The sequence below is a fragment of the Rhodococcus sp. DT1 genome (assembly GCF_049844875.1).
Taxonomy (GTDB): Bacteria; Actinomycetota; Actinomycetes; order Mycobacteriales; family Mycobacteriaceae; genus Rhodococcus.
Window position 1 is genome coordinate 297,182 of sequence record NZ_JBNCLW010000003.1, and the last position, 114,827, is coordinate 412,008.

The 114,827-nt window shown below is 67.5% G+C and carries 101 protein-coding genes and 1 pseudogene (2 of these 102 running past the window's edge); 53 read left to right on the top strand and 49 right to left on the bottom strand.

Annotation, left to right across the window (positions count from 1 at the left end):
• A protein-coding gene (locus ACLQ3J_RS09155; RefSeq protein WP_425902897.1) for an ABC transporter ATP-binding protein crosses the window boundary here: on the top strand, positions 1-589 show its 3' portion. The gene continues 584 nt to the left of window position 1, outside the view; the window shows 589 of its 1,173 coding nt (coding positions 585-1,173); the start codon falls outside the window, past its left edge; the stop codon is at positions 587-589.
• Between the two features lie 32 nt (positions 590-621).
• Here ACLQ3J_RS09155 and ACLQ3J_RS09160 read toward each other — a convergent pair whose 3' ends face one another.
• Entirely contained in the window at positions 622-1,467 is an 846-nt protein-coding gene (locus tag ACLQ3J_RS09160; protein WP_169621661.1) for a chromosome partitioning protein ParB, read from the bottom strand.
• 73 nt (positions 1,468-1,540) lie between these two features.
• Here ACLQ3J_RS09160 and ACLQ3J_RS09165 point away from each other — a divergent pair, with 73 nt between their 5' ends.
• Positions 1,541-2,668, top strand: coding sequence for a winged helix DNA-binding domain-containing protein (locus tag ACLQ3J_RS09165; protein WP_425902899.1), 1,128 nt, complete (start codon positions 1,541-1,543; stop codon positions 2,666-2,668).
• Between the two features lie 46 nt (positions 2,669-2,714).
• On the top strand, positions 2,715-3,311 hold the full coding sequence (locus ACLQ3J_RS09170; protein ID WP_169621663.1) for a suppressor of fused domain protein: 597 nt from the start codon (positions 2,715-2,717) through the stop codon (positions 3,309-3,311).
• An 11-nt stretch (positions 3,312-3,322) separates the two neighbouring features.
• Here ACLQ3J_RS09170 and ACLQ3J_RS09175 read toward each other — a convergent pair whose 3' ends face one another.
• Positions 3,323-5,131, bottom strand: a complete 1,809-nt coding sequence (locus tag ACLQ3J_RS09175) for a hypothetical protein (protein WP_425902901.1) — start codon at positions 5,129-5,131, stop codon at positions 3,323-3,325.
• Entirely contained in the window at positions 5,128-6,210 is a 1,083-nt protein-coding gene (locus tag ACLQ3J_RS09180) for a magnesium and cobalt transport protein CorA (RefSeq protein ID WP_169621728.1), read from the bottom strand. Before ACLQ3J_RS09180 ends, ACLQ3J_RS09175 begins: the two co-directional genes overlap by 4 nt.
• A gap of 81 nt (positions 6,211-6,291) precedes the next feature.
• Here ACLQ3J_RS09180 and ACLQ3J_RS09185 point away from each other — a divergent pair, with 81 nt between their 5' ends.
• From ACLQ3J_RS09185 to ACLQ3J_RS09200, 4 genes are all read left to right on the top strand, one after another.
• A complete protein-coding gene (locus ACLQ3J_RS09185; RefSeq protein ID WP_169652615.1) occupies positions 6,292-7,146 on the top strand; it encodes a PHP domain-containing protein in 855 nt (284 codons plus the stop codon).
• On the top strand, positions 7,143-7,670 hold the full coding sequence (locus ACLQ3J_RS09190; RefSeq protein ID WP_425902904.1) for a hypothetical protein: 528 nt from the start codon (positions 7,143-7,145) through the stop codon (positions 7,668-7,670). The genes ACLQ3J_RS09185 and ACLQ3J_RS09190 overlap by 4 nt, the downstream gene beginning before the upstream one ends.
• 436 nt (positions 7,671-8,106) lie before the next feature.
• Positions 8,107-9,297, top strand: a complete 1,191-nt coding sequence (locus tag ACLQ3J_RS09195; protein ID WP_169621668.1) for an NAD(P)-dependent malic enzyme — start codon at positions 8,107-8,109, stop codon at positions 9,295-9,297.
• A gap of 164 nt (positions 9,298-9,461) precedes the next feature.
• Positions 9,462-10,076 (top strand): glycine betaine ABC transporter substrate-binding protein, encoded by a 615-nt coding sequence (locus ACLQ3J_RS09200; protein WP_296551697.1) that lies wholly within the window; start codon positions 9,462-9,464, stop codon positions 10,074-10,076.
• Between the two features lie 21 nt (positions 10,077-10,097).
• On the opposite strand, the gene ACLQ3J_RS09205 is transcribed toward ACLQ3J_RS09200, so the two are convergent.
• The 4 genes from ACLQ3J_RS09205 to ACLQ3J_RS09220 all read right to left on the bottom strand — a co-directional run bounded on the left by ACLQ3J_RS09205 (position 10,098) and on the right by ACLQ3J_RS09220 (position 14,105).
• Positions 10,098-10,700 carry a DUF1707 SHOCT-like domain-containing protein gene (locus ACLQ3J_RS09205; protein WP_169621670.1) on the bottom strand — a complete coding sequence of 201 codons (603 nt, stop codon included), beginning with the start codon at positions 10,698-10,700 and terminating at the stop codon, positions 10,098-10,100.
• Positions 10,701-10,767: 67 nt separating this feature from the next.
• Positions 10,768-11,685, bottom strand: coding sequence for an alpha/beta hydrolase (locus tag ACLQ3J_RS09210; protein ID WP_169652619.1), 918 nt, complete (start codon positions 11,683-11,685; stop codon positions 10,768-10,770).
• 9 nt (positions 11,686-11,694) lie between these two features.
• A complete protein-coding gene (locus ACLQ3J_RS09215) occupies positions 11,695-12,522 on the bottom strand; it encodes an SDR family NAD(P)-dependent oxidoreductase (RefSeq protein WP_296550990.1) in 828 nt (275 codons plus the stop codon).
• Positions 12,519-14,105, bottom strand: coding sequence for a flavin-containing monooxygenase (locus ACLQ3J_RS09220; protein ID WP_169652621.1), 1,587 nt, complete (start codon positions 14,103-14,105; stop codon positions 12,519-12,521). Before ACLQ3J_RS09220 ends, ACLQ3J_RS09215 begins: the two co-directional genes overlap by 4 nt.
• 79 nt (positions 14,106-14,184) lie before the next feature.
• Here ACLQ3J_RS09220 and ACLQ3J_RS09225 point away from each other — a divergent pair, with 79 nt between their 5' ends.
• A complete protein-coding gene (locus ACLQ3J_RS09225; protein ID WP_378527342.1) occupies positions 14,185-14,916 on the top strand; it encodes a TetR/AcrR family transcriptional regulator in 732 nt (243 codons plus the stop codon).
• A 63-nt stretch (positions 14,917-14,979) separates the two neighbouring features.
• Here ACLQ3J_RS09225 and ACLQ3J_RS09230 read toward each other — a convergent pair whose 3' ends face one another.
• The 4 genes from ACLQ3J_RS09230 to ACLQ3J_RS09245 form a co-directional block, all read right to left on the bottom strand.
• Positions 14,980-18,768: a multifunctional oxoglutarate decarboxylase/oxoglutarate dehydrogenase thiamine pyrophosphate-binding subunit/dihydrolipoyllysine-residue succinyltransferase subunit gene (locus ACLQ3J_RS09230; protein ID WP_296550993.1), complete on the bottom strand. Its 3,789-nt coding sequence runs from the start codon at positions 18,766-18,768 to the stop codon at positions 14,980-14,982.
• 204 nt (positions 18,769-18,972) lie between these two features.
• A complete protein-coding gene (locus ACLQ3J_RS09235) occupies positions 18,973-22,809 on the bottom strand; it encodes an ABC transporter ATP-binding protein (protein ID WP_425902908.1) in 3,837 nt (1,278 codons plus the stop codon).
• 46 nt (positions 22,810-22,855) lie between these two features.
• Positions 22,856-23,635: an ABC transporter permease gene (locus tag ACLQ3J_RS09240; RefSeq protein ID WP_378527345.1), complete on the bottom strand. Its 780-nt coding sequence runs from the start codon at positions 23,633-23,635 to the stop codon at positions 22,856-22,858.
• Complete coding sequence (locus ACLQ3J_RS09245) at positions 23,632-24,822, bottom strand: ABC transporter ATP-binding protein (protein ID WP_425903166.1); 1,191 nt, start codon at positions 24,820-24,822, stop codon at positions 23,632-23,634. Before ACLQ3J_RS09245 ends, ACLQ3J_RS09240 begins: the two co-directional genes overlap by 4 nt.
• 264 nt (positions 24,823-25,086) lie before the next feature.
• Between ACLQ3J_RS09245 and ACLQ3J_RS09250 the strand changes: the two genes are divergently transcribed.
• Positions 25,087-26,235, top strand: a complete 1,149-nt coding sequence (locus ACLQ3J_RS09250) for a cytochrome P450 (protein WP_425902910.1) — start codon at positions 25,087-25,089, stop codon at positions 26,233-26,235.
• 66 nt (positions 26,236-26,301) lie between these two features.
• Here ACLQ3J_RS09250 and ACLQ3J_RS09255 read toward each other — a convergent pair whose 3' ends face one another.
• On the bottom strand, positions 26,302-26,991 hold the full coding sequence (locus ACLQ3J_RS09255) for a hypothetical protein (protein WP_378527348.1): 690 nt from the start codon (positions 26,989-26,991) through the stop codon (positions 26,302-26,304).
• 45 nt (positions 26,992-27,036) lie between these two features.
• Here ACLQ3J_RS09255 and ACLQ3J_RS09260 point away from each other — a divergent pair, with 45 nt between their 5' ends.
• Together ACLQ3J_RS09260 and ACLQ3J_RS09265 are read left to right on the top strand one after the other, a co-directional pair.
• Complete coding sequence (locus ACLQ3J_RS09260) at positions 27,037-27,870, top strand: helix-turn-helix domain-containing protein (RefSeq protein WP_425902912.1); 834 nt, start codon at positions 27,037-27,039, stop codon at positions 27,868-27,870.
• A gap of 24 nt (positions 27,871-27,894) precedes the next feature.
• A complete protein-coding gene (locus tag ACLQ3J_RS09265; RefSeq protein WP_425902914.1) occupies positions 27,895-28,353 on the top strand; it encodes a VOC family protein in 459 nt (152 codons plus the stop codon).
• Here ACLQ3J_RS09265 and ACLQ3J_RS09270 read toward each other — a convergent pair.
• Both ACLQ3J_RS09270 and ACLQ3J_RS09275 read right to left on the bottom strand, forming a co-directional pair.
• The gene (locus ACLQ3J_RS09270; RefSeq protein ID WP_425902915.1) at positions 28,335-29,393 is read right to left on the bottom strand and encodes a glutathione S-transferase family protein; all 1,059 of its coding nucleotides are present in this window, start codon (positions 29,391-29,393) and stop codon (positions 28,335-28,337) included. The two genes, ACLQ3J_RS09265 and ACLQ3J_RS09270, sit on opposite strands and share 19 nt — an antisense overlap.
• Before the next feature lie 33 nt (positions 29,394-29,426).
• Positions 29,427-30,119, bottom strand: a complete 693-nt coding sequence (locus ACLQ3J_RS09275; RefSeq protein ID WP_425902917.1) for a GNAT family N-acetyltransferase — start codon at positions 30,117-30,119, stop codon at positions 29,427-29,429.
• A 37-nt stretch (positions 30,120-30,156) separates the two neighbouring features.
• Here ACLQ3J_RS09275 and ACLQ3J_RS09280 point away from each other — a divergent pair, with 37 nt between their 5' ends.
• The 4 genes from ACLQ3J_RS09280 to ACLQ3J_RS09295 all read left to right on the top strand — a co-directional run bounded on the left by ACLQ3J_RS09280 (position 30,157) and on the right by ACLQ3J_RS09295 (position 34,717).
• Entirely contained in the window at positions 30,157-31,668 is a 1,512-nt protein-coding gene (locus tag ACLQ3J_RS09280; RefSeq protein ID WP_425902919.1) for an MFS transporter, read from the top strand.
• 94 nt (positions 31,669-31,762) lie between these two features.
• Positions 31,763-32,821 (top strand): class I adenylate-forming enzyme family protein, encoded by a 1,059-nt coding sequence (locus ACLQ3J_RS09285; RefSeq protein ID WP_425902920.1) that lies wholly within the window; start codon positions 31,763-31,765, stop codon positions 32,819-32,821.
• Between the two features lie 113 nt (positions 32,822-32,934).
• Positions 32,935-33,696: a crotonase/enoyl-CoA hydratase family protein gene (locus ACLQ3J_RS09290; protein ID WP_425902922.1), complete on the top strand. Its 762-nt coding sequence runs from the start codon at positions 32,935-32,937 to the stop codon at positions 33,694-33,696.
• A gap of 43 nt (positions 33,697-33,739) precedes the next feature.
• Positions 33,740-34,717: an adenosine deaminase gene (locus ACLQ3J_RS09295; RefSeq protein WP_296548910.1), complete on the top strand. Its 978-nt coding sequence runs from the start codon at positions 33,740-33,742 to the stop codon at positions 34,715-34,717.
• Positions 34,718-34,732: 15 nt separating this feature from the next.
• On the opposite strand, the gene ACLQ3J_RS09300 is transcribed toward ACLQ3J_RS09295, so the two are convergent.
• A complete protein-coding gene (locus tag ACLQ3J_RS09300) occupies positions 34,733-36,040 on the bottom strand; it encodes a D-arabinono-1,4-lactone oxidase (RefSeq protein WP_169621688.1) in 1,308 nt (435 codons plus the stop codon).
• 75 nt (positions 36,041-36,115) lie between these two features.
• On the opposite strand from ACLQ3J_RS09300, the gene ACLQ3J_RS09305 reads away from it, so the two are divergent.
• From ACLQ3J_RS09305 to ACLQ3J_RS09315, 3 genes are read left to right on the top strand one after another with little or no spacing between them, the layout of a single operon-like run.
• Entirely contained in the window at positions 36,116-36,784 is a 669-nt protein-coding gene (locus ACLQ3J_RS09305; protein ID WP_169652632.1) for a TetR/AcrR family transcriptional regulator, read from the top strand.
• A 44-nt stretch (positions 36,785-36,828) separates the two neighbouring features.
• Positions 36,829-38,004 (top strand): amino acid deaminase/aldolase, encoded by a 1,176-nt coding sequence (locus tag ACLQ3J_RS09310; RefSeq protein WP_425902923.1) that lies wholly within the window; start codon positions 36,829-36,831, stop codon positions 38,002-38,004.
• A gap of 34 nt (positions 38,005-38,038) precedes the next feature.
• Positions 38,039-38,653 (top strand): alpha/beta hydrolase, encoded by a 615-nt coding sequence (locus tag ACLQ3J_RS09315; RefSeq protein ID WP_296548916.1) that lies wholly within the window; start codon positions 38,039-38,041, stop codon positions 38,651-38,653.
• A gap of 115 nt (positions 38,654-38,768) precedes the next feature.
• Here the strand turns inward: ACLQ3J_RS09315 and ACLQ3J_RS09320 are convergent, their stop codons facing one another.
• From ACLQ3J_RS09320 to ACLQ3J_RS09330, 3 genes are all read right to left on the bottom strand, one after another.
• Complete coding sequence (locus ACLQ3J_RS09320; protein ID WP_296548918.1) at positions 38,769-40,571, bottom strand: AMP-dependent synthetase/ligase; 1,803 nt, start codon at positions 40,569-40,571, stop codon at positions 38,769-38,771.
• A gap of 173 nt (positions 40,572-40,744) precedes the next feature.
• Positions 40,745-41,383: a phosphoribosyltransferase family protein gene (locus ACLQ3J_RS09325; RefSeq protein ID WP_169621693.1), complete on the bottom strand. Its 639-nt coding sequence runs from the start codon at positions 41,381-41,383 to the stop codon at positions 40,745-40,747.
• Positions 41,384-41,452: 69 nt separating this feature from the next.
• Positions 41,453-42,727, bottom strand: coding sequence for a TrpB-like pyridoxal phosphate-dependent enzyme (locus ACLQ3J_RS09330; protein WP_169652637.1), 1,275 nt, complete (start codon positions 42,725-42,727; stop codon positions 41,453-41,455).
• 143 nt (positions 42,728-42,870) lie between these two features.
• Between ACLQ3J_RS09330 and ACLQ3J_RS09335 the strand changes: the two genes are divergently transcribed.
• A complete protein-coding gene (locus ACLQ3J_RS09335; protein ID WP_169621695.1) occupies positions 42,871-44,709 on the top strand; it encodes a DEAD/DEAH box helicase in 1,839 nt (612 codons plus the stop codon).
• Between the two features lie 8 nt (positions 44,710-44,717).
• On the opposite strand, the gene ACLQ3J_RS09340 is transcribed toward ACLQ3J_RS09335, so the two are convergent.
• The 3 genes from ACLQ3J_RS09340 to ACLQ3J_RS09350 all read right to left on the bottom strand — a co-directional run bounded on the left by ACLQ3J_RS09340 (position 44,718) and on the right by ACLQ3J_RS09350 (position 47,827).
• Complete coding sequence (locus ACLQ3J_RS09340; protein ID WP_425902925.1) at positions 44,718-45,233, bottom strand: DUF664 domain-containing protein; 516 nt, start codon at positions 45,231-45,233, stop codon at positions 44,718-44,720.
• Positions 45,230-47,131 carry an ABC transporter ATP-binding protein gene (locus ACLQ3J_RS09345; protein ID WP_425902927.1) on the bottom strand — a complete coding sequence of 634 codons (1,902 nt, stop codon included), beginning with the start codon at positions 47,129-47,131 and terminating at the stop codon, positions 45,230-45,232. Before ACLQ3J_RS09345 ends, ACLQ3J_RS09340 begins: the two co-directional genes overlap by 4 nt.
• Before the next feature lie 108 nt (positions 47,132-47,239).
• Positions 47,240-47,827, bottom strand: a complete 588-nt coding sequence (locus tag ACLQ3J_RS09350) for an AMIN-like domain-containing (lipo)protein (protein WP_425902928.1) — start codon at positions 47,825-47,827, stop codon at positions 47,240-47,242.
• A gap of 123 nt (positions 47,828-47,950) precedes the next feature.
• Here ACLQ3J_RS09350 and ACLQ3J_RS09355 point away from each other — a divergent pair, with 123 nt between their 5' ends.
• From ACLQ3J_RS09355 to ACLQ3J_RS09365, 3 genes are read left to right on the top strand one after another with little or no spacing between them, the layout of a single operon-like run.
• On the top strand, positions 47,951-48,688 hold the full coding sequence (locus ACLQ3J_RS09355) for an ABC transporter ATP-binding protein (RefSeq protein ID WP_425902930.1): 738 nt from the start codon (positions 47,951-47,953) through the stop codon (positions 48,686-48,688).
• On the top strand, positions 48,685-49,440 hold the full coding sequence (locus ACLQ3J_RS09360; RefSeq protein ID WP_425902931.1) for an ABC transporter permease: 756 nt from the start codon (positions 48,685-48,687) through the stop codon (positions 49,438-49,440). The genes ACLQ3J_RS09355 and ACLQ3J_RS09360 overlap by 4 nt, the downstream gene beginning before the upstream one ends.
• A complete protein-coding gene (locus tag ACLQ3J_RS09365; protein ID WP_425902932.1) occupies positions 49,437-50,030 on the top strand; it encodes a TetR family transcriptional regulator in 594 nt (197 codons plus the stop codon). The genes ACLQ3J_RS09360 and ACLQ3J_RS09365 overlap by 4 nt, the downstream gene beginning before the upstream one ends.
• A gap of 162 nt (positions 50,031-50,192) precedes the next feature.
• Here ACLQ3J_RS09365 and ACLQ3J_RS09370 read toward each other — a convergent pair whose 3' ends face one another.
• On the bottom strand, positions 50,193-50,963 hold the full coding sequence (locus ACLQ3J_RS09370; protein ID WP_296548926.1) for a deoxyribonuclease IV: 771 nt from the start codon (positions 50,961-50,963) through the stop codon (positions 50,193-50,195).
• A gap of 100 nt (positions 50,964-51,063) precedes the next feature.
• Between ACLQ3J_RS09370 and ACLQ3J_RS09375 the strand changes: the two genes are divergently transcribed.
• From ACLQ3J_RS09375 to ACLQ3J_RS09400, 6 genes are all read left to right on the top strand, one after another.
• Positions 51,064-51,825 (top strand): SDR family NAD(P)-dependent oxidoreductase, encoded by a 762-nt coding sequence (locus tag ACLQ3J_RS09375; RefSeq protein ID WP_425902934.1) that lies wholly within the window; start codon positions 51,064-51,066, stop codon positions 51,823-51,825.
• Between the two features lie 97 nt (positions 51,826-51,922).
• Positions 51,923-52,684 carry an ABC transporter ATP-binding protein gene (locus ACLQ3J_RS09380; RefSeq protein ID WP_169622656.1) on the top strand — a complete coding sequence of 254 codons (762 nt, stop codon included), beginning with the start codon at positions 51,923-51,925 and terminating at the stop codon, positions 52,682-52,684.
• Between the two features lie 13 nt (positions 52,685-52,697).
• Positions 52,698-55,223 (top strand): ABC transporter permease, encoded by a 2,526-nt coding sequence (locus ACLQ3J_RS09385; protein WP_378527365.1) that lies wholly within the window; start codon positions 52,698-52,700, stop codon positions 55,221-55,223.
• Positions 55,224-55,337: 114 nt separating this feature from the next.
• The gene (locus ACLQ3J_RS09390; RefSeq protein ID WP_425902936.1) at positions 55,338-56,945 is read left to right on the top strand and encodes an alpha/beta hydrolase; all 1,608 of its coding nucleotides are present in this window, start codon (positions 55,338-55,340) and stop codon (positions 56,943-56,945) included.
• Positions 56,942-57,430: an LppA family lipoprotein gene (locus ACLQ3J_RS09395; RefSeq protein ID WP_425902938.1), complete on the top strand. Its 489-nt coding sequence runs from the start codon at positions 56,942-56,944 to the stop codon at positions 57,428-57,430. The genes ACLQ3J_RS09390 and ACLQ3J_RS09395 overlap by 4 nt, the downstream gene beginning before the upstream one ends.
• Before the next feature lie 102 nt (positions 57,431-57,532).
• Positions 57,533-58,630 carry a hypothetical protein gene (locus ACLQ3J_RS09400; protein WP_425902939.1) on the top strand — a complete coding sequence of 366 codons (1,098 nt, stop codon included), beginning with the start codon at positions 57,533-57,535 and terminating at the stop codon, positions 58,628-58,630.
• A gap of 14 nt (positions 58,631-58,644) precedes the next feature.
• Here the strand turns inward: ACLQ3J_RS09400 and ACLQ3J_RS09405 are convergent, their stop codons facing one another.
• A complete protein-coding gene (locus ACLQ3J_RS09405) occupies positions 58,645-59,601 on the bottom strand; it encodes a glycerate kinase (protein ID WP_425902940.1) in 957 nt (318 codons plus the stop codon).
• 34 nt (positions 59,602-59,635) lie between these two features.
• Positions 59,636-60,541, bottom strand: a complete 906-nt coding sequence (locus ACLQ3J_RS09410) for a hydroxymethylglutaryl-CoA lyase (protein WP_425903168.1) — start codon at positions 60,539-60,541, stop codon at positions 59,636-59,638.
• Positions 60,542-60,745: 204 nt separating this feature from the next.
• On the opposite strand from ACLQ3J_RS09410, the gene ACLQ3J_RS09415 reads away from it, so the two are divergent.
• Together ACLQ3J_RS09415 and ACLQ3J_RS09420 are read left to right on the top strand one after the other, a co-directional pair.
• Positions 60,746-60,943, top strand: a complete 198-nt coding sequence (locus tag ACLQ3J_RS09415) for a hypothetical protein (RefSeq protein WP_169652649.1) — start codon at positions 60,746-60,748, stop codon at positions 60,941-60,943.
• Between the two features lie 58 nt (positions 60,944-61,001).
• A complete protein-coding gene (locus tag ACLQ3J_RS09420; protein ID WP_425902941.1) occupies positions 61,002-63,197 on the top strand; it encodes a hypothetical protein in 2,196 nt (731 codons plus the stop codon).
• A 27-nt stretch (positions 63,198-63,224) separates the two neighbouring features.
• On the opposite strand, the gene ACLQ3J_RS09425 is transcribed toward ACLQ3J_RS09420, so the two are convergent.
• On the bottom strand, positions 63,225-64,622 hold the full coding sequence (locus ACLQ3J_RS09425; RefSeq protein WP_425902943.1) for a wax ester/triacylglycerol synthase domain-containing protein: 1,398 nt from the start codon (positions 64,620-64,622) through the stop codon (positions 63,225-63,227).
• Between the two features lie 145 nt (positions 64,623-64,767).
• On the opposite strand from ACLQ3J_RS09425, the gene ACLQ3J_RS09430 reads away from it, so the two are divergent.
• The 3 genes from ACLQ3J_RS09430 (at position 64,768) to ACLQ3J_RS09440 (ending at position 67,452) form a co-directional block, all read left to right on the top strand.
• Positions 64,768-65,673 (top strand): hypothetical protein, encoded by a 906-nt coding sequence (locus ACLQ3J_RS09430; protein WP_425902944.1) that lies wholly within the window; start codon positions 64,768-64,770, stop codon positions 65,671-65,673.
• Positions 65,674-65,749: 76 nt separating this feature from the next.
• The gene (locus ACLQ3J_RS09435) at positions 65,750-66,106 is read left to right on the top strand and encodes a PadR family transcriptional regulator (protein ID WP_425902945.1); all 357 of its coding nucleotides are present in this window, start codon (positions 65,750-65,752) and stop codon (positions 66,104-66,106) included.
• The gene (locus ACLQ3J_RS09440) at positions 66,106-67,452 is read left to right on the top strand and encodes a permease prefix domain 1-containing protein (RefSeq protein WP_425903170.1); all 1,347 of its coding nucleotides are present in this window, start codon (positions 66,106-66,108) and stop codon (positions 67,450-67,452) included. The genes ACLQ3J_RS09435 and ACLQ3J_RS09440 overlap by 1 nt, the downstream gene beginning before the upstream one ends.
• Positions 67,453-67,462: 10 nt before the next feature.
• Here ACLQ3J_RS09440 and ACLQ3J_RS09445 read toward each other — a convergent pair whose 3' ends face one another.
• The 5 genes and pseudogenes from ACLQ3J_RS09445 to ACLQ3J_RS09465 form a co-directional block, all read right to left on the bottom strand.
• Positions 67,463-68,122, bottom strand: coding sequence for a response regulator (locus ACLQ3J_RS09445; protein WP_169622664.1), 660 nt, complete (start codon positions 68,120-68,122; stop codon positions 67,463-67,465).
• Positions 68,119-69,342: a sensor histidine kinase gene (locus ACLQ3J_RS09450; protein WP_425902946.1), complete on the bottom strand. Its 1,224-nt coding sequence runs from the start codon at positions 69,340-69,342 to the stop codon at positions 68,119-68,121. Before ACLQ3J_RS09450 ends, ACLQ3J_RS09445 begins: the two co-directional genes overlap by 4 nt.
• Positions 69,343-69,509: 167 nt before the next feature.
• A complete protein-coding gene (locus ACLQ3J_RS09455) occupies positions 69,510-70,043 on the bottom strand; it encodes a DUF1772 domain-containing protein (RefSeq protein ID WP_296548942.1) in 534 nt (177 codons plus the stop codon).
• A gap of 81 nt (positions 70,044-70,124) precedes the next feature.
• Entirely contained in the window at positions 70,125-70,784 is a 660-nt protein-coding gene (locus tag ACLQ3J_RS09460; RefSeq protein ID WP_169622667.1) for an SDR family oxidoreductase, read from the bottom strand.
• Between the two features lie 85 nt (positions 70,785-70,869).
• A pseudogene (locus ACLQ3J_RS09465) lies at positions 70,870-71,046 on the bottom strand (L-2-hydroxyglutarate oxidase); the annotation flags it as partial.
• An 83-nt stretch (positions 71,047-71,129) separates the two neighbouring features.
• Between ACLQ3J_RS09465 and ACLQ3J_RS09470 the strand changes: the two are divergent.
• Entirely contained in the window at positions 71,130-71,471 is a 342-nt protein-coding gene (locus ACLQ3J_RS09470) for a winged helix-turn-helix domain-containing protein (protein ID WP_425902949.1), read from the top strand.
• A gap of 80 nt (positions 71,472-71,551) precedes the next feature.
• On the opposite strand, the gene ACLQ3J_RS09475 is transcribed toward ACLQ3J_RS09470, so the two are convergent.
• Together ACLQ3J_RS09475 and ACLQ3J_RS09480 are read right to left on the bottom strand one after the other, a co-directional pair.
• Positions 71,552-72,748 carry an FAD-dependent monooxygenase gene (locus ACLQ3J_RS09475; RefSeq protein ID WP_169622669.1) on the bottom strand — a complete coding sequence of 399 codons (1,197 nt, stop codon included), beginning with the start codon at positions 72,746-72,748 and terminating at the stop codon, positions 71,552-71,554.
• A 31-nt stretch (positions 72,749-72,779) separates the two neighbouring features.
• A complete protein-coding gene (locus ACLQ3J_RS09480; RefSeq protein WP_240952712.1) occupies positions 72,780-73,985 on the bottom strand; it encodes an MFS transporter in 1,206 nt (401 codons plus the stop codon).
• A gap of 99 nt (positions 73,986-74,084) precedes the next feature.
• On the opposite strand from ACLQ3J_RS09480, the gene ACLQ3J_RS09485 reads away from it, so the two are divergent.
• The 4 genes from ACLQ3J_RS09485 to ACLQ3J_RS09500 all read left to right on the top strand — a co-directional run bounded on the left by ACLQ3J_RS09485 (position 74,085) and on the right by ACLQ3J_RS09500 (position 77,639).
• A complete protein-coding gene (locus ACLQ3J_RS09485; protein ID WP_169622671.1) occupies positions 74,085-74,915 on the top strand; it encodes an IclR family transcriptional regulator in 831 nt (276 codons plus the stop codon).
• A gap of 107 nt (positions 74,916-75,022) precedes the next feature.
• Positions 75,023-76,084 (top strand): cupin domain-containing protein, encoded by a 1,062-nt coding sequence (locus tag ACLQ3J_RS09490; protein ID WP_169622672.1) that lies wholly within the window; start codon positions 75,023-75,025, stop codon positions 76,082-76,084.
• Between the two features lie 6 nt (positions 76,085-76,090).
• Positions 76,091-76,912 carry a fumarylacetoacetate hydrolase family protein gene (locus tag ACLQ3J_RS09495; RefSeq protein WP_169622673.1) on the top strand — a complete coding sequence of 274 codons (822 nt, stop codon included), beginning with the start codon at positions 76,091-76,093 and terminating at the stop codon, positions 76,910-76,912.
• Between the two features lie 13 nt (positions 76,913-76,925).
• Entirely contained in the window at positions 76,926-77,639 is a 714-nt protein-coding gene (locus ACLQ3J_RS09500; RefSeq protein WP_425902952.1) for a maleylpyruvate isomerase family mycothiol-dependent enzyme, read from the top strand.
• Between the two features lie 165 nt (positions 77,640-77,804).
• On the opposite strand, the gene ACLQ3J_RS09505 is transcribed toward ACLQ3J_RS09500, so the two are convergent.
• Positions 77,805-78,281, bottom strand: a complete 477-nt coding sequence (locus ACLQ3J_RS09505) for a hypothetical protein (RefSeq protein WP_425902953.1) — start codon at positions 78,279-78,281, stop codon at positions 77,805-77,807.
• A 191-nt stretch (positions 78,282-78,472) separates the two neighbouring features.
• Complete coding sequence (locus tag ACLQ3J_RS09510) at positions 78,473-83,950, bottom strand: carboxyl transferase domain-containing protein (protein ID WP_425903172.1); 5,478 nt, start codon at positions 83,948-83,950, stop codon at positions 78,473-78,475.
• A 770-nt stretch (positions 83,951-84,720) separates the two neighbouring features.
• Between ACLQ3J_RS09510 and ACLQ3J_RS09515 the strand changes: the two genes are divergently transcribed.
• From ACLQ3J_RS09515 to ACLQ3J_RS09535, 5 genes are all read left to right on the top strand, one after another.
• Positions 84,721-85,920 carry a hypothetical protein gene (locus tag ACLQ3J_RS09515; RefSeq protein ID WP_422424692.1) on the top strand — a complete coding sequence of 400 codons (1,200 nt, stop codon included), beginning with the start codon at positions 84,721-84,723 and terminating at the stop codon, positions 85,918-85,920.
• Positions 85,921-86,115: 195 nt separating this feature from the next.
• Positions 86,116-86,535, top strand: a complete 420-nt coding sequence (locus tag ACLQ3J_RS09520) for a hypothetical protein (protein WP_240952687.1) — start codon at positions 86,116-86,118, stop codon at positions 86,533-86,535.
• Between the two features lie 78 nt (positions 86,536-86,613).
• Positions 86,614-87,471: a ParA family protein gene (locus tag ACLQ3J_RS09525; protein WP_169622677.1), complete on the top strand. Its 858-nt coding sequence runs from the start codon at positions 86,614-86,616 to the stop codon at positions 87,469-87,471.
• The gene (locus ACLQ3J_RS09530; protein WP_422424695.1) at positions 87,468-88,049 is read left to right on the top strand and encodes a hypothetical protein; all 582 of its coding nucleotides are present in this window, start codon (positions 87,468-87,470) and stop codon (positions 88,047-88,049) included. The genes ACLQ3J_RS09525 and ACLQ3J_RS09530 overlap by 4 nt, the downstream gene beginning before the upstream one ends.
• 126 nt (positions 88,050-88,175) lie before the next feature.
• On the top strand, positions 88,176-88,937 hold the full coding sequence (locus tag ACLQ3J_RS09535) for a hypothetical protein (RefSeq protein ID WP_169622678.1): 762 nt from the start codon (positions 88,176-88,178) through the stop codon (positions 88,935-88,937).
• A 48-nt stretch (positions 88,938-88,985) separates the two neighbouring features.
• Here ACLQ3J_RS09535 and fadD1 read toward each other — a convergent pair whose 3' ends face one another.
• The 4 genes from fadD1 to ACLQ3J_RS09555 all read right to left on the bottom strand — a co-directional run bounded on the left by fadD1 (position 88,986) and on the right by ACLQ3J_RS09555 (position 93,798).
• On the bottom strand, positions 88,986-90,557 hold the full coding sequence (gene fadD1, locus ACLQ3J_RS09540; RefSeq protein WP_169652658.1) for a fatty-acid--CoA ligase FadD1: 1,572 nt from the start codon (positions 90,555-90,557) through the stop codon (positions 88,986-88,988).
• A gap of 11 nt (positions 90,558-90,568) precedes the next feature.
• Positions 90,569-91,540, bottom strand: a complete 972-nt coding sequence (locus ACLQ3J_RS09545) for an alpha/beta hydrolase (protein WP_296548957.1) — start codon at positions 91,538-91,540, stop codon at positions 90,569-90,571.
• The gene (locus ACLQ3J_RS09550) at positions 91,537-92,862 is read right to left on the bottom strand and encodes a flavin-containing monooxygenase (protein WP_425902955.1); all 1,326 of its coding nucleotides are present in this window, start codon (positions 92,860-92,862) and stop codon (positions 91,537-91,539) included. The genes ACLQ3J_RS09545 and ACLQ3J_RS09550 overlap by 4 nt, the downstream gene beginning before the upstream one ends.
• Before the next feature lie 135 nt (positions 92,863-92,997).
• Positions 92,998-93,798 carry an SDR family NAD(P)-dependent oxidoreductase gene (locus ACLQ3J_RS09555; RefSeq protein WP_206038789.1) on the bottom strand — a complete coding sequence of 267 codons (801 nt, stop codon included), beginning with the start codon at positions 93,796-93,798 and terminating at the stop codon, positions 92,998-93,000.
• A 149-nt stretch (positions 93,799-93,947) separates the two neighbouring features.
• Between ACLQ3J_RS09555 and ACLQ3J_RS09560 the strand changes: the two genes are divergently transcribed.
• Both ACLQ3J_RS09560 and ctaD read left to right on the top strand, forming a co-directional pair.
• Positions 93,948-94,979, top strand: a complete 1,032-nt coding sequence (locus ACLQ3J_RS09560; protein WP_296548962.1) for an LLM class flavin-dependent oxidoreductase — start codon at positions 93,948-93,950, stop codon at positions 94,977-94,979.
• Positions 94,980-95,100: 121 nt separating this feature from the next.
• Complete coding sequence (gene ctaD / locus ACLQ3J_RS09565) at positions 95,101-96,855, top strand: aa3-type cytochrome oxidase subunit I (RefSeq protein ID WP_169622682.1); 1,755 nt, start codon at positions 95,101-95,103, stop codon at positions 96,853-96,855.
• A gap of 16 nt (positions 96,856-96,871) precedes the next feature.
• On the opposite strand, the gene ACLQ3J_RS09570 is transcribed toward ctaD, so the two are convergent.
• Positions 96,872-97,531: a TetR/AcrR family transcriptional regulator gene (locus ACLQ3J_RS09570; RefSeq protein ID WP_169652662.1), complete on the bottom strand. Its 660-nt coding sequence runs from the start codon at positions 97,529-97,531 to the stop codon at positions 96,872-96,874.
• Positions 97,532-97,706: 175 nt separating this feature from the next.
• On the opposite strand from ACLQ3J_RS09570, the gene ACLQ3J_RS09575 reads away from it, so the two are divergent.
• Genes ACLQ3J_RS09575 through ACLQ3J_RS09600 form a run of 6 tightly spaced genes read left to right on the top strand, consistent with a single transcriptional unit; the run spans position 97,707 to position 104,494 of the window.
• Entirely contained in the window at positions 97,707-98,549 is an 843-nt protein-coding gene (locus ACLQ3J_RS09575) for an urea amidolyase associated protein UAAP1 (RefSeq protein ID WP_169652663.1), read from the top strand.
• A 1-nt stretch (position 98,550) separates the two neighbouring features.
• Entirely contained in the window at positions 98,551-99,207 is a 657-nt protein-coding gene (locus ACLQ3J_RS09580) for an urea amidolyase associated protein UAAP2 (protein ID WP_296548891.1), read from the top strand.
• A gap of 7 nt (positions 99,208-99,214) precedes the next feature.
• On the top strand, positions 99,215-101,185 hold the full coding sequence (locus ACLQ3J_RS09585) for a 5-oxoprolinase/urea amidolyase family protein (RefSeq protein WP_296548890.1): 1,971 nt from the start codon (positions 99,215-99,217) through the stop codon (positions 101,183-101,185).
• Complete coding sequence (locus tag ACLQ3J_RS09590; RefSeq protein ID WP_425902956.1) at positions 101,182-101,958, top strand: hypothetical protein; 777 nt, start codon at positions 101,182-101,184, stop codon at positions 101,956-101,958. The genes ACLQ3J_RS09585 and ACLQ3J_RS09590 overlap by 4 nt, the downstream gene beginning before the upstream one ends.
• Positions 101,955-102,986 carry an isopenicillin N synthase family dioxygenase gene (locus ACLQ3J_RS09595; RefSeq protein WP_425902958.1) on the top strand — a complete coding sequence of 344 codons (1,032 nt, stop codon included), beginning with the start codon at positions 101,955-101,957 and terminating at the stop codon, positions 102,984-102,986. The genes ACLQ3J_RS09590 and ACLQ3J_RS09595 overlap by 4 nt, the downstream gene beginning before the upstream one ends.
• 20 nt (positions 102,987-103,006) lie before the next feature.
• The gene (locus tag ACLQ3J_RS09600) at positions 103,007-104,494 is read left to right on the top strand and encodes a sodium:solute symporter family protein (protein WP_425902960.1); all 1,488 of its coding nucleotides are present in this window, start codon (positions 103,007-103,009) and stop codon (positions 104,492-104,494) included.
• Positions 104,495-104,567: 73 nt separating this feature from the next.
• Here ACLQ3J_RS09600 and ACLQ3J_RS09605 read toward each other — a convergent pair whose 3' ends face one another.
• The 6 genes from ACLQ3J_RS09605 to ACLQ3J_RS09630 all read right to left on the bottom strand — a co-directional run bounded on the left by ACLQ3J_RS09605 (position 104,568) and on the right by ACLQ3J_RS09630 (position 110,184).
• Positions 104,568-104,921 carry an antibiotic biosynthesis monooxygenase family protein gene (locus ACLQ3J_RS09605; RefSeq protein WP_425902961.1) on the bottom strand — a complete coding sequence of 118 codons (354 nt, stop codon included), beginning with the start codon at positions 104,919-104,921 and terminating at the stop codon, positions 104,568-104,570.
• Positions 104,922-104,995: 74 nt separating this feature from the next.
• Positions 104,996-105,907 (bottom strand): hypothetical protein, encoded by a 912-nt coding sequence (locus ACLQ3J_RS09610; RefSeq protein ID WP_425902962.1) that lies wholly within the window; start codon positions 105,905-105,907, stop codon positions 104,996-104,998.
• A gap of 102 nt (positions 105,908-106,009) precedes the next feature.
• The gene (locus tag ACLQ3J_RS09615) at positions 106,010-106,780 is read right to left on the bottom strand and encodes a hypothetical protein (protein ID WP_425902963.1); all 771 of its coding nucleotides are present in this window, start codon (positions 106,778-106,780) and stop codon (positions 106,010-106,012) included.
• Between the two features lie 58 nt (positions 106,781-106,838).
• Entirely contained in the window at positions 106,839-107,168 is a 330-nt protein-coding gene (locus ACLQ3J_RS09620) for a hypothetical protein (protein ID WP_425902965.1), read from the bottom strand.
• A gap of 18 nt (positions 107,169-107,186) precedes the next feature.
• Positions 107,187-107,780 (bottom strand): DUF3558 domain-containing protein, encoded by a 594-nt coding sequence (locus ACLQ3J_RS09625; protein ID WP_425902967.1) that lies wholly within the window; start codon positions 107,778-107,780, stop codon positions 107,187-107,189.
• A gap of 160 nt (positions 107,781-107,940) precedes the next feature.
• Entirely contained in the window at positions 107,941-110,184 is a 2,244-nt protein-coding gene (locus ACLQ3J_RS09630) for a glycoside hydrolase family 3 C-terminal domain-containing protein (protein ID WP_425902968.1), read from the bottom strand.
• Between the two features lie 111 nt (positions 110,185-110,295).
• On the opposite strand from ACLQ3J_RS09630, the gene ACLQ3J_RS09635 reads away from it, so the two are divergent.
• The gene (locus ACLQ3J_RS09635; protein WP_240952689.1) at positions 110,296-110,922 is read left to right on the top strand and encodes an endonuclease; all 627 of its coding nucleotides are present in this window, start codon (positions 110,296-110,298) and stop codon (positions 110,920-110,922) included.
• Between the two features lie 4 nt (positions 110,923-110,926).
• On the opposite strand, the gene ACLQ3J_RS09640 is transcribed toward ACLQ3J_RS09635, so the two are convergent.
• Positions 110,927-111,484 carry a TetR/AcrR family transcriptional regulator gene (locus ACLQ3J_RS09640; protein ID WP_425902970.1) on the bottom strand — a complete coding sequence of 186 codons (558 nt, stop codon included), beginning with the start codon at positions 111,482-111,484 and terminating at the stop codon, positions 110,927-110,929.
• 121 nt (positions 111,485-111,605) lie between these two features.
• On the opposite strand from ACLQ3J_RS09640, the gene ACLQ3J_RS09645 reads away from it, so the two are divergent.
• Positions 111,606-112,781 carry an oxygenase MpaB family protein gene (locus ACLQ3J_RS09645; RefSeq protein ID WP_425902972.1) on the top strand — a complete coding sequence of 392 codons (1,176 nt, stop codon included), beginning with the start codon at positions 111,606-111,608 and terminating at the stop codon, positions 112,779-112,781.
• Between the two features lie 86 nt (positions 112,782-112,867).
• Here ACLQ3J_RS09645 and ACLQ3J_RS09650 read toward each other — a convergent pair whose 3' ends face one another.
• The 3 genes from ACLQ3J_RS09650 to ACLQ3J_RS09660 form a co-directional block, all read right to left on the bottom strand.
• Entirely contained in the window at positions 112,868-113,197 is a 330-nt protein-coding gene (locus ACLQ3J_RS09650) for a hypothetical protein (protein ID WP_425902973.1), read from the bottom strand.
• 25 nt (positions 113,198-113,222) lie between these two features.
• On the bottom strand, positions 113,223-113,825 hold the full coding sequence (locus ACLQ3J_RS09655) for a DUF3558 domain-containing protein (RefSeq protein WP_169622701.1): 603 nt from the start codon (positions 113,823-113,825) through the stop codon (positions 113,223-113,225).
• Positions 113,826-113,909: 84 nt separating this feature from the next.
• Positions 113,910-114,827: the 3' portion of an alpha/beta hydrolase gene (locus ACLQ3J_RS09660; RefSeq protein WP_425902975.1), read on the bottom strand. It continues 744 nt past the right edge of the window; only the last 918 of its 1,662 coding nucleotides appear in the window; the start codon falls outside the window, past its right edge; it ends in the stop codon at positions 113,910-113,912.

The window sequence follows — 114,827 nt, forward strand, 5'->3', positions numbered from 1 at the left end:
GACCGAGGCGATGACACTCGGTGACCGAGTGGTGGTCATGCGCAGCGGACTCGTGCAACAGGTGGGTGCACCGCAGGACCTGTACGACCATCCCCGGAACCTGTTCGTGGCCGGGTTCATCGGCTCACCCGCGATGAACTTCACCTCGGGGCAACTGGAGTCGGGCAAGATACGTTCCGCCTTCGGGGATTTCGCGCTCCCGGACGACCGGTGGGAGATGGTCCGGCAGCACAATCCTTCCCGCGACGTGGTGCTCGGTATCCGTCCCGAGCATTTCGAGGACGCGGCGCTCCTCGAACCCGCGCAACGGGAACAGGGCGTGACCTTCACGGCCGATGTGGACGTCCTCGAATCGATGGGGTCGGACAAGTTCGCGTACTTCACCGTGGAAGGCCCCGAGGTGCGGTCGAAGGAACTCGACGAACTCGCCGCCGCGACGGCCTCGGTCGATCTCGCCGGCGGCACGCTGGTGGCACGACTCCCCGTCGAATCCGGGGTGGCCAAGGACAAGCCGGTGGATTTGTGGTTCGACCCGGCCAAAGTCGCGCTTTTCGACCAGGAAACGGGAACCAACGTCACGCTGCAGTAGTGACGCAACCGCGGTGACGGCCGGACGGACCGTCACCGCGGATTGCGTCGCCGCAACGTCTCCACGATGTCGTCGTTCCACACGTGGCGGCGGACGAGGCGATAGCGTTCGCGCGCGATCCAGAGGTATGCCTCGGCGTCCGTCCGGTTCGGCAACATGCCGGCGGCGCGGACCAGCGCGACCACGGGCACGAACTCGTCCTCGTACCAGCGCCGCGCGACATCTTCGCGGGTCAGAAACTCACCGAGGTCCTGCATGAGACGGAACCCCCACGCCTCCACCGCTTCGGACAGTTCGGCGTAGTCCCACGGGTCCGTGACCCGCACGGCGTCAACGGCGTCGGCGGGCAGGGGCACACGCGTGCAGAACATCCGGTAATGGTCCTTGCGCACGAGGTCCGACTGCCCGGTGATCCCGTCGGCCGAGATCCGGGTGATGATCTCGGTGACGTACGCGTCGATGGTGCGGTCGTGCTGGGCGTAGGCGATCGACACGCGGTGGTGCCCGTCCTGCACGAAATGCAACGAGCCGACCCGGTACACGGAGATGGGCGGCATCGCCTCGCCTCGCCGCCGTGCGACAGCGATCCTCTCCCAGCGTTCGCGCAGACGCGCCGACGTGGGACGGAAACGCCGATCGAAGTCGTCGGTGCGGTCCACGCTGCCGACGATCGACGACACCTCGATGATCTGCAGGCCGAGTCGGCGCTCGTCGACCCTGCCGAGCGCACGAACGACTTCGTCGAACGGCAACACGGTGTTGACATCGTCGGGTTCGCGCCGCAGCCATGCGATCAGCCGGGCGTACTCGGCGCGGCGACGTTGCCGCGCGAAATCGTCACCGGCATCGGAAACCGGAAAACCGGTGTCGCGCGCCATTCCTCGACGGTACCGGGTGCTGGGCCGCAGCGGGGGCGTCCTGCGTGTCGGAGACCTGTGCGACAGTCGACCCGTGACGAACCGGACCCTCACCGTTCGCGAACTCGGTCGCGCCACCCTTGCCCGCCAGCACCTGCTCAGGCGGAGCGACCTTTCCACCGCGGCGATGCTCGAGCACCTGATCGGGTTGCAGGCGCAGGCGCCCGAGCCACCGTATTTCGCGTTGTGGACACGGATACGCGGATTCACACCCGACCGATTGTCGGATCTGATCGCCTCCCGCGAGGTGGTGCGCATCGCGCTGATGCGCGGAACCGTCTTCGCGGTGACAGCGCCCGACGCCCTCGCGCTGCGGTCCTGGATGCAGCCTCTGCTGACGCGCGCGCTGCGCACCGATACGCAACACGCCGCGGGCCTCGCGGGCATCGACCACAGGGCACTGTCCGATTTCGCCGCAGAGCTGGTCCGCCACGAACCGCGCACCGGCCAGGAACTGGGCCGTCTGCTCGCAGAACGTTTCCCCGGTTACGAGCCCGGTGCCCTCGCCTACGCGGTACGCGGATTGCTACCGCTGGTGCAGGTGCCTCCGCGCGGACTGTGGGGGCGATCGGGTCTACCGCGACTCGCGCTTCTCGACCATTGGGTCGGGCGCGGCGGCGAATCCCTTCCTCCGCTCGCACCGGAACCTGTCGCGCTCGTACGCCGGTACCTCGCGGCGTTCGGCCCCGCGAGCGCACGCGACGCGCAGGCATGGTCGGGGCTCACGGGTCTCGGCGAGATCTTCGACGCGCTTCGGCCCGATCTCACCGTCTTCCGCGACGAGAACGGGGTCGAACTGTTCGACCTGCCGGACGCTCCCCGTCCCGATCCGGCGACGCCGGCACCGGTTCGCATCCTCGCGCAGTACGACAACGTGCTGCTCTCGCACGCCGACCGCACCCGGCTGGTGTCCGACGCCGACCGCCGCCGGCTCGTCACGAAGAACGGGATCGTCCACGCGGCCGTCCTCGTCGGCGGGACGGTCGCCGGGTCGGTCCGCCGCACCACGACACGTCGTTCGGCGGTCCTCGAGGTCACGCCGTGGCGCCGTCTCACCAACGCGAACCGGTCGGCGATCGAGGCCGAAGGGATGCGCCTGCTGAAGTTCTCGGCGCCGGGCGCAGACGACCGCGAGGTCCGGATCCTGCCCGAGGCGCACTAGTGGCACGGACCGAGACCCGGTCGCGGGCGCAGACTAGATTGCAGGGGTGACCGACGCAGTGCTCGACGCAGTCCGCGCCCATCTCACCGCCCACCTCTCCGGCCCCGGCGGTGGGGAACCGGAGTCCGCGTCGGTGACGTTCCTGGGACTCGAACCCATCGATGTGCTGCGGTTCCGCAGTCCCGAGACCGGACTTCTGCGGTTCGCCACGTTGGGATGCTCCCGGCATCCCATGGGCGACCCGACGGAGATGGTCGCGGACCCCAATCGTGGGCCGCGTGCCGAACTGGTTCTGAGTCTGCGTAATGCGGAGGGCCTGACGACCGGGGTGCACCGCACGCTCGCGTTGCTCGCCGCGCTTCCGGCGGTGGAGGGAGTCGTGCTGACCGACGACGCCCTGCTCGATCTGGGTGAGCCGCTCTGGGAGGGTGCACCGTTCACGGCGGTGCTGCTCGGCAGCGGCGACGTGCCGGATCTGGTGTTGCCCGAGCCGGCCGATCCGGTGCGGTTCTTCGACGCGATTCCGCTGACCGGCACCGAAGCGGCGTGGAAGCGGTTACGCGGCGCGGACGCACTGCGCGAGGCGTGGACGGAGGCGGGCATCGACCTCCGCGACCCCAAGCGAGCGCAAGCCCGCTTCTGAATGCGGGTGCGTCAACGCGGTACGACCACTCCCACCGGCCCCGCACCGACGCACACGCTCATACCGGGGGTAGCGGTGCGAACCTGTAGACCGTCGCCGCCGCCGGGCACCCGCACGTACACCGTGCCCGGACCCTCGGTGACCTCGACGCGAGCCGGTTCCCGCGACGGGAAACCCACCTCGATCTCGCCGTCGGCCGACGCCAGATAGTTCAGCTGGACGGTCCACGTCGCTTCCAGCATCGGCCCGGTCGGCAGCATCGTGGTGGTGCCGGGCACCACGTGACGACCGCATCCCGGTTCGGGGCCCGGATCGACCCAGCGCACCGCCATCAGATCGGCGGGCACGAGTGCCCCCGCCTCGTCGAGGACGCGTAGTTCCGTCGTGCTGTCGCCGATGTCGGACCGGTCGGGGAGCGCGGCGAACACCGATCCCATCAGGTTGTGCGGAAACGTCACGGGAAGGAGGACCCACACCGAGACCGGATGGTCGAGTACGGCCACGTCCGGGCGGGAGACCAGACCGGAGCGAGCGTTGTCCAGGTACTCGCCGGTCGGATTATCGGTCCAGCTTCGGGTGAAGGTCACTGTGGACCACAGGGAACCGACGGCGAACGTTGCTGCGGCCACGGCCGCGACCGCCCGCACCACAGTCGTGGGGATCGCCGGCGCATCCGGCCGGGGTGGCGCCCGCAGGATCAGTGCGGCCGCGACAGCGACGACGACAGCGGAGTCGGCGAAGTACCGCAGCGTCTGGGCGAGTTCGTATGTGGTGCCGGGCCCGAATCGGGTACTGATCATCGCGACCATCGATGCCGCGACGTATGCGCCGGTCGCGGCCCAGACGAATCCGGTGCGCTGCCGTGTCCGCAGGCTCCATGCGAGCGCGCCGGCGAGCGCGGCCCAGGCCACGACGACGAGCACTACCGGTGGGTCCGCCCACGGCGGTCCGGGGTTCCACCGGTCCCACTGCCACGGGCCACCGACCAGGGAGGGGAGCAATCCGTACGACAGGCCGTGGTGGCTCAATCCGAGCGCCATGTCGGCGGTCGGTACGCCGAACCGTGATTCGACCGTGGAGACGTAGAGACCGCTCCACACCGCGAGCACGACCGCCGAGGCGAGCCACAGCGGTGCCGCCTGCTGCAACGCGGTCCGCACCGGCCGGCGCTGCCCGTCGACGCGGTAGGTGAGGGCGAGCACGGTGAACGCGACGAACGGAACGAGGATCGCCTTCTCGAAGAACATCAACGCGAGGGCCGTGACGAGTACGCCGCTCACGAGATACCGGCGCCGGCCGGAGCGGGCGTACCGAAGGGCGTCGCCCGCGACCCAGGCGAGAGCCGCCTGCATCGGTAGCGAATTGAGTGCCGCCGCCCACCATGCGAACGCAGGCAGGGTCAGCGGGGTGAACAGGTAGAACAGGAGAGGCGCCCAGAGTGCGCGCCGTGCACCGAGCAACAGCCACAGCACGCGGAGCACCGCGAGCGAGGCGAGTGCCTGCGCCAGCACGAGAGTCACCGCGGCAGGCCACCACTGCAGCGGGGCGATCATGGTGGCGAGCCCTGCGACGAGAAACGCGCCGGGCATGAGATGGCCGTCGTGGTCGTACCGCAGGAAGGACTCCGACAGCAGCGACTCGGTGCCGGCCCGCCCGATGAGGATCAGGTCGTCCCAGTAGAACTCGCTCGTGACCGCGATCGCGGTCCGGAGCGCCACCTGCGCAGCGATCAGCGCGAGGGCGACGACCAGGACGATCCGGCCCCGGTCGTGCTGCGCCGCAGGACTTCCCGGCCCGCGTTCGAAAAGTGCGGTCGTCACAGCCACTTGTTGCGTCGGAACGTGACGAACAGTCCCACGGTGATGACGACGATGACACCCCACACGAGGAAATAGCCGTAATCCCAGTGCAACTCGGGCATCTTGTCGAAGTTCATTCCGTAGATACCGGCGATCATCGTAGGCACCGCGGCGATCGCGACCCACGCCGAGATGCGTCGCATATCTGTGTTCTGTTGCACGGTGACCTTCGCGATGGCCGCGTCGAGCAGCGTGCCGAGAGTCTCGTCGAACGCGGCGATGCGGTCGGAGACGGTGGTGTGGTGGTCGGCGACGTCACGGAAGTAGCGGCGCACGTCCTTCGGCACAGGGTTGCCCGGCGACCGGATGAGTAGCTGCAACGGTTCGGCGAGCGGGACGACCGCGCGTCGCAACTGCACGATTTCGCGCTTGAGGAGGTAGATCTGTTCGACCGCGATATGTGTGTCGGGGGTGAAGACGAGTTCTTCGAGATCGTCGACGTCGGGTTGCACGGCGGTGGTGACCGCGAGATAGGAATCGACGACGTGGTCGGCGATCGCGTGCAGCACCGCGGCGGGACCGAGCATCAACCGCGCCGGATTCTTCTCGAGCCGGCTGCGCACCCGGGAGAGTTCGGAATGGTCGCCGTGTCGCACGCTGATGATGAAGTCCGGCCCGGTGAACAGCATGATCTCGCCGGTTTCGACGATGTCCTTGGTCGTGGTCACGCTCTCGTGCTCGATATAGCTCACGGTCCGCAGAACCAGGAACAACAGATCGTCGTAACGCTCGAGTTTGGGGCGCTGGTGCGCGTGGACCGCGTCCTCCGCCATCAGTTCGTGCAGGCCGAACGTCCGGGCCACGCTCGTCATCTGCTGTTCGTCCGGTTCGTGCAGGCCGAGCCACACGAATCCGTTTCCGCGGCGACGCACTTCGGCGAGCGCCTCGGAGTGTGTGTACTTGCCCGGTTCGCGCCGGCCGTCGATATAGACCGCGCAGTCCACCACGGCCTGTTCGGTGGGCACCGGTGGGGGCGGCCCGGCCGCCTCGGGTGGTGCCACCGAGATGTGCCGATCCGATCGGGAGGGCAGGTTCGCCATGGTCTCCCTCCCTCCGTTGTGGTCGAGCGGCACGAGATGTCGCGCCGTCATGTTAGTCGCCACACCTGACAGACTGGTGACGTGCGCATAGATCTGCATTCCCACTCCACCGCGTCCGACGGCACGGACAGTCCGTCCGCGCTGGTTCGCGCGGCTGCCGAGGCAGGACTGGACGTGGTGGCACTGACCGACCACGACACCACCACCGGATGGGACGAGGCGGCCGCGGCGACGCCGTCCGGACTGCGACTCGTGCGCGGGATGGAGATGTCGTGCACGGGGCGCGGTGAGGATGGCGCGCCTGTCGCGGTGCACCTGCTGGCGTATCTGTTCGACCCGGACGACCCGGACTTCGTGGTCGAACTCGGGCGGTTGCGCGGGGAGCGCGTGTCGCGGATCAGGACGATGGCCGAGCGCATGGCCGACGACGGGCTCCCGATCGATGTCGACGCGGTCCTCGCACAGGCGGGGCCGGCGGCGGGCCGGCCGCATCTCGCCCGTGCGCTCGTCGACGCCGGGGTGGTGGCGACGGTGGGAGACGCATTCACCGAACTGTTGTCGCCGCGAGGCCGCTATTACGTGTCGAAAGCGGACACGCCGCTCGCGGACGCGGTGCGGATGGTGACGGCCGCGGGCGGTGTCACCGTGATCGCGCACGCTCGTGCGCGCGCACGCGGGCGCCTGCTGGCCCTCGACCACATCGAGGAACTCGCGGAGATCGGCCTGGGCGGACTCGAAGCGGATCACCCGGACCACAGCGACGCGGATGCCCGGTTGATGCGCGACATGGCTGAACGCCTGGGGTTGTTCGTCACCGGATCGTCGGACTATCACGGACGGAACAAGGACATCGCGCTCGGACGGTTCACGACCGACCCCGGCGCGTACGAAGCTCTGCTCGACAGGGCGAAGGGAGTCGAGGTGGTCGTGGGATGAGGACGTCGGGGACGGGGCATCAGGGCGCCGGACGGGACGACGAATTCGCCGCGGCGCCGGAGCATCACGACAGCCGGGCGTACGACAGGCGGCAGTACGACAGGCGGCAGTACGACAGGCGGCAGTACGACAGCAGGCAGTACGACAGCAGGCAGTACGACAGCAGGCAGTACGACAGGCAGCAGTACGACAACCGGAAGTACGGCAGGGCCGGGCACTCCGGGCACTCCGGGCAGCCGCGTAGGGCATCGTTGCCGGTTCGTGCGGGGCGGGTCGTGTCCGGCGTGGTCGCCGGGGCAGTGCTCGTGCTGGCCGCGGTGGTGGTCGGCGCGCAGTATCTCGGCGGCCAGCGGGGCTTTCCCGGACCGGGCTCGGCTTCGGTGGCGGCCCACGTCGTCGCGGCACTCGTGGCCGTCGGCGCCCAAATCGTCGCCGACCGCGCACGGGGCTTCGCCGCGTTCGCCGCACCCGTTGTGGTCATCGTCACTGCATCGATTCTGTTGATCACGCAGTGGTGGGGCTGAATCGGCGGCGCTCCGGTGCTACCGACCGGTAGCACCGGAGAATCCCCAGGAACCGGGTTGCGCCGTCCCCGGGGTTACCGCAAACTCACAGGTGAGACCACAAAAAGGTGAAACCTTTGCAATCGATGCCGATTTGATTGTTGGTCTGTAAAGGTGGCAAACTCGCCACCACGACCGAGGCCGGAGTCACCCTTCCGGTATCGGAAGAAAGATGGCAGAGCCGCTCGAGGGCTTGTCGCCGAGGCCACCCGCCCCGGCGCCATCGCGCTCCGGAAGACGTACAGCGTTCCACAGCCGTAACCATGATCGCGCGCCGGATGCTTCATCGAATATGTCCTTGGCGGAGCACTGTATCTCCATGTGAAACGCATGAGAGTGCAGTTTCTTCGCAGTAACCGAGGCCAGGACTGGTCTCGGAACACGCAGGAGTGTCATCGTGTCAATTGTGTCTGCTGCACATACCCCCGAGAAGCTCGAGCTGACCGACGAAGAGATCTTCGCAAGCCATGTGGGCGGGAAGCTTTCGGTCGAGCTCGCCGCGCCGCTCGAGACCCAGCGCGACCTCTCCATCGCCTACACCCCGGGCGTCGCCCAGGTCAGCCGTGCGATCGCGGCCGACGAGACGCTCGCCGCGCGCTACACCTGGACGAGCCGGCTCGTCGTCGTCGTGTCCGACGGCACGGCCGTGCTCGGACTCGGCGACATCGGCCCCCGCGCGTCGCTGCCCGTGATGGAGGGTAAGTCCGCGCTGTTCAAGAAGTTCGCCGGGCTCGACTCGATTCCCTTGGTGCTCGACACGAAGGATCCCGACGCGATCGTCGAGACGCTGATCCGGTTGCGTCCCAGCTTCGGTGCCGTGAACCTCGAGGACATTTCGGCGCCGCGCTGCTTCGAGATCGAGAAGCGCGTCATCGAGGCACTCGACTGCCCCGTCATGCACGACGACCAGCACGGCACCGCGATTGTCGCGCTGGCTGCGCTCAAGGGCGCCGTGAAGGTGCAGGACCGTGACATCAAGACGCTGCGCGTGGTCATCTCCGGCGCCGGTGCCGCGGGTGTCGCGTGCGCGAACATCCTTCTCGCCGCGGGCATCGAGGACGTCGTGGTGCTCGATTCGAAGGGCATCGTCTCGTCGGATCGCTCCGACCTGCACCCGATCAAGGCCGACCTGGCTTCTCGTACCAACCCGGCGGATCGTCGCGGCGGTCTCATCGAGGCTCTCGACGGGGCCGATGTGTTCCTGGGCGTGTCCGCGGGCACCGTCCCCGAAGAGATCATCGCGACGATGGCCGACAACGCCATCATCTTCGCGATGTCCAACCCCGACCCGGAGATCCACCCCGACATCGCGCGCAAGTACGCCGCCATCGTCGCCACCGGTCGCAGCGACTTCCCGAACCAGATCAACAACGTGCTCGCGTTCCCGGGTGTGTTCCGGGGCGCGCTGGACGCCGGTGCCCGGCGCATCACCGAGGGCATGAAGCTCGCGGCCGCCGACGCGATCCTCTCGGTCGTCGCCGACGAACTGTCCGTCGACAAGATCGTGCCGAGCCCGCTGGATCCGCGGGTCGAGCCGGCCGTCGCGGAAGCTGTTGCGGCAGCGGCCAAGGCCGAGGGCGTCGCCTGATCCGAGCTGTTCTGTTCGCCGAACGCCCGTCCGGGACTCCGGGCGGGCGTTCGGCGTCGGTGAGAGGAAGCGGTGCTGCGGTGCCTCCCGCCGATGCTGCCGCAACCGGATGGGACGATAGGAGGCGGCCTAGCAACGGGCGAGTTCGAGGAGTGTGACGATCGGTGAAGACACGGATGCTCGGCGTCGCGGCGATGATGGCGACGGCCGCGACACTCGTCGGATGCTCGACCGGCCAGGTCCTGTCGGCGGATTCGGGTCCCGGTGTGCTCACCGTCGGCTCGGGGCAGTCGCCCGACAGCCGGGTTCTCGCCGAGATCTACGCAGCAGTGCTGCGCGGCACCGGGTCGCCCGTGGATACCCGGCTCGGGCTTTCCGAAGGCGAGGATCTGGCGGCGCTGGATTCCGGCGCGGTCGACGTGCTGCCGGAATACATGGGAGGGCTGCTGCTGCGGTTGCAGCCCGGCGCCACTGCGGTCGAGCCGGACGACGTGTTCGAGGAATTGAACAGATCGCTGCCGCAGGGGCTCTCGGTCTCCGATTATGCGGTCGCCGAGCAGCCCGGGTCGGGAGATGCAGGGGACGCCGGAAGCTCCGCGGCGGCCGCGAATGTCGTCCCGCTGATACGCAGCGGTGCACTGACACCGGAGCAGGTGAAGGCGCTGAACGTGGTGGCAGGGGAGCTCACCACGGACGAACTCGCCGAGATGGGGGACGCGGTGCGACGCGGGGAGCTCGAACCCGGCCGCGCAGCGGACGATTGGCTCGCCGCGCGCTGAGACTCAGGCCGAGGGCGGGCCTCACTTCTCTCGTTTGCTGTCGCCGCTCTCGAGCTGCCGGATCCGTTCCGCCGCTTCCCGCAGGCGCGCTTTGCGCTCATCGGCGCTCGATTCCTTGAGCTCCTCGTAGAGCTCTTCGTCCTCGTCGCTGAAACCCAGGATCATGCGGGGCACACTCAGCGTGACGATCAGCGACGGCCATACCACCCAGGCGTACTCCCAATCGACGATCATCTGCAGCACGAGAAACGTCATCAGGGTGATGCCGATGATGATCCAGTCGAGAGACTCGACGACGCTTCCCCGTTGGCGCAGCGAGACGAGTTCGGTTTCCGGATCGGTGGGTGCGGGCGCATCGTTCGGGCGCACCGCCGGAACGGATGCGGACCCGTCGACCACCCGGACATGCCCGTCGGCGATTTCCAGCGGTACACCACCCGGAAGGCCGTCGAAGGCCGGCCGGGCGGCGGACAGGCTGCGTGCCTGCGCGACCCAGCCGGATCGGTCGTAGAACTCCGACGAGTCGAGCCGGCCTGCGGCGTAGTGCTCACTCAGGACGTTGAGCGCGTGCAGACGCTCGCTATCGCTGAGCAGGATGTCCGGGGTGTTCGGGTCGTCCGTCATGAGATCCACCGTCCGGTCGAATTGTCGGATCTCAACTATAGAATTAATCGGCTCTTCCGGTCGACCGTCAGTCGTGTGTGCCTGCCGGTGCCGCACCGGACATGTGCCGTCGCAGGAACGTTCCGACATCGTCCACCGCCTCGGCCGCCTCGCGTACGAGTCCGGCCTGCAGGTGCGCGACGTGCCACAACTCGGGCTGTTCGGTGTACTCCAGATCGACGCCCGCCGCACGCAGCTTCTCCGCGAACTCGGAGATCTGCGGGTACAGCACTTCCCTCACGCCCACCTGGATCAGCGTAGGGGGGAGTCCCGTGAGGTCTCCGTGCAGCGGCGCGTAACCGGGATCGGCCGGGTCGCCTGTGCCGAGGTAGGCCTCGGCGGACGAGAACGCCCAAGCGGTGTTGACGACGACGTCCCGGTCGAACGGCACGGTGCGGGAGCCCGGATCGACCCACGGCGACAGCAGGCCCAGCGCTGCCGGTGTGACGCCGTGCCGGTCGATGAGCCGGCGCGCGGTGGCGACCGACAGGCCGCCGCCCGCGGAATCACCGGCGAGCGGGGTGGTCGCCGCATCTGCGCCGTGCTCGGTGATCAGATCGATGTACGCGGCCACCGCGTCGTCGAGAGCGGCCGGGTACGGGTGTTCCGGAGCGAGGCGGTAGTCGAGTGCGTACACCACCGATCCGGTCGCGGCCGCGAGATGCGCGACCAGCGATCGGTGGGTGGCGGGGGAGGCGCAGGTGTATGCGCCGCCGTGCAGATACAGCACCGCTGTGGGTCGCTCCGTCGCCCCTACCGTGACCCGTTCGGCGGGTCGTCCGCCGAGCGTGACCTTCCGGACGACGGTGCCCTCCGGCAACGGCTGGATCGGTGCGGCGGCTTCGAGCAATCGCCGCTGCACCGAGTACGGCAGCCGCGCGTTGAGAGTGAGCCGGTAGAGGGGACGCAGGGTCGTCCGCACGAGGCGCAATGGAAGCTGTGGCATCGGCGCAGCCTAGTTCTTGGGCATGATGCGACCCGCAACCGTCGCTACGACACGCTGGTAGGACGGACCGACGATCCGGACCCAGCCGTCGAGCAACTTGGCGTCGGCGCCGATGAGCACGCGGGGGCGGTTCTTCCGGACGCCCCGGAGGATCGTCTTCGCGGCAGCCTCCGGGGTGGTACGGGCGAGTTTGCTGTCGAAGAACTGCGCGAAGCTCTGCTGGTCGTCGCCGTCGGGCACTGCCGCGTTCCGTGCGATGGCGGTCTTGATGCCGCCCGGGTGCACGCAGGTCACGCGGACAGGATGCTTGGCGATCAGCATTTCCTGGCGCAAGGATTCGGTGAATCCGCGAACCGCGAACTTGGCGGCGTTGTATGCCGTCTGGCCGGGGATGCCCAGGAGGCCGAACAGGCTCGAGACGTTGATCAGGTGCCCGTCTCCGGATGCGATCAGGTGCGGCAGAAAGGCTTTGGTGCCGTTGACGACGCCCCAGAAATCCACATCGACGATCCGTTCGATGTCCTTGAACTCGGACCGTTCGAACTCACCGTGATAGGCGATCCCCGCGTTGTTGTACAACTGGTTGACCTTGCCGAAGCGGGCGACGACGGCGTCGGCGTACGCGTACACAGCTTCCCGCTGCGTGACGTCGAGGTGATCGGACTTCACCTCGGCACCGAGACTGCTTGCCAGGCGCGCGGTTTCCGCGAGACCCACCGTATCGACGTCGGACAGTGCGAGTGCGGCGCCCCGACCGGCGAGGTCGACGGCGAGCGCCCGCCCGATTCCGGATGCGGCTCCCGTGATGACGACGACCCGGCCCTCGAATTCGCTCACTGGAGTGCAGCCTTCCTGGATGCGGGCGCGGTGCGCTCGGTGGTGGTGCCGGCGGATTCGACGGCTTCGGCAGGTGCCGGGAGATCGGACTCGGCCACGCTACGGTACGCGTCGAGGTCGAAATGCTTGGTGATGCGGCGGAATTCGAAAGTGAAACCGGGCCAGAGCGTCGTGTTGTTGCCGTGCTTGTCGAGGTACCAGCTAGCGCAGCCGCCGTTGTTCCACACGCTGTTCTTCAGTGCGTCCTGGATTCCCCGGTTGTACTCGTCCTGGGCGTCCTGGCGCACTTCGACGGTGCCGAGACGATGCCGATCGATCGTGTCGATCGCGTCGACGAGATAGTTGAGCTGCGACTCGATCATGTACACCATGGACGTGTGCCCGAGGCCGGTGTTGGGGCCGACGAGGAAGAACAGGTTCGGGAACCCCGCGACCGTGGACCCCTTGTATCCCTGCATGCCGGTTTCGTCGAATACGTCTGCGAGAGAGCGACCGTCCTTGCCGAAGATCCCCGCGAACATCGGGGAGTCGGTGACGTGGAATCCGGTGGCGACGACGATCGCGTCGACCTCGCGGGTGGTGCCGTCCTTCGTCACGATGCCGTCGGTGGTGACCTCGGCGATGCCGTCGGTGACCAGGTCGACGTTCGGGCGGTCGAGTGCCGGGTAGTAGTTGTTGGAGATCAGCATGCGCTTGCAGCCGATTCCGAAATTCGGGGTGACCTTGCGCCGCAGTGCGCGATCGGAGATGCCCCGGCGGATCTGCGCCCTCGCGGCGAGTTCGAGCGGCTTCATGAAGACGGGTGCCTTGGCGAGCCCGACCACCTGTGTTTCCCGCATGAGGTACTGCAGGGTGCGTGAGAGTCGCTGGAAGCCGGGAATGTACCGGAAGGCGAACTTTTCGGCCTTCGTGTATTCGCGGTCGGCGCGGGGGAGGACCCACGGCGCGGTGCGCTGGTACACGTCGAGGTGCGCGACCGTGCCGGCGATGGCGGGCACGATCTGGATGGCAGACGCGCCGGTCCCGATGACGGCAACCCGCTTACCGGTGAGGTCGGCGTCGTGGTTCCACCGGGCGGAGTGGAAGATCTCGCCACCGAAGCGGTCGATTCCCGCGATGTCGGGAAGCGAGGGTTCGCACAGGGCGCCGACCGCGGAGACGAGGTTCTTGGCGCTGAAATCGCCACGGGTGGTGCGCACGTCCCAGCGGTGCGTGTCGCCGTTCCAGTGTGCGTCCTGGACGTCGCAGCCGAACACGGTGCGCCGGCGGACCTCGTACTTGTCGGCCACGGAGGTGATGTACGCCTGGATCTCGGGCTGGGGCGAGAACGAGCGTGTCCATCCGGGATTGAGTGCGAACGAGTAGGAGTAGAGGTTCGACGGCACGTCGCACGCGGCACCGGGATAGGTGTTGTCGCGCCAGGTGCCACCCACCTCGGCCGCGCGTTCGAGGACCAGGAATTCCTTGCCGGCCTGCGAGAGCTTGATGGCGGCGCCGAGTCCGGCGAACCCACTGCCGATGATCAGCGTATCGATCCGGCGGGTGCTCTCACCGGCGGAGGTGTCTGTAACCGGAAGACTCATGTATCTGAGATTAAGGGGTCGGCGTGACGTGGTCAATAGGTTGTTGACCATTATTCAATAAGAATGCTTGCATGGAACGGTGAAAGGCAACAGTTCCGTGAAACGAGGGCGGCGAACCCGCCTGAGTCCACAGCAACGCCGTGCTCAACTGATCGAGCTCGGCGTGGAGCTACTCGCCAGTCGCTCCCTCGACCAGATCTCGGTCGAGGACATCGCCGACCGCGCCGGGGTGTCGCGCGGACTGCTGTTCCACTACTTCGGGTCCAAGCACGATTTCCAGGTGGCGGTCGTGCAGCACATCAGCCGCGACATGCTCGAACGGACCGCTCCCGACGAGAGCCTGGATCCGATGGAGATGCTGCGCGGCACCGTCGTCGCGTACGTCGACTACGTCACCGAACGCCCCGCCACCTACGTCTCGATGCTCCGGGGTTCGGTCAGCGGCGACCCCGACATGCGGGCGGTCTTCGAGGAGACTCGGCGCGCCATGGTCGAGCGCACGGTCACGCACCTGCCGAGCATCGGTATCGATGTCGACGCAATGGTCCGCCTCGCGGTCCGCGGCTGGGTGGCGTTCGTCGAGGACATCACGATCGCGTGGCTGCAGGAGCAGGGCATCTCGCCGTCTCCGGCGCACGACCCGGACACCGCGCCGAACCACGACTCCGCACTCACCCGCGAGCAGTTCGTCGATCTGGCGGTCGCCGCGCTTCCTGCGGTGGTGGCGTCGGCTCAGCCGGACTCGATCGGCGGGCTGCCGTCGGAGCCGATCGCCGTCGAAACCTCGCGAGCCGGGCCGGTCGTCCCGTAGGACGAACCGACCCGGCTCGCATGAGAACCGTCAGGCCCCCGTGAGGGACCGCAACGGGGCTTCTTACCGCGTGAAGGCCTTCTCGAGGATCTCCTGCTGTTCGACAGCGTGGACCTTGCTCGATCCCGAGGACGGCGCGGACATCGCGCGACGCGAGATCCGCTTGATCCCGGCCAGCTTCTCCGGGAGCATCTCGGGCAGCGCCAGACCGAAGAACGGCCATGCACCCTGGTTCGCCGGCTCTTCCTGGACCCAGAAGAACTCGGACGCGTTCGGGTACTGCTCGAGCGTCTCCGCGATACGGCGACGCGGCACCGGGTACAGCTGCTCGACACGGACGATCGCGATGTCGTCGCGGCCTTCCTTCTGCTTCTTCGCGAGCAGTTCCCAGTAGATCTTGCCGGAGGTCAGCAGGACACGTTCGACCTTCGAGCGGTCGGCAGATCCGTCCTCGAACGGGACCTCTTCGAGGATGGAACGGAACTTGCCCTCGGTGAAGTCCTCGATGTTGCTGACCGCAGCCTTGTTGCGCAGCATCGACTTCGGCGTGAACACCACGAGCGGGCGGCGGATGCCGTCCAGGTGGTGACGGCGCAGCAAGTGGAAGTAGCTCGCCGGGGTCGACGGCATCGCCACGGTCATCGAGCCCTCGGCGCACAGCTGGAGCCAACGCTCGATACGGCCCGAGGTGTGGTCGGGGCCCTGACCCTCGTGGCCGTGCGGCAGCAGCAGCACGACGTCCGAAAGCTGGCCCCACTTGGCCTCACCCGACGAGATGAACTCGTCGATGATCGACTGCGCGCCGTTGACGAAGTCGCCGAACTGCGCCTCCCACAGCACGAGTGCATCGGGGTTGCCCACCGAGTAGCCGTACTCGAAGCCCAGGCCTGCGAACTCGGTCAGAGCCGAGTCGTACACCATGAAGCGTCCGCCGTTACCGGCCTCGGCGGCGACTGCCGCGAGCGGGCTGTAATCCTCGCCCGTCTTGCGGTCGATCAGCACCGAGTGACGCTGCGTGAAGGTGCCGCGACGCGAGTCCTGGCCGGCCAGGCGCACGAGTGCGCCCTGCTCGACGAGCGAACCGAATGCGAGGAGCTCGGCGTAGGCCCAGTCGATGTGACCCTCGCGCGACATCGTGCGGCGCTTCTCGATCACGGGCTTGACGCGCGGGTGCACGCTGAAGCCGTCGGGCACATCGGCGAACGCGTCGCCGATCCGCTCGAGCACGTCCTTGTCGACAGCAGTCTTCAGACGCGCGGGCGGAGTCTGGTCGAGCTCGACCGATTCGGACGGTTCCGGCTGGTACTTCTCCAGCTCGCGCACCTCGTTGAAGACACGCTCGAGCTGACCCTGGTAGTCGCGCAGGGCGTCTTCGGCTTCCTTGAGCGAGATGTCCCCGCGGCCGATCAGGGCCTCGGTGTAGCTCTTGCGGACGCTGCGCTTGGTGTCGATGACGTCGTACATCGCCGGCTGCGTCATCGAGGGATCGTCGCCCTCGTTGTGGCCGCGGCGGCGGTAGCAGATCATGTCGATCACGACGTCCTTGTGGAACTTCTCGCGGAAGTCCACGGCGAGCTGCGCAACCCACACACACGCCTCGGGGTCGTCACCGTTGACGTGGAAGATCGGCGCACCGATCATCTTCGCCACATCGGTGCAGTACTCCGACGAACGCGAGTGCTCCGGGGCGGTGGTGAAGCCGACCTGGTTGTTGACCACGATGTGCACGGTGCCGCCGGTGCGGTAGCCGCGCAGCAATGCGAGGTTGAGCGTCTCCGCCACGACACCCTGACCTGCGAACGCGGCGTCGCCGTGCAGCAGCAGCGGCAGAACGGTGAAGCCGCTCTCGCCCTTGTCGAGGATGTCCTGCTTGGCGCGAACCAGGCCCTCGAGCACCGGGTTGACGGCTTCGAGGTGCGACGGGTTGGCGGTGAGCGACACCTTGATGTCGTTCTCGCCGAACATCTGGATGTAGGTGCCCTCGGCGCCCAGGTGGTACTTCACGTCGCCGGAGCCGTGTGCGGCGGCCGGGTTCAGGTTGCCCTCGAACTCCGTGAAGATCTGGGAGTACGGCTTGCCCACGATGTTGGCGAGCACGTTGAGGCGTCCACGGTGCGGCATCGCGATGGCGACTTCGTCGAGCTGGTGCTCGGCGGCCTGATCGATGATGGCGTCCATCATCGGGATGACCGACTCGGACCCCTCGAGCGAGAAACGCTTCTGGCCGACGTACTTGGTCTGCAGGAACGTCTCGAACGCCTCGGCGGCGTTGAGGCGGCTGAGGATGTACTTCTGCTGGGCGACCGTCGGCTTGACGTGGTGCGCCTCGACGCGTTCCTGGATCCACTGCTGCTGCTCGGGCTCGAGGATGTGCGTGTACTCGATACCGACGTGGCGGCAGTACGCGTCGCGCAGCACCGACAGGACGTCGCGCAGCTTCATCTTCTGCTTGCCGTGGAAGCCGCCGACATTGAACTCGCGATCGAGATCCCACAGCGTCAGATCGTGGGTGATCACGTCGAGATCCGGATGCGACCGGAACTTGTCGCGGACGAACTGCAGCGGATCGGTGTCGGCCATGAGGTGGCCGCGGCTGCGGTAGGCGGCGATGAGCTCGAGCACGCGGGTGCTCTTGTCGACCAGGCCCTCGGGCACATCCTTGCGCCAGCGGACCGGCTCGTAAGGAATGTGCAGCGTGTGGAAGATCTCGTCGTAGAACTCGTCGGAGATCAGCAGCTGGTGGATGGTCTTGAGGAACTCACCCGACTCGGCGCCCTGGATGACCCGGTGGTCGTAGGTCGAGGTCAGCGTCAGCAGCTTGCCGATGCCCATCTCGGCGATACGGGCATCGGATGCGCCCTGGAACTCGGCGGGGTACTCCATCGCACCGGCACCGATGATCGCTCCCTGGCCGCCCATCAGGCGCGGCACCGAATGCACGGTGCCGATGCCGCCCGGGTTGGTCAGCGAGATGGTGACGCCGGAGAAGTCTTCGCCGGTGAGCTTGCCGTCGCGCGCGCGGCGGACGATGTCCTCGTACGCCGAGTAGAACTGCGCGAAGTTCATCGTCTCGCAGTTGCGGATTGCGGCGACGACGAGCGAACGGGAGCCGTTCTTGCCCGGCAGGTCGATCGCGAGACCGAGGTTGGTGTGCGCGGGGGTGACGAGGTTGGGCTTCCCGTCGATCTCGGCGTAGTGGTTGTTCATGTTCGGGTACGCCTTGACCGCCTGGACGATCGCGTAGCCGAGAAGATGAGTGAACGAGACCTTGCCGCCCCGGGTGCGGGCGAGGTGGTTGTTGATGACGATGCGGTTGTCGAACATCAACTTCGCGGGGACCGCGCGAACGCTGGTGGCCGTCGGGATCGACAGCGAGGCGTTCATGTTCTTCGCGACGGCAGCAGCCGCGCCCCGGAGAACCTTGGTCTCCTCGGACTTCTTGTCGGAAGAGGTGCTCGCCGGCTTCGGAGCAGGCTTGGACGCGGTCGCAGGCTTGGACGCGGTCGCAGGCTTGGCCGGTGCGGCCTTCGCCGGCGCGGCAGCCGGCTTCGCAGCAGAGTTACCGGCGTTGTCGGAGGACTTCGCGGGAGCCTTGGTAGACGAGGCGGACGCCTTCGGTGCTGCGGGTGCAGCAGCCGGGGCAGTCTTGGTGGCGGAGGGCTGAGTGGACTTCTCGGGGGTCTTCACCTCGGCGCCGTTGGAGCCTCCGGCCACGTGTGCCTCGGGAGAATAGTCGGTGAGAAACTCGTGCCAGCTCTCGTCCACGGACGACGGATCGTCCTGAAACCGCTGGTACATCTCGTCAACCAACCACTGGTTCTGTCCGAACTGTGATGTAGAGCTGCTGCTCACGGCAGTTGTTCGCCTCGTTTCTTTCTTCGGTACCCGATCGGAGCGCCTATGCATATGAGGCTAGCTGGTGGGTGTGTGACGATCCGAACTGATCATCCATGCCCGAGAGCCACCTCACAATCTGAGTCGACGGGGTCACCATCGACGACGGTTCTCGACCGCCGATTATTCCCTCAATCGTGCATCGCCGCAGAACGGACCCCGTTACAAATGCGAGGACTCACGTGTGATCTGTGACGAAGACGGGTGTACGACGCCGTCGCCCACCGTCTCCGGCACGAGCGCTCCGCTGGCGAGTTGCCACAACGTGGTGTACAGACCGCCCGCACGACGCAACGTCTCGTGGGGTCCGGCTTCGACGATCCGTCCGCCGTCGACCACCACGACGAGATCGGCGCGCGCTGCCGTTGCGAGGCGATGCGCGACGACGACCGCGGTGCGCGAACTCGTGACGGTCGCCCCTGCCTCGAGCACCGCGCGTTCCGTGGCGGGATCGAGGGTCGCGGTCGCCTCGTCGAGCAGCAACAGGTCGGGGTCGACCAGTTCCGCGCGGGCGAGCGCGATGAGCTGGCGCTGCCCCGCGGACAGTCCTTGCCCGCGCTCACCGACGGGATGGTGCATACCGCCGCTCAGCCCGGCGATCATGTCCAGAGCACCGACGGCCCCGGCCGCACTCTCGATGCGCTCGCGACTCGACTCGGGCCGGCCGTAGGCGATGTTGCTCGCGATGGACCCGGTGAACAGGTGCGCCTCCTGCGGCACCACGCCGAGCCTTGCGCGGTAGTCCGGCAGGCGGTAACGCCTCACATCGGTCCCGTCGACGCGCACCGCACCGGAGGTGGGGTCGTAGAACCGCGCCAGCAGTTTGACGACCGTCGACTTTCCGGCGCCGGTGCGGCCGACCAGCGCCACGGTCGCGCCCGCGGGAATGTCGAGATCCACGTCGGTGAGCGCATCGCTGTCGGCGCCGCTGTACCGGAACCCGACGCCGCGAAGGCTCACGTCGCCGTGCAGGTGACCGGAAATGGGAACGTCCCCGGTCGGCCCGGTTTCGAGGGAACTCTCGGTGCGCAGAAGGTCGCCGATGCGGCGGAGCCCGACGCGGGCCTGCTGGTAACCGTCGAACACCTGCGACAACTGCTGGATGGGAGCGAAGAGCAGGTTCAGATAGAGCACGAAGGCGATGAGCACACCGGGAGTGGCAGCACCCGACGCGACCTCGCGCGCGCCGACGAACACGACAGCCGCCAGCGCGAGGTCCGAAAGCAGCGAGATGAAGGGGAAGTACAGCGAGATCGCTCGCTGCGACCGCATGCGGCTGCGACGGTACGAGTCGGCACGCTCGGCGAACAGCCGGGCCGCGTTCTCCTCACGGCGATAGGCCTGCGCGGCCCGCAGACCCGTCACGTTCTCCTGGAACATCGCGTTGACCTGCGATATACGTTCGCGGGACTGCGCATATGCATCGCGTGAGACAGCCCTGAACCAGAACGTCACCGCGATGAGGACGGGGATCGCCGCCAGAACGACGAGGGCCAGCGACCCGTCGGTCACGATCAGCGCGACGGAGATGCCCGTCAGCGTCAGCACGCTGACCACCGCGGTCGACAGACCTGTCTGGATGAACTGGGACAGCGCATCCACGTCCGTCGTCATGCGCGTCATGATCCGGCCCGACAGTTCCCGTTCGTAGTAGTCGAGTCCCAGTCTCTGCAGATGCGCATAACTGCGGACGCGCAGTCCGAACAGGACCCGCTCGCCGGCCCGGGCGGTCAGGATCGTCAGGATCGCCACCGCCGCCCAGCCGAGCAGCGCGAGGACTGTGCCCGCGAACGCCGCTTCCCACAGCGCCTGCGGGTTGCCGGGCGTCACGCCGCGGTCGACGGCGAATCGCACGATCGTCGGAAACGCGATTCCGATGAGCGACTCGACCGCCAGGCACACTGCCACGGCGGCGAGCAACAGCCGCACCGGCCGCAGGGTGGTCCACAAGCGGAACTCGGGATCCGGTCGGCGCAGCGCATCCGAACGCAATGCCGGGGCGTCACCCGGGGTCTCGGTAGCCGGTGGCAGTGCGGCCACGGCTGCGCGCAACTCCGGTGTCGGAGCGACGGCGCCGAGTGCGCCGCTGCCCGGTCCACCGCCTCCGGGGCCGCGTGGAGCGGGCGGTGCCCCGGTGGCCGCCGGTGTGGTGGCCTCGGGCTCGAATTCCGTGGGCCAGAGGACATGGGCGTCGAGGGGCTCCGGCTCGCCGGGCAGGTCCTCGTCGAGAACCTCACTGCTCGACAGAAGCCGCCGGAACACGGGACTGCGTGCGTCGAGTTCGTCGGCGGTGCCCACGCCGACGATCCGGCCACCGTCGAGCACCGCGACGCGGTCGGCGAGAGCCAGCGTGGAGCGGCGGTGGGCGAGCACCAGGGTGGTGCGCTGGGGCTGTGCCCGGAGCGCGGCGTAGATCGCGGCTTCGGTTTCCGCGTCCACCGCGGACGTCGCATCGTCGAGAATCAGGACACGCGGGTCGACGAGCAGAGCCCGGGCGAGTGCGACGCGCTGTCGCTGTCCGCCCGACAGCGTCAGGCCCCGTTCGCCGACGACGGTGTCGTACCCGTCGGGCAGCGCCTCGATGAACTCGTCCGCCCGTGCCGCCGTGGCGGCGGCGCGGATCTCCTCGTCGGTCGCATCGGGACGACCGAGCGCGATGTTGGAGGCGACGGTGTCGGAGAACAGGAACGGTTCGTCGAAGACCAGGCTCACCGCCGAACGCACGTCGGCGGCGCGCAGCGATGCGACGTCGACGTCCTCGCCGTTCGAGGTCACGCACACCGATCCGGCGTGAGGCGCGTAGAACCGCGGGACGAGCAGCGACATGGCGGTTTTGCCGGAACCGGCGGGGCCGACGACCGCGACGGTCTCGCCGGGGGACAGTTCGAGGTCGACACCGCGCAGGACATCGCGGCCGGGTTCGAAACCGAAGGTGACGTTGCGGAACGCCAGTCCGAGCGGACCCTCGGGGAGGGTCGCAGGATGCGGGGGATCGGCGACATCGGGCTCGGTGTCGATCACTTCGTACACACGCTCGACGGCCGCGCGGGAGAGTTGCGCCATGATCACGACCTGGGCGAGGGTCCGGGTCGTCGCGGTGGTCGTTGCGACATAGGCAGTGAACGCGACGAACGTACCGACGGTGATCGTGCCTTCGAGGGCGAGCCAGCCGCCGATCGCAATGGTGGCTACCAGTCCCAGCTGGGGGATGGCGCCCATCGGTGCGGCGAACCGGGAGTTCACCCGGGCCGCGCGCAATCGTTCGGCGTAGAGCCGGCGCCCGTGATCCTCGAGTTGATCGACCGCCCGGCTTTCCTGTCCGAAACCTTTGACCACCCGCACGCCGGTGACCGTTTCCTCGACGTGCTGTGCGAGATCCGCCGCGCGCTGCTGCGCCGACCACGTGGCCGCGAACAGTGTGGGACGGACGACGCGGACCACCGTCACGATGATCGGCACCGCCACCACCGCGACGAGTGTGAGCAGCGGGGACAGCGCGAGCATGATCACGACGGAGAGAACGAACTGCAACAGCGCACCCGCGGACATCGGTACGAGTGCGAGCAATCCCTGGACGAGTTGCAGGTCCGTGATCGACCGGGACACCACCTGGCCGGTCCGGATCCGGTCCTGTCCGTGACCGTCGAGCCGTTGCAGCGATCCGAGCAGCCGTAGCCGAAGGTCGTGCTGGACGTTCAGAGACAAGCGTCCGGCGAGCATGCGCCGGCCGTACTGGCATCCGAACCGGACGACCGCACCGGCAGCGATCGCACCCGCGGCCAGCCCGATCAGTCGCGTGTCGTCCGGGGCGACGTCGCCCTGTCCGGTCGCACTGTCGAGGGCGACCTTCGTCAGCAGCGGGAACGCGATATCGATCAGTGCAGCGACGATCGTGACCGCGAGAGCCCCCAGCGCCTGAGTGCGGTGGCGCAGGGCTTCGCCTCCGAGCCGGCGTATCCAGCCGGTCGGAGGCGACTCCGGTGCGGTGAGGTGTGCCATCCGATCGACACTATCGCCGCCCGGCGACACCGGTGAGCGCGCGGGGTCAGACGAAGTCGCGATTGCGGGTCCGCCACCAGCCGAGGCCACAGAACAGCACCGTCCAGAGAATCAGGACGAGGGGTGCGAGCGGCCACCGCACCGCCATCTCGACGTCGTCCGGCATTTCGACCACCGAGAACAGCGTGTACCAGGTGACCTGTCCGGGCAGGTACTGCGCGATCGCGCCCAGCCCGATCCCGTGCAGGACCAGCGAGACGATCAGTTCACCGAACGGGATCCACGCGCAGATCGCGAGAACGGAACCCGTCATCGAGCCGGTGAGCAGTCCGACTCCCGCGCCGATCAGCGCCCACAACACGGCGCAGAGCAGACCGGTGCCGAGGACCGCGCCGACCGTTCCGAAATCGGCACCGCTGAACCCGCCGCCGAACAACAAGATGGTCAAGGCGGAGATTGCTTCGGCGACGAGGCAGTACGCCAGACCGAAGATCGCGACGACCGCCAGCTTTGTTGCGAGAACCCGGTCGCGGCCCCGCGTGGTGAGGAACGTCGTGATCACCGTGCGGTGCTGGAATTCGCTGCCGGTGTTGACCACCCCGAACAATGCCGCGAAGAGGAACACCAGTGCCAGGGCCAGTGAGATGCCCACTGCCGCTGCGGCGGCCTCCGCGAAGTCCTCACCGACCACGTCTTCGAGTTGACGCATCACCGGCAGCGTCAGCGCCCCGCAGAACAGTCCGACGAGGAGCGGAGCGATGCCGAGAATCCACCAGTAGCGCAGGCTCAGTACCTTGCGGAACTCGGCGGTCAGGAGCGCGGTCATGCGGAGGGTCCTTCTGATCCGGTCGGCTGTTGCTGCGGTGGGCCGTAGTACTGCTGTGGCGGGTTCGGCTGGGCGGGATACGGCTGCGGGGGGTACGGCTGCGGGGGGTACGGCTGCGGCGCGTACTGCTGGTGGGGCCCGGGGTGCTGGGGATTCGCGTATTGCGGCGGGGGAGTGATCTGCGCGGGTCCCGGATACTGCTGGTAGCCCGGGTACTGCTGGGCCGGGTGCGGCGGCTGTCCCCAGCCGGGGCCGTTCCACGGGCCGCCGGGTCCGGGGTGCGTAGCCGTGTAGCGACCGGCGGTCATCGACAGGTACACCTGCTCGAGGTCGACACTTTCGACGGTCGTGCCGAAGAGGGTGACCTGTGATTCGGCGGCGAGCGTGGTGATCCGGTCGACCGAGAGGCCCACGACCGCCAGACGCCCGTCGGGCTGGACCTGCGCGTCGGTGTGCCCGGCCGCGGCGAGGGCGGTGGCGAGCCGGGCAGGGTCCGATGCCGCCACCAGGACACGTGGCCGGTACGTCGCGCGGAGTTCCTCCATGCTGCTCGCGGCCACCAGTGCTCCGTTGCTGATGATGACGAGGTGGTCCGCCATCTGTTCGACCTCGCGCAGGATGTGGCTCGAGATCAGCACGGTCCCGCCGTTGCGGGCGTAGGAGACGAGGAAATCGCGTAGCCAGGCCATGCCCTCGGGATCGAGACCGTTGGCCGGTTCGTCGAGGACCAGGTACCGCGGCTGCCCCAGCAGCGCGGTCGCGAGCGCGAGGCGCTGCCGCATGCCGAGCGAGAACTCACCGATACGGCGCTTCGCAGCGGGCGCCAGGCCGACCAGGTCGAGCATCTGGGTCGCGCGGGTGTCGGGAACCCCGATTGCCGCGCAGTACACGCGCAGGTGTGTCAGAGCCGTGTGTTTCGGGTGTGCGCTGCGCGCGTCGAGTACCGCGCCCACGATCTGTGCGGGGTGCTCGAGGTCTGCGAACGGGACACCGTCGACGAAAGCGGCTCCGGAGGTCGGGCGGATGAGGCCGAGCACCATGCCCAGCGTGGTCGTCTTACCGGAACCGTTGGGTCCGAGAAAACCGGTGACGGAACCGGGAGGAACCGTGAAACTCAGGTCCGCCACCGCGGTGTGAGTGCCGAACGCCTTGGTCAGTCCTTGGACGACGATCCCCGCGGGCGGCACAGACGGCTGCCCACCGAATCCTGCACCGCCGTACGGCGTGTGCGCTGACGGTGTTGTCACCGGTGAGAACCCCCTTGCACTCGGCCACGCGGCACCGTGCCACGAGCCTTCGTGAGCTTACGTGCAGGACCGCGACGACTCACGATGTCCGCATGGCGGGAATGGGCACACGACGAGTTCACGAGGGTGGACGCAAACGCACCCGGGGAGCGGTTCAGGGGCGGCACACTGGACACGCCCGTACCGCTCCGACGAGGAGGGCACATGTCCGACGAAATGCCCGTGGACTGGGACCCCCGCTCGTCTGCCGTTCAGGACAACCAGATCGCCGCCTACGACGACATGCGGCACCGGTGCCCCGTGGCCCACAGCGCGTATGGCAATTGGGCGGTGTTCCGCCACGCCGACGTGGTGCGCATCCTCGACGACCCCGCGGCCTTCAGCAATCGGGTCTCCCCTCGACGGTCCGTCCCCAACGGCATGGACCCGCCCGAGCACACCCTGTTCCGCGACATCAACGACCGGTACTTCACTCCGGAACGGATGCGCGCCTTCGAACCCGACTGCCGCGAGGTGACGCGCGGACTGCTGGACGCGCTCGGCGACGGGGAAGTGGAAATCATGTCGGCTCTGGCCGAGCCGTTCGCGAACCACATGCAGTGCCGATTCATGGGCTGGCCCGAACGGTTGAACGAACCGCTCCGCGAGTGGGCCCGCAGGAATCGCGAGGCCACGCTCGCACTCGACCGTGAGGCGATGGCCGCCGTCGCCGGCGAGTTCGACACCCACATCCGCGAACAACTCGACGAGCGGCGTGAGAACCCCACGCACGACGTGACCTCCGAACTGCTCGCAGAGCGGGTCGACGGAAGGCCGCTCTCCGACGACGAACTCGTCTCCATGATCCGCAACTGGACGGTCGGGGAACTGAGCACCATCAGCGCGGGTGTCGGCATCGTCGCGTCATTCCTGGCATCCCGCCCCGACGTGCAGAGTGTGCTGAGAGCCGAGCCGGACCGAATCCGCGCCGCGTGCGACGAGATCCTGCGAATCCGGCCGCCGCTCATCGCCAATCGGCGTCGCACGACGCGCGATGTCGTTGTCGCCGATCGCGCCATCCCGGCGGGCGAACGCGTCCTGGTGCTGTGGGCGTCCGCCGACCGTGACGAGGAGATCTTCGGCGAACCCGACGAATTCTCATTCGACCGTGACCCGGAACCGAACCTGCTCTACGGACGTGGCGTCCACGCGTGTCCCGGAGCACCGCTCGCGCGACTCGAACTGACCGTGCTCGTCGAGGAACTGCTCGGCGCGACCACCTCGCTGACCGCGGCCGAGGGCGCCCACCTTGTCTACGCCACCTATCCGGCCGGCGGGTACAGCGAGGTTTCGGTCTCGCTCGTACGGAGGTGAGCCGGGACCGTATCGGTACCCGGGTGTGGGACAGCCGCCGGACGTACGCGGACGGCACGTCCACCGTCAGGCCACGGGAGGCACCGTCCGGAGTTCGCTCCACGTCGCGGGCGGCGGGCCGAAGGCGTCGCGGGCGTTGGTGATGGTGCGCTTCCCGATCGCACGGTTGCCCGCGCCACCGATCGCGGCACCGATTCCGGCGGGGACCAGTTTGCCCAGCACCAGTGCGCTCCGTTTGGCGAGGTACTTGCGAACGAATCCCTTCACGAGCGAGTTGTTCACAACCTTCAACTGCTTGTTGTCGAGTTGGCCGGTGAGCGCCCTCGGCAAGTTCTTCATCGACGTGCCTGTGGCCGCCGCGACGATCTCCTTGCCGGTGTCGCCGAGCGCGACCGCCAGCACGAGTGCCCGTCGCTGTTCGTGGTCGTGGGGTTCGATGCCGTGTACGGCCGCGATCGCGAGGGTGAGCAGAGCCGACGCTTCGAGAAAGAAGATCGTCTCCGCGCCCACCGCGCCGAGTGCCGCGACGGTGCCCACTCCGGGGAAGGCCGCGGTCGCGCCCACCGCGGATCCGCTGCCCGTGACGCCGAGCAGGAACTGCTTTTCGAGACGCGTGATGATCTGCGCGGGGGATTCGTCCGGATGCGCACGACGCAGGAGGTCGACGTACTTCGCAACTGCGGGTCCCTGCAGCTTGCTGCCGTTGTCGAGCAACCGCACGAGCATTTTCTCGACGGGTCCCGTGGTGTCCTTCATTCGGCTTCTGTCCTCTTTCCGGCGGGAGCTGGTTACGCTTGTCGAGTGACCGGCTCTTCTGGCGCAGTCGGGGTTTCCCAGGGTGCTCGGCAGCGGCCTGCGCCGCTGCTGAGACCGTTCGTGCGTTGGTACGAAGGATATCGGCTGGCGGGCTTTCCGCCCGGAATCCACCGCGGTATGCCGTCACCGGAAGTTACGGTAATTATCACGTTTGGCGAGCCGGTCGCCTTGGTTCCCGACGCCGGACCGCCCGACACCTTCGACGCACTCGCGAGTGGTTTGTCGTCCGCGCCGGTGATCATCGCGCACACCGGATTCCAGCACGGAATCCAGTTGTCGCTCACGCCCGCGGGCGCCCGCGCCCTCCTCGGCGTTCCCGCTGCCGCACTGGGGTCGTGGGCTGTCGATCTCGAGGACGTGCTGGGTGTGGACTATCGGGAATTGAACGACGGTTTGGCCGGTACGCCGGCGTGGCCGGAGAGATTCGCGATTCTCGATCGCGTCCTCGCCAGACGCCTCGTGGCGAGTGGCGAGGTGGAAATAGAGAGCGCACTTTCGCAGGCGTGGCGGATGCTGGTGTCAGATCCCGGACATCCCGTTCGGACAGTGGCCGACGAAATCGGCTGGAGCCGTAGGCATCTCACCGGCCGGTTCGTCGCAGAATTCGGTCTCCCACCCAAAGAGGTGGCGAGGGTCGCGCGTTTTCACCGCTCACGAAGTCTGTTGCGAACCGCGGGACCACACCGCCTCGCAGACGTCGCCGCCGTGTGCGGCTACTACGACCAAGCCCACATGGCCCGGGAGTGGCGCGACCTCGCCGGTGTGCCCCCGTCCCGCTGGCTGGCCGAAGAAGTGTTCCCAATTGTCCAAGACGAGTGAGCCACCGGCGCGAAGACTGGGGTCATGACAAACACATCGGAGACCACAGCAACCACTACAACCACCGGCAGCGGATCGCTCGGCCACGCCCCCGGAGTGTGGCCGTGCCTGTCCTACAGCGACGCACGGGCCGCGATCCGGTTCCTCGTCGACACCCTCGGGTTCGCCGAAAGCGCCGTCTACGGGGAGGGGGACCGCGTCGACCACGCCGAACTGACGTGGCCGTACGGCGGCGGACTCATGCTCGGGTCCGTCAAGCGTGAGACCGAGTTGAGCCAGCATCCCGACGACGGCTCGGTGTATCTCGTCGTTCCCGAGGACTCCATAGCCGACGACCTGTACCGGAAGGTCGTCGACGCGGGGGCGACCATCACCGTCGAACTCCGTGACGAGGACTACGGATCACACGGGTTCACCTGCCGCGACCCGCACGGCGTGTACTTCAGCATCGGCACCTACCCCGGTCACGGATTCGGCGAGTGACGACGCGGCGCGTGGTCGGGAGGCGCGCTCTCGGCCACGCGCGGCGGCGGTGGCGGAGTGCCGTCGCCGAACGGCCGCCCGCCCAGGACTTCGCGTCCGTGCGGGCTGAGCCAATTCGCCAGATCGGGTCCCCGCGGAACGATCCTGGTCGGGTTGATATCTGTGTGCACCAGGTAGTAGTGCTGCTTGATCTGTACGAAATCGACGGTGTCGCCGAAACCGGGCGTCTGGAACAGGTCTCGGGCGTACCCCCAGAGCGCGGGAAACGCCGTGAGCGGATTCCGGTTGCACTTGAAGTGGCCGTGGTAGACCGGATCGAAGCGCACGAGGGTCGTGAACAGCCGCACATCGGCCTCGGTGATCGACTCGCCCACGAGGTAACGGCGGGTGCCCAGTCGTTCCTCGAGCTGATCGAGTCGCGCGAACAGCCGGTCGAACGACTGGTCGTACGACGCCTGCGAACCCGCGAACCCGCACCGGTACACGCCGTTGTTCACATCGCGGTACACGGCGTCGGCCACCTCGTCGATTTCGTCCCGCAACCTCTCCGGATACAACTCGGGTGCGCCATCGCGGTGATATCGCGTCCACTCGGTGGAGAAGTCGAGCGTCATCTGCGCATAGTCGTTGGTGACGACTTCGCCGGTCGGGACGTCGACGATCGCGGGAACGGTGATTCCCCGGTCGTACCCGGGGAACCGGGCGAAGTAGGCGTCCTGCAGCCGCGGGATGCCGAGTACCGGGTCGACGCCGCCGGGATCGAGGTCGAAGGTCCAGCTGCGGTCGTCGTGTGTGGGACCGCACAGGCCGAGCGACAGCGCGTCCTCGAGCCCCAGCAGTCGCCGTACGATCACAGCGCGGTTCGCCCACGGGCACGCCCGCGCCGCGACGAGCCGGTAGCGGCCGGGCTCAACGGGAAAGCTGTCGCGTCCGTCGGCGGTGATGCGGGTGTCGATGTACCGGGTGTCACGGGTGAAGCCGGAACCCGGCTCGACGTAGGTGCCGCCGGTCTTCTTGTCTGATTCGCGGTTCTTGGCCACGGCGCACCTCGCTCTGTCTCGGGCCGACGCGTATCACGGGTCGGCGGGTAGTCGCACGGTCATCTGTGTTCCCCATCCGGTGTACCCCGACACCGCAGCGAGTCCACGCGCGGCGGCGTTGCCCCGCCGCACACGGGACATGGGGATCAGGCCCGTGTCGAGCGCGTCGTGGGTCGCGAGCGTCGTCACGGTCGCGGCGAGTCCGATCCGCCGGTACTCGGGTGCGGAGATCACACGCACGTCGGCGAGCAGCGAATGCAGTTCGCGGTAGCCCGCTCCGGCGAGGGGCCGGCGATCGTCGTCGAGCAGAACGAACGATCGGCTCGGCCACGCGAGCGGCAGATCGGTTTCGGTCACGTCGTCCGGAGGGCAGTGGCGCAAGAGCTCGGCGAGGTCCTCGGCCTCGTGGGAGACGAGGGGGTCGCGTACGCGCGTCGCGTCCACCCAGTCGGCGCACAGTCCCAGGTCCTCGATGCGTACCGCGCGCCCGCCTGTGGCGTTGCGTACCGCGGTCTCGTCGATCCGGTCGGGCGTGAGTTCCGCGATCGCCGACACAGCCGATTCGGGACCGACCACCGCGACGGCCTCGCCCACCCGCAGGATGCGAAGGGTGCGCGTCGTCGCGTCCACGCGCAGTACCGCACCCGGCGTGGTGAGCGCGTTGTCGGCGAGTCCGAGCGCACGGCACCATGCCAAGGTGGCGATGCTCGAGAGATGCGGGTCCACCGGGATACCGTAGACCTTCGAGGAGCGGAGGGGTTTCGTGAGCGGTGTTACCGAGGGGAGCGGTGCGGCCACATCGGAGGGGACCGGTGGGCAATGGGCAGCGTTGGCCGCGCTGTGCCTCGGGTTCTTCATGATCCTGGTGGACAGCACCATCGTCGCTGTGGCGAACCCGGCGATCCTGCGTGCGTTCGACACCGACATCGACAGCGTCGTCTGGGTCACCAGCGCCTACCTGCTCGCGTATGCGGTCCCGCTACTGGTCACCGGACGCCTGGGCGATCGTTTCGGCCCCCGGCGGATGTACCTGAGCGGTCTCGTCGTGTTCACGGGAGCGTCGCTGTGGTGCGGCATGTCGTCGACGGTCGAGATGCTCATCGTGGCGCGCGTATTCCAGGGGTTCGGCGCCGCGATGATGTCGCCGCAGACGATGACCGTGATCACCAGGATCTTTCCGCCCGACCGCCGTGGCAGTGCCATGGGGTTGTGGGGCGCGGTGGCAGGCATCGCGACGTTGGCCGGTCCGCTCGCCGGCGGTGTTCTGGTGGACACGCTGGGGTGGGAGTGGATCTTCTTCGTGAACGTCCCCGTCGGTATCGTCGGTTTCCTTCTCGCCGTCCGGTATGTGCCGGTCCTGCCCACTCACGCCCACCGCCTCGACATTCCCGGCGTGATTCTGAGCGGACTGGGCTTGTTCTGTCTCGTGTTCGGCATCCAGGAAGCCAACTCGTACGACTGGTCCGTGCGGGTGTGGTTGCTGATCGGTGCCGGCATCGCGTTGCTGGTGGTGTTCGTCCGGTATCAGGCGGTCACCCGCGGCGAGCCACTCGTGCCGCTCGTGTTGTTCCGCGACCGAAACTTCTGCCTGGCGAACGTGGGGATCGCCTCGATCGGCTTCGCGATCACGTCCGTGATGCTGCCGTTCATGTTCTACGCCCAGGCGGTGCGGGGGCTGAGCCCGACCGGCGCAGCAGTGCTCATGATTCCGATGGCGGTGCTGAGCGGGGTGCTCGCACCGGGCGTGGGCCGTCTCGTGGACCGAGTGCATCCGAGAGTGATCGCGTCCGTCGGGTTCGCTCTCCTCGCCGTCGCGTTCGCATGGCTGTCGCTGGTCATGACGCCCGACACGTCCACTCTGCAGTTGTTGCTGCCGATCGGGCTGATGGGTGTCGCGAGCGCCGCTATCTGGTCGCCGTTGTCGGCGACCGCCACCAATCACCTCTCGCGGGACCTGGCCGGTGCGGGATCGGGTGTGTACAACACCACCCGGCAGGTCGGGGCGGTGCTCGGCAGCGCGGCACTGGGATCGCTCATGGCAGCGCGACTGTCGGCGAACGGCTTGGGCAGCGGTGGTGCGTCCGAGCTCGATGCCCTCGAGATGCCGGTCTCCTTGCACGAACCGTTCGCGGCGGCGATGGCCCAGTCCATGTGGCTGCCGACGGCAGTCCTGCTGGTGGGGCTCGTCGCGTCGCTGGCTTTCGAACGTCCGCGGAGTCAGAGACTGCGGCGCGAGGCGGGCGCGCAGACTGCCGCCGAGAGCGCCGCACTGTGACCCGGCGTGCGCGTTCCACGCCGCTTTGTCGTTCACGCCCCCCGAGTGTGACGCGCGCCATATAGTTCAACCACGCGCAGCCGTGGGAGGTGGCATGTCATTGGCGGTGGTGGAGATTCCCGCTGGGGCCGGGTGGTTGAGGGACGAGCGTGTCACGCGCCGTTCCGGAGGCATCCTCCAGTACGAAGGGCTCGAACCGTGCCTGGCGGAACTCCTCGACCGCAGTGCGCTCAGATTCTCGAACAATGTTGCAGCGGTTGATCGTTCGGGGAACACCCTGACCTACCGCGAGCTGTGGTCGGCTGCCGCGAGGGTCGCGGGCGGGTTGCTCGACCAAGGCGTCGGACCGGCAGACCGGGTGGTCGTGGACTACTGCAACGGCTTCGAGTGGCTGCGAGCGTTTCTCGGCGTCGTACTCGCCGGTGCCGTGCCCGTTCTGCCCGATCCGGCATGCAGCGAAGCCGAACTCGAGTGGATCGTGTCCGACAGCGGTGCAGTGCTCTGCCTCCAGGGCCCGCCGCCCGACGGCATCCCATTCCTCGACGGTGGAGCGTCGCCGGACGAACTCGCACTGCTGTACTACGTGCGCAGATGGGGCGGAGGCCTGCACGGGGTCGAACTGACCAACACCAACGTGCTGTCGACGATCGAAGCGGTTGCGCGCGCGATGAATCTGGCGGGGGAGAGTGCCCGCACGGTCATCACCGCGCCGCTGTCGACGTCGGTCGGATGCAGCGTGCAGTTGCTGCCCACGCTGGCGTTCGGCGGCACGGTGGTCGCGTCGGGTTCGCGCGGAATCAGGGTGCCGTGGCGGCATCCTCGTGCGTCGTTCCCCTCCGCGCGATGCGTCCGCGGATGGGGAGTGGCCGAGACGGGCGGCATCGGGTTGTTGCTGCCGTCCGAGTACCGCAAGCAGCATCCCCGCAGTGTGGGTGTCCCGTTCGGGGGAATCGAGGTGGGTCTCCTCGGCCCCGGCGCCGAAAGCGGTGTCGGTGAGTTGCTGTGCCGGGGTCCCAGCGTCGCGAGACGCTATTGGAACGACCCGGTAGGGACGGCCGACACGTTCTCGGACGACGGGTGGTTCCGTACCGGCGACCAGGTGTACATCGACGACGAGGGGTTCGTCTATCCGGTGGCCGTGCGGGTGGCGTGAGCGGTGGGACACGACATTCTCGCGACCGCCGGCGTCCGGTATACACCGGGTAACCGAATTCTCCGGCCGAGCGAGCGGGGACGGTCCGCACCCCACAACAGAAGGATGCTTTCATGTCCGACGAAGTCCTGCTCGAGCGTCGTGGCCGAGTCCTCGTCATCACCATCAACCGGCCCGACGCGCGAAACGCAGTCAACGCGGCGGTCAGTCGCGGTCTCGCCGACGCGGTCGACACCCTCGACGAGGACGCCGGACTCTCGGTCGGTGTGCTGACCGGCGCCGGCGGGAACTTCTGCGCCGGCATGGACCTCAAGGCATTCGTCGCGGGTGAGAACGTTGCGATCCCCGGCAAGGGACTCGGCTTCACCGAAGCCCCGCCCCGCAAGCCGCTCATCGCGGCAGTCGAAGGTTTCGCGCTGGCCGGCGGCACCGAACTGGTTCTCGCGACCGATCTGGTGGTCGCCGCGAAGAACGCGAAGTTCGGCATCCCCGAGGTCAAACGAGGTCTGGTCGCGGCAGGCGGTGGCTTGCTGCGGCTTCCGTCCCGCATTCCGTACCAGAAGGCGATGGAACTGGCTCTCACCGGCGACTCCTTCACCGCGGAAGACGCCCACGGCTTCGGTTTCGTCAACACCCTGACCGAGCCCGGTGCGGCACTCGACGGCGCTCTCGCGCTTGCCGAGCGCATCACCGCCAACGGTCCGCTGGCGGTGGCGGTGACCAAGGAGATCATCGCCAAGTCGGTGGACTGGGCGTCGGACGAAGCGTTCTCGAAGCAGATGGAACTGGCCGCTCCCGTGTTCGTCTCCGAAGATGCGCGCGAAGGTGCGACGGCATTCGCGGAAAAGCGGCCACCCGTGTGGCAGGGCCGCTAGTGCCCTGAGCAGGGCCGGAAGAGCCGACAGAGAGGACACGCCCGTGACATCGAGAGACGATCTCGGCGATGTGGATCGGCACGCGTCGCCGGAAGATGCACTGGCCGAACTGCACGTGCACATAGAGGGCACGCTCGAGCCGGAACTGATGCTCGAACTGGCCGAACGCAACCACGTGACGTTGCCGCACGGAGACGTCGACTACCTCCTGTCCGGGCACGAGTTCTCGGGGTTGCAGTCGTTTCTCGATCTGTACTACGCGAACATGGAGGTTCTCCGTACCGCCGAGGACTTCTCCGATCTCGCGCGCGGCTACCTTGCGCGCGCTGCACGCGCCGGGATCACCCACGCCGAGTTCTTCTTCGATCCGCAGGCGCATGTGGTGCGCGGAGTCCCGCTCGAGGACGTGGTGGAGGGACTGTCCGATGCCGTCGCGGTGTCCCGCCGGGAGTTCGGTGTCGACGCGGCCATGATCGCCTCGATCGTGCGTGACCATCCGGTACCGGACGCCCACGCGATCTTCGGCGAGCTGATGCGGCTTCAGGCCCCGATCGTCGCGCTCGGTCTCGATTCGGCGGAGGTCGGGTACCCGCCGTCACTCTTCGAAGACGTCTTCGCGCGCGCCCGGGCGGAGGGTCTGCACATCACCGTGCACGCCGGGGAAGAGGGGCCGCCCGAGTACGTGTGGCAGGCACTCGATCTGCTCGGTGCCGAACGCATCGACCACGGGATTCGTTCGCTCGAAGACCCTGCTCTCGTCGAGCGCCTCGTCGAGGAGCAGATCCCGCTCACCACCTGCCCGTTGTCGAACGTGAGGTTGCACGTCGTCGAGTCGCTGTCAGTGCATCCGTTGCACCGGATGCTCGATGCAGGCCTGGCGGTGACCATCAACTCCGATGACCCCGCGTACTTCGGCGGTTACGTCGACGACGTGTTCGCTGCCTTGCACGACGAGCTCGGTCTCACCGAAGAGGAGCGGAAGCTCCTCGCCCGCAATTCGATCCGAGCCGCGTTCACCTGAGCGCGGCGGCGCCGGTCATGCGCCGAGCACTCGGTCGAGATACGGATTGGCGAACATGCGGGCGGGGTCCACGCGATCGCGGACAGCCAGGAAATCGTCGAATCGTGGGTAGGCCGCACGCAGGTCGGCGGCGGCGCGTCCGTGCATCTTTCCCCAGTGCGGACGGCCGTCCACCGCGCGCATGATCGACTCGACCGCATCGAAGTACGCGCGGTGATCGCGCCGGTGATACTGGTGCACTGCGACGTACGCGGTCTCGCGGCCGTACGCGGTCGACAACCAGACGTCGTCCCGTGCGGCGAAGCGCACCTCCACGGGGAACCCGATCCGGGTGCCGCTTGCCTCCAGCCAGGAGTCGATCTCGTGGAGCACCTCCGGCAGGGCCTCGACCGGGACGGCGTATTCCATCTCGCGGAAGCGGACCCGGCGCGGGGACGCGAACACCCGGTAGCTGCGGTCGACGAAGGTGCGGGCGGACAGGGCACGCGAGGCGATCCGGTTGAGCTGCGGGATGGCGCCGGGAGCGCGGGTGCCGACGTGCTGGAAGGCTCCGAAGACGCCGTTGGAGAGGACCTCGTCGTCGAGCAGTCCTCTGAACCGTCCGACCGGCTGGGTGGGCGCGGCGCCGTCGAGTCGGGTGTTGTGTTTGGTCAGCACACCGTCGGTGTGGGGAAACCAGTAGAACTCGAAGTGGTCCACGCCGGTCCGCAGCGACTCGATGTCTTCGAGTGTCTCGTGCAAGGACGACGGCGCTTCGTGTGCGCGCAACCGGAACGCCGGCACGCAGTCGAGGGTGACCGTTGCGAGGATACCCAGTGCGCCGAGGCCCAGCCGTGCGGCTTCGAACAGCGCCGGGTCGTGCTCGGGTGAACATTCCGCCACGCTTCCGTCGGCGAGGACGACGGTCAATCCCTGCACCGAAGCCGCGAGGCCCGTGAAACCCGTTCCGGTGCCGTGTGTTCCGGTCGAGATGGCGCCCGCGATGGTTTGGACGTCGATGTCGCCGAGGTTGGGTACCGCCAGTCCCATCTCCCACAGCATCGCACTCAGGTCGCGCAGGCGCGTGCCGGCGGACACGGTCACGAGGGCTCCGGTGGGGGTCTGTTCCGTCGAGAGGATCCCCGAGAGAGCGCCGAGCGACACCAGCGTGCCGTCGGTGACGGCGACGCCTGTGAACGAATGGCCCGCGCCCACCGCCTTGACGTGCTCGCCGCGCCGGGACGCGCGCGCAACCACGGCGACGAGGTCGTCGATCGTGCGGGGGGTGTCGAAACGCCGGGGTGACGCCGCTTCGGTCCGCGCCCAGTTGTGCCAGGTTGCCATCACACAATCATGATCTTGGACAAGCGTTCAGGTCAATAGCCACACCGGAGTGACGCCGGGATCTACGATCGGACCATGCTGAATCGGTTGCCCGCGGATGAGCGCCGGACACAACTCGTCGAGTCGGCGCTCGCGCTCGCCGAGCAGGGAGGAGTGGGCGCGGTGACCGTCCGTGCGGTCGCCGAGAAGGCCGGCGTATCCCTCGGCGTCGTGCACTACTGCTTCGAGAACAAGGAAGCGCTCGTCGTCGCGATGGCGGAAACGCTCATCGACCAGCTGGGAGAGGCCATGAACGCGGCCTTCGACATTCCCGACGACGTGCCCGGCCCGGAGGGGCTGGGCGGACTCCGTCAGCTTCTGCACGCGGGCCTCACCGCGATGTGGCCCGCTCTCGAGTTCACGGCCGGACGCCAGCTGCTCACCTACGAGATCACCGCGTACTCGTTGCGGCACCGGCCCGCCGGGATCGCGCCCACCGGTGCGGGTTCGCCCGTTGCCAGCGGCGACATCGCGGCACTGCAGTACCAGCGGATGGACGACCATGCCGGCCGCTTCCTGCTGGCGTGCGCCGATCGATCCGGCACCGAATGGATCGAACCCGTCCCGAGCCTCGCGCGACTTGCTCTGGCGTTACTCGACGGGCTTGTGCTCCGCTGGCTCGTCGATCAGGACGACGACGCGGTAACCATCGAACTGGACAACCTGGCGGAGATCATCGCCTCCCGCGCCATCGAACGACCGTGATCGACCCGACCGACGTTTCCGACCGACAACCGGATGGATGTGCCTTGCTCCACGCTGCCCTCGACCGACTCGACGCCGCCACCACCGAGCTCGATCCGCCTTTCGCCGCACTCGACCTGCAGACCCTGCGCGGCAACGCGCGGGACTTGCTCCGGCGTGCGGGAGGCACGCCCGCCCGGGTCGCGAGCAAATCGGTGCGGTGCCGCGCGGTCCTCGAGGAGGTTCTCGGCCCCGGACTGACGGAGCGTGAGGGATTTCGGGGGATCATGGCGTACTCCCTGCGGGAGGCGTTGTGGCTCGTGGAACAAGGAGCGCGCGACGTACTGATGGGCTACCCGACTGTCGACCGGGGTGCACTGGCCGAATTGGCTTCCCGCCCTGCCGCGCTCGACTCCATCACGTTGATGATCGACTCGGACGCGCACCTGAGCATCATCCGTAATGCCATGGGGGAGGCGCGTGTACGGCCGCGGGTGTGCGTGGATGTCGACGCATCGCTTCGCGTCGGACCGGTGCACCTGGGGGTGCGGCGTTCGCCGCTGCGCACCCCGGACCAGGTGGCCGCGCTGGCGCACCGTGCAGACTCCGCCGGCTTCGCCGTAGTCGGAGTGATGTTCTACGAAGCCCAGATCGCCGGTCTCCCGGACTCTTCGGCTCCGGTCCGCTGGGTCAAGCGCGCGTCCGCTGCCGAACTCGCCACCCGGCGCGGCGCCGTGGTCGACGCGGTGCGTGCCGTCGTCGGCGACCTCGAGATCGTCAACAGCGGTGGAACGGGTTCTCTCGAGGTCAGCTCCGCCGATGCGGTCGTCACCGAGGTCACCGCCGGATCGGGACTCTACGTCCCCACCCTGTTCGACCACTACCGGGCGTTCACGCCCCAGCCGTCGCTCTTCTTCGCGTTGCCCGCGGTGCGGAAACCCGCAGCGGCGATCACGACCTTGTTCGGCGGCGGGTACATCGCCTCGGGACCGGCCTCCACCTCGCGGGTGCCGCGCCCCGTGCGCCCTGCGGGACTGAGATTGCTCCGTAACGAGGGTGCCGGCGAGGTGCAGACACCGGTGACGGGTCGTGCGGCACGGGACATCCCGATCGGCGACCGGGTCTGGTTTCGGCACGCGAAGGCCGGTGAACTGTGTGAGCGTTTCGATCGGTTGTACGTTGTGGACGGCGAAACCCGCGTCGAGGTACCCACTTACCGTGGCGAGGGTCATTGCTGGTGAACGGCCGGCGGTGACCGGATGGAAGGATGCGCCCATGCCTTTCTTCCCGGGAAGCACCGGCCGGATGCATTGGCGGCACTGGTCCGTCGACGAACCCCGCGCCGGAGTGGTCTTCGCGCACGGGATGGGGCAGCACACCGGTCACTACCACCGATTCGCCGGAGGACTCGCCGCGCACGGCATCGCACTGTGGGGCCTCGATCTGGCAGGGCACGGATTGTCGGAAGGGCAACCGGGGCAGGTCGGAGACACAGCGGACCATGCCGCGGATCTCGCGACACTCACCGCTGTCGCCGAACCGAGTGGAGTGCCGCTCGTGCTCATGGGCCATTCGCTCGGCGCGGCGTCGTCTCTGGCACTTCTGCGCTCCGATGCCGCACGATTCCGCGGTGTGGTGCTGTGCGGCACCCCGCGCCGGGCTGCCGTTCCGGAGACCGCGGCTCTGCTCTCCGCGACCGGCCTGGCGGCCCTCGGACTACACGGCCTCGACGACAGGCTGGCTCCCGTCGGACCCGTGCGCGAGTGGGCCGCGTCGATCCCCTCCCTGCGGTGGCGGGACTTTGCCGATGCGGGGCACGACCTGCTGCACGAGCCGGGACACCGGCTCGTGACGGACGAGGTCGCCGGGTTCGTGCTCGAGGTGTCGTGAACGCGCCGGGCGGCGGCGTGCCCGATGGTGTGACCCAGCTGGTGTGAAACGCACTGTGCCCCTCGCCGGTCGGGCGAGGGGCACAGTGCGCAGTGTTGCTACGAAGCTGTCTCGATCAGTTGTAGATCGAGGCGATCTCCGAGCCGTGCTTCTCGTGGATGATGTTCCGCTTGAGCTTGAGCGTCGGCGTCAATTCGCCTGTCTCGATGCTGAAGTCGGTATCGAGAATCCGGTACTTCTTGATCGCTTCGGCCTTGGACACCTTCTTGTTGGTGTCGGCGACCGCAGTGTCGATCTCGGCGATCAGGTCCGCGTTCTTGATCAGGTCGGCGACGGGAGTCCCGGCCGGCAGGCTGTGGCGCTCGAGCCAGCCCGGCAGCGCCTCCTGATCGATGGTGATCAGTGCGCCGATGAAGGGCTTCGAATCACCGACGACGAGCACCTGGCTGATCAGCGGGTGCGCACGCAGCGAATCCTCGAGGATCGCCGGAGCGACGTTCTTGCCGCCCGCGGTGACGATGAGTTCCTTCTTGCGGCCCGTGATCGAGACGAAACCGTTCTCGTCGATCGCACCGATGTCGCCGGTGTGGAACCAGCCCTCGCGAATCGCGTCCTTGGTGGCTTCGTCGTTCTGCCAGTAACCCTCGAAGACCTGGGGGCCCTTGAGCAGCAGTTCGCCGTCTTCGGCGATCTTCGCGGCGCAGCCGTTGAACGGCTTGCCGACACTGCCGATCTTCTGTGCGGCGGGGGTGTTCATGATGATGCCGCCGGTGGTCTCGGTCAGGCCGTAGCCCTCGAGCACGTTGACGCCGACTCCGCGGAAGAAGTGTCCGAGGCGCGCGCCCAGTGCGGCGCCGCCGGCGACGGCCATGCTCGCCTTGCCGCCGAGAGCAGCACGAAGCTTGCCGTAGACGAGCCGGTCGAAGACCGCGTGCTTGATCTTCAGGCCCAGGCCCGGTCCGCCCGTCTCGAGCGCCTGGCTGTACTGGATCGCGACGTCGGAGGCCTTTTCGAAGATCTTGCCCTTGCCGCCGTCGTAGGCCTTCTGCTTCGCGGAGTTGTAGACCTTCTCGAAGACCCGGGGCACCGACAGGATGAAGTCGGGCTGGAACTCGGCGAACTTGTCGAGCAGGGTCGTCAGATCCGAGGTGTGCGCGACCGTCACCCGGCTGTCGAAGGCCGCGAACGAGATCAGACGTGCGAAGACGTGCGCGAGCGGCAGGAAGAGCAGCGTGCGACGGCCGGCTTGCATGCTCTCGGGCAGGGCGATGGCGCACGCCGTCGACTCGGCGTAGAGGTGACGATGCTTGAGCAGAACACCCTTGGGGCGGCCCGTCGTGCCCGAGGTGTAGATGAGGGTCGCGCCGGATTCCGCGACGACCTGAGCCCGGCGTTCCTCGACCTGCTCGTCGGTGATCGCCGCGCCGCGGGCGATGAGTTCCTCGACGGCGCTCTTGCCGCCGGAGCCGGGCTCGATCGTGAGCATTTCGCGAAGGGCGGGTGCGGCGTCGGCGACCTCGCGCACGACGTCGGCGTACTCGTCCTTCTCCACCACGAGAATCGAGGTGCCCGAGTCTTCGAGGATCCACTTGGACTGATCGGCGGCGGAGGTCTCGTAGATGGCCACCGTGACGCCACCCGCGGTCCAGATCGCGTAGTCCAGCAGGACCCACTCGTAGCGGGTCCCGGAGAGGATCGCGACGCGGTCACCGAACTCGACGCCCGAGGCCATCAGGCCCTTGGCGACACTGCGGACCTGGTCGGCGAACTCTCGTGCGGAGACCTTCACCCACTTGCCGTCCATGGGCCGCTCGAACGCTACGAACTCCGGGGATTCCTTCTCGTGCCGGAACACCGAATCGGCCATCGAGACGTTCTCCGGAATCGAGAACGACTGTGGTACGGCAATCTCACTCACTGCGACCCTCCATCTTTTTGAATCTGCGGTGTGCATTGCATCACAGTTCATTGGGATTTGCATCACCCGGGCGTCCGAATTGCGAATAATTTACAGTCCGATAAGCGTGATGTGCACAACACAACCTACCGCCGGGTAATGGGCACGATGCTACATGGTCGATGAGTTGCAGATCACAATCGAGTGCTGCGAAGGATCCGGACGGCCTCGTCGTCCTCGAGCTGATGGAAGTCGTCGTACGCGGCACCCACGCTGTTCGTATCGCGCGGAATCCACGGGCAGAGCACCTCGTCGGCGACCCGGGCAACCCGGCGGGCAGCCTCGGGGGAGGCGACGGGCACGGCCACGATCACGACGACGGCGCCGCTCGCACGCGCCGCCAGGCACGCCACCGCGACCGTGGCGCCGGTAGCCATCCCGTCGTCGACGATCAATGCGGTGCGGGCCGACAACTCGAGTCGCGCGTGCCCGGCGCGGAGCAGGGCGGCACGCCGCTCGAGTTCCGTGCGCTCTCGCGCTTCGACTGCATCGATCGTGTCGTCGTCGATCCGGCTCACCCGGACGACGTCCTCGTTGAGGACGCGGAACCCGCCCTCCGCGATGGCTCCCATCGCAAGCTCGGGATGCCACGGCACCCCGAGTTTGCGCACCACCAGAACGTCGAGCGGTGCGCTCAGAGCGAGGGCGACTTCCCGCGCGACGGGGATCCCCCCGCGCGGCAGAGCCAGCACCACGGGATCCCGAGTGTCGCGCAGGTGCCTTGCCGCGCGGGCGAGCTTCCGCCCGGCGTCCTCTCGAGAGGCATACGGCACCTCTCCAGTATGGGCCGGACGGCACGTCGTGGACCGCGTGCCGCCCGGATCGGCTACCGCCCGGATCGGCTAAGTCAGGCGCCCGGAGAGATAGGCGTCGTAGGCGGGCAGGTCGAGCTGGCCGTGTCCGGACAGGCCGATCACGATGACCTCGGGCTCGGTGAGCCCCCGGGCGTAGTCGGCGGCTGCCGCGATCGCGTGGGACGCCTCGGGGGCGGGAACGATTCCCTCGTTCCGCGCGAACTCGACCGCGGCGGCGAAGGCGTCGGTCTGACGGACCGCGCGGCCTTCGACGTATCCGAGTTCGACGGTGTGGCTCAGCAGCGGCGCCATGCCGTGGTACCGGAGCCCACCCGCGTGGATCGGATCGGGAATGAAGTCCTGTCCGAGGGTGTGCATCTTCAGCAGCGGCGTCAGTCCGGCGATGTCGCCGTGGTCGTACCGGTACTCACCCTGCGTGATCGAGGGGCACGCGGTCGGCTCGACGGCCACGACACGCGTTCTCGCTCGACCGTGGATCACTTCCCGGATGAAGGGGAACGCCAGGCCGGCGAGGTTGGAACCGCCACCGGCACAGCCGAACACGACGTCGGCGTTGTCCTCGCCCGCTGCGCGTAGCTGTTCGACCGCTTCCAGCCCGATCACCGTCTGGTGGAGCACGACGTGGTTGAGCACGCTGCCGAGCGTGTACCGGGCGTGCGGGTCCTTCACCGCGACCTCGACGGCTTCGGACACGGCGATGCCGAGCGAGCCCGGGGTGTCGGGGTCCCGGGCGAGCACCGCACGCCCCGCCTCGGTCAATTCCGACGGGCTCGCGTGGACCGTGCCGCCGTAGGTCTCGATCAGGAAGCGCCGGTAGGGCTTGGAGTCGTACGAGGCGCGCACCTGCCACACCTCGAGGTCGATACCGAACTTGGCGCACGCGAACGCCAGTGCCGAGCCCCACTGCCCGGCGCCGGTCTCGGTGGTCAGCCGGGTGACCCCGTCGAGGGAGTTGTAGTAGGCCTGCGCGACGGCGGAGTTGACTTTGTGACTGCCTACAGGGCTGACCCCTTCGTACTTGACGTAGATGCGGGCCGGGGTCCCCAGTGCCTTCTCGAACGAGCGGGCGCGGATCAACGGCGTGGTGCGGTAGTTCGCATACGCCTCGCGGACGGGGTCCGGGATCGCGATGTCCGTCTCGGTGGACAACTCCTGTTCGATCAAGCCTGTCGCGAACAGTGGTGCGAGATCGTCGGCGGTCACCGGTTCGCGGGTGCCGGGATGCAGGTGTGGAGGAGGCGCGACGTCCAGATCTCCGGCGATGTTGTACCAGTGGGTGGGGATGGCCTGGGAGTCCGGCACAGCGGCGGTCCTCTCGTTGTCGGGGAAGGCGTGGTCGCGTGCCCTAAGGTGTGAGCGAACACGCCCTGGCAGGGAGGTGAAAGCACTCTCATAGCCGGGGTATGGCGCGGCAAGCCGCACCGATCCGATAAACTGCTGGTCAAATGAGTGAAATCGAAGACGCCCCCAACCAGGAGACCGCAGCTATCACGTTTGCCGATCTCGACATCGACCCCCGTGTGCTGCAGGCCCTTTCGGACGTGGGTTACGAGACCCCGTCGCCGATTCAGGCGGCGACCATACCACCACTGCTGGAGGGACGGGACGTCGTCGGTCTCGCTCAGACCGGCACCGGCAAGACTGCCGCATTCGCGGTGCCGATCCTCTCGCGGATCGACACCACGAAGAAGCGGCCGCAGGCGCTGGTCCTTGCGCCGACCCGCGAGCTTGCACTGCAGGTCGCGGAAGCTTTCGGCAAGTACTCCACACACATCCCCGGGCTGCATGTGCTGCCCATCTACGGCGGCCAGGCCTACGGCGTTCAGCTGGCCGGATTGCGCCGCGGCGCACAGGTCATCGTCGGTACCCCCGGACGTGTGATCGATCACCTTGCCAAGGGCACCCTCGACATCTCGGAACTCGAATACCTCGTCCTCGACGAGGCCGACGAGATGCTGACGATGGGCTTCCAGGAAGACGTCGAGCGGATCCTCGCCGACACCCCGGAGACCAAGCAGGTCGCGTTGTTCTCGGCGACCATGCCGGGCGCGATCCGCCGTCTGTCGAAGAAGTACCTGAAGGACCCGCAGGAAATCACCGTCAAGTCGAAGACGACGACCTCTGCGAACACCACCCAGCGCTGGGTGTCGGTATCCCATCAGCGCAAGCTCGACGCCCTCACCCGGATCCTCGAGGTCGAGTCGTTCGAGGCCATGATCATCTTCGTCCGCACGAAGCAGGCCACCGAGGATCTGGCAGAGAAGCTGCGCGCCCGTGGGTTCTCCGCCGCCGCGATCAACGGCGACATCGTGCAGGCGCAGCGTGAGCGCACCATCGGCCAGCTCAAGAGCGGTGCGCTCGACATCCTCGTGGCGACCGACGTCGCGGCACGTGGCCTCGACGTCGACCGCATCAGCCACGTGGTCAACTACGACATCCCGCACGACACCGAGTCGTACGTGCACCGCATCGGCCGTACCGGTCGCGCCGGACGCACCGGTGACGCGCTGCTGTTCGTGACCCCTCGTGAACGGCATCTCCTCAAGTCGATCGAGCGGGCCACCCGCCAGCCGGTCGCCGAAATGCAGTTGCCGAGCATCGACGATGTCAACGCGCAGCGTGTGTCGAAGTTCTACGACGCGATCACCGAGGCGCTCGCGTCCGAGAACCTCCAGTTGTTCCGCACCTTCATCGAGGACTACGAGCGCGAGCACGACGTACCGCTCGCGGACATCGCGGCCGCTCTGGCCCTGATGTCGCGCGACGGCGAGTCGTTCCTCCTGGAGCACGAGCCCGAACCCGTCGCCGCTCCGCGCCGTGAACGCGAGCCGCGCGAGCGCCCCGCGCGTCGATTCGACGACGGTCCGAAGGTCGGTCGCGACGGCCAGGAGATGGCTACCTACCGGATTTCGGTGGGCAAGCGGCACCGCGTGCAGCCGGGTGCGATCGTCGGTGCCATCGCCAACGAGGGTGGCCTCCGCCGCGGCGACTTCGGACACATCAGCATCCGCGCCGACCACAGCCTGGTGGAACTCCCGAAGGATCTGCCGGCGCAGACGCTCGACGCGCTGCGGGCAACCCGCATCTCGGGTGTGCTCATCCAGTTGCAGCCCGATTCGGGTGCACCCGGAGGCCGGCCGAGCAGCAACTACCGTGGTCGCGACGACCGCGGCGGCGACCGGCGAAGCGGTGGCGAGCGCCGCGGCAGCGGAGACTTCACCCACCGCAAGGACCGCGGCGACCGTCGCGAGCAGAGCGGCGGCGGATTCCGTGGCCGCGACTGACCGTCAGGTCACCACGTCGCACCGCTGAGCGTAGCGGCGGTCGCGCCGTCGATCGATTCACGAATGACGTCGGCATGACCGGCATGACGAGCCCACTCCTCGATCTGGTGTAGAGCAAGAAACCGGACGGTGAGTGGGCCGTCGTGTATCAGCCACCGGGCGATATCTGCCGGCAGGTCGACGACACGGTCGAGGTCGGGTTCGGCGCGCAGCACCGCGGCGAACTGTTCGGCGACGGCGTCGAGTCGTGCGAGCCGGCCTGCCGCGCTGTCGGCGTCGTCGACCAGCCACGCCGACTGCCAGTCCTCGACGGGATCGCGGTCCGGGTTCACGGTGCCCGCGATCCGGTCGGCGGCAGCGGCGTGCCCTTGCACGAGATGGTTGTGCAGTGACGCGAGGCTGAGCGACGACGCGCTCGGCACAGAACGTGCCTGTTCCTCGGTCAGGTCCGTCACCGCATTGCGAAGCGCCGAGTACTGGTTGTCGAGCAGTGAGAGGATCAGTTCCGATTCGTTCGTAGTCATGACCCCAGTGTGGGAACCAACGCGGACGACTTCGGTCCTGAATCGGCGAACTGGGTTCGGTGGAGTTCTTCGTAGCGGCCCCCCGCCGCGAGGAGTTCGGCGTGGGTGCCGCGCTCGACGATTCGGCCGTCCTCGACCACCAGGATCTGGTCGGCGGCCCGGATGGTGGACAGTCTGTGCGCGATGACCACCGATGTCCGTCCCGCGAGTGCTTCGGTGAGTGCTTCCTGCACTGCGGCTTCGGACGTCGAGTCCAGGTGCGCGGTGGCCTCGTCGAGAATCACGACCTGCGGATGGGCGAGCAGCAGACGCGCAATGGTGAGCCGCTGGCGTTCGCCGCCGGACAGGCGGTAGCCCCGTTCGCCCACCACGGTGTCGAGTCCGTTGGGCAGTGACCCGATCAGGTCGGCCAGTCGCGCGCGGCGCAGGGCGTCGAACAGTTCGTCTTCGGTGGCGCCGGGCCGGGCGAGGAGCAGATTCGCTCGCACACTGTCGTGGAACAGATGTCCGTCCTGGGTCACCAGTCCCACGGTGCTGCGGATCGAATCCGTGCTCAGGTCGCGCACGTCGACCCCGCCCAGCGACACGGAGCCGGTGTCCACGTCGTAGAGACGCGGAATCAATTGTGCAACAGTCGATTTACCGGCACCGGACGATCCGACGAGGGCAACCATGTGCCCCGGCTCCACCCGGAACGACAGATCGTGCAGCACCGTCTCACCGCCGCGGGAATCGAGCACCGCGACTTCCTCGAGCGACGCGAGCGACACCTTGTCGGCAGAGGGATACGCGAAGCTCACGTCTCGGAACTCCACCGATACCGGGCCTTTGGGCACGTCGCGGGCGTCGGGGGACTGCTTGATGAGCGGTTCGAGATCGAGAATCTCGAAGACCCGCTCGAAGCTCACCATCGCGCTCATCACGTCCATGCGGGCACTGGCCAGCGCGGTGAGCGGGGCATAGAGGCGGGTGAGCAGCATGGCCATCGCGACCACCGACCCGGGGTCCAGTTGGTCGCGCAGCGCGTAGAAGCCGCCGAGCCCGTAGACGAGCGCGAGCGCGAGCGCGGACACCAGCGTCAGCGCCGTGACGAAGACGCTCTGGAGCATCGCGGTACGCACGCCGATGTTGCGCACCCGGCGCGCGCGGACGGCGAACTCGGTCGATTCCTGGGACGGCCGGCCGAACAGCTTGATCAACGTGGCGCCGGGCGCCGAGAACCGTTCGGTCATCTGGGTGTTCATCACCGAGTTGTGGTTCGCCGCTTCGCGGCTCAGTTGCGCGAGCCTGGTCCCCATGTGGCGGGCGGGCACGATGAAGATGGGGAGCAGCAGCAGTGCGAGCAGGGTGATCTGCCAGGAGATCCCGAGCATCACCACGAGGGTGATGACGAGGGTGACGAGGTTGCCGACCACCCCGGACAGGGTGTCGCTGAAGGCGCGCTGCGCGCCGATCACGTCGTTGTTCAGACGAGAGACGAGTGCGCCGGTGCGCGTGCGCGTGAAGAATGCGACGGGCATGCGCTGTACGTGGTCGAACACCGTGGTGCGCAGATCGAGGATCAGGTCTTCGCCGATGCTCGAGGACAACCACCGGTTGGCGATGCCGAGCCCGGCCTCGACGAGTGCGAGCGTGGCGATGATCACGGCGAGCCACACCACCACCGACACTGCGGCGTTGTCCACGATCGCATCGACCACGCGGCCGGCGAGGACCGGTGTCGCGACGCCGAGCGCGGCGATCGCGACGCTCAGGAGGAGGTAGATGGTGATGTTCCGCCGGTGCGGACCGGCGAACGCGGCGATCCGCTTCAGCGTGGCGCGCGAGAACGGGCGTCGATCGCTCTCTGCGTGCATCGCGTTGTACATCGCGTTCCACGCGGTGATTTCCATGCTCATGGACGGGGCCTCCTCAGCTCGCACCCGACGGTAGAACCTCGAGTGCGCTAGAGGTCAAGCCTAGGGTTCCGGGCGCTCCGGGACCCAACCGTTTTTGCTCTCTCCGCCTCAGCGGGCGACGTCGATCACCACGCGCTCCGGGTCACTGAGCGAATAGACCGCGAACGGGGTGCCGGATTCGGAGACGCCGACGAACGACTGGGTGACGCCTTCGAAGACGCCGGAGCCGGTGACCTCGACCACCGAACCGCCCGGTGCGGCGAGGACGGGATCTGGCCCGGCGTACGGCTCGACACCGCTGTCGAACGGATAGGCGGATCCGTCGATCAGGACCTGCAGGACGGCATCGCCGGCGACGGTGACCTCGTTGCCGCTCCCGTCCTGGACGGCCTCGGCCACGTAGCCGACCCGCCATCCGGGAGTGCCTTCGCCGTCGAGTTCGTACACCACGCGGTCGAAGCCCTCGTGCACGCCGGTCCGGATGTCCGTGACCGTGAGTTTCGCTCCCGCACCCGCGGGGGAGACCTTGTCGGCCGCATCGGTGGGGGTGTTCGTGGAGTCCGGCTCGGGCGCTTGCGTGGTCGGCGTGTTCACCGACACGGCCGGCGAGGGTGCCGGATCGCTGTCCGAAGCGGAGCAACCCGCGAGAACCAACGCGGCGGCGGAGACGGCGAGGCCGATACGGGTGCGAATCATGGGGCACATGGTACGGCGCGCAACTCGGGAATCCGGGAAGGCGCTCGGAGGCCTTGACGTCGATCACATCACGGCGGACAGTAGGCGTAACGCATATTTCAACGCTCGATGAATTGAGTCGCGATGAATACTCCATCGAACTCCCTCGCCGTGGATGTGCACGATCTTCGCGTTCGCCGCGGTTCCCATCTCGCCCTCGACGAGGTCTCTCTCCAGGTCACGCGCGGCTCGATCACCGGGTTGCTCGGCCCGTCGGGTTGTGGCAAGACCACGCTCATGCGCTCGATCGTGGGCGGGCAGATCGTCGAATCCGGCACGGTGACCGTGCTCGGTCTCCCCGCCGGGGCAGTCGAACTCCGCCGTCGCGTCGGGTACGTCACCCAGTCGGCGAGCGTCTACCCGGACCTGACCGTCACCGACAATGTCGCCTACTTCGCCTCCCTCTACGGCAGACCTCGCTCCGCCGTCCACGAGACGATCGAGGCAGTCGGGCTCGGAAGCCACGCCCGCACCCGCGCCGACGCGCTGTCCGGTGGGCAACTCGGACGCGTGTCGCTCGCGTGCGCGCTCGTCGGTGATCCTGACCTGCTCGTACTCGACGAACCCACGGTCGGTCTCGATCCCGTGCTGAGAGTCGAACTGTGGGAACACTTCCGCTCGCTGTCCCGACGAGGAGTCACGGTACTGGTGTCCAGCCATGTGATGGACGAGGCGGACCGCTGCGACGACCTGCTGCTCTTGCGCGACGGCCGCCTCGTCGCTCAACTCACCCCCCGGGAACTACGGGAACGAACCGGCGAAGAGGTTCTCGAAGACGCATTTCTCCGGCTGATCCGAACCCGGACGGGAGCACGGTCGTGAATCCTGGAATCTATGCCGCGACCACCGTACGGATCCTGCGGCAACTGAGAACAGATCACCGTACGGTCGCCATGATCACGCTGGTGCCGAGCCTGCTGATGATCCTGCTGTACTTCATGTATCAGAACGTTCCCCCGGGCCCGGACGGACGATCGCTGTTCGACCGGATCGCGATAGTCATGCTCGGGATACTGCCGTTCGTGGTGATGTTCCTCGTGACGTCCATTGCAATGCAACGTGAACGGGTGTCCGGCACCCTCGAGCGGATCCTCGCCACGCCCCTGGCGAAACTCGACCTGCTCGCCGGATATGCCAGCGCGTTCTCGTCGACTGCGGTGGTGCAAGCGGGACTCGCGTGCGCGGTCGCCTTCGGGCTGCTCGGTGTCGCCGCCGCGGGTCCGGTCGCGTGGGTTCTCGTGATCGCGATCCTGGTGGCAGTTCTCGGCGTCTCGCTGGGATTGCTGTGTAGTGCGTTCGCCCGCACCGAGTTCCAGGCTGTGCAGTTCATGCCGGTACTCGTGATTCCGCAATTCCTGCTGTGCGGCCTGCTCGTGGCGCGCGAGGATCTCCCGGACTGGCTGCGCTGGATCAGCAATGTCCTTCCGCTCAGTTACGCGGTCGAAGCGTTGCAGGAGGTCGCGAGTCGGCAGGGAACGACGGGTCCGATGCTCCGCAATCTCGTCGTCGTCGTGGGGTTCATCGCGGTGGCGCTGGCGCTGGGGGCGGCGACACTGCGTCGTCGCACGCAGTGAGCCCGCGGTCGGGACGGCGGCCGGGAGCATCCGGCGCGCGTGAGACCATCCTCGACGCCTCACGGGAACTCTTCGCCGCCAAAGGTTTCGAGAAGACCACGATCCGTGCGGTCGCGGCGAAAGCGGATGTCGACCCGGCCCTCGTGCATCATTACTTCGGCTCCAAGGTCGATCTGTTCACCGCGTCGATCGCACTGCCCGTGGATCCGCACGAGGTCCTTGCGCCGGTGTACGCGTCGCCCCTCGAGGACCTCGGACACGCTCTCGCCGCCGCTGTCATCGGGCTGTGGGACTCCGAGCACCGCGACGCCGCTGTCGCGATGTTCCGCTCGGAGATCGCGGGCGGCGAGGGCAGTCTGATCCGGACCCTGCTGCTCGAGGTCGCGCTCGAACCGCTGCTCGCCCGGATCGACCACCCCGTCGGAACGGGACGCCTTCGGGCGGAACTCGTGGCGACCCAGATGACCGGGATCATGCTCGTGCGGTACATCCTCGCCTTCGAACCGCTCGCGTCGCTGCCGTCGGAGCGGATCGTGGAGATCGTCGCTCCGACGCTGCAGCGCTACCTCACCGGCGACCTGTCGGGCTGACCGCACGGCACTCGCCCGAAGGGGTCGACGAAAATACCCGACGTGGACCGGTCCGTGCTGGTCTACTCGGCGGCGCCGGATACGCCCGCTGCGGAAGCCCTCGCCTTGCTGTGAGTGGTGGGTATCGGACAGTGGCGCAGCGATGCTGCGACCTCCTGAGCCCTAGGCGGTGTGCTCGCGCAGGTACGCGATGTCGCCGGCGATGCCGGCGCCGGGCGTCTCCAGGACGACGGGCGCACCAGACGTCACGGCGATCTCGGCGAGCAACTGCGGATCGATGGTGCCGTCGGCGAGGTTCGCGTGCCGGTCGCGCGCCGAATCGAATTCGTCTCTCGAATTGTTGAGGTGCACCAGGTCGATCCGTCCGGTCACCGCTTTGACACGGTCGACGATGCCGACGAGATCCTCGCCCGCCGCCCACGCATGACAGGTGTCGAGACAGAAACCGGCGCCGTAGTCGCCGATGGCATCCCACAGCCTGCCGATCGCGTCGATGTACCGCGCCATCGCGAAATCACCGCCCGCGGTGTTCTCGACCAGGATCGGCACCGGGAAGCCGCCCTTGTCCTCCTGGCGTTCGAACAGCTTCCGCCAGTTCTCGACACCGGCCGCGACATTTTCGCCGTCGCGCACATGTCCACCGTGGACCACCAGGCCGAAAGCCCCGATGTGCGACGCGGCCTCGGCGTGGTCGGCGACAGCCTTCCGGGACGGCATGCGCAGCCGGTTGTTGAGACTCGCGACGTTCACCACGTACGGCGAATGCACCACCACGTCGATGTCCGACGCGAGAATCTGGTCCTTCCTCGGGTGCTCACCCGGGGTGTCCCATTTCTGTGGGTCCGAGAGGAACAGCTGCACCAGATCGGCGCCGAGCTGCTCACCCTGCCCGATGGGGTCGTCGTCCTGACGGACGTGGGCGCCTATCCGCATGGACCCAGGGTAGGGGAGCTTCCCGGTCAGCGGGACGGCAATACCGCGCGCGATCGCAGGATCTGCTTGATTCGGTCGACGCCGACGACAGGGAGATCTCATGGGCAAGCTGGACGGCAAGGTTGCACTGATCACCGGTGCCGGGCAGGGAATCGGTCAGGGCGTCGCGCTGGCTCTGGCCCGTGAGGGCGCCGCCATCGCGGTGACCGGCCGCACCGAGAGCAAGCTCGACGACACGGTCCGGCAGATCCGGGAGGTGGGCGGCACCGCCGAGCCGCTCCGATGCGACATCGCCGACCTCGACCAGATCACCGGCGCGGTGGAGCGGACGGCTCAGTTGTTCGGGGGCGTCGACATCCTCGTCAACAATGCGAGTCTCAACCCGCTCGGACCCGTTCTCGACCTCACCGCGAAGCTGATGGAGAACGCCTACCGCACCGGGCCGGTGGCGTCCCTGCACGCGATGCAGACGGTGTATCCCCTGATGAAGGCGCGCGGCGGGGGCTCGATCGTCAATATGGTCAGCTCCGCGGCCGTGCGCTGGGACATGTCCGGGTACGGCGGGTACGCCTCGGTCAAGGAGGCACTCAGATCGCTGACCCGCGCCGCCGCATCCGAATGGGGTGTCGACGGTATCCGCGTCAACGCCGTGGCGCCCCACGCGATGTCCCCGGGATTGGAGTGGTGGACGGAGAACCGCCCCGAGGAAGCCGCGGAGTTCGTCGCGACCATCCCGCTGCGGCGTATCGGCGACTGCGAGGAAGACATCGGCCGTGCGGTCGCGTGGATCGTCAGCGACGATGCCCGCTACCTGACCGGCGCGACGGTTCCGCTCGACGGTGGGCAGGCACGCTGGGCCTGAAGCCGCTGCCGACGCAGGTGCACCCGCAGAATCCCTGAAACAGGGATCAGGGTCCTCCCCGATGGTGCGAGAGGGTGCGGCCGAGGAAGATGGTTTCATGCCATCGCACTCGGCTCCCGCAGCCCGATCCCAGGACCTCAAGAAAATCTACGGAACAGGTGAAACCGCCGTTCACGCACTCGACGGTGTCACGGTGGAATTCGCCGCCGGTGAATTCACCGCCATTATGGGCCCGTCAGGATCGGGCAAGTCGACGTTGATGCATTGCCTCGCCGGTCTCGACAGCGCGACCTCCGGCGCGGTGTTCATCGGTGACACCGATCTGACGAGCCTGTCCGACAAGGAGATGACGCAACTGCGTCGCGACCGCGTCGGCTTCGTCTTCCAGGCGTTCAACCTCGTCCCGACGCTCACCGCGCTCGAGAACATCACGCTGCCCGTCGACATCGCCGGACGGAAAGTCGACCAGGAGTGGCTCGACACCATCGTCGGGCGCCTCGGTCTGGGCGACCGCCTCGGCCACCGACCCGGTGAGTTGTCGGGTGGTCAGCAGCAGCGCGTCGCGTGTGCCCGAGCGCTTGCCGGCCGCCCCGAGATCATCTTCGGTGACGAGCCGACCGGCAACCTCGATTCGCGTTCGTCCGGAGAGGTGATGTCCATCCTGCGTGCCTCGGTGGACGAGTTCGGGCAGACGGTCGTGATCGTCACGCACGACCCGCGCGCCGCCGCGTACGCCGACCGGGTCGTGTTCCTGTCCGACGGCAGTGTCGTCGACGAGATGCGCGACCCCACCGCCGACTCGGTCCTGGATCGCATGAAGCAGTTCGATCCTGCCGCCATGTCACCTCTGGCGAAGTAGGAGCGTTCCGAGCATGAGTGGAAATCCCATCCGCAAGGTGGCATTGCGCAATCTTGCCGCGCACAAGGTGAGACTTGCGCTGACCGTGCTGTCCGTCGTGCTCGGCACGGCGTTCATCACCGGTTCGTTCGTCTTCACCGACACGCTGCAGCGTACGTTCGACGGCATCTTCGGCGACGTCGCGCAGGGCGTCGATGTTCGCGTGAGCGCCGAGGAATCCGGTTCGAGCGGCGTGCCGGTCGAGGACATCGCGGCGGTCGAGGCGCTTCCGGCCGTCGACCGAACCACCCCGTACATCGGCGGTACGCTCGTCCTTCTCGGCTCCGACGGTGCCGCGATCCAGACCGGGGGCGCCCCGGTGGAGGGGTACGCGTACTTCCCGCCCGAGGAATTCGTCGGCGAATCGCAGGAGTTCATCGAGGGCACTCCGCCCGCCGAGGACGGCCAGATCGCGCTCAACGCCAGCGCCGCCGAGCGCGGCGGCCTCGAGGTCGGAGACCAGACCTCGATCCTCTCCATCGCGCAGGGCATGGTCCCCGTGACGGTGAGCGGCATCTACAACCTCGAGACCGATACCGGCGGCTACGTCGGGGCGATGTTCACCGAATCGCAGGCGTCGTCGCTGTTCACCGATGGCCGGCACGTCGGATTCCTCAACATCGCGGGCGATGGCTCCCTGTCCCCGGACGAACTGCGGGACGAGGTCGCGGCCGCTGTGCCGGGCATGAAGGTGCAGACCGGGGCGGAGGTCACCGAAGAGACCAAGTCGGAGGTCTCGGAAGCGCTGAACTTCCTCAACTACTTCCTGCTCGCGTTCGGTGCGATCGCGTTGCTGGTGGGAACGTTCATCATCTACAACACCTTCTCGATGATCGTCGCGCAGCGACTCCGCGAACTCGCGTTGCTCCGAGCCGTCGGGGCCAGCCGGAAACAGGTCGGCCGCTCCGTCACGCTCGAGGCGCTCGTCGTCGGACTGATCGGCAGCGTCATCGGTATCGCCGCGGGTGTCGCGCTCGCGTACGGCCTGCGTGCCGCACTGAACGCCGCGGACCTCGGATTGCCGTCCGGTCCGCTGCAACTGGCGCCGCGCACGGTCCTCGTGGCCCTGATCGTCGGGGTCGTTGTCACCGCGATCAGCGCGTATGCCCCGGCACGCCGCGCGACCCGGGTGCCGCCTGTCGCCGCGATGCGGGAGGAGTCCACCGGGACCGTCGAAGGCCTCCGGGTACGGACGATCGTGGGCATTGTCGCGGCGGTCGTGGGTGTCGTGCTCGTCGTGTTCGGCGCGCAGGGCACCGGTGGAGGGGCGGCCTCCGCCGTGGGCGGTGGGGCGTTCCTGCTCGTCGTCGCGGTCATGCTTGCCTCACCGGCGCTGTCGCGGCCCGTCGTGGGTGCTCTCGGTGCGGTGTTCGCCCGCCCGTTCGGCGCCGTCGGCCGGTTGGCACGTACCAACGCGACCCGCAACCCGCGGCGCACCGCAGCCACCGCATTCGCTCTCACCCTGGGCCTGATGCTCGTGTCCGTGATCGGTGTCTTCGGCTCGTCGGCGAAGGCCAGTGTGGACGCTGCCGTCGACAACGGTGTCCAAGCAGACTTCATGCTCACCGGACCGCAGATGTTCGGAGTTCCGCTCCCGGCGGCCGACGCGGCGCAAGGGGTCGACGGTGTGGTGGAAGTGGTGCCGGTCCACGGTGTCCGGGCGAACCTCGACGGAGAGGACGGTTTCGGCACGGCGGTGACGGGCGTGCTCGACGACGTGATCGATCTGCAGATGGTGGAAGGCGTGCCGGAGGCCACGGGCAACGAAATGCTCGTGAACCAGAGCACCGCGAGTGAGAAGGGCTGGACGGTCGGCTCGACGGTCCCGGTCACGAGCCGTGACGGCAACACCGTGGACGCGACCGTGGCCGGTGTCTACACCGACAGTCAGATCATCGGCCCCTGGGTGATGTCCCAGCAGATCTACGAGCAGTTCACACCCCCGGCGACCCGGTCGGCGATCGTCGTGCTGATGAACGTCGCGGACGGGGCGGACCCGAGTGCCGTGCGGTCGGGCCTCGAGGCCGCCACCAAGGAATACGTGATCGTCCAGGTTCTCGACCGTGAGCAGTTCAAGGGTCAGCAGGCACAGCAGATCGATACTCTGCTCGCCATCCTGTACGGGTTGCTCGCTCTCGCCGTGGTCATCGCGATCCTCGGCATCGTCAACACGCTGGCGCTGTCGGTGGTCGAACGCCGACGTGAGATCGGGATGCTGCGCGCGGTGGGGATGCAACGCAACCAGGTACGGCGCACCATCTATCTCGAGTCCCTGCTGATCGCGGTGTTCGGTGCGATCGTCGGGGTGATCCTCGGCCTGTCCTTCGGCTGGGCGTTCGTACGGACTCTCGCCGACCAGGGACTCGACATCATCTCGGTGCCGTGGTCGCAGGTCGTGGGAATGCTGCTGGCCTCCGGAGTGATCGGCGTGCTGGCCGCGTTGTGGCCCGGTAATCGTGCCGCGAAGACACCACCGCTGGAGGCGATCTCGGACCTCTGACGGGGAGACGATCCACAGTCTTCCTTTTCATCCACAGCGGCCGGCCCGGCGGAGACACTCCGCCGGGCCGGCCGTTTTTCTGCCCCTACGCTGCCGCGGCAGGGGGTGGAGAACATGAGAATGCACGATCTGATCCGGTGGGACCCGGACGCGCTGAGCGACTTCGAGGAAGCCCTGGGGCGATGTGCTGCCGATGTGGAGCACGTGCGCGAGGCGGTGACTATGCGGGCGCGGTGTGAAGGCCGCTGGGGCGGTGACGCGCACGACGCTGCCGGTCGGCAGGTCGCCCTGTGCGCCGAGGCGCTTGCGGCCCGGTCGGATTCGCTTCTCCGGGTGCGGGACTGCGCGCTCCTGGTCGCGCCGAGGCTGCGGACGCTCCGCGCCGGACTCGAGGCGATACGGTCCGACGCCGCCGCGAACGGTGTCGAGGTCGCCGACGACGGCACCGTGCATCCGGCGCCGGGCGCGTCGCCGGCCACCGCCGCCCGTGCCGGAATCCAGGCTCGGGTCGCCGCGCTGCTCGCGCACGCCGCCGAACTCGACCGCGAGGCGGCGCAGATGCTCTCGCGCGAACTCGACGAGCCCGGCCGCGCCGAGAACACGTCCTTGCGATTCGGTGGCACCCGCACGGAGGTGCCCGACCTGCCGAGTCCTCCCGCGCCGGGTACCCCACCCGACGTGGTCGCGCGCTGGTGGGCCGGGCTGGACGAGCGCGACCGCACCGCCCTGTTCTCCGGGCACCCCGCGGTGATCGGAGCGCTGGACGGAATTCCGGCCGGCGCGCGCGACGCCGCCAACCGCGCGCTCCTCGGCATCGAACGCCGGCGACTCGAAGGAGTCGCGGCGCAGTTGCAGGCCGAACTCGGCGGCACCGTGTTCGGCGGCCTGTTCATCGACGCGGACGCCGGACTCGAGCAGACGGCCAAGAAACTCGCGGCGATCGACGCGCTCGACGAGGTGCTGGCACGAGGGGACCGGCATCTCCTGGCCCTCGATCTGACGGGCCGGGAGGCGATGGCCGCGGTCGCGGTCGGGAATGTCGACGACGCCGACCGGGTGGCTGTATTCGTGCCGGGTGCGGGCTCCACGCTCCAGGGCAGTCTCGGCGGGTACGACACGCAGGTCTCGGCGTTACGCGACCAAGCACATCAGCACCTCGGTGACGCCGCGGAGAACGGCGGCAGGGTCGCCGCAGTCACGTGGCTGAACTATCAGGCGCCGCAATGGGGTTGGGGGCTGGCGTACACCGAGCGCAGCCCCGTCTCCGATCTCGCGGCGCAGATCGCGGCACCACGCCTGTCGGGTTTCCTGGACGGTCTCGGGGCATCGAGGGCCGACGCCCCCGACATCACCGTGGTGGGGCATTCCTACGGCGCCGTCGTCGCGGGTCTCGCGCTCCAGCAGGGTGCCGACGCCGACGCCGCGGTGTTCCTGGGGGCACCGGGGATCGGCACGGACGACGTGCGCGATCTCGGATTGTCCGAGGGCGCAGCCTATCTGGTGGAGGCCAGGTGGGATGCGTTTGCCGACGTGGGCACTTTCGGCGGCGACCCGAGCTTCCTCGACGGGCTGACGCATCTGCCCTCGGGTGCGGGCGCGTCGGCCACCGGAGAACCACTCACGGCGATCACCGGGCACAGTTCCTATCTCCAGCCCGGTTCGACGAGTTCCTACCAGGTCGCCGCGGTCGTCTCCGGTGCTGCGGGACGAGGTGCGGCATGAGGCGCGCGGTGATCCGCGCCGTGGTACTGCTCGCTGTTCTCGTTGCCCTACCGGCCTGCGGTCCACGTCCGGTCCCCGTCGCGAAGCCGGAACCGGTGGCATCGACGAGCCGAGGTGCCGTCGCGTTCTACACCGGCGCGCAGCGCTCCGTCCTCACCGCGCTGTCCGCAGAATTTCCGGACCTGCACTTCACGCCGCGGTTCGCGCGAACGTCGACCGCGTGCACGCTGCCCGACGGCGCCGTCGGCGTCCTCGTGCACCTGCCCATCTACGGATCGGAGGTGCCGGTGCCCGCCGACGCGCTGAGCCGGGCCGCTGCCGTCGTCGAGAAGGTCGCGGCACGTTCGGGATTCCACGAACCGCTCGTCATGCCGCCGGATGTGGGATTCGCGTTCCGGATGTTCGCCGCGGACGGTTCGTACATCACGTTCGGGAGCTACGTCGCGTCGACGGTCGCCCTCACCACCGGCTGCTACCGGCAGTGACCCCGGTGGCGAGTTGTCCCCGATTGTCTCCGGGCCGTCGGCTACGCTCGTGCTTTCCGTGCTGAAACCTGCGAGTCGGCGAGGGGACAGGATATGCGTCCGATGCTCGGCATTGCCGTGGACGACGGTGAGGTGTGCGCGGTACTCGTCGACGCCGACGTGCCTTCGCTCGGACCGTTCGACTCTCAGCGGCTGGTTCCGGAACGCGGTGCGGCCGCTGCAGACACCGCGGCGCGAGCCGTCGTCGCAATGACGGAGCGAGCCGCGACGGCCTCGTTGGCGATCCAGGCGATCGGGCTGACGGTGACGCCCGGCGGCGCCGACGAGACCCAGGACATCGCTGCCGCGATCGGGGCTGTCACCGACAGCGCCGTCCAGGTCGTCGACCTCGACGACGCGCGGCTGGCGTACCTCGCCGGTGCTCCGGAACTCTCGTCGACCCCGGTGCTCGCAGTCCACACCCGCACCGGAGGCGTCGAATCCGCCTCGATCGTCGACACGGGATCGCGTGCCGTGCTCGCGTCGGTCTCTCCGTCCGGCGACGTGTTCGGCGGGTACTCCGAATCGCTGCCGGAGGCGATGGACGAAGCGATCGCCCGCGCGGGACGGACGCCGCAAGCCCTGGTGTTCCTCGACCTGCAGCCCGGCGACGCCGGACCGGCGAGGGAACTGGCAACGATCCTGGGCGTCCCGTTCGTCACTCCGCACGGCGTGCCCTGGCATCGCGCGACCGGTGCATCGCTCGTCGCGGCGAAACGGACCGAACCGGTGGCCGCCGCCGCGCCTGCACCCGGCCGGGGCAGGGGAGCGGCCCTCCTCGCCGCTCTCGTCGCACTGGTCGCGATTCTCGGTGGCGGCCTCGCCGTGGCCGTGGGCGGGATCGCGCAGACGAACGGTTCCACGCCGGATGATCCGGGCACCTCGCTGTCACCCTCTGCACCCGCGCAGGAACCTGCACCCGCGCAGGAACCGGCCTCGGTGGCGGTGCCGGTACCGGAAACGCCTGTCGCGGTGACACCGGACCCGTGCGAAGCAGCGCGGCCGGTGTCGTGGCCCGCCCGCGCGTCCGACCCCGACCTGCCCGGCCCCTCCGGAGCGGATCGCGGCCCCGGTACCACCGGTCCCGGCGCCGTCGGTCCCGACGGGGCCGTACCCGCAGAGCCGGATCCGTGCGCACCGGAGCGCCCCGTCGTGCCCTGACGCCGAACGCCGTGTCAGAGGCGCAGTCCCGCGCCCGCCCGAACCATCGCGTCGGTGTCCGACGCGACCACGACATCGGTGAAGCGGGTGCGATAGTCGCCGAGATCGTCACCGACCGAGCCCACGACCGCGACCACGGGCACGCCGTCGCAGCGCGCGAGAATCGCGGAGACGATCTTGCCCGCGCGCGACTGCCCGTCGAGCCTGCCCTCGCCCACGACCACCAGGTCCGCATCGCGCACGGCAGCGTCGAAACCCACGGAGTCGAGCACGAAGTCGGCACCGGAGCGCAGTTCCGCACCGAACCGTGCCCACATGCCACCGGAAAACCCGCCCGCGGCACCGGTTCCGGCGACCTCACGCGGGTCGCGGGGGAGCGACAGCGCAGTGTCCTCGAGGCGCCGGGTCAGCGCCTCGACTGTCGCGGGATCGGCGCCCTTCTGCGGTCCGAACACCCGCGCCGCATCGGTGTACCGGGTCGTGACGTCCGTCAGGACCGTCACTCGTGCGCCACCGAGGCCGCCGGCGTCGTCGATCGCGGCGATGGCGCCGAGCCCGCCGTCGGTGGTCGCAGATCCGCCTGCCGCCACGACGATATGGCGGGCACCGCGCTGCGCCGCTGTGGCCATGAGCATTCCGGTGCCGTAGGTGTCCGCCGTGACCGCGTCGCGCGGGCCGTCGTGTGGCGTGGTGATGCCGCTCGCCGCGGCGAGTTCGACGACGGCGGTGCCGTCCGGGCCGATGCCGAACACAGCCCGGCACGGCACCCGCCACGGATTCACCGCGTCGGCCTCGACGCGCTCGAGGCCGAGGGGGCCGAGCAGGGCGTCGAGGGTGCCTTCACCACCGTCGGCGACGGGCATGCGCACCGCACGGTGTCCTGCGGACTCGGCGCCGGTGGCCACGGCCTCGGCAACGTCGGCCGCGCCGTACGTGCCCTTGAAACTGTCGGGTGCGATCAGAATCCGCACGGCACCCGCCGATCGGTCGCGGGACCGTGCGCCGTCACCGCAGGACCCACTCGAAGGCCTGCGCGTCGGAGCGCGCACCCTGGCGCGCCCGGGAGCGGTTCGGTTCGCCGAGTTCGGTGACGAGGCCCTCGCCGAGGTGCACGAGCGCACCGAAACCGGCCGGTGTCAGCCACGACGGACGTGTCGCGAACAGCAGGTCTTCGCTGGCGGTGTTGCCGCTTGCTCCCGGCGCGAACGGGCAACCGCCGAGTCCTGCGAGCGCGCCGTCGACCACGCTCGCCCCGGCCGCCACCGCTGCGAGACTGTTCGCGACACCGAGGCCCCAGGTGTCGTGGCCGTGGTAGACGATGCGCCGCTGCGGCGATTCCTCGCGTACCCGGGTCACCAGCGCCGACACTTGACCGGGTACCGCCTGACCCAGGGTGTCGGCGAGGACGATGTCCGCCGTGCCGTCGGTACGCGGGTCGTTCGCGATCTCCAGCACCCGGTCGGGGTCGACCGGACCGTCGAACGGGCAGGTGAACGCCGTGGCGAGACACAGTTGGATGCTGCCCCCCACGGCGTGTGCCTGGTCCACGGCAGCCGGCATCGCCTCGAGGCTCGCGTCGGTGTCGCGGCCGATGTTGGCCCGGTTGTGAGCGTCCGACACCGAGAAGCAGTATTGGAAGCGGCGTACGCCTGCCGCGATCGCCTTCTCCACGTGCCGCGGGGTCGCGACCCACACCCAGCACCGATCGAGTTCTTCCGGGGTGAGTGCCGACACCAGTTCGAGGGTGTTGGCCATCGGAGGAACGAGATCGGGTCGGGCGAGCGACCCGATCTCCAGTTCCGGTACCCCTGCGGCGAACAGGGCTCGCACCACCTCGACCTTGCGTTCGGTGGACAGCATCTTCCCGGTGAGTTGCAGGCCGTCACGCAGCGTCACGTCCCGCAGGATCACCACGTCCGCCTGAGGATCGTTGCCGGTCTTCGGATCGGTCAACCTCGTGCCTCCACCCTCTCGCGCATCGTTCTCGTCGGACCCAGTATGGTCGCGCGGCAAGACGAGCACGATTCGTGGACACACCGCGTGCCCGGCGAAGGATCTGTGACAAGTGACACTATCCTTCGGATCGGATGGAGACTTGCCGGAAGGTACGGGGAAATGAGTGTGTTCGTAGGGAAAGCGCTGCTCTGGTTCGCGCTGCTCATCGGTCTGGTCGGAGCCGGCATCGCCGTGTACGCCCTCCATGTCCACGGCGCGGTGGGCTCGCTCATCGTGGCCTCGGTTGCGGGGCTGGTGTTGCTGCGTTTGCGGTCGGAAGCTCAGAGCGACACCGAACGTGATGCCGCCGCGACGTGATGCGCGCTGGTCCCGCTGAGCGTGCACGCGTCGGCGGAAGGCTCGCCGACGGGCCGAAATGTATGCTTGGCGGCCGGGTGTCCTGATCAGGGCGTCGGTCGCGGAAACGGTGTCCGCGGCCGTCCCCTCGGTCGTGGAAGAGGAGCAACAGGTCGTGTCGCTGTGGTCGCGGGCATTGTCGGTCGAGGAACTCGAGGACCGGCCGTGGAGTGAGCTGATGCCGTGGCTCGATCGGTACGGGTCGGCGCGTACTGTCGCGCTCTCGGCGCTCGCTCCCACCGCCCGCTGGTGGGAGGTCCAGTCGCCCGCCGACACCGCGCACGAGGCGGGCATCCCCGAGATGTGCGCGGAGCTGGCCCGGATCTACGTCACCGATCACCCGGACCTGCGCTTCGCGGATGCGTTGCGCCGCGAGGTGGAGGTGCCGGTCTCCGCGCTCGACCTCGATGCCGCCGCGGCAACGGTGATCGCGCGTCTTCCGCACGCGCCCACCACCGCCGAGTTGTTCAGTCGCAGTCCGGCGGACCTGTTCGTGGTGCGTGGTTCCGACCGCGAAACCGTCGACGAGATCGTGTGTGCGGTCCTCGTCGCGACGGTGCTGCGCGACTCGGACTCCGCTGCTTCCGCGCCCGGGACCGCCGAGATGTCTGCGGGTTCGAGGACAGATGTTCCGGCGCTCGACCTGCTCCTCGAGGACCTCGCGCAGCTGGCGCGCTGGCGCATGCTCAGCGGCGACCACGAGAGTCCCTTGCTGCGTGTGGAACTCGACGAGGGAGCGCCCGAGGAGGTCCGGACCGTGGCAGCGCGTATCCGTGCGCTGACCGCCCTCGATCTCCCGGTCGCCCCGCCGGGCGACCCCATTGCCGAGCTCGGCGACTACATCGAGGCGCTGCCCGAACCGGAACGTCAGGCGCTGCGACGACGGGTCCGGGACGGCGTCGACGACCCGGCGGCACCGTCGACGTTCCCGTTCGGCACGGCGGTCGGTGATCTGCTCGCGGCGTTGCGCGTGCGGGTACGGCCGGTCGCCTCGTTCGACCGGATCCTGCGCGACTTTCCGGTCCTCACCCGCCCGGTCCCTGCACTCGACGCGCCGTTGTGGAAGGTATTGCACCGCCTCGACGACCGGTTCGAGGTGGCCGACGGCTGGGTGGCGGTTCCCGATCTGCCCGAAGCGGAGAAACAGACCCGGGCACTGCTCGCGGAATTCGAATCCGGCAACGGGGTCGTCGAACCCGCCGCCGTGCAGGCAACTTGGACGCTGCCGCCGGACGAGTTCGCCGCGTGGACGGAGTACTGCGGGACCGCGATGTTCGAGGGCAGGCTCCTCGCGCCGCGCGACGACCTCCCCGGCCGCGCCGCCCAGGTGCTCGAAGTGCTGGGTGATCCGCACACCGCCGACGAACTCGTCGCCCGCATGGGCGTGAACGCCGACGTGCACACTCTTTTCGCGGAACTGTCCGACGACGAGCGTTTTGCGGTCGCCGACGACCGGTGGTCGCTCGTGGAGTGGGACACCGATGTGGTGACCGCGATCCGCAACCGCATCGCGCGTCTCGTCGACGATCGACACGGCAGCGCTCCGGCCGACGTCGTCGAGACCGCGCTGGTGGAGCGGTTCGGGATCTCCGGCGATTCGGCCCGTACCTTCGCTGGCGGGGGCGAATTCGAGGTGGTCGACGGTCGCGTGCGACGCCGGCCGCGTGCCCACGTGCCGGTGTCGAAACCCGAGCGGACCCGTCGGCTCTACCGGCTCGACGACGGCTGGCGCCTGCGCATTCCGGTCACGCGTGATCACGTGCGTGGTGCCGAGTGTGCTGTGCCGTCGGCGGTTGCCGCGATCGTCGGGTGCGATCCGGGGAGCGAGATCGTTCTGCCTTCGCGCCTGGGAGGACAGACGCTGCGCTGGGCCGGGCCCGCACCGCTACTCGGGTCGATCCGCAGATTCCTCGAGGACCTCGGGGTGGATGCGGACGGGGAACTCTTCCTCGATTTCCGCGCCGACGGCCATTTCGATGTGCTGCCGCTGCGCACGGTCGCCGACAACGCCGAACCGTTGCGCAAGGCGCTCGCGCTGGTCGGGCACACGACTCCTGAGGTAGTCCCCGAGGACCGAATGGCCGAGGCGTTCGCGACGGCCCTGGGCCTGGGTGCGGAAACCCGGCCTCGTCGAATTCTGTCCGCCTACCGGGCCCGACGGGAGACCGACGTGGTCGCCCTCCTCGAAGAAGCGTGGATACGCGTGCGGAGCTGAGCACGCTCACCGGACGATCGGTCGCGGCTACTGCGCCGACGTGCCGCCGACTGTGATCGCCTGGAACTGTTCGTGCAGGGCTTCTGTGAGTTCGCGAACCTCGGGAACGAGGTCGGGATCGACGATGATCGTCACTGTCAGGGTGTCGGCATACGACAGTGCCACGAAGGCGACGCCCACGTTTCCCGTATTGACGATCAGCGGCACAATCGCGGTGACCCTGGCTCCGGCGACCCTCAGCGGTGACGACGGGCCCGGCAGGTTGGACAGAAACGAATTGACCAGGTGCTGCCGATCCACGAACCAACGGAAGATCCGGATGGCTGCCAGGGCGCGGAACAGCGGGCCGAGCAGGGCCGCCGACCGCCCTCGCACGTTCGATTTCTGTGCACGGGTGCTGCGGGAAACGGAAACCAACCGCTGCGCCGGAGTTCCGGCCAGTGGTACCCGGACAGGCATGACGCCGACCTGATTGCCCAACTCCCCGTCCGTGTTCGCACCGCGAGCAGAGACCGGAACCGAGATCACCAACTCGGACGGGGACTCGCCACGCGTGCGCAGGATGCCGGCAAGCGCACTGGAGGTGGCGACCAGCAGCACATCGTTGACAGTCGCGCCCCATCGCCGCCCCTCCACACGGGTCGCGTCCAGATCCACCTCGACCGTCCCGACCGCACGTCGAACACCCGTGGGCGCATTGAACGAACATCGGGGGGCACGTCCACCGGTGCCCCGTCCGAGTTCCGCCCACGCTGCAGGAAGACCCGCGACGGACTGTGGAACTCGGCGCAGGCTGCGAAGCCGTTCGATCACGTTGTCGGCGAGCAATTCTCTCGTCCTCGGCTTCGGACAGGCCCGGTGCCGGTCGGGCGGAATCGAGCGGCCCAGCTCGTCCGAGACGTCTGCTCCGTCGACCAGATGCGCCAGCACGGCCAGTCCTCCGATCCCGTCGGCCAGCACGTGATGCATCACCATCACCAGTGCTGTGTTCCCGTGCGGATCCGCGATGTCGGTGACGAGAATCGCGCGCCACAGCGGCCGCGACCGCGGCAGCGGCCGGGTAAGTGCGTCCACCGCGAGGGCCATGGCGGCATCCCGGCTGCCGGGAACCGGGCATCGCACCTGCGACAGGTGAGCATCGACGTCGAAGTGCTCGTCGTCCAGCCAGTAGGGTCGGCCGAGCCCGAGCGCAGGTTCGGACAGGCACTGCCGCAGTCGCCGAATCCCGGTCAGTCGTTCGGTGAGCGCGGCCTGCAGCGCCACCGGGTCCGGCTCGACGCCACCGGCGAGGAAGATCACGGCGCCGACGTGGAGGGGCGCCGGCCCGACATCCGAGACGAGTTCGGTCAGGTCGCCGGGACCGATGCGCTCTATCCGACTCGGGTCCGCCACCCCTCCAGGATCGCAGGTATCGCTCTCTGCCATGGGTGCACCGGACCGGGCGAGCCGGACTCGGCCCGGACACAGAACCCAGGGGGTCCGGTAAAGGTGACTCTGCGCCGCCGCCGGCTGCCGCCCACGATCGAGGGCACCTGATGCGATCGGTTCTCGTCCGTAGCACGATGGAGCAATGACCGACGCGAGCACCGAACCCACCGCCACCGATTCCGTCGTGGACGCGCTGCGCGGGGCCGTGGCGTCCGTGGAAGCGGCCATCGTCCGTCTCGAGGGCGAAGACGCGGCTCCGGACACCGTGGAAAGCGTGCTCGCATCCGTAGGGGCGCCCGCCCTGGGCGATATCGTCACGCGCCACAACGCCCTGACCAGGGCTGCCGCGATAGTCGACCACCGCGGCACGCTGCCCGACGCAGACTGGACGCCGCTGGCCGAGCTCGGGTCGCGGCTCGACGAGACCGTCGCGCGCGTGCAGGCTCACGCGTCGGCCCTGCTCGACGGAGCCGACGCGGACAGGCCGGTGCCGGAGCACCTGGAATACCTGCACACGATCGCGGTCGAGGAACGACTGGGCGAGACACTCCAGTTGCTCGTGCTGGTCGAGGACTGTCTGTTTCTGTGGCATCGCGTTCGCATCGCCCGGGAGGGTTCCGATCCGGGGGTCGTCGCGGCTGCCCGGTCCGCGCTCGCGCGGCACTTCGAGGGGGACGCCGACCTGTTGCGACGGGCGCGCAGGACCCTCGCGCGGTTCGCGGAGGGATCGCCGCTGGAGGTGGTTCGCCGGCTGTCCTCGAGCCGCACCACACGCGCACTGTCGACACTGCGGCGCGATCTCGACGACTACCGCGCGGCCTTCCGGGCCGATGACGCCGGCTGGCTCGCGGACGAAGATCCGGATGTCGCCGAGGCGCTCGATTCCATCGACAGTCCTCTCAAGGCGGTCGGCGGAGCGCTCGGCGACGTCCTCGAGCGCGGTCGTGCCCGGGTGACGGAAACGTTGAGCCGCGACGACGGGGACAGGGCAGACGGGGACAGGGCAGAGGGGGACAGGGGATCTGCCGCGGATCCCGACCGGGCGTAACGCCCTCTAGCCCACGGATACCTCGAGCTGCTACGTTCGCTTTTATATCCCTAGATGCTCTAGGTATGGAGGGTTCGTGTTCATCGACAAGGATCTGGTCGCAGCCTCGGCGACGCCCCTGGTACTCGGCATACTCGCCGAGGGCGAGTCCTACGGATACGCAATCCTCAAGCGGGTCAACGAGCTGTCCGGCGGTCGCATCCAATGGACCGACGGAATGCTCTACCCCCTGCTACATCGCCTCGAGCGCGCGGGCTATGTGTTTGCGAGCTGGCATATCGCCGAGAACGGCCGTCGGCGCAAGCACTACACACTCACCGACGCCGGCACCGAGATGCTCGTCGAACGCGCGGCGCAATGGTCGGTCGTCGCCGCGGCCCTCGAGCAGGTGTGGCAGTCCGCGCTGCCCCCGGCGGCAGAAGGGTTGACGTGATGGACGCCGACGCGCAACTCGAATCCCAGATCGCCCGCTGGCGCGGCTACGTCTCCGGTCACCGGGTGATTTCCCCGCTCGACGTCGACGAGATGGAAGGCCACCTGCGGGATCAGGTCGAGGATCTCTCGGCTGCCGGGCTGACGTCGAGCGAAGCGTTCCTGGTCGCGGTGGGACGCATGGGCAGCGTGGACGAGATTTCTCGCGAGTTCGCCCGCGAACATTCCGACCGTCTGTGGAAGCAACTCGTGCTCGTTCCGGCAGGCACCGAGTCCGCCTCCGCCCGGCATCCGCGTGAGCTGGGCGTGGTGATCGCGCTCGCGGCCTGCGCGGGGGTGGCGGTCAAAGCCGGACTGGAGTGGCTCCCGGAACAGGCACTGGTACGCAATGCGTCGCTGTTCGTGTTGCCGTTCCTCGTCGCATACTTCGCCTGGAAGCGCGACATGCCGGTGCGCGCCGCGGCGGCCCTGGCGATTCCTTTCCTACTCACGGCGTCGGCGCTGAACCTTTTTCCGTTCGTCGCCGCCGGCTCCACCGAAATCATCGCGGCGATCCACGCCCCCATTCTGTTGTGGCTCGTCGTGGGAGTCGCGTACGTGGGAGGCGAGTGGCGATCCCAACGGCGGCGGATGGACTTCGTGAGGTTCACCGGGGAGTGGGTCGTCTATCTGACCTTGCTCGCGCTCGGCGGCGCGGTCCTCGTCGGACTCACCCTCGGGGCCTTCGGTGCCTTGGGCGTCGACGTCGAGTGGTTCCTCGAACAATGGGTCGTGCCCTTCGCGCCCCCCGGAGCGATGATCGCGGCGGCCTGGCTCGTCGAGGCCAAACAGGAGGTGATCGAGAACATCGCTCCCGTCCTCACCCGGGTGTTCACGCCGCTCACCGTCGCGATGCTGCTCGCGCTGTTCGTCGCGTCCGTGGCATCGCGCAGCATCCTGGGCGTCGATCGCGAACTGCTCATCCTCATGGATCTGATCCTGGTGCTGGTGCTCGGGCTGTTGCTGTATTCCATCTCCGCCCGCGACCCGCACGCGCCTCCGGACGTGTTCGACACTCTTCAGGTCGTTCTGGTCGCCGCAGCGCTGGCCGTCGACGCACTCATGCTCGCCGCGATGCTCACGCGGATCGCCGAGTTCGGATTCACCGCCAACAAGGTGACGGCGCTCGGGCTGAACCTGGTCCTGCTGGTCAACCTGGTCGGGGCGGGGTGGTTCGGCGTCCGCTTCTTGCGCCGCCGTTGCGGTTTCGACGCGGTGGAACGCTGGCAGACGCGGTACCTGCCCGTCTACGGCGTGTGGGCCGCGGTTGCGGTCGTCGTCATCCCGCCGCTGTTCGGGTTCGGGTAACGACCGGGGTCTACCGATCCTCCGGCGTGACGAGGCCGGTACGGAAGGCGATCGCGACGAGGCCGGCGCGGTCGCGCGCACGCAGTTTGGTGAGGATGCGGGTCACATGCGTGCGGACCGTTGCGGGACTGATGAACAGCTTCGAGCCGATCCCCTCGTTCGACAGACCCAGGCCGACCTCGGCAAGGATCTCGCGTTCCCGGTTCGTGAGTCCGTCGAGTTGCCCGGTGTCGCGCGCGCCTGCCCCGCGTGCGGCGGCCTGCATCACGCGCCGGGTGACAGTCGGCGAGAGCATGGCGTCCCCGCCCGCCACGGTGCGGATCGCGTTGCGGAGATCTCCGGGTGCGGTGTCCTTCACGAGGAAGCCGACGGCACCCGCACGGATCGCGTCGAGCACGTTGTCGTCGGTGTCGAATGTCGTGAGTACCACCACGTGCACGTGGGAAAGCGCCGGATCGCCGATGATCCGGCGGGTCGCGGCGATCCCGTCGGTCCCGGGCATCCGAATATCCATCAGCACCACATCGGGACGCGTCTCGGTGACCACGCGCACGCCTGCGTCCCCGTCGTCCGCCTCGCCCGCCACCACGATGTCGTCCGTGCGCTCGAGCAATGCGCGCAGTCCTTCACGCACAAGAGCCTGATCGTCGACGAGCACGACCCGGATCATGACGGACCTCCTGCGGGAATGCGGGCATCGACGACGAATCCTCCGCCGTCCGGAGTACCGGTGTCGACGGTCCCGCCCAGCAACGCGACGCGTTCGCGCATGCCGGTCAGGCCCCATCCGGTGGTGCGGCCACCCCGCGACCCGCGGCCGTTGTCACTCACGCAGACTCGCAGTACATCGTTGTGGTGGTCCAGGGCGACAACGACTCTCGTCGCATCGGAATGACGGAGGACGTTGCTCAGAGCCTCCTGGATCACCCGGTACGCGGTCGCGTCCACCACGGCGGGCAGTGTTGCCGGGGTGCCCCGGGATTCGATGTGCACCGCTACGCCTGCGTCGGAGACGGTGTCGACGAGTCGAGGGATCTCGGCGAGTCCGGGTGTAGGCGAGTGGTCCCCGCGTGCTGTGGTGCCGGCGGGGGAGCGGAGTGCCTCGACCGTGGCATGCAGTTCGGACACCGCGCGCGAACACGAGTCGCGGACGGCCACCAGCGATCGGCGTGCGAGGGCGGGATCGTCGTCGAGGGACTCGGCAGCCACGTCGGTGTGCAGCGAGATGACGGACACGGTGTGCGCGAGCAGGTCGTGGAGATCGCGTGCGATCTGCAGCCGTTCGCGTTCGACGCGACGGGCGGCCTCGCGTTCGCGCTCGAGGCGGGCCGAGTGTTCCCTGCGGACCAGTTCTCGGCCGAGTGCGCGTCTGGACCGCACGCTGTCGCCCAGTGCGATCACCGCCGCCATCAGACCCACCGACCCCGCCGATTCGAATCCGAGCAGGTAGGCAAGATCATCGCCCTGGAACATCCTGACCGCTGTCGAGAGGATCACCAGCGCGCCCGAAACGGCGATCGCCCATCGCAGGTGCCCGGACTCCGCGGCCGAGTACAGCGCCACCGCAAGCGGGAGGGCCAAGCCGATGGGCGGGAACCCCAGGGCGTAATACGCCACCAGGACGGCGGCCGTGACGAGCAGAACGGTGACCGGGCGCTGCCGGCGGAAGAAGACCGGTGCGGCGAACAACGCGCCGAACAGGAAGGCGAGCGCAGGTGGCCCCTGCTCGCCGCCCCCGAGATCGGCGGCGATCGCGATGCAGATGATCGCGAACAATCCCCCGGCGAGGAGCGCATCGGTCGTGCGGTCCTGCCGGAACATATTTCCGGCTGCTGGGCTGGTCTGCGCGGAGATGGTCGGTGCCTTTCCTCCGGTCGTGCGTGTGATCACCGTTCCGGGCGGCAGTGACGGAGTACCCGGCGATCCCGCCCGCACCTGTGGCGATCGGCGCTACGTCGGCGAGATTACCGGCGGCAGCCTGGGCCCGGAACCGAAATGCGCGTACGGCGAGGGGTCGTCACCTCGCCGTACGCCCGCGAGCGGAACTACCGGGCGTGTCACCCGACCCGAGCCTCGACCGGCACGGGCGTGGACGTGCGAGCCGTGAGCGCCTTGAACAACGCGACGAAGGCCAGGACGGCAGTCACGCCGCTCATGGTCAGACGAACCCAGTGGCCTGTCTCGAACTCGACCGCGGTCTGTCGGAGTACTTCGACAGAATGCACGGCGGTCCCTTCGTCGAACATGATCGTGTTCCGTGGCCAGAAGTAGAAGGCCGAGAACGCGAACTCGCCGAAGACCAGCGAGATCAGGCTCGCCACCGCCCACGGCCGGAGCTTCTTGTCGCGCCGGAGCAGGAACACGGACGCCGCTGCGAGGGCTACCGTCAGCGCACCCAGAGGCGGGAAGAAGTCCGACGGACCGGCTTCCGACATGAACTCGACGGTCAGATCCAGAGACGCCGGGGGATCGTGGAAAACGTTGGGGTAGAGGATGACTGTTTCGGTGAGGATTGCACCGAACGCGATGAGCGTGACCCAGCTGTAGGCCACGATCACCGCGGTACGGGGCGAGAAAGTGTTGTGTGTCATGGTGACGACGCTAGTTTTCCGGCGTGTCACCGTCGTCCGTCCGGCGACGTAACCGCAGTACGACTTCCGACGTAGGCCGGATTACCGGAGTGCGTCCAGCGCCTCGCCGATCGGCGTGTCGCCGTTGTTGAATTCGATGGTGAGACCGGCGGTTTCGGGTCGCTCGAGTACCGCGGCGGCGACGGCCGCCACATCCGCACGCGACACTTCGCCCGGTTCGGTCGCGCCGTGACCCGCGATGTCGATGCGGCCCGTGGGCGGATCCAGCGTGAGTTTGCTCGGCCCGAGGATCGTCCAGTCCAACTCGGCGGCCCGCAGATGCGTGTCGGCCGCGGCCTTCGCCTCGGCGTAGGCGTAGAAACTGTTGTCCTCCGGCACACCGTGATCCGGACGCGACCCGTAGTACGAGATCATCACATACCGCCGGACACCCGCCTGCTGCGCCGCCGTCATCGATGCGATCGCGGCGTCGCGATCCACGGCGTATGTGCGGAGCGCGCTGCCCCCGCCTGCGCCTGCGGACCACACGACCGCATCGTGACCCTGCAGCAACTCGTTGAACGCGAGCGCATCGAGTTGTTCGACGTCGGCAACCACCGGCGTGCCACCGGCGGCGCGCACGTCGTCGGCGTGGTCGGGATTGCGGATGACCGCGCTGACCTCGTGGCCGGCGTCGGAGAGGAGACGTTCGAGGTGGAGCGCCACCTTGCCGTGTCCGCCGAAAACCGCGATACGTGCCATGTCGATGCTCCTAGCGTCGTGGGGAATTCTTCCGGTGAGCATGCCCGTATTCGTTCGTCTCTACGCGTGGGCGTCCTCGGCGCACGCGTTGGAGGGCCGTCGCGACGAGGTGTTCGGCAATGGCGAGGGACGACGTGGCGCCGGGTGACGGGGCGTTGCACAGGTGAACGAGGCGTCCCTGTCCGGTGATGACGAAATCGTCTTCGACGCTGCCGTCGGCGTTCATCGCCTGCGCCCGGACACCGCGCGGTCCGGCGTGCACGACACCGCTGTTGTGGCCGGTCCAAGAGCAGCACCGGCGACAACGCAGTTCCGGTGTTACGTAAAAGTGTTACGGTGTCCGGTATGGCCTACAAGTACGAAGCCGTCGCAACCGATCTCCAGCATCGGATGACGTGGAACGAATGGGCAGTCGGCGACCAGCTCCCGGGGATCCACGAGCTCGCGGCTCACTACGCGGTGTCGCCGTCCGTGGTGAAGGACGCGCAGGAAGTGCTGCGGAAGGAGGGGTTCATCGAGACGCGGCAGGGAAGGGGCTCCTTCGTCGTCTCGATCCCGGAACCGGGGGACATGACGCTCGGCATCCGACGGCACCTCGAGGCGATCCGGGTGGATCTTGCCGAGGCCCGCGATGCGGTGGTGCGCGCGGAACGCCGACTCGCGGAGCTGAGCGAAACAGTCGTGTAGGACGCATGACAGGCCTGTGGCCCGCAGATCTTCCGGATCTGCGGGCCACAGGCGTGATCGTCGCGCGGGGGTGTCCCGGCTCAGCGGTTACGGTCCGAGGAGTAACCCCACAGCCAGTCCGTGTACTTGTAGCTCGAGGTGTCGCGGATGCGGAACAACTCGTTGCGAGCTTCGCGGCCGGCACCGTCGAGGTGCCACAGGTCGCCCCACATCCGGCCGGTGGTGAGGATGCGGTTGCAGCGCGGCGCGCGCTCGGCGTTGACGTCCTGCAGGATCTTCGGCCAGTTCGCGTTGTCGCCCTTGTAGTCCTCGGACGCGTAGTCGGCGAGGCACTTGGCATCCTCGAGAGCCATCACGGCGCCCGACGCGAGGTACTGCAGCGGCGGATGTGCGGCATCGCCGAGAAGGAGCATGCGGCCGTCGACCCAGTTGTCGATCGGATTGCGGTCGAACATCGGCCACCAGCGGTCCGTCCACAGGTACTTGAGGGCGGAGCGGACACTCTCGTGGCAGTGGTCGTAGGCGTGCGCGAGTTCCTCGGGGCTGCCCCACTTCTCCTCGCCGCGAAGGAACGCCGGCGACTGGAAGACGGCGACCTGGTTGAGCATCTCGCCCTGGCGAAGCGGGTACTGGATGAAGTGGCAGCGCGGGCCGATGTAGCCCACGACATCCTCGATGTCCTCTTCGAGGGGGACTTCGTTCATCGGGAAGGTGCCGCGGAACGCGACGTAGCCGGAGCCGACGGGCTTGTCGTCGGACAGCTTGGGACGCAGGCGCGAGTGCAGCCCGTCCATCCCGAGCGCGATGTCACCGATGTGCTCTTCACCGTTCTCGAGGATGACGCGCACAGTGTCGCCCTCGGTGACGACATCGGTCACCGTCGAATCGGTGCGGAGGTCGGCTCCCGCGCGACGTGCCGCGGCAACGAGTACCGAGTGCAGGTCGGAGCGGTGTACCACGAAGTACACGCCGCCGTAGTGCTCCTGGTAGTCGCGGCCGAGGTTCACCTTGGTGAGGATTTCGGCGGTCACAGCGTCGCGGAAGACGAGGTTCTTGGGCAGCACACCCTTGGCGATCACCTCGTCGTAGACGCCGAGCGACTGGAGGATGCGCGAGCCGTGCGGTCCGATCTGGAGTCCGGCGCCCACCTCACCGAACTCGGCGGCGCGCTCGAAGAGCGTGACGTTCGCACCCTTCAAGGCGAGAGCGAGGGCGTTGGCGACGCCACCGATGCCGCCGCCGGCAATCAGTACTCGCGCGTCCTTCAGATCGGACATGACACTCCTTCGGGTGGGGGGAACTGTGAGATCAGTGAGTGAGGATCGGGCCGCGCGGCGCGTCGTGGCGGACGGGGAACTTCTGCCAGATCACGGTGAGCAACAGCGCCGAGATCAAGGCGCTGACGCCGAAGAGGATGAAGTTCGAGTGGGCGCCGAGTCCGGCGGCGAGCAGCCATCCACCGATCTGTGGGGCGGCAACGGCACCGATCCGGCCGACGCCGAGAGCCCAGCCGAGTGCCGTGCCCCGCAGGTGGTCGGGGTAGTACGACGCGACGGCCGCGATGATCAGTGCCTGGGTGCCGTGGGTACCGACACCGGCGATCACGAAGATCAGGTACACCGCGGCGACCGGCGGATCGAGCAGCAGGGTCAGCAGCGCGACACCGGCCATCAGCGCGGCGACGATGCTCGTCGGCACCGAACCCCAGCGCACGCCGCCCCAGGCGGTGACGAACGAGCCGACGACGGCGCCGAGGTTGAGCGCCAGCGCGAAAGTCAGCGCGTTGCCCAGGTCGGTGCCCTCACCTTGCATGAGCTTGGGAAGCCAGGTGCCGAGGCCGTACCACGAGAGCAGGGTCACCACGGTCACCGCCGCGAACATGATGCTCACGGCGCGGAAACGGGTACCGAGCAGTTCCTTGAAGCCGCCCGCGGCGTTGCCGGGATGGGCATCGGGGGCGTGCTTGGGCAGCACCTTGATCGCCAGCGGAACGAGAATGAAGAGCGGGATCAGCGCGAAGAGGAACATCGGGCGCCAGCCCCAGTGGGGAATCACCGGGATGCCCACGAGGGCCGCGATCGAACCGCCGATCGGCACGCCGGACATCATCATCGTCGCGACGGCGGCGCGCCACTTGTTCGGCACCAGTTCGGCAGCCAGGGCGTTGGACGTCGGCACCAGTCCGCCGAGGCCGATTCCGGCGATCAGGCGCAGGATGCCGAAGACCGCAGGTCCGGGAGCGACGGCACACAACGCGGTGAACACGGAGAGGACGACAACGCAGCCGACCACCGCCTGTTTGCGTCCGATCGCGTCGGACAACCGGCCCGCGAGAACGGCACCGATCATCATGCCCAGGAATGCCAGGCTGCCGAGTGTGCCGGCCGTCGAGGAACTGATTCCCCATTCGTCCTGCAGGCTGGGGATCACGTTGCCGTAGACGATGAGGTCGTATCCGTCGAATACGACGAACAGCCAGCAGACGACGACTGCTGCGATGCTGCCGGGAGCCATGGGCAGACGGCGTGCACCGGAGGCGACGGTGGCCCCTGGGGAGATGTGCATGAATCCAACGTTGATGCGCTCACGTGCTCGGTGCAATAAAGTTCTTCTATGCAGAATGCGCCGAAACCAGGCAAACGCATCACGAAGCCGTCGTACTCGCTCGAGTCCGTGGACAACGCGCTGCACCTGCTGCAGTTGCTCCGCGACGTCGGAGCATTGCGGGTGAAGGACGCGGCGGAGGCGCTCGGCACCGCGCCGTCGACCGCGCATCGGCTCCTGGCGATGCTCGTCTACCGGGGCTTCGCCGTGCAGGACGAGAAGCGCCGCTACCACCCCGGTCCCGCGATGGGGGCCGGGCCGGCGAAGCACGGATGGACCAGAGAGCTTGCAGATATCGCGCGTCCGCACATGGAGGCGCTCGCGATGATGACGGGCGAGACCATCAACCTGGTTCTCCGGATCGGGTCGCAGGCACGTTTCCTGTACACGGCAGAAGCGGCAACGATGCTGCGTGTGGGGGACAGGCAAGGCCAGGTACTCCCGGCGGAACTCACCGCGGGCGGGCGCATCCTGCTCGCCGAACTCCCCCGGCGCACGCTCGAACAGCTGTACCTCCGACCGGCGGGCCCGCCGACCATCAGCCAGGGCCCGACCGCATCCGAGACGGACCGGCGGCTCGCTCCCGGTGAGTTCGAGATCTTCGTCAGTGAACTCGAAGCGGCCCGGCGCGTGGGATTCGCCGTCAACGTCGAGCAGACCGAACAGGGCGTCGCGGCATTCGGGGTCGCGGTGCGGAACGGTCGTGGGCACGCGATCGCGGCGCTCACCGCAGCGGTACCCGCGACCCGGTACCGGCAGCACCTGCACGGGCAACTGGTGCAGCAGATGCGGGCGGCGATCCGGGGCCTCGAGGTGGACGTCGCACACATCGAAGGATGAGATCTACGTCAAGATTCCACAGGGAAGAATATTGTGTGCTCTGGCGGACGGTGCGGCATAGGTTGTGATCAACGCCCAACGTGTGTGTCGTTTCGCGAGGAGAAATCATGACCGAGCACGACCCGGAACTGCAGAAGCTCTACGACGATTTCGAGGCCGAGCATCTCGATCCGTTGTGGACGCAGCTCGGGGACCTCATGCCGATGGCGCCGACCTCCAAGGCGGTTCCGTTCGTCTGGAAGTGGTCGACGCTCTACCCGCTCGCGCAGCGCGCGGGCGACCTCGTGCCCGTCGGGCGCGGTGGTGAACGCCGTGCGATCGCCCTGGCGAACCCCGGCCTCGGCGGAGTCCCGTACATCACGCCCACCCTGTGGGCAGCGATCCAGTACCTCGGCCCGAAGGAAACCGCACCGGAGCACCGCCACTCGCAGAACGCCTTCCGATTCGTCGTCGAGGGTGAAGGCGTGTGGACCGTCGTCAACGGTGACCCCGTCGCGATGCGCCGCGGTGACTTCCTGCTCACGCCCGGGTGGAACTTCCACGGCCACCACAACGAGACCGATCAGCCGATGGCGTGGATCGACGGTCTCGACATTCCGTTCGTTCACTACACCGACACCGGATTCTTCGAGTTCGGTTCGGACGGCGTGACCGACGAGGGAACGCCGGACATCTCACGCTCCGAGCGACTGTGGGTCCATCCCGGTCTGCGTCCGCTCGTCGGGCTCGACCGCAAGACCAGCTCGCCCATCGCCTGCTACCGCTGGGAGCACACCGATCGCGCCCTCACCGAACAGCTTGCGCTCGAGGACGAGGGTTACGCCGCGACGCCGGAGCCGGGCCATGCCGCGATCCGCTACACCAACCCGACCACCGGCGGCGACGTCATGCCGACGATCCGCGCCGAGTTCCACCGTCTTCGCGCCGGCGCGCACACCCGCCCCCGTCGCGACGTAGGGTCGCTCGTCTTCCAGGTGTTCGAAGGCCAGGGTCGCTTCGATCTCGGCGGAACCCCTCACGATGTTGCCAAGGGCGACATGATCGTCGTCCCGTCCTGGGTCGAGTGGTCGCTCGAAACCGATGAGGGCGTCGACCTGTTCGCGTTCTCGGACGCACCCATCGTGGAGCGTCTGCACTTCAACCGCACCATCATCTCCGAAGGAGCCTGACCCACCATGCGACTTGCAACTCTCCGACTCGACGGCGCAACCGCTGCGGTGCGTGTCGACGACGACTCCACCGCCACCGTGATCGACGGCTACGCCGATCTGTCCGAACTGCTGAACGACGCAGACTGGAAGGCCGTCGCCGAGAAGGCAGCGGGGAAGACCGTCGACCTCGCCGATGCCGACTACGCACCCGTCGTTCCCAGCCCCGGCAAGATCGTGTGCGTCGGACTCAACTACGCCACCCACATCCAGGAGATGGGCCGCGAACTCCCCGAGTTCCCGACGCTGTTCTCGAAGTTCAAGGAAGCACTCACCGGCCCGTACGACGACGTGATCGTCCCGGCGTACGCCGGTTCGCAGCTCGACTGGGAAGCTGAGCTCGCCGTCGTCATCGGCAAGCAGGCGTACCAGGTGTCCGAGGCCGACGCCGAGGAGTACATCGCGGGTTACTCGGTCATCAACGACTACACGATGCGCGACTACCAGTACCGCACGCTGCAGTGGGACCAGGGCAAGACCTTCGAGAAGACCAGCGGCTTCGGCCCCGTCCTCGACACCGACTACAAGCTCGGCACCAAGATCGAAACCCGCCTCGAGGGTGAGGTCATGCAGTCGTCGAACACCAACGATCTGGTGTTCACCCCGGCCAAGCTGGTGGACTACATCTCGCACATCGTCACGCTGCAGCCGGGCGACGTCATCATCACCGGCACCACAGGTGGCGTGGGCCATGCCCGCAAGCCGGCACGCTACATCCAGGACGGCAACGTCTGCGAGGTCACCATCGAGGGCCTCGGGTCCGTCAAGAACAAGACGATCATCAAGTAGGAGAAGGAAGACCGTGGGATTCAACGATCTCGAACTCTCCGAACGCCTGCTCATCGCACGGCGCGGTACGGCGTACCTGTCGCAGCGGCTCGCGGAACTGACCGACGACGAACTCGCCGGACCCACCCTCCTCGACGGGTGGACCCGCCAGCACCTGACGGCGCATATCGGGTACAACGCGGCCGCACTGTGCCGGTTGATGGATTGGGCTGCCACCGGTGTGGAGACCCCGATGTACGCCTCCACCGAGCAGCGGGCGCAGGAGATCGCCGAGGGCGCCACGCTGAGTCCCGCCGCGCTTCGTAACCTGTTCGCTCACACCGTGGCCCGGCTCGACGAGAAGTGGCGTCACCTGCCGGAGTCCGCGTGGCAGGCGCAGGTCCGGACCGCGCAGGGCCGCTTGGTTCCTGCCGAGGAAACTGTCTGGATGCGCACGCGTGAGGTCTGGATCCACGCGGTGGATCTCGACAACGGCGGACGCTTCGGTGATTTCCCGAAGGTGGTCCTCGAGTCGCTGCTCGACGACATCGTCGGCATGTGGCGGAAGAAGGAACTCGGTGCGGGTATCGCACTCGAGGTAGACGGCGGCAGCACGATCGCCGTGACGCCGGACGCGGAACCCGCCCACGTGGTGCGCGGTTCGCTTCCCGCAGTGGTGCGGTGGGCCGCCGGACGCGGCGCCGTCGGCGTCGAAGGCGGAGACCTGACGCCCCCGCGCTGGCTCTGATCCGATCGAGACGAAAGGCCCCTTCCATCCGAGATGGAAGGGGCCTTCGCCATGGTGTGACCTAACTGGTCGGTCGACAGCGACCGAGGCACGAAGGGCCCCTCCGCGCATGCGCGGCAGGGCTCTTGTTCCGGTGGTCCACCTCGCCGGACGGCGAGCAGGGGCCTAGGTGTGCGTACCGTCCTGCTCGGTGTCATGAGGTCCGGAGTCGTGGTCCGGGTGCTCGCCTTCGTGCTCACGATGGTGGGCACCGGGTCCGCGCCCGTCGCGCAGGCCGTCGCCCGGTCCGCGCTCTGCACGAGGTCCGTCACCCTCCTCGGGTCCGGTCTCGCGGTCCGAATGCGGTCCTCTCGGTCCGTCGGGTCGCTCTCCGCCGTGGCGCGTGCGGTCACCCGGTTCGCGTTCGACATCACGCTGCGCGTCCGGAGCCGTCGCCGAGTCCGGACGTTCGCGGCCCCGATCGGTGGAGTCGTGGGTGTCCTGGCCGTCCTCCGCTTCCTGCGTGTCGTCCTGGGTCTGTGCCGTCACCTGGCCCGGACCTGTGGGCTCGTCGGAGTCCACTGCGGTTGCGATCCCCACCGAACCGGCTGCCACGGCCACTGCCGCGACACCCGCGATGAGCCATCGCTTGTCGATGCGCATTTCCGCACCCCTTTCCTTACTGGTCCTCAGTACCGAAGGTAGGAGCGGGACATGAAACATTCCTGAGAAAGAAGTCAGAAATCGACGTGCATTTCGGACCGGATGGGTTGTGCTGCACAGGGTCTTGTGTCCGGAGGCACACACACAGGGGGCCCGCACCGATCGGTGCGGGCCCCCTGTGCTCGGCCGTGTCAGGCGAGCGATTTCGCCATTCCTCGCTGCACGGCAGCGATGATCTGCGGGCGCAGTTCGGCGGCGGGAACGATCCGGTGCACCGAGCCCATCCGCTGGGCACGCTGGATGTTGTGGATCGCCTCGAACTCCGCAGCGACCTCGCCGAGCTTTTCGGACCGTACCGCGACGCGCAAGGCGCCCAGTTCGACACCGAGACGGGACTTCTCCCCGTCTTCGGCTGCCGCCAGACGTGACTCGATCTCCGTGATGCGGGGATCGCTCGCCGTGCGCTTGTTGACGTCCCGGGTGAAGACCACCGCGGCAGCGGGAGCGCCGCCGAGAACGGACGCGAACGAGCCTTCGACCGCAAGTACTTCCATGTTCTCGTTCAGTGCGCCCGAGAACACGACGAATGCTCCGCCGTGGTACCGGGACACCACCACGAAGACGATGGGACCGTCGAAATTGACGATGGCCCGGCCGATTTCGGCGCCGTACTCGAGCTGCAGGTTGCGCAGCGACTCGGGTGATCCGTCGAAGCCCGACAGATTCGCGAGCACCACGAGCGGCCTGTTTCCGCTTGCGGCATTGATGGCGCGGGCCGTCTTCTTCGACGACTTCGGGAACAACGTCCCGGACGTCCATTGGTCCGGCCCGTCTGTCGGGAACCAGCCCTTGCGGGGGATGGCGCGCGACTCGATCCCGATCACGCTGACCGGGGTACCGCCCAGGTGCGCGTCGAAGACCACCGAGGTGTCGGCGTCGGCCATGTCGGCCCACCGTTCGAGCACGGCGTGGTCCTGGTCGACGACCGAGCGCATCACTGTGCGGATGTCGAACGGCTTCTTGCGATCCGGGTTGGTGTCGGACGAGAAGATCTCGCCGACCGTGGTGAAGTCGCTCGACGGGTGGACGTGCGGGTAGAGGCGCACGTCGCGATCGACCGGGTCGGCGGAGTCGGCTTTGCGCGGGAAGCGCTCGCCGGGAGCGACATAGGCGTGCGCGTAGTGCGCAAAGAGTGTTTCGACCGCTACTCGGAGATTCGGTGCCCAGTACTGGGCCTGGCCGTTCGGACCCATCACGCGGTCGTATCCGCCGATACCGAAGTTGTCCTCCGCGGACACTCCGCCGGAGTAGTCGAGCGATTGCTTGCCGGTGAGCACCATCGCGCTGTCCGGGGTCATGACGAGAATGCCCTTGGTGTGCATGAGCATCGTCGCCTCGGCGTTCCAGTACGGCTGTGCGCCGACGTTGATGCCGGTCACGACGATGTTGATCTCGCCGCCGCTCTGGGTGAACGTGATGATGCGGCGCAGACCCCGCGACACCCAGTCCATGTTCTCGGTACCCGAGTCCATGGAGATCGTGGCACCCGACGACAACGCGAACCACTCGACCGGCGCGCCGAGACTCTCGGCAAGGTCGATCGCGGCCACCAGGCGTGAGCACTCGGCTTCGGCGACGGTGCCGAGTGCCTTGGTGGGATCTCCGAACAGAGCAACCCGGGTCATGCCCTCGGGATAGCGGGGCGTCGGAGTGTCCACGATGCCGACGATGAGGCCGGCGGTGTTGCGGCCGTACGGGCGGTCGACGGCGCCGAACTGTCCCTGCTCGTCGAAGTCGTACTCGACGAACGTACCGTCGCTGCCGGTCAGCAGCGGAATCAGCTCGTAGGGGTACACGGTTCCGCGGGCCCGCGAGCGCTGCACCTTCTGGGTGTACTCGTCGAGCGGCTTGAGCGGTTCCTTGGGCGGCTCGGTGACCCGCACGACGACACCGGCGCCGGAGCGGTACGAGAAGCGCAACGCGACTTCACGCGCGGGCTGACCCGGGTTCTCGCGCAACCATCCGATGACGGTGATCTCCTCGAGGCCCGCACCCACGGTCAACGGTGCGGCACTGCGGGCGATCCGGCGCAGATCCTTCACGTCGAGGTCGACGACGGGCCAGACGTAGAGGACCACACGGTTCGTATCGAGGCGTCGTCCACCGCGTGCGGCCTGGGCGCGGCGCATGCCGTCGAGCGAACTCGCGAGGGCACGTTCGAAGGCGGGCAGGCTCACGATCCGGCCGCTGTCGTCGCGCTGCTGGGTCAGATCCCGCACCTCGGTGAGGGCGATGAAGCGCTCGTCGGACGGATTGTCCCTCGCGACAATGTGATACAGGTACGTGTCCGGGTTGGAGGGCAGGCGCGTGCCGTCGAAGTTCTTCAGTCGCCACAGATCGAGACGCTGCCCCGTCAACGGGTGGATGTCGCGGATGTTGCTTTCCTCGGCGTACCCGGACTCGTAGGCGCGGAAGGTGAACACGTGCTCTTCGGCGATATCGGTGTGGCACACCGTCACCGTCACGCGTCGTGCGCGCGCGATGATCTCGCGGGTGGACAGGACTGAGGACAGCGCCGCGGCTTGAGCGTCCGCGTCGGCCGGCGCGTCCTCCCAGGCGACGTACAGGTCGATCACCAGGTTCTCGACACCGGGCAGCGTCGACGCCGATTGCTCGATTGCGTCGAGTACCGAGGCGAGGCCGGAATGCGATGTCTCCGCGGAGATCAGGTACAGCCGGGTACCCCGCAGATCGAAGTTTCCGGTGACGAATTGGCGCCCGTCGACGACGCACGACCGCACGTCCTCGAGGGTCCGGATCTTGTACGCGCGTCGCGTGATGACTTCGAGCAGCGGACCGGGGACGGTGCCGGGGCGTGAAATCTGCTGGGCGAGAAGGTCGATGAGAGGTTCGGGCGTGGTGACGAGGGACTCGATGCGCTGCGCGTAGTCGGCCGCCTGCGGGTGTTCGGAGAGGTAGGCGAGCGAACCGCGCACCCCGTCGTACACCTGCTCGCGCGCCTTCCGGATCATCGGCTCCTCGAAGTAGCTGTAGCGCAGGTTGCGTGCGGTGTCGCCGATGACCGGGAAGCGGACCTGCGTCGCGACGATCAACCGGTCGAGGACCTCGTTGAGTTCGTGGGAGACTCCGGCCTCCGTGTCGTCGCGTTCGGTCCAGCGCTCGAGCAGTGCGGTGACGACCGGCACGTGCGTCTCGATACGTTCGAGCGCGAGGAACAGCCGGTATACGGCGTCTTCGAGGTCGGGGGTGCGCGCGAGGTCGGTCACGTCGTAATGGCGCAGCGCGCGCGAGAGGCGAGCACGGAAGCTGTCGGGCAGGCCGCCTACTTCGACGTCGAGCGACTGCAGATAGCCGTGGAAGAACTCGCGGGGGCTGTGCACGCGGTCTTCGGTGTTCCGCTCTTCGTCGGTCGGACGGTTGCGCGACAGGTCGCAGACGTCTGCGAACGTGGTCAGCAGAGCGAGTTCGGCGCGCACGAGATCACACGACCGCACACCTGCCGAGAGACGCTCGTATTCGGCGAGAAGCGCCGCGGTCCGTTTGGCCGAGACGTCGTACCCGGTGATGAGCGCTCCGAGCGAATCGAGCCGCGCCAGCGCATCCGCAGCGAGATCGTCGCTGAGCGCCGGTCCGGGGGTGGGGAACTCCACGCGCTCGACGGCTTCGGTGACGACTTCTTCGACGATCTGGTCGACGCGCAGCAGCGGGGCGCCGGCGTCCACCTGAGCATTGACGACGGCGAGGATCTCGCGGACCTTACCGGCGAACGGAGCCCGGACGGCGGTCTCCATCTTCATCGACTCGAGAACGACGAGCGTCTGCCCGGCTTCGACCTCGTCGCCGACCGCGACGGGGACGGCAACGACGACAGCGGGCGCCGGAGTGCGGACGACTCCGGCCTCGTCCTGGCTGATCTGGTGGCTGATCCCGTCGACCTCGACGAGGAAATGGGCGGGCCCGGCTATCGAGACGACGTGGTGGCGGCGACCGTCGAGCGTGAGCCGCGATTCGTAGTCTCCGAGACGTTCGAGTTCGACGTCGAACTCGGTCACTCCGGTGTCGAGCCGGTAGCGGTGCGGTCCGACCTGGCCGACCACGAGTTCGTACGCCTGACCCTGGTAGCTCAGTTCGATCTTGCGGCCGACGGCATGTCCGGCGCGTGGCCGGCCGCCGCGTGCGGACGCGAGGAACGCGGTGCGCTCGCGGGCTTCGTCGGCGTTGTAGACGTCGACGGCGGTTGCGACGAGTGCGATGTCGGCGACTCGCGTCGGTCCGGACTCGCTGCCGGCACCGGTGCGGTCGAGCCAACCGGTGTCGGCGGACGCGTCGACGACCTCCGGGCGGTCGAGCAGGTCGAGCAGGAACGATTTGGTGGTGGTGCCTCCGTCGAGGACGACCGTCGTTTCTCGCAGGGCGGTGCGCAGGCGTGCGAGCGCTTCGCCGCGGTTCCGTCCCCAAGCGATGACCTTGGCGACCATCGAGTCGTAGTCGGGAGGGATCACGTCTCCCTGCGCGATGCCCGTGTCCACCCGCAGGCCGGACCCCAGCGGGAATTTGAGCAGTTGCACCGTGCCGGGCGCGGGCGCGAACCCGTTGGCGGCATCCTCGGCGTTGAGCCGTGCCTCGACCGCGTGGCCGAATTCCGGCGGGCAGTCACCCACGAGGGGCTCTCCGGAGGCGACGAGGATCTGGAGTTTGACGAGGTCGATGCCGGTGGTGACCTCGGTGATGGGGTGTTCGACCTGCAGGCGGGTGTTGACCTCGAGGAAGGTGAACGTCTTCAAGTGCGGCTGGTAGAGGTACTCGACGGTTCCGGCGCCGCAGTATCCCGCGGCCCGGACGAGGTCGGCGGACACCGAGCGCAGGTGGTCGGACTGTTCCGCGGTGAGCAGCGGGGAAGCCGATTCCTCGATGACCTTCTGGTTCTTGCGCTGGATGGAGCAGTCACGCACGCCGGGAGCCCACACGTTCCCGTGCGTGTCGGCGATGACCTGCACCTCGACGTGGCGCGCGTCGGTGACGAGGCGTTCGATGAAGACGACGGGGTCGCCGAAGGACCGTTCGGCTTCGCCCTGCGTGCGCTCGAGTGCCAGTTCGAGTTCGTCTTCGGCGTAGACCTTCCGGATGCCGCGGCCGCCACCGCCGGAGCGCGCTTTGATGATGAGCGGGTAACCGATGGCCTGGGCATGACGCCGCGCGTCGGCGCGGGACTCCACGGGTCCGCCGGACCACGGGGCGACCGGCACCCCGACCTTCTCGGCGAGCAGTTTGGCTTCGACCTTGTCCCCGAGGAGACGCATCGCATCCGCGGACGGACCGATGAATGTGATGTTCAGCCGCGCGCACAGGTCGGCGAAGACGGGATCTTCCGCCACGAATCCCCAGCCGACCCAGACTGCGTCGGCTTTCGCTTCGAGGAGTGCGCGCTCGAGTTCTGCGTGATCGAGGTAGGAAGTCGCGGCCGTCGTCGAAGGGCGAAGGGTGACGCCTTCGTCGGCCTGACGGACGAACATGGCACGGCGTTCGGCGTCCGTGTGCAGAGCGATCGTCTTGATGCCGTAGCCGTGTTCGGAGTTGAGCTCCCGGACTGCCCGGATGAGGCGGACTGCCGCCTCACCCCGGTTGACCACTGCGATCCGCTTGAACATACTCGTTGCCACCGTTCTCCATGGTTGTGCGCGTGGGTGCCGCGCGTCGAAAGCTCCACCCCGATGAGGAAGACAATTTATCCGGTCTTCGGTTCCTACGTCACGGATCGGTAAACGTGAGCGGGAACATCGATCGGTCGGCTCCTCGTGCTGTGTGGTGGGCATGCGTGTGTCGATCGCCGACGCTGTGGTTCTGTCGAACCGAATCGTCAAGGCGGTGCGAACGCGCCCCTGTCCTCATCCGGTGGCCGTCGCCATCGACGACACACACCCCCGTGCGGATGGAAACGCCCCGTACGGGTAACAGCATGGCCGAAACATGAGGCTTTGTCACGTTTGGCTTCCCGAATCGGCGTGACCTGCGGAAACCGTTCCTTTTTCGGGTCTCGAACGTTGCCGTACAGGGCTTTTCGGGGGTCGTCCGCGGGAAGGAGGGCCGGCTGCGGTGGGCCCGTTCGCTCGTACCGCGCGGTAACACCGGTGGGTAACTTGCAGCGGGGCCGACTGCCCTCGTCGTACCGTCGGGTAGGCGTTTGTGCCGCAACGATTTTGACAATCCGGAGGTGCGTGTGGCCCGATGGAGGATCGAGCCCGGCTCTTTCTGTGACATCGATCACGAATGGTGAATACGGCGTCCGCTCAATCGAACTGATGCGCCCGCACACGCGTGCCGAAGTCTCGTCCGGGCAGTGCGAGGTCCGTCGCCGGGCCGATCGAAGACCGCGGTTTTCTGGGACAGTGGAAGACAGTAAGGCGACGAGGAGGCCCCGATGCCCGGCTCAAACCGACCCGAAGTATCCGACGAGTTCGAAACGCCCGACCTGCGACGGAAACGCATCGCGGGACAGGTGCGCCGTTGGTGCGATCGGTGTGCCATCGACGGCAGGCACGGCCCGCTCTCGGATGCGGCGGCACTCGCGCTGGCCGCGGGTCATCTCGACGAATCGGCACGCACGGTCCTCGCGAACCGGCGGCGTGCCGGTCGGCGATTCCCCACCGTCGACGGTTTCGGAGCGTTGCGCCTTCTCTCCGACGAGCATGCTCATCTCGTGGCCCGCCTGGGCAGGCAGCGTCCCGGGGCCGCCCGCCTGGTCCTCGAATACCGCGCGAACGAACTCGCCAAGCGCCTCCGCGCTGCCGAGCAGGCCATCGTGCATTCGCCGTCGCACTACGCGCAGGGTGTGCGTGCGGTTCGCAGGGATCGCCGCGATGGGCTCCACCTCGAACTCGATCAGCGAGAAGCGTTGTTCGCGGCGTTGCGGCAGACTCCGGCGCCGCTGCCGGTCGCGCCCGCCGAACAGGCCCGAGGTGCCGCCCTGTCCGTGGCGGTGGACCGTGTGTCGCGGTGGTCGGAGCGCACCCCCGCCGCAGACGCCGGCCGTCGAGCGGCGGATCTCCTCGCGCGCCGGATGCCGGAGGACGACGACCGGTTCGTCGACCGGTACGACACCCTGTTGTTCCTGGCGGGCTCCCTCTACGACCGGATCGAGTCGTCGGCGGCGTGGCGCTCCGAGTACTTCGCGGTACAGCGGGCCCAGCTCGATCTGGCCGAGGAAATCACTCAGATCGCCGTCGATACGGTGTCGTTGCGCGGACTGCTCGCGGAATTGGGCGCCGCGATCGGGAGTATCCCGGGCGAACGGGGCGCCGGCGCACGGGCTGCGCTGGACGCGCGGGTCGCGGCGCTCGATCCCGTGTGGGACCAGCTTCTCGCCCGGGTGGCGGCGCTCGCCAGGATCGGCGATCTGCTCGGAAACGCGGAAAGCCGGATGGGCATGGTCGACGTCGCACGCCGCACCGCGAGCCTCGACGAGCGTATCGACGATCTCATCGGGCGGTCGGGCGCGCGCGAGCTCTCGGCCGAGAACACCGACTTCGTCGGAGACCAGTTCGGGTCGGCCGCGGAACTCATCGGTTCGCTGCACACCGCGCTCCGGAGCGACATTGCGGAGCTCACCGGCAAGGATTGACCGTGTCCGTTGTGTCCGGTCACAGGTTTCCCGCGTGTGGCAGGGTCCGGCCACCCAGTCCCCAAAATGTGAGACGCCTCACTGGTGCAAATGTCCGATTCGGTGGTAGCTTCCTCGCGTTCATCTGGGGGTCGAATGACGGGGGTGGCGTGGGTGTTTGCACGACGGGTATCGGCAGGGGTAGCAGCCGGAGTCATGGCGATGGTCATCGCAGGATGCGGGGGGGATCCTGCGGTGACGGTGGTGGACGATCCCCAGCTCGAATCAGCGTTCAGCGAGGTGCTCGCCGGCGGTCAGGAACGCACGCTCGGTGATCTCGCGCAGGTTGCGGACCTGCAGGGGGAGGACTGGGACCGGATGTACTACTTCCGCGTTCCTCTGCTCATGAGCGAGGTCAACCGCATCCTCGATACCTCGGGTCTCGTGTGGAAGGACCTCCCGACGGTGGGCGCCGAAGGAATGATCGTGTTCATGTCGGAAGGGCGCGTGGTGCACGCGGTCGTCGACCGCGCGCCTGCGCTTGCGCTCAGCGGGTTCGCAACTGCCGACTCGGTCGTCCGCGCGGATACCTCGGGCGGGCTGGAGAGAGTCGGTGTCGAGGCGAAGGGCAGATAAGACCGGACGTCATGTTTGTCCGGATCGCGGTGTACGTTTCTATCGGAAGAGCAGTCGATCTTTCCGAAGAGGTGCACGGTGGCGCGGGTAATCGCGACGATCAACCTGAAAGGTGGCGTCGGTAAGACCACGACGACCGCGGCGTTGGGCGAGTTCATGGCCGCCGAGTTCGGGCAGCGGGTACTGCTCGTCGACCTCGACCCCCAGACGAACCTCACCACCATGATGATCGGTGAGGAGCGCTGGAAGGAACTCAACGAGCTCGACCGCACCCTTGCGGCGCTGTTCCGGGGTGCGATCGAATCCGATACCGCGTCGTTCGACATCGAGAAGGCCCTTCAGCACGACGTCTCGCCGGTCCGGGCCGTGCGCGGGGTGGATCTCCTGGCGTCCTCGCTCGATCTCATCGAGATCCAGGAGGGTCTCAGCCACCGGCAGTATGCGGATCCCGGGTCGCATCGGCCGATCGAGATCCTCACGAAGGCGATCGAACCGATCGCCGATCGATACGACTACATACTCCTCGACTGCCCGCCCAACCTGGGCATGCTCACCCTCAACGGTTTGAGATCGGCCGACGGGTATCTGATCCCGACCATCCCGGACATCCTGTCGACGTACGGAATTCCCCAGCTGCAGAAGCGTATTCAGGAGTTTGCGCAGCGCACGGGCCATCCCCTCCGGGAAATCGGTCTGGTCATCACGAAGTATCGCAGCGCTTCCAACCTCCACCGCAGCATCATCGAACAGTTGCAGCGTGACGACCGGATCGCCGATGTCGTACCCGCGTGGGTTCCGGAAGCGAACCAGATCGCCGCCTCCGCGGAGTTCGTGCCGTACGGCACTCTCAAACGCAAGTACGGCAACACGGGGCAGTTCGACGCGCTGCGGATTCTCACCGAGACCATTCTGATGAACGCGCAGGTGTACCTGTGACGAAACCGGACACCGGCGAGGCTCGTCTGCGCATGCAGATCGGCGAAGCGACCGCGGCACTGCTCAGGCTCGACGACACCGCGCCGGGGACGGCGGGACAACTCGTCGCGCTCGTCCGGGTCGTCGCCGACGAAGCGGCCCGTACGCCCCGCTTCGCGAAGTCGCTGTCGACCGTGCTCTCGCAGGGAGCGTTGTCACCGGGAGCGGGACCGGCAGCCGGGCCAGGAGGCGCCTCGAACGTCCGATATGCGCTCGGGGCGGCGGACCCCGAAAACACAGCCCCGGCTCACGACACAGCCCCGGAAGGGAGCGTAGCCCCGGCGCAGAAAGCGCCTGCTCGTCGCGGCAAGCGCGCGCCCGGCCCGTTCGACCCGTTCGCTGTCTACCGCGAAGCCGGCGAGCCCGGGCTGCGGGTGCAACTCGACGTCCTCGACGCGGAGCGGCTCAAGGACATCATCGCCGAGCATGCGATGGACTACGACAAGCTCGCGATGCGGTGGCGCACGCCCTCGAAACTGCGTGATCGCATCGTCGAACGGGTCAAAGCCCTGACCACGAAGGGGGACGTATTTCGGTGATGCTTCACAGAAACTGTCGTTACCAGGCTGAGACCCGTAGGGTTACCAGCAGACCCCCCGAGTTGTGCGGCGACGCCGTCACGCCACCTCGCGTCGGTTTTCGTGCACGAGAGAAGGACAGCAGGCATGGGTGATATCGCAGGTCAGGGCATGGCCGCTTTTGTGACGGACGTTCAACAGCGCGGCGGACGCGCAGAACCTCTCGACGACCAGCGCACCGTCAAGGTCCGCGGTACGGACGGGGTCAAGCGGGTGGTCCGCGTGCGGACCACCGAGGGCGGACCGTGGCTCGCACGTCGGCAGGACGGCATCGCCGGCAGCGACGAGACCGGGTCGTCGCACTGGGTCTTCGTCGACCTCGGGCAGAAGCCCCCCGCGTTCTATATCGTCGAGTCGGCCGAGATCGAGGCCGGGATCGAGGAAGAGGTCGCGCTGTGGCTCACCGAGCGCCCGGGCCGGACCGCGACCGGGAGTCATCCCATCCCGCTCAGTGGCGTTGCGCACGGCCTCGACCGCTGGGACCTGCTGGGGCTCGACGCGGTCAAGGACACCACTCGTACGTGCGCTCCCACGCGGCGCAGCCCCCGCCGGACGGCAGCCCCCGCAGCGCGTCCCGCAGCGCAGCCGGAAGAGGTCGACCCGCGCGTCGCGGTGTGCGCCGATGTCGGCGGTTACCGCGTGCAGGGACGCTTCGACACGACTACGGGCGCGCTCGAGATCACGCGGGGACCGATGGAGGGGCGACGTTTCCCCGACCCCACCACCGCCGCCGACGCTGTCGCGGGTTTCCTCAGCGGCGACATCGAGTCGCACGACGGAGACACGTTCTGGCGTCTCGACGGACCGAAGGCCCCCGCGCTCGGTGAGTACCTCGCACGTAGCAGCTGAGCGGTCGGCGAGCGGCCCTGCGCGACCCGTGCCCGCGTGGCCGGGCGGTTACGACACCGGGGTGTAGTCGGTACCCGTCCGCAACCACAGCGCGCCGGCTCCGGCGGTTGTTCCCTGCTCCTTCAGTTCGCGTTTGAGGATCTTGTTGGTCGCGGTGACCGGCAGGTCGGCGTCGATCCGGACGTGGCGCGGCCACGCCTTCGGTGACAGATCTGCCTGAGCAGCAAGGAATTCGGAGAACTCATCCGGGGTGAGTGTGGTGTCGTCGCGGAGCACCATGGCTGCCATCACCTGGTCGCCGACGTGTTCGTCGGGAACACCGTAGACCGCGACCCGGCTCAGTTGCGGGAGCCGCTGGAGGATCCGTTCGATCGGTGCCGCCGCGAGGTTCTCACCGTCCACGCGCATCCAGTCCGCGGTGCGGCCGGCGAGATAGATCCAGCCTTCGGCGTCCTTGTATGCCAGATCTCCCGACCAGAACATGCCGTGCCGCATCCGCTCGTCGGTCGACTCCTGATCGTTGTAGTAGCCGGTGAAGAAGCCGCCCCCTTGCGTGTTGACGAGTTCGCCGATGGCCTTGTCCGCGTTGCTCAAGGCACCGTTGTGGTCGAACTCGGCAGGTGCGCACTGCGTGACGGTGACGGAGTCGTACACCTCCACCCCGGCGAGTCCTTTTCCGATGGAGCCTTCGGGCGTGCCCTCCTCGCGGGTGATGATGACGGCTGTCTCCGTCGAACCGAAGCCGTCCCATACGGTGCACCCGAACCGCCTCGCGAACTCGTCGATGTCGCGGTCGGTTGCCTCGTTGCCGAAGGCCACCCGCAGCGGATTGTCGGCATCGTCCTTCTGTTCGGTCGTCGCCAGAAGGTATGCGAGAGGCTTGCCGACGTAGTTCATGTACGTCGCTCCGTAGCGGCGGATGTCGTCGAGAAAGGCCGACGCGGAGAACGTCGCCGGCGCCATGGCTGCGCCGCTGCACAGCGACACGCACCACCCGGCGAGGATCGCGTTCGAGTGGAACATCGGCATCGACAGGTAGGCGATGTCGTCCGAGGTGATCGAGAAGCGCGACACCAGGTTGTTGCCCGCGAAGATCACCATGATCTGAGCGAGCAGAACGGGTTTGGGGTCGCCGCTCGTACCGGAGGTGAAGATCAGCATGAACGGGTCCATCATCTCCACCTCGCGGTACGGCTCGAGGGGAGGCGCACCTTCGACCAGCAACCGCCACTGCGGGCTCGCGACGTCGAGCACCGTGATGTCACCGAGATCGAGTCCGTCGAGGAGCGGGGCATGCGCCGGATCGGTGAGCACCACCTGGCAATCGGCGCGTCGGATGTCTCCGGCCAGGCTCTCGCCGCGTCGCGTGGTGTTGATGCCGACGAGGGGGAACCCTCCGAGCCCTGCGGCCGCCACAGCGTGCAGCATGTCGGGTGTATTGCCGAGTAGCGTGCCGACATGCACCGGCCGGGTGTGGTCGAGAATCGAAAGCAGTGCCGAGGCCTGAGCCGACGCCTCCGTCAGATGCTCTCGCCAGGTCCAGCGTCCGGTGTCGTGAACGATCGCCGCGGTGTCGTCGTCGAGTAGTGCGCGCAGTGCCTGCTGAACGGTGTCGGCCATGGTGATCGTCCTCAGTGTGGTGGGAGGGGAGAGACGGGGTCGCCGGAGACCTCGGGGGTGTCCGGCTTCGGAGTCGAAGAGTCCGCGAGATGCCGTGTCAGGAAGAAGATCTGGTGCGTCACTGCCGGCTCGAACCAGTCTTTCCCGGGCCACACGTCGAAGTGGTCGCAGGGATAATGGCGAACCTCGGCGCGCGCCCGGAAGGCTGCCTGGGCAGCGGAGTGGGGTGGCGCACTGCGATCGAAGTCCGCGATCTGCACCAGTACCGGGCACCGGATCGACGCGGCGTGGCGGCCGGGGCGGTAGGTACCGAGTTCCAGCACGATCGTCGCGTCGACTTCGTTGCGCCAGGTGGGGCCCGCGATGGCGAGATAGCCCTCGCGGTGCCCGTCGAGATTCAACGCTGCGATGTCGCCGGGTTCCCCGACCAGCGGAATCATGTTGGCACCGCGACCGATTCGTGATCCGACTTTGCTTCGAACGCCCGTGGCGGTGGATCTCAGCAGGCTCGCCGCCGGTGTGTGACGCGCGGCGAGCAGTCCGGCGGCGAGGCCGTCGACCAGCGGTGTGAGTGCCACAACCGCTGCGATACCCGAGTCGTGTGCGGCGATCGTCAGGACATGACCACCCGACAGCGAGACACCCCACAGTACGACGCGATCCGGGTCCACTCCGTCGAGGCGCCGCGCCGCGTCGATCGCGGCGCGGTAATCGGCGAGTTGGCCGTCGAGGTCCACGCGCTGACGGTCGTCCCCGCCGGACGAGCCGAACCCTCGATAGTCGAACGCCACGACGTGCATCCCCGCATCGGCGAAGCGTTCCGCGAACGGGGTGAGTCCGGAGTCCTTCGTTCCTCCGAGTCCGTGCGCCATGATGACGACCGGCGCTCGTCCGGACGCGTCGAGCCGTCCCGGTTTCGCGGGGAAGTGCCAGGCGTCGACATCGGCGTCGCGTGACCGGAACTGCAAGGAGTGGAATGTCATCGGTCGCCTCCGTGGGCACGGGCTAGTCCGGCAGGCAGTTCGTGTGTGCGGATGTCGTGCTCGTACGCGAAATAATCGAGTTGCTGGGTGTGCCGTGGACGATCCAGCATGTGCCCGGTGAATTTCTGCTGGTCCGCGACGATGACCCGTTCCATCTCGTCGTCCGCGGGCAGTGCGTAGCGACCGACGGCATACGCGGCGATCACCCGCGCCTGACATTCGACGAAGGGGAACAGCGTCGGCGTCGCCTGTGCGAAACCGGCGAAGGCGAGGTCGGGGAGTCCCGGTGCGAAGATCCGTTTGTAGAGCGCGATGTGATTGTCCGGCGCACTGAGGAAATCGGGTTCGAAGAACGGGAACGTGATGTTGTAACCGGTCGCGTAGACGGCGATATCGATCTCGGTCGAGCTACCGTCGACGAAATGCACTGTGCGGCCGTCGAACCGCTCGATGTCGGGTTTCGGGGTGATGTCGCCCGACCCCAGACGCAGTGGCAACTCCACCGACTGCGTGGGGTGGGCTTCGAAGAATTTGTGGTTGGGCGACGGGAGACCGTACAACTCCGGCCTGCCGGAGAGCAGGGGTTGCCCCCACTGTGCGAGCTTGCGCTGCCAGGCCAGCGGTACGTAGGGCACCGTCCGGTAGTACTTGTCGGCGGGGCGCCCGGCGATGTACTTGGGAACGATCCACGCACTCGACCGAGTCGAGAGCGTCACCTCCGTCCGAAGCGTTCTCGATGACAGTTCGACGGCGATGTCGGCGGCACTGTTGCCGATGCCGACGACAAGAATGCGCTTGCCCGCGAAATCGAGCGGAGTCTGCGGATCGATGTAGTGGTGGGAGTGCATCGCCACCCCGGTGAAGTCGCCCGGAAATCGGGGGACCCGGGGGTCCCAGTGATGGCCGTTGGCGACAACGAGGAACTCGAACCGCCGGGTGCCGCCGTCTGCCAGGTCGAGTTCCCAGCCCCCTTCGTCCAGGCGCCGGGCGCGGAGCACCTCGTTGCCGAACTCGATGTTGCCGCGGAGGCCGAAGGCGTCGGTATATCCGTCGAGGTAGTCCTTGATCTGGGAGTGGTGAGGAAAATCGGGATACGACGCCGGCATCGGATAGTCCTTGAACGACAACTGATGCTTCGACGTGTCGATGTGCAGCGAACGGTAAGCACTGCTGCGTCCGTTGGGGTTACCGAAGGCCCAGTTCCCGCCCACGCGATCGGACATCTCGAAGCACGTGTAGGGCACGCCGTAGTCGGACAGCATCTTGCTCGTGGTCAGGCCGCTGATTCCCGCGCCGATGACAGCGGTACTCGGTGCCGACATGTATGACCTTCCCCCAACGTCGGGTGAATCCGGAGTGTTCGGTGACGACGGTCACAATGTAGAACACGTTCTCGGGTAGAGCCATGCCTTGTCCGCGCCGCCGGGACCACACCGCCGCACCGGCGTGGATCGCGGTTACTTTCCCGGGTTCGTGGCGTCCGGCAGCGGCGATGCCATCGCGGCGAGGTGCGCGAGCAGATCGGGGTAGCGGCGCGTGTGGGCGCCGCCGTTGAGGTCGATCGTCGCTCCGGTCATCCAGGTCGCCGCATCGGAGGCGACGAACGCGACCACCTCGGCGACCTCCTCAGGACGTCCCGCGCGTCCGAGAGGGGTGTTCTCGAGATAGTCCTCGCGCAGACCGGGCACCAGCGCGACTCCCGCTGTGAGCGGGGTGTCGACCAGTCCGGGGGAGACGGCGTTCACTCGTACTCCTCGTGCACCGAGTTCGAGCGCCGCAACCTCGGTGAGCATGAGGACGCCCGCCTTCGCCGCACAGTACGCAGCCATCCCGGGAGCGGGTTGCCGCCCGTTGAGCGACGCGATCGTGGTGATGCTGCCGCCGTCGCGCACCACGCGCCCCGCATGCTTCATGACCAGAAAAGCACCGGTCAGGCACACGTCGACCGTGGTCTGCCAGTCCTCGAGCGCGAGGTCGGTGATGCGCCCCGGCATCGACACCCCGGCACATTCGACGACCGTGTCCGGAGCGCCTTCGCTCGCCACCACCTCGGCGAAGAGCCTTTCGACGCTGCTCTCGTCGGTGACGTCGGCGGTGCTCGCCCGGGCGCCTGCGCCCAGTTCGCCGGCCCGCGCGCGAGCGGCGGCCCCGTCGATGTCCGCGATCACCACGGTCGCTCCGCGAGTGTGAAGAAGCCGGGCCGTGGCCCAGCCGATTCCCGACGCCCCGCCGATCACCACTGCTGTCCTGCCGTTCATGGACCGATCCTCCTCGAGCCGACACCCGGAACACGCGTACCGAGGAGTCTGGACAGTTGTCCGGTGATTCGGCAAGGTAATCGCCCACAGCGTGAAACGACGACGCTGTGGCTGTTCCGAGTTACGCCGGAGAGAAACGAGTGGCTGCCGTGTCCAGAACCCTGTTCGCGACCCGTTTCGACTTCCGTGCGCCCGATGCGACACCACGAGACCGGCAGGCGCTGTTCGCGCGCGCACTCGAACAGGTCGAGTACGCGGAATCCACCGGGCACGACGTCGTCATGCTTTCCGAACACCACGGTTCGGAGGACGGGTACCTGCCCAGTCCGCTCCCGGTCGCCGCGGCGTTCGCGGCCCGGACCCGCACGATCCCCATCACTGTCTCTGCGCTGATCGTCAATCTTTACGACCCCGTGCGGCTCGCCGAGGACATCGCGGTGATCGACCTGCTGTCCGGTGGCCGGGTGTCGTATGTGTTCGCGCTCGGATATCGCACCGAGGAGTACGCGCTCTATCGCCGACCGTGGACCAGTCGCGGGCAAGACACGGAAAACGCACTCGAACTGGTGCTCGAGGCACTGCGGACCCAGCGAGTGGACCGCGCCGGGCGGGTCGGCGCCGTGACCCCGGCACCCTTGTCCCGCCCGCACCCCGTCGCCTACTACGGCGGTGGCACACCGACCGCTGCGCGCCGGGCGGCGAGGCTCGGCCTCAATTTCCAGCCGCAGATCGCCGACGAAGCGCTACGCGACCTCTACCGCGCGGAGTGCGAGAGGCTCGGGCGCCGGCCCGGGCATGTGATGATGCCCCCGCCCGGACCGGCAACGGTGTTCTGCGCAGCCGATCCGGACGAATTCTGGGCGCGGTACGGGGATCATCTGCTCGCCGACGCCCGGGGCTATGCCGCCTGGCACCAGAGCGGTACGGCGTTGTCGCACGTGTTCGATCGATCCACGACGATCGAAGAACTCCGTGCTGCGGGCACCTATGTCGTGGATACGCCCGACGGCCTGATCCGCCGGTGCCGGGAGGGGATTCTCCCGGTCGTCACCACCCATCCGCTCTGTGCCGGAATGCCGGAAGAACCCTCGTGGGAGAGCATGCGGTTGCTCGGCGAAAAGGTCGTGCCGGCACTACGTGAGGATCGAAAACTAATCACCGAGAACCGCTCCGCGGGATAGGTACACGCCTTACTCTGGGACGCATCTGCTTGCCCCGCAGGCTGACGACGCACGCCGTGGAACGCGTGCAGGTCCGTCTGCATCGTCGAGATCGTCGCCCCGTGCGGCGTGAGGAGGCCCGATGAACGCGGTGATTGCTCCGGTCGAGGCGAAGCGGCCGTATCCCCCTCGACGCAAGCCGAAGGGCGCGGTCATTCGCGACCTGATCACCACGACCGATCCGAAGACGCTCGGGTTGATGTACATCGTCACCTCCTTCGTCTTCTTCCTCATCGGCGGGCTGCTGGCGTTGCTGATGCGCACCGAGCTCGCGCGTCCCGGCTTGCAGTTCCTGTCCAACGAGCAGTACAACCAGCTCTTCACCGTGCACGGCGGAATCATGCTGCTGATGTACGCGACCCCGGTGGTGTTCGGGTTCGCGAACTACATCCTCCCGCTGCAGATCGGCGCCCCCGACGTCGCGTTTCCCCGGCTGAACGCGTTCAGCTACTGGCTCTTCCTGTTCGGCTCGCTCACGGTGGTGTACAGCCTGGTCACCCCTCGGGGTGCCGCCGACTTCGGGTGGACGTCGTACATGCCGCTGGCGTCCGAGGAACACACGCCGGGTGTCGGCGCGAACCTGTGGTTCCTCGGCCTGGTCATCACGGGTCTCGGCACCATCCTGGGCGCGGTCAACATGATCACCACGGTGGTCTGCATGCGCGCTCCGGGCATGACGATGTTCCGCATGCCCATCTTCACCTGGAACATCTTCATCACGATGATCCTGGTCCTGCTGGTGTTCCCGCTGCTCGCGGCAGCGTTCATGGGGGCGATCGTCGACAGGGTGCTCGGGGGCCACATCTACGATCCCGCGACCGGTGGCGCGATCCTCTGGCAACACCTGTTCTGGTTCTTCGGCCACCCGGAGGTGTATGTCGTCGCGCTGCCGTTCTTCGGCATCGTCTCGGAAATCTTCCCGGTCTTCAGCCGCAAGCCGATCTTCGGCTACAGCGGTCTGGTCTACGCGACGATCGCCATCGCGGCGCTGTCGATCGCCGTGTGGGCGCACCACATGTACGCGACCGGCGCGGTGCTGCTGCCGTTCTTCGCGTTCATGACGTTCCTGATCGCCGTCCCGACGGGCGTGAAGTTCTTCAACTGGATCGGCACGATGTGGAGAGGGCAGATCACCTTCGAGACACCCATGCTGTTCGCCGTCGGTTTCATCATCACGTTCCTGTTCGGCGGTCTGTCCGGCATCATCCTGGCGAGCCCCCCGCTCGACTTCCACCTGCACGACTCGTACTTCGTCGTGGCGCACTTCCACTACGTGCTCTTCGGCACGATCGTGTTCGCGACGTACGCCGGCATCTATTTCTGGTTCCCGAAGATGACCGGGCGCATGCTCGACGAACGCCTCGGCAAGTGGCACTTCTGGCTGACCTTCATCGGCTTCCACACCACCTTCCTGGTGCAGCACTGGCTCGGTAACGAGGGCATGCCGCGTCGCTACGCGGATTATCTGCCGTCGGACGGGTTCACCACGCTCAACACGGTCTCGACGGTCGGTGCCTTCATAGTGGGTGCCTCTACGCTGCCGTTCGTGTGGAACGTGTTCAGAAGTTACCGCTACGGCCAGGTCGTCACGGTCGACGACCCGTGGGGCTTCGGTAACTCGCTCGAGTGGGCAACGAGTTGCCCGCCGCCGCGGCACAACTTCACCGAACTACCGCGGATCCGGTCGGAGCGCCCCGCGTTCGAACTGCACTACCCGCACATGTCCGAGAAGATGCGCACCGAGGCGCACGTCGGGCCGGGCAGCAACAAGCGCGAGGTCAACGTGCTCGAAGGGGCCAACCGTTCCCCGTCGGACAGCACCGACGAAAACCGGTGACCCGGCCTCCCGTGCCTCAGTGCCCGGGAGGCAGATCGGGGACCCCGATCACGAGAGCACGTGCGTGCCGCTTCACAGCGGCGGTGTCGCTCACGCCGAGAACGTCGAGCGACGCCGTCGCGAGCATCTCGGGGAGCTTGGCGTCGACTCGTTCGTCGTCGGCGCGGATCGCGATGGCCGACTCGACGAGCCGGAACGGTAGGCCCGCCCGGGGATCGTTCTCTCCGACGATCTCGGCCGCCAGATCCCGATAACGAACCGCCAACTGCTCCCGCTCTGCCCGGAAACGCCCGAACTGCTCGGTGCGCACTTCGGGCAGCAGATACAGCGCACCGAGATTCCATCTGCCCGCGCACAACTGCGCGGTGTCGAACCAGGCCAGTGCGCACAACCGCACCGCCGCGGGGTGATTGTCATCCAGGCCCGCGTCGAATTCGATCGTGGGCTCGACGGTGTCCTCCAGCAGTGCGACGAGGATGTCGTTCTTCGTCGCGAAATGGTTGTAGAGCGACGCCTGACGGATGCCCACCGCGTCGGCGATGAGCCGGGTCGATGTCGACGCGAACCCCCGGGTGGTGAAGAGTTCGGCTGCGGCATCGAGGATTTCGGCACGCGCGGTGGCGCCGGGGCGACGTGGTTCTCGTAGCCGGGGACGGCCCGGTCCTGCGTGGGTCACTCCCTCACCATGGCACAACGGTCGTGTGCGCCGCGCGGTCGTGTCCGGCCGTGAGAACTCCGAAATCCGGACGAAACATGGGTCACGGAGTTGTTACGCCGCGGCAATTCCCCGAATATGCGCGCTCGGAAAACTGTCGAGTGACAGTTTCCCCGAGCGCCACGATCGGAGCACCATGACCGAGACCCTCGCGACGGCCACCACCCACGCCGCCCGCGCCCACGCACGGGCACAGTCGGGCATCGTCACCGACGGCATGCCCACCGTTCCGGCGTCCGCGTGGCCGGCCGCTCCCACCGGACGCGCCGCCTCCCTCGTCTGGGCCGAGACCGTGCCCGGTGGCCGCTACACGAGCAAGGTGCTTGCCCGGGGAACTCGCCTGCGACTCCGCGACATCCACGGTGCGGCCTGCGCGAACCTCCTGTTGTTCCGCGCCGACGCCCCGCACGAGCGGCTCAACGTCGCCGACACGCTGAAAGTGCCGTGGCAGGCGTATCTGGGAACCGGCCATCCGCTGCTGTCGGATCAGGGCCGGGTGCTCGCCACGATCGTCGCCGATACCTCCGGCCGCCACGACGCGCTGTGCGGCACCACGCACCTCGCGGGAAACACCGCGAAATACGGAGCGGGAGAGTTGCACTCGGAAGCTCCCGCCGGACGGGAACTCTTCACCGTCGCCGCCGCGAAACACGATCTCGCCCCGCGCGACCTGCCCCCGTCGCTGTCGTTCTTCCACGGCGTGCGCGTCGAGGACGACGGCACGCTGACGAGTACCGGCTCGGCGGGGCCCGACACCTACGTCGAATTGATTCTCCACCTGCCGGTGATCGTGCTGCTCGCCAACACCGCGCACCCGCTGGACCCGGCAGAGGACTTCCCGACCAGCACACTCGAAATCCTCGCGTGGCGTGCCCCCGCCGACCTCGACTCGCTCCCCGCTACCGACCCCGAATACCGACGCGCCGTGCTCAACACCGAAGACGCCTGGGCTGCCGCTGCTTCCGGAATGGAGAACTGACATGACCGCCACGCTCGACTCCACGGACCTCGCCCTCGTTTCCGGCCGCGTCCTGCTCGACGAGGTCGTCGGGGTCCGCGGACCCTGGTCCACTGTCGTCGCCGCGGGCGACGTGCTCACCATCGTCGATCTCCATGGCAATCAGGCCGTCGACACCCTCGTCTACGACGCACACGACCACACCGCCCGCTACAGCGCCGCAGCCACCGTCGCGGGGCAAGGAAACCTGTTCCTGACCACGGGATCGGTACTGCGCGACGCGGACGGCGGACCGCTGATGACACTCGTCGCGGACGAGGTGGGCATCCACGACACGGTCGGCGGCGCGTGTTCGCAGGAATCGAACACCCTGCGCTACGGGCATCACACCAAGCACCAGCATGCATGCGTCGAGAACTTCCTCATCGAAGGCGCGAAATGGGGCCTCGGCAAGCGTGACCTCGTCTCCAACATCAACTTCTTCATGAACGTGCCCGTCGAGGCCGACGGCACGCTCGGCATCGTCGACGGTCTGTCGGCTCCCGGCAAGCGCCTCGCGATCCGGGCCGAACGCGACGTGCTCGTCCTCGTGTCGAACTGCCCCCAGATCAACAACCCCTGCAACGGTTTCGATCCGACTCCGGTGCGGATGATCGTCACCCGGCCGCGGGAGGCATGAGACGCCCATGACCACCAAGATCACGGTCGAACGACCGGGAATGCTCACCACTGTCCAGGACTACCCGGGCCGCACCGGCTACTGGCAGGTCGGAGTCCCTCCGTCGGGGCCGATGGACGACCTGTCGTTCCGGCTCGGCAACGTCGCGCTCGGAAACCCCGAGGGCGCCCCCGGCCTCGAGACCACCATGGCCGGCCCGGCACTCCGATTCACCGAAGCCACCGAGGTCTGCGTGACCGGAGCGCCCGTCACGGTGCGCGTCGACGGCACCCCCGTCCCGCAGTGGCGGCCCGTCGTCGTCCCCGAGGGTGGCCTGCTCGACGTCGGTGCGGTGACCGGCCCCGGACTCCGCGCCTACATTCTCGTACGCGGCGGGCTCGACGTACCCGAATTCCTGGGCAGCGCCTCGACATTCACCCTCGGCACGTTCGGTGGACACGAAGGCCGCACGCTCCGCGACGGTGATGTGCTCGTCGTCGGCGACGTCACCGAGGGGCACTGCGCGGCGGTGCCCTCCGAGCACGTGCCCGCGTTGAGCAGCCACTGGGAGATCGCGGTGACCGAAGGGCCGCACGGAGCGCCCGAATTCTTCACGCGCGACGACATCGACGCGCTCTACGCCACCGAATACGAGGTGCACTTCAATTCCGACCGCACCGGCGTCCGGCTCATCGGCCCGAAGCCGCAGTGGGCGCGCGCGGACGGTGGGGAAGCGGGTCTGCACCCGTCCAACATCCACGACAACGCCTACTCGATCGGCGCACTCGACTTCACCGGTGACACTCCGATTCTGCTCGGCCCGGACGGACCGAGTCTCGGCGGCTTCGTGTGCCCGGTCACGGTCGTCGCCGCGGACCGCTGGAAGCTGGGGCAACTCGCCCCGGGCAACACCATCCGTTTCGTGCCCGTGCGGTCGGAGCACGCGGCGTCACGCCGCGACCTCGGCGTTGCGCGACGCGCGGGCCTCTCGCTCGTGTCGTCGGCCGGCGGAGACGGCGACGACGGCGTGCTCGCGCGCCGCGACGGCAACACCGCCGTCACCTACCGGCGCAGCGGAGACGACAACGTGCTCGTCGAATACGGCGACATGACACTGGATCTGGCGCTGCGTGCCCGCGTCCACGCGCTGCACCAGCGTCTCGAAGGGGAGCGTCCGTCCGGCCTTCTCGAACTGACTCCGGGCATCCGGTCCCTCCAGGTCAAGGTGGATCCCGACGTGCTGCCCGTCCCGAAGCTTCTGGGTCTGCTCGCCGAAGCCGAGGATGCCATCGGTGACAGCGACGAACTCGAAGTGCCGAGCCGGCAGGTGCGCCTGCCGCTGTCGTGGGACGACCCCGCGACGCGGGAGGCCATCCAGCGCTACATGCACGGCGTGCGCGCCGACGCACCGTGGTGCCCGTGGAACATCGAGTTCATCCGCCGGATGAACGGCCTCGACACGGTTGCCGACGTGTTCGACACCGTCTTCGCTGCCGACTACATGGTGCTCGGTCTCGGTGACGTCTACCTCGGAGCGCCGGTCGCCACGCCGCTCGACCCCCGGCACCGTCTCGTCACCACCAAGTACAACCCGGCCCGCACGTGGACACCGGAGAACGCGGTCGGCATCGGCGGCGCCTACCTGTGCATCTACGGCATGGAAGGACCCGGCGGGTACCAGTTCGTCGGCCGGACCACCCAGGTGTGGAACCACCGGCACCCGCAACCCGCGGGCGCGTTCGAGAACGGCACCCCGTGGCTGCTCAGGTTCTTCGACCGTATCTCGTGGTACCCGGTCGACCCCGAGGAACTCCTCGACCTGCGGGCGGATCTCGCGGCCGGCCGAGGCGGAGGCGTGGACATCACCGACGGTACGTTCTCCCTCGCGCAACACCGCGAATTCCTCTCGGAGAACACCGAATCGATCGAGTCCTTCCAGGCGGTCCAGTCCGTTGCCTTCGCGCAGGAACGGGCGCGCTGGGAAGCAGGCGGAGCATGAGTGCCGTCGACACCCTCACGATTTCGGGCACCCGCTTCGAGCGCACCTTGCTGGCGCACCCGGGCGCGGCGCCCGACACCACCAGCCGGGTCGTCTGGCTGCAGGGTGCGAGCCTGTACTGCGATCTTCGTCGGCCCGCGGCGGAAGTCCCGGTGCAGGCCCGGTCGCTGGGCGCGACGAGCATCGACGACCTGCTCGTCCTGGCGACCCAGGACGGGTTCGCAGGGCGTCTGCTCTCCCGCGGCGGACATGTGGAATGGGCCCGCACGGTGGCGGTCCACCCGCCCGGCCCACACCCGGACGCGGGCAGTCTGGAACTGCTCGACGCCACGACCGTGGCCGAACACGGTGTCTTCGAGGACTACCTCGAGCACTGGCGGATCGGCGCCACGTCGTCGAGCATCGACGAATACCTGCTCGAAGACGTCGAGACCGGTGCTCCCGGAGTCCTGGTCCGCGTGGGCGAAGACTTCGCCTTCGCCCGCGGCCGAACCCGTCCGATCGACGGGGCACCGCTGCACGAGCAGATCCGCGGCGCCGGCACGTTGTCGGCCGCCCGGGAACTGATGAACTGTGAAATATCGTTCGGGAGTGCCGGACTCGGGGAGTGGCGTATTACCGCCTCCACGCTTCCGTTCCGGGTCGGCGCCACGCTCGACCCCGCGCCGGGCGAAATCCTGTCGACGTCCGACATCGACGTCGACGGCCGTCCGATCGTGCGCCGCTGGCGCCGACTCGATCTTCCCGAGACAGAACAGAAAGGCATGGCGTGACGTTCACCAGCATTCCGACCATCGACGTCACAGGACTCGTCACCGGCGATCCGGTGCACCGCGGCGCCGTCATCGCCGAATTAGGTCGTGCCGCAAGAGAAGTAGGGTTCGCGCAGATCGTCGGACACGGCATCGACCCCGCGTCGTTCGCGGCGGTGCAGCGTGCCGCCGAGCGGTTCTTCGCGCAACCGGACGATGTGAAAATGAAGGTGTACATCGGTAATTCGACCAACCACAGGGGATACGTCCCCGCCGGTGAGGAAGTGTTCGCGGGTGCGACTCCCGACCACAAGGAAGCCTACGACCTGTCGATAGACCTCCCGTCCGATCACCCGGACTATCTGGCAGGTAACCCCCTGCTCGGTCCCAACCAATGGCCCGAACTGGACGACTTCGCCGAACCCGTCTCCACCTACTACGACGCGGTCTTCTCGCTGGGACGACTGTTGTTGCGCGCCTTCGCCGAAGCACTCGGAGAACCCGCGGACCTCTTCGACAAGCACGTGAGTACCCCGCCCGCCCAGCTGCGGTTGATCCACTACCCGCACGACCCCAGCGCCGCAGACCGTCCCGGCATCGGCGCCCACACCGACTACGAGGTGTTCACGCTGCTCCGGCCCACCGCCCCCGGACTCGAGGTCGTCAACGCAGACGGAACGTGGATCGACGTTCCCTACGCCGACGATGCGTTCGTGCTGAATATCGGTGACCTGCTGGAGATCTGGACCAACGGAGAGTTTACGGCGACGTCACATCGGGTGCGTAAGGTATCGCACGAGCGTTATTCGTTCCCGTTGTTCTTCAACGTCGACTACAACACGTGGGTCGAGCCGTTGCCTCAGTTCGTCACCACAGACGGACCGCGATACGACGGTGTGCGGGCAGGCGACCACCTGTTCGCGCAAACCGCGCAGAGCTTCACCTACCTGCAGCGCCGACTCGCCTCGGGCGAGATCACCCTTCCCGACAACGCACGACCCCTCTACTCGCTCGGACGCGAAGCTCAACGCAGCGCTCCTGCCGTCTGACCTCCTCATCTGGAGTTGCCATGATCATCACCGGTGTTGCCGTATGCCTCGTCGTTCTTCTCGGCGCAGGCTTCTATTCCACCCGTAAGGTCCGGGGCGATACGGGGAACTTCCTCCTGGCAGGACGATCCCTCGGGGCGCCGATCCTCGCGGTGCTGCTCATGTCCCAGGTCATCGACTCCAACGCGACACTGGGCAGCGCGGATCTTGCTGCCGGGTTCGGGTTCTGGGCCGGTGCCGCGATGCCGCTGGGCGTCGCGCTGAGCGTGCTGCTCGTCGGGCTGTTCTTCGCGAAGAAGCTGAGGGCTACCGGTGTCGTGACCCTGCCCGAGTACTTCGCGCAGCGTTTCGGGCGCGGCACCGAGATCACCGCCTCCGTCCTGACGGTCGGAAGCTTCGGCATCCTCCTCGCCGGCAACCTCGTCGCGCTCGGATACCTTCTCGAATACTTCGTGGGGCTCGACTACACCGTCGCAGTGCTGGTTCTGATCCCGTTCGTTCTGGCTTACACGATGGCCGGCGGAATGTTCGCAAGCGTCTACACCGGTGTCGTGCAGTTCGCGGTCATGGCGGTCGGCATCGTCTGCCTGCTGGGATGGGTGGCGTTCGGTCCCGGATTCTCGGCTCCGGAGGGGCTCGGCATCGGCGGTCTCGGGCAGCTCAGCGATCCGGCGCAGGGTGCCGCGATCAATTGGGCAACGCTGATCGCACTCGGCCTCGGCAACATCGTCGCGATCGACCTGATGCAGCGGGTGTTCTCGGCGAAGAGCCCGCACGCCGCCCAGCGGGCCTGCTTCTCGGCGGCTACCGGCATCCTCGTCCTCTGCGTACCGCTCTCGTTCGTCGCACTTGCGGCAATCTCCATCGTCGGGGACAGCGCCGTGGACGGCCCGATCCTGTACGTGCTGCTCGGCGAGTACGCCCCGAAGTGGCTGTCGATCCTGGTGCTGTCCGGACTCGTGACGGCCTCGCTCACCACCATCAGCGGCGTCCTGCTCTCCACCGCGACGGTGCTGGTACGCAATCTCTTCCGCGTCGGCGGCGAACACGCCGCCATGTCCTCGGACGTCATGCGGGCCACCCGGCTGTGCATGCTGCCCATGGCGGCGTTCGGAGCGCTGGTCGCCCTGCGCGTTCCGCAGACCGGCATCCTGCTCACCCTGACCTTCGACCTGCTGCTGGCGTCGCTCGTGGTGCCGTTCATCCTCGGGTTGTTCTGGAAGCGGGGTGACGGCCGGGCCGTCGCCGCGGCAGCGATCTGCGGCATCGGCGTGCGCGTCGGCTTCTTCGTACTCACCCCGACGATCTACGGCGTCGACAACACCCTGTTCTACATCCCGAACGACCTCGTCACCGCAGCCGCCGACGGCTGGACAACCTTCCTCGGGGCGATCGTGGCGCTCGTCGCCTACGTGACGGTTGCACTGGTCACCCGGCCTGCGACGAAGCCGCAGCCGCCGGTGGTCGTGCCGGTCGTGGCTCCCGAGCGGCAGCCCGTCGCGGTGTAGACGTACCCCAGATACGACGGCGCCCACCGGGAAAGATTCTCCGGTGGGCGCCGTCGTGTGTAAGAGGGTGTTGCTACTTCTCGAAGACGATGTCCTCGATCAGGGTGTGCTGCTCGACGGCGGACGGCGCCTGCATGCCCGGTGCCTGATCGTCGGAGTGCGCGGCCTTGAACGAATCGGAACGCAGCCAGGCGAGGAAGTCGTCTTTGGAGTCGAACTCCATCGTGGACAGGTAGGGGAGACCGTCGGCCGCCGGACGGAGGAGAGTCGTGCGGTTGAGGCCGGGAACGCCGTCGAGGGTTTCGCGCATGCTGTCGACGAAGACCTTCTCGAATGCCTCTGCCGTCTCGGCGGGAACCTCGATGCGGTTGGTGATGACGTACACGATGGGGCCTTTCTCGACGGGCAGGACTTCTCCGGGAATCATACGCCGCAGGTGAACTGGGGTATTTGCGCGGTAAGTGGGGATCGACTCGCGGAACAGCGTGCGCAACTCTCCACTCACCGCGCGGCTGCGGCAATCCGGGAGCGTGCACGGGTGACGGCGCGTGCGAACCGGCCCGCGACCACCTCGAACCGCTCCAGCTCTGCCCAGTTCCAGCGGACTACTTCCAGTCCCAGGTCGCGCAATGCGTCTTCTCGACGTTTCTCGGCGAGGAGGTCACGACGGTCCCGGTATTTGATGCTGCCGTCGAACTCGCCGACGATGCCGAGGCCGTCCCAGAAGAAGTCGAGGCGGTACCGTCGTCCGTCGCGCACGACCACCTCGCGTTGCAGATCCGGTGCGGGTAACCCGGACTCTCGCATACGGATCCGCGACAGCGATTCACCGACGCTCTCGCTTCTCCCGTCCAGAAAATCCAGAACCGACGCCGCGGCAGTCGTACCGGTGTGGTGTCGTGCCCGCGCGAGTACCGGGGCCAACTGCAGGCGTGTGTTCGGGTGAAGGCGTAGAGCGGAGTCTCCGGTTGCCACCGCCTGGTCGCGCGGCAGCGTGCGGGCGAGATCGACGACCGTCCTGGCGACCGACGTGACGGCGACTCCGCAGATATCCACGAGATCGTCGTCACCGAACCTCGTGCGGTGCGCGTGCAGGTGTGGCGTGATTCGCCCGTGTCGCCCGGGACGCGAGATGTGCACGCGGGTCAGCGGCACCTTCCAGATGTCGAGACGATGGAGAACCGCCGCGGACACATGGCTGATCGCTTCACCCGGCTCGAGACGCGAACCGACGTGGCGCGCGTGTACGCGATGGCGCCCCGCCTCGTCGAGCGCGTGGCACTCGGCCTGCCGCAGGTAGACGCCTCGGGCAAGCGGGACGAGTGTGCCCGCGCGCAGCGCGTGTCGGATGTCGTTGTCCGACGTCCCGGCCGCCGTGAGCGACGTCCTCGTCAGCACTTCAGGCTCGTCCATGCAGCGGATCGTGCCCCATCAGGTCACGGGTCCGGGCGTTCGAAGGCACCGTACCGGCGCCCTTGTGGACAAACGCCGTGTCTGCGGACAAGTACGCGCGGATCAGAACAGGCGCGGAGTCGCGTGGGATCCGTCCCGGGCTTCGACGACGCGCGCATGCCACCGATCGACGAGCCACATCTCGACCAGCTCCGGTCGCGTGGCCATGAGACCGGCCCACGTGTTGAGCAGTTCGACGTACCGGTGATAGCGACGCACAGTGAAGTCTGCGACCGACGGGTCCTCGAGCCACCCCTCGTGGACGAGCGTCGAGACACCGTACTGGTCCAGCATCTGCGCGGGAACGGTGTCCGTGCGCGCCTCCACCGCCCACAGGTAGGTCGCCATCAACGGCACACCCACTCCCGGAGTGTCGGGCCAGCCCGACCAGGTCTGACGAGAGGTGTCGGGGAGTCCTTTCGTCTTGGCGCAATAGTCGAGGACACGTTTGATCTTCGCGAACGGGTGGCGACCTTCGGGGGTGCGCACGTCGCGGACGTCGGGGAACCGCCGCACCGCTTTTCGTCGTGGATGCGCGCTGCGCCATGCCGCACACAGGAACAACAGGCCGAGAGCCTCGTGGTCGGCATCGATCAGATCGCTACCCAACCGAAGGTCGTTGCGCTGCACCACCGCAGTGCCGGTGGTGACGATGCGGCCGTCGAGGTTTCGTCCGCGCAACCTGATCTCGTGTCCCGCGTCCTCGAGATGATCGTTCCACCACTGCAGATCGACCGTCACGCCGTCGTCGAGCACCTGAAGGTCGAAGGGCCGTGCCCGGCACCACTCGGCACAGGCCTTCGGAGGCTCGAATCCTTCGTCGTACGGATGCATTCTCGTGAGCCTGCCACGGGCACTCGATGTTCCGTGTCCGACACACGCGGCGGCATCATCACAGCTCGGTTTCCATCCCCCGGAGTTGTCGTGCCCAGTCGAACTCGGCCTCGAGAAATGCTTCCCCTCCCGAAGCGAAAGCGTCGCGCAGGTCGGTGAGGGTGGCAATGAATTGGTCGATGCGCTCGCGTGCGGATTCCGGGGTTCCGGCGGCCTTGCGTGCGTAACCGTCGGCGAGTTGTCGGGCGGACTCGAGGTCGCCGAAACCGCGGGTCTCGACGAGACCGTCGACGATGCCTTGTGCAGAAGTCAATTCATCGAGCATCGTGTTGCAGATAGCGACAATCTCATCGACGACGTCAGGGTCGAGGCGGACGAACTCAGCCATGGATGTGATCCTTCCGAGTCAACTGTGAGGCAGGTCGAGAAGCGGTTCGATCCATAACACGAGGTCATCGAGACCGCTGCACCATTGCTCTCTGGGTACGCCACGTGTGTGATCGGGATAGTACGTGCGGCTGAAGATGACAATGCCGAACTCGGTCTCCACTGCGATCGAACAGGAATTCTGGTTGTTGTTGTCGACTTCCAAGAGCGCTCGCCGGCCATTGATGGTTGTTTCGGTTGCAATGAGTCGGTCTTTGGCGAGTTCTTCTTCGAGGGTTACGTTGCCCGCCAGAACGTTGAGCCCATACCGTCGGAGTACCCCTGGAATATGGAGTGTGCCCTTGAACCGGCAACCAATGAACGAATATGTGCCCATTGGGTAGTCCGTCGGTTCCTTACTCCGCGTGTCGTAACGGGCCTGGAGCAACAGTTCGTCCGGGATATCCAGACACGGGTCGAACGTGATCTGCGGGCGACCCGAGTCGTCCACGACCCGCGGCGTCCTCGTCGTCGAGGTCGGGGTTTCGACAGCTTCCGGCTCGCTCGGCGTCGCCGCGCCGGATGCGCATCCCACCGCCGTCACCACGACAGCCAGCGATGCGACCGCTCGCACGACACAGCTCCACCCACCCACGCGACCCCCCGATCCGCTGATTGCCGCAGACGCTAGCACAGGGAACGCAGAACCGTATCGCCGCGATCTGCGCGCTCAATCGGGATCTACTCACGCAATAGCGTTGGCAGATAACAATTCACCGCGCAAATTCGCAGGATTACCCGTTGGCGGCATCGAGCAGGCGCTGAATCTCGTCCTCGCCGATTCCGAAATCGCCGAAGCTGAGAATCCGGCCGATGGGCATCGACGCTGCCATGGCGAGGACCGCAGGATCGAGAGCCGGAGCCTGCCGGTCTCCGGACGCCACGAAGATCGTCGAGAGCGCTTCGGCGGCAGCAGGGTTGGCCAGAACTTCACCGATCGACGACTCCAACGTCAACGGCACGTTCACGGCATCGCCGGCGACTTCCGCAGTCGCCGTGACCCGGATATCGCGGCTCGACGCGCCGACCTCCACGGTGTACAGGCCGCCCTCCACCACCCACGCATCGACACGGGGGTCCCAGTATGCGAGGTCCGATCGGCGAACCGCGATTCGGACCTCCCGCGACTCGCCGGGTTCGAGGAATACCTTCGCAAATCCCTTCAACTCGCGGGGTGCCCGCGACACGGCGGACGACGGCAGCGAGACGTACACCTGCACGACTTCAGACCCGGCGCGGTCTCCGATGTTGGTCACCGTGACGGTCACGGCCAGATCGTCGCCAGCGGTCACGGCCGCGGCGCCGTACTCGAAGGTCGTGTACGACAAGCCATGTCCGAACGGGAACGACACATCTTGGCGTCGTGCATCGAAGCCGCGGTAGCCGACGAACAATCCTTCCCCGTAGCGGACGTGCCCGTGCTCGCCCGGGAAGTTCGTGAACGACTGAGTGTCCTCGAGCCTGACCGGGATCGTTTCGGCGAGACGCCCGGACGGGTTGACTATGCCGAACAGCACGTCGGCCAGCGCGCCGCCACCCGCTTGTCCGAGCAGAAACCCTTCGACGATCCCGGGCACCTTGTGCGCGAAGCCGGAGACCCGCACGACACCTCCGTTGGAGAGGACGACCACCGTGTCGGGGTTCGCCGCAACCACGTCGTCGAGCAGTCGTCGTTGCTCGGACGGGAGTTCGAGATCGGGGCGGTCGAAGCCTTCCGATTCGAGTTCGGAGGGGAGTCCGAGGAACAGAACAGCCACCTCGGCGCCGGCAGCGGCGTCGACGGCAGCCGTGCGGAGTGCGTCGTCGGCGGTACCGTCGAGCAAGTACCCCGCGGCAAAAGCGACATTCCCGGACGCGAGTGCGTTGATCTCGTCGAGCGGTGTGTCGATCCGGGTGGGATTGATCCGCGACGATCCCGCTCCCTGATACCTGGGAGTGCGGGCGAGTTCGCCGATCACCGCGACGTCGACGTCGAGAGGGAGTGGAAGCAGGGCGCGCTCGTTCTGCAGGAGCACGACGCTCGCTGCCGCAGCTTCCCGTGCGAGGGCATGGTGGTCGTCGGCGTTGTAGGTCGCGTCGGCGTCGGCGCGCGAGGCGACGCGGCCGACGAGGTCGACGACCCGCGCTGCTGCCGTGTCGAGCACCGTTTCGTCCAGCGCGCCCGACCGCACCGCGTCGACGATCTCCTGATCCGTGCGACCTCCGCTCGACGGCATCTCGAGGTCGAGGCCCGCTGCCACCGCAGCGACCCGATCGGCGACGGCGCCCCAGTCACTGACGACAAGACCGTCGAATCCCCACTCACCTCGCAGCACGCCGGTGAGCAGCCACGGATTCTGCGACGAGTAGACCCCGTTGATGCGGTTGTACGAGCACATCACCGTCCAGGGACGTGCATCCTCGACGACGCGCTGGAAAGCGCGCAGGTAGATCTCCCGTAAAGGTCGCGGGTCGACGTCCGCCGACACACGCATCCGGTCGGTTTCCTGGTTGTTCGCCGCGAAGTGCTTCAGGGACGCACCGACACCCTGCGACTGGATGCCCCGAACCAGCGAGGTGCCGAGGATGCCGGCGAGCAACGGATCCTCCGACAAATATTCGAAGTTCCGTCCGCACAGCGGCGAACGCTTGATGTTGATCCCCGGACCGAGGAGGACACCGACCTGCTCGGCGCGGGCTTCCGAGCCGAGCGCAACGCCGACGCGTTCCAGAAGGGCCGCGTCGAACGAGCAACCGAGCGCGACGGCGGGGGGAAAGCAGGTCGCCGGTATCGAGTCGGCGAGCCCGAGATGGTCGCCGCCCTCGGACTGCTTGCGGACGCCGTGCGGCCCGTCTGTCAGCATGATCGACGGAATGCCCAACCGGGTAAGCGGTTTGGTGAACCAGAAGTTCAGCCCGCTGGTCAAGCCCGCCTTCTCTTCGAGGGTTGCTCCGCCGACGATGCCGGCGGGGGAGCGGTTGGGTGCGTCCTCGGTCATCGGGCTCCTTCGGCGGGACTTCGCCGCAGCGTATCCCCGTCGAAGTGGGTGAGTGTGCGGGTCGGGAATTCGGGTACCACGACAGAACCAGCCGCTTCCAGGAGGATGTCGATGGACACCGTGACAAAACTGCTCGATCGCGCCGGACGAACGTACGCGGAGGATGCGGGCATCACACTGAAAGACACCCCGAAGCCCTTGTTCGAGCTTCTCGTCCTCGCGTTGCTGTCGAGTACGCGAATATCGGCGGATATCGCCGTCGCTGCGGCGAAAGAACTGTTTCAGGCAGGATGGCGTACCCCGGAGGCAATGGCGAAGGCGCCACGTCCGGACGTGATTGCTGCGCTCGGACGCGGTCACTACGTTCGGTACGACGAGAGCACTGCCACTCGGTTGCGCGAGATGGGCGAACGAGTCGAATCCGAGTACCAGGGCGATCTGAGAAAACTGGCACAGCGTGCTGACGGTGACGCTGCGGCAGCGGCCCGTCTGCTGGAGGAATTCGACGGAATCGGACCTGTGGGAGCGGAAATCTTCCTGCGCGAAGTCCAGGACGTGTGGACCTGGCTCCGGCCCTACCTCGACAAGCGTGCCCGGCAAGGCGCCGAAGCGCTCGGTGTGCCCGCAGAGTCGGAGAAATTGGAGAAGCACGCGCCCGACGGCCGGTTCGCTCCGCTTGCCGCGGCGCTCGTACGCGTCTCGCTGGACGACGACCTACTCGAGGATGTGCGCGGCTGATCGGTCACGCACCTTCGACTGCCGCCAGGAGCATCTTCGCCGCTACCGAGATCAGCTTCGTCCGGTCGGCATCCGGGGGCCGGAGCAGGGCGATCCGGGAGCACAGACTCGCGGTGGCACCCATGACGATGAAGACCAGGTCGTCGAGTGCGTCGTCGTCGAGATCGGGGCGCAGGCGTGTGGGAATGATGCGCGCCAAGGGGCGGAGGGGGGCCTCGATGTCGGCCCAGGCGAAGCCGAACTCGGCCTCGTTCGAGGTGTAGGACACTCGCAGGACCGGGGCGTGCTTCTCGAATGCCGAGGTGAGCCCCTCCACGACCGTGACCATAGCGTCGAGAGACGCCTGGTCCATCGCGCGGGCGATTGCCGTCGACAGCGCCGTGGTGATGTTGTGGACGGCCGTCATCCTCAGTTCGTCGATGATGGCGTCCATGTCCGGGAAGTAGCGGTAGACGGTGCCGATGCTCACGTGGGCGTGTTCGGCGAGAGCCGTCGTACTCACGCGTGCCCCGGGCCGGCTACCGAGAAGCTCGTGCGTGGACGTGAGAAGGTGCGTACGCATCTCTCTGGCACGGCGCTGAGTCGGGGATGTTCGTACCCCTCTACCGGCCGAATTGCCGTTCGGTGTGCTGGTCACAAGAAATGAATAGTAAGTGAGGATTTCTCGTGTTTGCATGGAATGTATGAATCGACGCATTCCGCGCGAACTTGTCAACGCAGATCTCGCCGTGCGTCGCTACGGCGACCTCGGAAGCAGGTGGCTGGACGGGATGTGGCAGGCCGACCCACTGGTCGACGCGGTCGTCGCCGACGATTTCGGTTCCTCCTCGGCCACAGCCGAAGTACGCAGGGCGTTGGCAGACGGTATCCACGCTGTCCCGAACGCTCCCGAGTCGCTACGAGCGCTGTTCACACGCCTCGACGACGAACCCGAGTGGCTCGACCACGACCGCCTGGACCACGCTGCCGATGCCCTCATCCGCCACACCCCCGTGATGGGCATGGTGCTCGGGGCGGCGTCGCTGCTTCGGGGTGCCGCCAGTGAGATCGCCGGGAAGCCTCTCGCGCTGACCGGTCGCTACGTGAGCCAGCCGGCGGTGCGCTCCGTCGAGGTGGGGGAGTGGCTGCGGCATGTGATCGCGCGAGACGGAATGCGCCGCAACGGAGAAGGTTTCGCATTCACCGTCCGGGTGCGCATCATCCACGCACACGTGCGCCGGGGCATCGTCGCGAGCGGACTGTGGGACGAGGACGCATGGGGTGTGCCGATCCCTCAGCCCTATATGGCGTTCACCATCGCCGAATTCGGGCACATCTGTGTCGAAGCGATGCAGACGCTCGGCGTGCGTTTCACCCGCACGGAACTCGACGACATCTACCACCTGTGGCGCTACGTCGGGCATGTGATCGGCATGAGCGACGAACTCAACCTGTGTAAAGAAGCCGATCACGTGCTCGTCGAGGAGTTGTATCGGTTGACTTCTCCGGGACCGAGCCAGGACGACCGAGATTTCGTGGCCGCACTCACCGACGACTATCTCGTCCCGGAACTCGCGAACCTCCTGCCCGGAAACGACCGTGTGCGAACATCTCTCGCTCGCACGCTGATGCACAGCCTGCAGCGTGTCTTCGTAGGTGACGCGGAGGCCGATGCGCTGGGGATCCCGGACAGCCCGCTCAAGCACGTGGTGCGCCGGGCCGGCCCAGCGCTCGCCCTCGTCAACCGGATCCAGGAGCGGCGCTACCCGGACAAGGCTCGGACCACCTCGCGGGCGTACAAGGTTCGGGACGCAGCGATGGACCGTATGCGCGTGGACTACGGCGTCGCCCACGACCTGGTGGACGCCGCTCCCCATTGACCATCCGAAAGAGGAAATGCGCGCCGAATGGAGATTTGCGCGGCGAATATCGTGAGCGGATCTCCGTTCGACGCGCAGATCAGGATCTACACGTCCCTGTCCGCGGTGTCGAGTGCGCGTGCCCAGTCGAATTGCGTGTCGAGGAAGTCCTCGCCTCCCGACGCGAACGCGTCGCGGAGCTGGGTCAGTGTGTCGATGAATTGCTCGATCCGTTCGTAGGCCGATTCGGGTGTGCCCGCGCCTTTGCGGCTGTAACCGGCGGCGAGTTGCCGGGCGGATTCGAGGTCGCCGAAACCGTGCGTTGCGGAAAGCCTCTCAGTTGCTTCCCCGACCTTGTGCAGCTCGGCAAGCATGGTGTTACAGATGGTGACTAGTTCGTCGATCACATGGGGTTCGAGTCGAACGAAGGCTGACACAGGTTTCCTCCCAAGCGGTTTCGGCTCAGCTCGTGATAGATGGTTCGAGCGCCGTTACGAGCGCTTCCAGTCCCTCGCACCATTCGCGTTGCGGCACGGGGCCAGGGTGGTCCTTGTGGTAAATCCTGCTGAAGATAACCATGCCGAAAGCCGTTCGGAGAACGAACCTGCAGGTCCCGCCAGTGGCGGGATCGATCTCGAGGAGGGCGGGGCGGTCGTTGATCATGGTCTCGGTAGCAACGTGACCGTTCTTTTGTAGTTCTTCTTCGAGTGTGACGTTGCCTGCCAGCACGAGAAGGCTGTATCCGCGGCGAACTCCGGGAACGACAGTGGGATCCCGATAAGTGCAGCCCAGGAACGTGTACGACCCCATCGGCATATCCGAAAACTCTTTGTGCGCCGCGTTGTAGCCGGCCTCCGTCATCACATCGTCGGGGAGGTCGAGGCAGGGATCGAAGGTGACGGGAGGACGTCCGGAGTCGTCGACGACGCGCGGTGTGCGCACTTCCGACGTCTCGACAACCGTCTCGGCTCGAGCAAGTTCGTCGGGGGGTGGTGGAGACCCGCATCCTGTCGTGACAGCTATTGCGGCCACGAGAGAACACGTCGCCAAACCCCGCCTGCTCATGAGCCCCCCGGATCCGCAGTTGGCGCCAGACGCTAGCACACCCGGTTCGGCGGAGCGGAACGAACTTCGGCGGAGTCCGTGCCCTCAGCCTGTTCCCGTGGAGAGGGCATCGAAGACGCGCTGAGTGAATGCCTGGTCCTCGATTCCCAGGATGTCCGCCCAGAAATACGCTGCTTCGGTGCCGTAGTCATGGCCGTGGCCACTGGGTACGTCAGCGGCGAACACCATGTCCAGGGTCACCTGCCAGAACGTCACGAACGGGATCCACGACATGCTCTTGTCGACATCGGCGCCGCGCTCTTCCCGGAGCCAATCGGGGCGGTTCAGGATCAGGTCGGCGGACCACCAGACGATCGGGTCGCTCGGGTGCTGCCAGTACACGATGCGGGGGATCTCCCATTGGCGCAGTCCGGGGAGGTCGGTGAGATCTGCAGGTGTGGCGGCAAAGCGCACATTCTGACCGCCGTAGACGACGGGCAGGATCTCGCGACTGCCCGGATCGCGCGAGTCGGTGATCCTGCGCCACTGCTCGGTGAAATTGGGGGTGCCCACCCACAGGGCGCCGTCGGTGCGGGTGATCATGTCCTGTGCCCCGGAGAACGCCGACTGGCCGCCGTACGACCCCAGGGATTCACCGAAGACCAGAAGCTTCGGCCGTGTGTTCGGGTCCAGGTCGCTCCAGCGGTCGTACACGGCTTCGAACAGTGCGCGTCCGGCGTTGCGTGGGGAAACCCGGTCGGCGAGGAACGCCAGCGGACTCGCCAGAAAGGAGTACTGCATCGCGGCGATCGCCGAGTTCCCGTCCGCGAGGTATTCGAGGCTGGACGCGACGTCTTCGTTGACCCATCCACGTCCCGTCGTGGTGGCGACGGCCAGATACTCCCGATCGAATGCGTTCGTGCGGTCGAGTTCCGCCACCACACGTGAAGCCAGGGTGTCCATCTCTTCGGGTTCGGACTGTCCTCCGGCGTTCTCGATCGAGCGGTAACCCGCGTAGACCCG

Excerpts from the sequence above, each read along its gene's own strand:
- ACLQ3J_RS09160 (WP_169621661.1), bottom strand. The coding sequence starts at position 1,467 with ATGGCGCGCGACACCGGTTTTCCGGTTTCCGATGCCGGTGACGATTTC.
- ACLQ3J_RS09180 (WP_169621728.1), bottom strand. The coding sequence starts at position 6,210 with ATGGCGAACCTGCCCTCCCGATCGGATCGGCACATCTCGGTGGCACCA.
- ACLQ3J_RS09190 (WP_425902904.1), top strand. The coding sequence starts at position 7,143 with ATGAGGACGTCGGGGACGGGGCATCAGGGCGCCGGACGGGACGACGAA.
- ACLQ3J_RS09205 (WP_169621670.1), bottom strand. The coding sequence starts at position 10,700 with ATGACGGACGACCCGAACACCCCGGACATCCTGCTCAGCGATAGCGAG.
- ACLQ3J_RS09210 (WP_169652619.1), bottom strand. The coding sequence starts at position 11,685 with ATGCCACAGCTTCCATTGCGCCTCGTGCGGACGACCCTGCGTCCCCTC.
- ACLQ3J_RS09220 (WP_169652621.1), bottom strand. The coding sequence starts at position 14,105 with ATGAGTCTTCCGGTTACAGACACCTCCGCCGGTGAGAGCACCCGCCGG.
- ACLQ3J_RS09235 (WP_425902908.1), bottom strand. The coding sequence starts at position 22,809 with ATGGCACACCTCACCGCACCGGAGTCGCCTCCGACCGGCTGGATACGC.
- ACLQ3J_RS09240 (WP_378527345.1), bottom strand. The coding sequence starts at position 23,635 with ATGACCGCGCTCCTGACCGCCGAGTTCCGCAAGGTACTGAGCCTGCGC.
- ACLQ3J_RS09250 (WP_425902910.1), top strand. The coding sequence starts at position 25,087 with ATGTCCGACGAAATGCCCGTGGACTGGGACCCCCGCTCGTCTGCCGTT.
- ACLQ3J_RS09255 (WP_378527348.1), bottom strand. The coding sequence starts at position 26,991 with ATGAAGGACACCACGGGACCCGTCGAGAAAATGCTCGTGCGGTTGCTC.
- ACLQ3J_RS09265 (WP_425902914.1), top strand. The coding sequence starts at position 27,895 with ATGACAAACACATCGGAGACCACAGCAACCACTACAACCACCGGCAGC.
- ACLQ3J_RS09285 (WP_425902920.1), top strand. The coding sequence starts at position 31,763 with ATGTCATTGGCGGTGGTGGAGATTCCCGCTGGGGCCGGGTGGTTGAGG.
- ACLQ3J_RS09290 (WP_425902922.1), top strand. The coding sequence starts at position 32,935 with ATGTCCGACGAAGTCCTGCTCGAGCGTCGTGGCCGAGTCCTCGTCATC.
- ACLQ3J_RS09300 (WP_169621688.1), bottom strand. The coding sequence starts at position 36,040 with ATGGCAACCTGGCACAACTGGGCGCGGACCGAAGCGGCGTCACCCCGG.
- ACLQ3J_RS09305 (WP_169652632.1), top strand. The coding sequence starts at position 36,116 with ATGCTGAATCGGTTGCCCGCGGATGAGCGCCGGACACAACTCGTCGAG.
- ACLQ3J_RS09315 (WP_296548916.1), top strand. The coding sequence starts at position 38,039 with ATGCCTTTCTTCCCGGGAAGCACCGGCCGGATGCATTGGCGGCACTGG.
- ACLQ3J_RS09335 (WP_169621695.1), top strand. The coding sequence starts at position 42,871 with ATGAGTGAAATCGAAGACGCCCCCAACCAGGAGACCGCAGCTATCACG.
- ACLQ3J_RS09340 (WP_425902925.1), bottom strand. The coding sequence starts at position 45,233 with ATGACTACGAACGAATCGGAACTGATCCTCTCACTGCTCGACAACCAG.
- ACLQ3J_RS09345 (WP_425902927.1), bottom strand. The coding sequence starts at position 47,131 with ATGAGCATGGAAATCACCGCGTGGAACGCGATGTACAACGCGATGCAC.
- ACLQ3J_RS09350 (WP_425902928.1), bottom strand. The coding sequence starts at position 47,827 with ATGATTCGCACCCGTATCGGCCTCGCCGTCTCCGCCGCCGCGTTGGTT.
- ACLQ3J_RS09355 (WP_425902930.1), top strand. The coding sequence starts at position 47,951 with ATGAATACTCCATCGAACTCCCTCGCCGTGGATGTGCACGATCTTCGC.
- ACLQ3J_RS09370 (WP_296548926.1), bottom strand. The coding sequence starts at position 50,963 with ATGCGGATAGGCGCCCACGTCCGTCAGGACGACGACCCCATCGGGCAG.
- ACLQ3J_RS09375 (WP_425902934.1), top strand. The coding sequence starts at position 51,064 with ATGGGCAAGCTGGACGGCAAGGTTGCACTGATCACCGGTGCCGGGCAG.
- ACLQ3J_RS09380 (WP_169622656.1), top strand. The coding sequence starts at position 51,923 with ATGCCATCGCACTCGGCTCCCGCAGCCCGATCCCAGGACCTCAAGAAA.
- ACLQ3J_RS09385 (WP_378527365.1), top strand. The coding sequence starts at position 52,698 with ATGAGTGGAAATCCCATCCGCAAGGTGGCATTGCGCAATCTTGCCGCG.
- ACLQ3J_RS09390 (WP_425902936.1), top strand. The coding sequence starts at position 55,338 with ATGAGAATGCACGATCTGATCCGGTGGGACCCGGACGCGCTGAGCGAC.
- ACLQ3J_RS09395 (WP_425902938.1), top strand. The coding sequence starts at position 56,942 with ATGAGGCGCGCGGTGATCCGCGCCGTGGTACTGCTCGCTGTTCTCGTT.
- ACLQ3J_RS09400 (WP_425902939.1), top strand. The coding sequence starts at position 57,533 with ATGCTCGGCATTGCCGTGGACGACGGTGAGGTGTGCGCGGTACTCGTC.
- ACLQ3J_RS09415 (WP_169652649.1), top strand. The coding sequence starts at position 60,746 with ATGAGTGTGTTCGTAGGGAAAGCGCTGCTCTGGTTCGCGCTGCTCATC.
- ACLQ3J_RS09420 (WP_425902941.1), top strand. The coding sequence starts at position 61,002 with ATGTATGCTTGGCGGCCGGGTGTCCTGATCAGGGCGTCGGTCGCGGAA.
- ACLQ3J_RS09425 (WP_425902943.1), bottom strand. The coding sequence starts at position 64,622 with ATGGCAGAGAGCGATACCTGCGATCCTGGAGGGGTGGCGGACCCGAGT.
- ACLQ3J_RS09430 (WP_425902944.1), top strand. The coding sequence starts at position 64,768 with ATGACCGACGCGAGCACCGAACCCACCGCCACCGATTCCGTCGTGGAC.
- ACLQ3J_RS09440 (WP_425903170.1), top strand. The coding sequence starts at position 66,106 with ATGGACGCCGACGCGCAACTCGAATCCCAGATCGCCCGCTGGCGCGGC.
- ACLQ3J_RS09445 (WP_169622664.1), bottom strand. The coding sequence starts at position 68,122 with ATGATCCGGGTCGTGCTCGTCGACGATCAGGCTCTTGTGCGTGAAGGA.
- ACLQ3J_RS09455 (WP_296548942.1), bottom strand. The coding sequence starts at position 70,043 with ATGACACACAACACTTTCTCGCCCCGTACCGCGGTGATCGTGGCCTAC.
- ACLQ3J_RS09460 (WP_169622667.1), bottom strand. The coding sequence starts at position 70,784 with ATGGCACGTATCGCGGTTTTCGGCGGACACGGCAAGGTGGCGCTCCAC.
- ACLQ3J_RS09470 (WP_425902949.1), top strand. The coding sequence starts at position 71,130 with ATGGCCTACAAGTACGAAGCCGTCGCAACCGATCTCCAGCATCGGATG.
- ACLQ3J_RS09475 (WP_169622669.1), bottom strand. The coding sequence starts at position 72,748 with ATGTCCGATCTGAAGGACGCGCGAGTACTGATTGCCGGCGGCGGCATC.
- ACLQ3J_RS09480 (WP_240952712.1), bottom strand. The coding sequence starts at position 73,985 with ATGGCTCCCGGCAGCATCGCAGCAGTCGTCGTCTGCTGGCTGTTCGTC.
- ACLQ3J_RS09485 (WP_169622671.1), top strand. The coding sequence starts at position 74,085 with ATGCAGAATGCGCCGAAACCAGGCAAACGCATCACGAAGCCGTCGTAC.
- ACLQ3J_RS09490 (WP_169622672.1), top strand. The coding sequence starts at position 75,023 with ATGACCGAGCACGACCCGGAACTGCAGAAGCTCTACGACGATTTCGAG.
- ACLQ3J_RS09495 (WP_169622673.1), top strand. The coding sequence starts at position 76,091 with ATGCGACTTGCAACTCTCCGACTCGACGGCGCAACCGCTGCGGTGCGT.
- ACLQ3J_RS09505 (WP_425902953.1), bottom strand. The coding sequence starts at position 78,281 with ATGCGCATCGACAAGCGATGGCTCATCGCGGGTGTCGCGGCAGTGGCC.
- ACLQ3J_RS09510 (WP_425903172.1), bottom strand. The coding sequence starts at position 83,950 with ATGTTCAAGCGGATCGCAGTGGTCAACCGGGGTGAGGCGGCAGTCCGC.
- ACLQ3J_RS09515 (WP_422424692.1), top strand. The coding sequence starts at position 84,721 with ATGCCCGGCTCAAACCGACCCGAAGTATCCGACGAGTTCGAAACGCCC.
- ACLQ3J_RS09520 (WP_240952687.1), top strand. The coding sequence starts at position 86,116 with ATGGCGATGGTCATCGCAGGATGCGGGGGGGATCCTGCGGTGACGGTG.
- ACLQ3J_RS09535 (WP_169622678.1), top strand. The coding sequence starts at position 88,176 with ATGGGTGATATCGCAGGTCAGGGCATGGCCGCTTTTGTGACGGACGTT.
- fadD1 (WP_169652658.1), bottom strand. The coding sequence starts at position 90,557 with ATGGCCGACACCGTTCAGCAGGCACTGCGCGCACTACTCGACGACGAC.
- ACLQ3J_RS09545 (WP_296548957.1), bottom strand. The coding sequence starts at position 91,540 with ATGACATTCCACTCCTTGCAGTTCCGGTCACGCGACGCCGATGTCGAC.
- ACLQ3J_RS09550 (WP_425902955.1), bottom strand. The coding sequence starts at position 92,862 with ATGTCGGCACCGAGTACCGCTGTCATCGGCGCGGGAATCAGCGGCCTG.
- ACLQ3J_RS09555 (WP_206038789.1), bottom strand. The coding sequence starts at position 93,798 with ATGAACGGCAGGACAGCAGTGGTGATCGGCGGGGCGTCGGGAATCGGC.
- ctaD (WP_169622682.1), top strand. The coding sequence starts at position 95,101 with ATGAACGCGGTGATTGCTCCGGTCGAGGCGAAGCGGCCGTATCCCCCT.
- ACLQ3J_RS09575 (WP_169652663.1), top strand. The coding sequence starts at position 97,707 with ATGACCGAGACCCTCGCGACGGCCACCACCCACGCCGCCCGCGCCCAC.
- ACLQ3J_RS09580 (WP_296548891.1), top strand. The coding sequence starts at position 98,551 with ATGACCGCCACGCTCGACTCCACGGACCTCGCCCTCGTTTCCGGCCGC.
- ACLQ3J_RS09585 (WP_296548890.1), top strand. The coding sequence starts at position 99,215 with ATGACCACCAAGATCACGGTCGAACGACCGGGAATGCTCACCACTGTC.
- ACLQ3J_RS09590 (WP_425902956.1), top strand. The coding sequence starts at position 101,182 with ATGAGTGCCGTCGACACCCTCACGATTTCGGGCACCCGCTTCGAGCGC.
- ACLQ3J_RS09600 (WP_425902960.1), top strand. The coding sequence starts at position 103,007 with ATGATCATCACCGGTGTTGCCGTATGCCTCGTCGTTCTTCTCGGCGCA.
- ACLQ3J_RS09605 (WP_425902961.1), bottom strand. The coding sequence starts at position 104,921 with ATGATTCCCGGAGAAGTCCTGCCCGTCGAGAAAGGCCCCATCGTGTAC.
- ACLQ3J_RS09610 (WP_425902962.1), bottom strand. The coding sequence starts at position 105,907 with ATGGACGAGCCTGAAGTGCTGACGAGGACGTCGCTCACGGCGGCCGGG.
- ACLQ3J_RS09615 (WP_425902963.1), bottom strand. The coding sequence starts at position 106,780 with ATGCATCCGTACGACGAAGGATTCGAGCCTCCGAAGGCCTGTGCCGAG.
- ACLQ3J_RS09620 (WP_425902965.1), bottom strand. The coding sequence starts at position 107,168 with ATGGCTGAGTTCGTCCGCCTCGACCCTGACGTCGTCGATGAGATTGTC.
- ACLQ3J_RS09630 (WP_425902968.1), bottom strand. The coding sequence starts at position 110,184 with ATGACCGAGGACGCACCCAACCGCTCCCCCGCCGGCATCGTCGGCGGA.
- ACLQ3J_RS09635 (WP_240952689.1), top strand. The coding sequence starts at position 110,296 with ATGGACACCGTGACAAAACTGCTCGATCGCGCCGGACGAACGTACGCG.
- ACLQ3J_RS09640 (WP_425902970.1), bottom strand. The coding sequence starts at position 111,484 with ATGCGTACGCACCTTCTCACGTCCACGCACGAGCTTCTCGGTAGCCGG.
- ACLQ3J_RS09645 (WP_425902972.1), top strand. The coding sequence starts at position 111,606 with ATGAATCGACGCATTCCGCGCGAACTTGTCAACGCAGATCTCGCCGTG.
- ACLQ3J_RS09655 (WP_169622701.1), bottom strand. The coding sequence starts at position 113,825 with ATGAGCAGGCGGGGTTTGGCGACGTGTTCTCTCGTGGCCGCAATAGCT.